The 84,181-nt window shown below is 45.1% G+C and carries 71 protein-coding genes, 1 tRNA gene and 3 pseudogenes; 39 read left to right on the top strand and 36 right to left on the bottom strand.

What is annotated here, in order from left to right; genetic code table 11:
- Positions 1–218 precede the first annotated feature (218 nt).
- From HF322_RS10510 to HF322_RS10455, 12 genes and pseudogenes are all read left to right on the top strand, one after another.
- Positions 219–3,143 carry a hypothetical protein gene (locus HF322_RS10510; protein WP_169393406.1) on the top strand — a complete coding sequence of 975 codons (2,925 nt, stop codon included), beginning with the start codon at positions 219–221 and terminating at the stop codon, positions 3,141–3,143.
- A complete protein-coding gene (locus HF322_RS10505; RefSeq protein ID WP_169393405.1) occupies positions 3,140–4,516 on the top strand; it encodes a hypothetical protein in 1,377 nt (458 codons plus the stop codon). Before HF322_RS10510 ends, HF322_RS10505 begins: the two co-directional genes overlap by 4 nt.
- Before the next feature lie 19 nt (positions 4,517–4,535).
- Entirely contained in the window at positions 4,536–5,084 is a 549-nt protein-coding gene (locus HF322_RS10500; RefSeq protein WP_169393404.1) for a hypothetical protein, read from the top strand.
- A gap of 69 nt (positions 5,085–5,153) precedes the next feature.
- Positions 5,154–5,266, top strand: a pseudogene (locus tag HF322_RS11705) (IS1595 family transposase); the annotation flags it as partial.
- Positions 5,267–5,551: 285 nt separating this feature from the next.
- The gene (locus HF322_RS10490; protein ID WP_169393403.1) at positions 5,552–6,826 is read left to right on the top strand and encodes an integrase arm-type DNA-binding domain-containing protein; all 1,275 of its coding nucleotides are present in this window, start codon (positions 5,552–5,554) and stop codon (positions 6,824–6,826) included.
- A 702-nt stretch (positions 6,827–7,528) separates the two neighbouring features.
- The gene (locus tag HF322_RS10485; protein WP_169393402.1) at positions 7,529–7,759 is read left to right on the top strand and encodes an AlpA family transcriptional regulator; all 231 of its coding nucleotides are present in this window, start codon (positions 7,529–7,531) and stop codon (positions 7,757–7,759) included.
- Between the two features lie 2 nt (positions 7,760–7,761).
- Positions 7,762–8,112: a CHC2 zinc finger domain-containing protein gene (locus HF322_RS10480; RefSeq protein ID WP_169393401.1), complete on the top strand. Its 351-nt coding sequence runs from the start codon at positions 7,762–7,764 to the stop codon at positions 8,110–8,112.
- Positions 8,113–8,114: 2 nt separating this feature from the next.
- Positions 8,115–10,349 (top strand): DUF3631 domain-containing protein, encoded by a 2,235-nt coding sequence (locus HF322_RS10475; RefSeq protein WP_169393400.1) that lies wholly within the window; start codon positions 8,115–8,117, stop codon positions 10,347–10,349.
- A complete protein-coding gene (locus HF322_RS10470; protein WP_169393399.1) occupies positions 10,346–10,939 on the top strand; it encodes a hypothetical protein in 594 nt (197 codons plus the stop codon). The genes HF322_RS10475 and HF322_RS10470 overlap by 4 nt, the downstream gene beginning before the upstream one ends.
- 154 nt (positions 10,940–11,093) lie before the next feature.
- Positions 11,094–11,393 carry a helix-turn-helix domain-containing protein gene (locus tag HF322_RS10465; RefSeq protein ID WP_169393398.1) on the top strand — a complete coding sequence of 100 codons (300 nt, stop codon included), beginning with the start codon at positions 11,094–11,096 and terminating at the stop codon, positions 11,391–11,393.
- A gap of 178 nt (positions 11,394–11,571) precedes the next feature.
- Entirely contained in the window at positions 11,572–12,147 is a 576-nt protein-coding gene (locus HF322_RS10460) for a hypothetical protein (protein WP_169393397.1), read from the top strand.
- Between the two features lie 34 nt (positions 12,148–12,181).
- Positions 12,182–12,532 carry a hypothetical protein gene (locus tag HF322_RS10455; RefSeq protein WP_169393396.1) on the top strand — a complete coding sequence of 117 codons (351 nt, stop codon included), beginning with the start codon at positions 12,182–12,184 and terminating at the stop codon, positions 12,530–12,532.
- A gap of 922 nt (positions 12,533–13,454) precedes the next feature.
- Here HF322_RS10455 and HF322_RS10450 read toward each other — a convergent pair.
- A tRNA-Leu gene (locus HF322_RS10450) sits at positions 13,455–13,541 on the bottom strand.
- 105 nt (positions 13,542–13,646) lie between these two features.
- Entirely contained in the window at positions 13,647–14,420 is a 774-nt protein-coding gene (locus HF322_RS10445; protein WP_169393395.1) for a ferredoxin--NADP reductase, read from the bottom strand.
- Between the two features lie 318 nt (positions 14,421–14,738).
- Here HF322_RS10445 and tsaA point away from each other — a divergent pair, with 318 nt between their 5' ends.
- The 7 genes from tsaA (at position 14,739) to gspK (ending at position 20,208) form a co-directional block, all read left to right on the top strand.
- Entirely contained in the window at positions 14,739–15,536 is a 798-nt protein-coding gene (gene tsaA / locus HF322_RS10440) for a tRNA (N6-threonylcarbamoyladenosine(37)-N6)-methyltransferase TrmO (RefSeq protein WP_169393394.1), read from the top strand.
- 89 nt (positions 15,537–15,625) lie between these two features.
- The gene (locus HF322_RS10435; RefSeq protein WP_169393393.1) at positions 15,626–16,414 is read left to right on the top strand and encodes a TatD family hydrolase; all 789 of its coding nucleotides are present in this window, start codon (positions 15,626–15,628) and stop codon (positions 16,412–16,414) included.
- A gap of 100 nt (positions 16,415–16,514) precedes the next feature.
- Positions 16,515–17,201 carry a TetR/AcrR family transcriptional regulator gene (locus HF322_RS10430; protein WP_169393392.1) on the top strand — a complete coding sequence of 229 codons (687 nt, stop codon included), beginning with the start codon at positions 16,515–16,517 and terminating at the stop codon, positions 17,199–17,201.
- Positions 17,131–17,838, top strand: a complete 708-nt coding sequence (locus HF322_RS10425) for a prepilin-type N-terminal cleavage/methylation domain-containing protein (RefSeq protein WP_169393391.1) — start codon at positions 17,131–17,133, stop codon at positions 17,836–17,838. The genes HF322_RS10430 and HF322_RS10425 overlap by 71 nt, the downstream gene beginning before the upstream one ends.
- Before the next feature lie 50 nt (positions 17,839–17,888).
- Positions 17,889–18,317 carry a type II secretion system minor pseudopilin GspI gene (gspI, locus tag HF322_RS10420; RefSeq protein WP_169393390.1) on the top strand — a complete coding sequence of 143 codons (429 nt, stop codon included), beginning with the start codon at positions 17,889–17,891 and terminating at the stop codon, positions 18,315–18,317.
- Complete coding sequence (gspJ, locus tag HF322_RS10415; RefSeq protein ID WP_308811493.1) at positions 18,314–19,138, top strand: type II secretion system minor pseudopilin GspJ; 825 nt, start codon at positions 18,314–18,316, stop codon at positions 19,136–19,138. Before gspI ends, gspJ begins: the two co-directional genes overlap by 4 nt.
- Positions 19,135–20,208, top strand: coding sequence for a type II secretion system minor pseudopilin GspK (gene gspK / locus HF322_RS10410; protein ID WP_169393389.1), 1,074 nt, complete (start codon positions 19,135–19,137; stop codon positions 20,206–20,208). The genes gspJ and gspK overlap by 4 nt, the downstream gene beginning before the upstream one ends.
- Positions 20,209–20,249: 41 nt before the next feature.
- On the opposite strand, the gene HF322_RS10405 is transcribed toward gspK, so the two are convergent.
- The 6 genes from HF322_RS10405 to HF322_RS10380 all read right to left on the bottom strand — a co-directional run bounded on the left by HF322_RS10405 (position 20,250) and on the right by HF322_RS10380 (position 27,325).
- On the bottom strand, positions 20,250–20,933 hold the full coding sequence (locus HF322_RS10405; RefSeq protein ID WP_188211258.1) for a TetR family transcriptional regulator: 684 nt from the start codon (positions 20,931–20,933) through the stop codon (positions 20,250–20,252).
- A gap of 10 nt (positions 20,934–20,943) precedes the next feature.
- The gene (locus HF322_RS10400; protein WP_169393388.1) at positions 20,944–22,335 is read right to left on the bottom strand and encodes a deoxyguanosinetriphosphate triphosphohydrolase; all 1,392 of its coding nucleotides are present in this window, start codon (positions 22,333–22,335) and stop codon (positions 20,944–20,946) included.
- Positions 22,336–22,464: 129 nt separating this feature from the next.
- A complete protein-coding gene (ychF, locus tag HF322_RS10395; protein WP_169393387.1) occupies positions 22,465–23,556 on the bottom strand; it encodes a redox-regulated ATPase YchF in 1,092 nt (363 codons plus the stop codon).
- A gap of 96 nt (positions 23,557–23,652) precedes the next feature.
- The gene (locus HF322_RS10390) at positions 23,653–24,441 is read right to left on the bottom strand and encodes a phosphodiester glycosidase family protein (RefSeq protein ID WP_169393386.1); all 789 of its coding nucleotides are present in this window, start codon (positions 24,439–24,441) and stop codon (positions 23,653–23,655) included.
- Positions 24,442–24,576: 135 nt separating this feature from the next.
- On the bottom strand, positions 24,577–26,349 hold the full coding sequence (locus tag HF322_RS10385) for an FMN-binding glutamate synthase family protein (protein ID WP_169393385.1): 1,773 nt from the start codon (positions 26,347–26,349) through the stop codon (positions 24,577–24,579).
- Between the two features lie 151 nt (positions 26,350–26,500).
- Complete coding sequence (locus tag HF322_RS10380) at positions 26,501–27,325, bottom strand: IclR family transcriptional regulator (RefSeq protein ID WP_169393384.1); 825 nt, start codon at positions 27,323–27,325, stop codon at positions 26,501–26,503.
- A gap of 172 nt (positions 27,326–27,497) precedes the next feature.
- Between HF322_RS10380 and HF322_RS10375 the strand changes: the two genes are divergently transcribed.
- The gene (locus tag HF322_RS10375) at positions 27,498–28,682 is read left to right on the top strand and encodes an acyl-CoA dehydrogenase (RefSeq protein WP_169393383.1); all 1,185 of its coding nucleotides are present in this window, start codon (positions 27,498–27,500) and stop codon (positions 28,680–28,682) included.
- Between the two features lie 15 nt (positions 28,683–28,697).
- Entirely contained in the window at positions 28,698–29,939 is a 1,242-nt protein-coding gene (locus tag HF322_RS10370; protein ID WP_169393382.1) for a CaiB/BaiF CoA-transferase family protein, read from the top strand.
- Here HF322_RS10370 and HF322_RS10365 read toward each other — a convergent pair.
- Positions 29,932–30,693 (bottom strand): IclR family transcriptional regulator, encoded by a 762-nt coding sequence (locus tag HF322_RS10365; RefSeq protein WP_169393381.1) that lies wholly within the window; start codon positions 30,691–30,693, stop codon positions 29,932–29,934. The genes HF322_RS10370 and HF322_RS10365 overlap by 8 nt on opposite strands.
- Before the next feature lie 248 nt (positions 30,694–30,941).
- Here HF322_RS10365 and HF322_RS10360 point away from each other — a divergent pair, with 248 nt between their 5' ends.
- From HF322_RS10360 to HF322_RS10350, 3 genes are all read left to right on the top strand, one after another.
- Positions 30,942–32,408, top strand: coding sequence for an NAD-dependent succinate-semialdehyde dehydrogenase (locus HF322_RS10360; protein ID WP_169393380.1), 1,467 nt, complete (start codon positions 30,942–30,944; stop codon positions 32,406–32,408).
- Positions 32,409–32,530: 122 nt separating this feature from the next.
- A complete protein-coding gene (gabT, locus tag HF322_RS10355) occupies positions 32,531–33,799 on the top strand; it encodes a 4-aminobutyrate--2-oxoglutarate transaminase (RefSeq protein WP_169393379.1) in 1,269 nt (422 codons plus the stop codon).
- 213 nt (positions 33,800–34,012) lie between these two features.
- The gene (locus tag HF322_RS10350; RefSeq protein ID WP_169393378.1) at positions 34,013–35,452 is read left to right on the top strand and encodes an APC family permease; all 1,440 of its coding nucleotides are present in this window, start codon (positions 34,013–34,015) and stop codon (positions 35,450–35,452) included.
- Positions 35,453–35,516: 64 nt separating this feature from the next.
- Here HF322_RS10350 and HF322_RS10345 read toward each other — a convergent pair whose 3' ends face one another.
- From HF322_RS10345 to HF322_RS10320, 6 genes are all read right to left on the bottom strand, one after another.
- Entirely contained in the window at positions 35,517–36,707 is a 1,191-nt protein-coding gene (locus HF322_RS10345; protein ID WP_169393377.1) for a glycosyltransferase, read from the bottom strand.
- Between the two features lie 78 nt (positions 36,708–36,785).
- A complete protein-coding gene (locus tag HF322_RS10340) occupies positions 36,786–37,592 on the bottom strand; it encodes a hypothetical protein (RefSeq protein ID WP_169393376.1) in 807 nt (268 codons plus the stop codon).
- Between the two features lie 213 nt (positions 37,593–37,805).
- Complete coding sequence (gene greA / locus HF322_RS10335; RefSeq protein ID WP_169393375.1) at positions 37,806–38,282, bottom strand: transcription elongation factor GreA; 477 nt, start codon at positions 38,280–38,282, stop codon at positions 37,806–37,808.
- 280 nt (positions 38,283–38,562) lie between these two features.
- Positions 38,563–41,814 carry a carbamoyl-phosphate synthase large subunit gene (gene carB, locus HF322_RS10330; protein WP_169393374.1) on the bottom strand — a complete coding sequence of 1,084 codons (3,252 nt, stop codon included), beginning with the start codon at positions 41,812–41,814 and terminating at the stop codon, positions 38,563–38,565.
- A gap of 221 nt (positions 41,815–42,035) precedes the next feature.
- The gene (carA, locus tag HF322_RS10325; protein ID WP_169393373.1) at positions 42,036–43,277 is read right to left on the bottom strand and encodes a glutamine-hydrolyzing carbamoyl-phosphate synthase small subunit; all 1,242 of its coding nucleotides are present in this window, start codon (positions 43,275–43,277) and stop codon (positions 42,036–42,038) included.
- Positions 43,278–43,614: 337 nt separating this feature from the next.
- Complete coding sequence (locus tag HF322_RS10320) at positions 43,615–44,166, bottom strand: phosphatase PAP2 family protein (protein ID WP_169393372.1); 552 nt, start codon at positions 44,164–44,166, stop codon at positions 43,615–43,617.
- Between the two features lie 239 nt (positions 44,167–44,405).
- Between HF322_RS10320 and HF322_RS10315 the strand changes: the two genes are divergently transcribed.
- The 7 genes and pseudogenes from HF322_RS10315 (at position 44,406) to HF322_RS10285 (ending at position 49,087) form a co-directional block, all read left to right on the top strand.
- Positions 44,406–44,945, top strand: a complete 540-nt coding sequence (locus HF322_RS10315) for a gamma carbonic anhydrase family protein (RefSeq protein ID WP_169393371.1) — start codon at positions 44,406–44,408, stop codon at positions 44,943–44,945.
- A gap of 178 nt (positions 44,946–45,123) precedes the next feature.
- Complete coding sequence (locus tag HF322_RS10310) at positions 45,124–45,846, top strand: HAD family phosphatase (protein WP_169393370.1); 723 nt, start codon at positions 45,124–45,126, stop codon at positions 45,844–45,846.
- Positions 45,847–45,914: 68 nt separating this feature from the next.
- Positions 45,915–47,010, top strand: a protein-coding gene (prfB, locus tag HF322_RS10305) for a peptide chain release factor 2 (protein WP_169393369.1) whose coding sequence is annotated in 2 segments (ribosomal slippage) — positions 45,915–45,986 and positions 45,988–47,010 — 1,095 coding nt in all. Because the reading frame shifts where the segments join, the coding sequence is not laid out codon by codon here.
- A 117-nt stretch (positions 47,011–47,127) separates the two neighbouring features.
- Positions 47,128–47,415 carry a pyrimidine/purine nucleoside phosphorylase gene (locus tag HF322_RS10300; protein WP_169393368.1) on the top strand — a complete coding sequence of 96 codons (288 nt, stop codon included), beginning with the start codon at positions 47,128–47,130 and terminating at the stop codon, positions 47,413–47,415.
- Between the two features lie 46 nt (positions 47,416–47,461).
- Positions 47,462–47,680: pseudogene (locus tag HF322_RS10295) on the top strand (IS5/IS1182 family transposase); the annotation flags it as partial.
- Between the two features lie 69 nt (positions 47,681–47,749).
- Positions 47,750–48,151 carry a hypothetical protein gene (locus HF322_RS10290; RefSeq protein ID WP_169393366.1) on the top strand — a complete coding sequence of 134 codons (402 nt, stop codon included), beginning with the start codon at positions 47,750–47,752 and terminating at the stop codon, positions 48,149–48,151.
- A 510-nt stretch (positions 48,152–48,661) separates the two neighbouring features.
- Positions 48,662–49,087 carry a hypothetical protein gene (locus HF322_RS10285; RefSeq protein WP_169393365.1) on the top strand — a complete coding sequence of 142 codons (426 nt, stop codon included), beginning with the start codon at positions 48,662–48,664 and terminating at the stop codon, positions 49,085–49,087.
- A 42-nt stretch (positions 49,088–49,129) separates the two neighbouring features.
- Here HF322_RS10285 and fdx read toward each other — a convergent pair whose 3' ends face one another.
- The 8 genes from fdx to HF322_RS10245 all read right to left on the bottom strand — a co-directional run bounded on the left by fdx (position 49,130) and on the right by HF322_RS10245 (position 55,710).
- Positions 49,130–49,468: an ISC system 2Fe-2S type ferredoxin gene (gene fdx, locus HF322_RS10280; protein ID WP_169393364.1), complete on the bottom strand. Its 339-nt coding sequence runs from the start codon at positions 49,466–49,468 to the stop codon at positions 49,130–49,132.
- Between the two features lie 52 nt (positions 49,469–49,520).
- The gene (gene hscA / locus HF322_RS10275; protein ID WP_169393363.1) at positions 49,521–51,389 is read right to left on the bottom strand and encodes a Fe-S protein assembly chaperone HscA; all 1,869 of its coding nucleotides are present in this window, start codon (positions 51,387–51,389) and stop codon (positions 49,521–49,523) included.
- A gap of 165 nt (positions 51,390–51,554) precedes the next feature.
- The gene (gene hscB, locus HF322_RS10270; protein WP_169393362.1) at positions 51,555–52,109 is read right to left on the bottom strand and encodes a Fe-S protein assembly co-chaperone HscB; all 555 of its coding nucleotides are present in this window, start codon (positions 52,107–52,109) and stop codon (positions 51,555–51,557) included.
- 33 nt (positions 52,110–52,142) lie between these two features.
- Entirely contained in the window at positions 52,143–52,463 is a 321-nt protein-coding gene (gene iscA / locus HF322_RS10265) for an iron-sulfur cluster assembly protein IscA (protein ID WP_169393361.1), read from the bottom strand.
- Positions 52,464–52,620: 157 nt separating this feature from the next.
- Positions 52,621–53,013: a Fe-S cluster assembly scaffold IscU gene (iscU, locus tag HF322_RS10260; RefSeq protein ID WP_169393360.1), complete on the bottom strand. Its 393-nt coding sequence runs from the start codon at positions 53,011–53,013 to the stop codon at positions 52,621–52,623.
- Between the two features lie 14 nt (positions 53,014–53,027).
- Entirely contained in the window at positions 53,028–54,254 is a 1,227-nt protein-coding gene (locus HF322_RS10255; protein WP_169393359.1) for an IscS subfamily cysteine desulfurase, read from the bottom strand.
- Entirely contained in the window at positions 54,251–54,751 is a 501-nt protein-coding gene (locus HF322_RS10250) for an Rrf2 family transcriptional regulator (RefSeq protein ID WP_169393358.1), read from the bottom strand. Before HF322_RS10250 ends, HF322_RS10255 begins: the two co-directional genes overlap by 4 nt.
- Positions 54,752–55,068: 317 nt before the next feature.
- Complete coding sequence (locus tag HF322_RS10245) at positions 55,069–55,710, bottom strand: hypothetical protein (RefSeq protein ID WP_169393357.1); 642 nt, start codon at positions 55,708–55,710, stop codon at positions 55,069–55,071.
- A 615-nt stretch (positions 55,711–56,325) separates the two neighbouring features.
- Between HF322_RS10245 and HF322_RS10240 the strand changes: the two genes are divergently transcribed.
- Entirely contained in the window at positions 56,326–56,598 is a 273-nt protein-coding gene (locus HF322_RS10240) for an HU family DNA-binding protein (RefSeq protein WP_169393356.1), read from the top strand.
- A gap of 225 nt (positions 56,599–56,823) precedes the next feature.
- Positions 56,824–58,698, top strand: a complete 1,875-nt coding sequence (locus HF322_RS10235) for a SurA N-terminal domain-containing protein (protein ID WP_169393355.1) — start codon at positions 56,824–56,826, stop codon at positions 58,696–58,698.
- An 89-nt stretch (positions 58,699–58,787) separates the two neighbouring features.
- Here HF322_RS10235 and purH read toward each other — a convergent pair whose 3' ends face one another.
- From purH to mrcB, 5 genes are all read right to left on the bottom strand, one after another.
- Complete coding sequence (gene purH / locus HF322_RS10230; RefSeq protein ID WP_169393354.1) at positions 58,788–60,368, bottom strand: bifunctional phosphoribosylaminoimidazolecarboxamide formyltransferase/IMP cyclohydrolase; 1,581 nt, start codon at positions 60,366–60,368, stop codon at positions 58,788–58,790.
- Between the two features lie 119 nt (positions 60,369–60,487).
- Entirely contained in the window at positions 60,488–60,742 is a 255-nt protein-coding gene (fis, locus tag HF322_RS10225) for a DNA-binding transcriptional regulator Fis (protein ID WP_169393409.1), read from the bottom strand.
- Between the two features lie 79 nt (positions 60,743–60,821).
- A complete protein-coding gene (locus HF322_RS10220; protein ID WP_169393353.1) occupies positions 60,822–62,057 on the bottom strand; it encodes a zinc-ribbon and DUF3426 domain-containing protein in 1,236 nt (411 codons plus the stop codon).
- Positions 62,058–62,126: 69 nt separating this feature from the next.
- Positions 62,127–63,059, bottom strand: coding sequence for a 50S ribosomal protein L11 methyltransferase (gene prmA, locus HF322_RS10215; protein WP_169393352.1), 933 nt, complete (start codon positions 63,057–63,059; stop codon positions 62,127–62,129).
- A gap of 54 nt (positions 63,060–63,113) precedes the next feature.
- Positions 63,114–65,594 carry a penicillin-binding protein 1B gene (gene mrcB / locus HF322_RS10210; RefSeq protein WP_169393408.1) on the bottom strand — a complete coding sequence of 827 codons (2,481 nt, stop codon included), beginning with the start codon at positions 65,592–65,594 and terminating at the stop codon, positions 63,114–63,116.
- A gap of 324 nt (positions 65,595–65,918) precedes the next feature.
- Here mrcB and HF322_RS10205 point away from each other — a divergent pair, with 324 nt between their 5' ends.
- Complete coding sequence (locus HF322_RS10205; RefSeq protein WP_169393351.1) at positions 65,919–68,603, top strand: heavy metal translocating P-type ATPase; 2,685 nt, start codon at positions 65,919–65,921, stop codon at positions 68,601–68,603.
- Positions 68,604–68,680: 77 nt separating this feature from the next.
- Here the strand turns inward: HF322_RS10205 and HF322_RS10200 are convergent, their stop codons facing one another.
- Complete coding sequence (locus tag HF322_RS10200) at positions 68,681–69,400, bottom strand: Bax inhibitor-1/YccA family protein (protein WP_169393350.1); 720 nt, start codon at positions 69,398–69,400, stop codon at positions 68,681–68,683.
- A gap of 365 nt (positions 69,401–69,765) precedes the next feature.
- Here HF322_RS10200 and HF322_RS10195 point away from each other — a divergent pair, with 365 nt between their 5' ends.
- A complete protein-coding gene (locus HF322_RS10195; RefSeq protein ID WP_169393349.1) occupies positions 69,766–70,785 on the top strand; it encodes an NAD(+) kinase in 1,020 nt (339 codons plus the stop codon).
- 25 nt (positions 70,786–70,810) lie between these two features.
- Positions 70,811–71,122, top strand: a complete 312-nt coding sequence (locus HF322_RS10190; RefSeq protein ID WP_169393407.1) for a YeaC family protein — start codon at positions 70,811–70,813, stop codon at positions 71,120–71,122.
- Positions 71,123–71,204: 82 nt separating this feature from the next.
- On the opposite strand, the gene HF322_RS10185 is transcribed toward HF322_RS10190, so the two are convergent.
- The 4 genes and pseudogenes from HF322_RS10185 to alaS form a co-directional block, all read right to left on the bottom strand.
- Complete coding sequence (locus HF322_RS10185; RefSeq protein ID WP_169393348.1) at positions 71,205–71,618, bottom strand: HopJ type III effector protein; 414 nt, start codon at positions 71,616–71,618, stop codon at positions 71,205–71,207.
- 132 nt (positions 71,619–71,750) lie between these two features.
- Positions 71,751–71,918, bottom strand: a pseudogene (csrA, locus tag HF322_RS10180) (carbon storage regulator CsrA); the annotation flags it as partial.
- Positions 71,919–72,377: 459 nt separating this feature from the next.
- Positions 72,378–73,661, bottom strand: coding sequence for an aspartate kinase (locus HF322_RS10175; RefSeq protein WP_169393346.1), 1,284 nt, complete (start codon positions 73,659–73,661; stop codon positions 72,378–72,380).
- Between the two features lie 318 nt (positions 73,662–73,979).
- A complete protein-coding gene (gene alaS, locus HF322_RS10170; protein ID WP_169393345.1) occupies positions 73,980–76,652 on the bottom strand; it encodes an alanine--tRNA ligase in 2,673 nt (890 codons plus the stop codon).
- A 362-nt stretch (positions 76,653–77,014) separates the two neighbouring features.
- Here alaS and HF322_RS10165 point away from each other — a divergent pair, with 362 nt between their 5' ends.
- The gene (locus HF322_RS10165) at positions 77,015–77,227 is read left to right on the top strand and encodes a hypothetical protein (protein ID WP_169393344.1); all 213 of its coding nucleotides are present in this window, start codon (positions 77,015–77,017) and stop codon (positions 77,225–77,227) included.
- Positions 77,228–77,317: 90 nt separating this feature from the next.
- Here the strand turns inward: HF322_RS10165 and HF322_RS10160 are convergent, their stop codons facing one another.
- Complete coding sequence (locus HF322_RS10160; RefSeq protein ID WP_169393343.1) at positions 77,318–78,565, bottom strand: L,D-transpeptidase family protein; 1,248 nt, start codon at positions 78,563–78,565, stop codon at positions 77,318–77,320.
- Positions 78,566–79,040: 475 nt separating this feature from the next.
- On the opposite strand from HF322_RS10160, the gene prmB reads away from it, so the two are divergent.
- Both prmB and aroC read left to right on the top strand, forming a co-directional pair.
- The gene (gene prmB, locus HF322_RS10155; protein WP_169393342.1) at positions 79,041–80,207 is read left to right on the top strand and encodes a 50S ribosomal protein L3 N(5)-glutamine methyltransferase; all 1,167 of its coding nucleotides are present in this window, start codon (positions 79,041–79,043) and stop codon (positions 80,205–80,207) included.
- 58 nt (positions 80,208–80,265) lie between these two features.
- Entirely contained in the window at positions 80,266–81,369 is a 1,104-nt protein-coding gene (gene aroC / locus HF322_RS10150; protein WP_169393341.1) for a chorismate synthase, read from the top strand.
- Positions 81,370–81,404: 35 nt separating this feature from the next.
- On the opposite strand, the gene creC is transcribed toward aroC, so the two are convergent.
- Both creC and HF322_RS10140 read right to left on the bottom strand, forming a co-directional pair.
- The gene (gene creC / locus HF322_RS10145) at positions 81,405–83,084 is read right to left on the bottom strand and encodes a two-component system sensor histidine kinase CreC (protein ID WP_169393340.1); all 1,680 of its coding nucleotides are present in this window, start codon (positions 83,082–83,084) and stop codon (positions 81,405–81,407) included.
- Positions 83,085–83,105: 21 nt separating this feature from the next.
- Positions 83,106–83,888, bottom strand: a complete 783-nt coding sequence (locus tag HF322_RS10140) for a response regulator (RefSeq protein ID WP_169393339.1) — start codon at positions 83,886–83,888, stop codon at positions 83,106–83,108.
- Positions 83,889–84,181 lie beyond the last annotated feature (293 nt).

The following is an 84,181-nucleotide window of genomic DNA, read 5'->3' as shown; positions in this document are numbered from 1 at the left end:
CTGATGGCTTCTAATTTGAATTCTCGGGTATATTGATTGCGTTTGGTGGTCATACTATTTTCCTTCTTTGGGTTAGTATAAACCTCTTATGCGCTGTCCAAGTTTATTATGCCACTACACTGATATTCGTCATGTTTGCGCTCACCATGTCGAGCTGGATGCGGTATGCAAAATCATAACCAAGACGCATAAAACCTTAGAGCAAGAGAGCTATTTGTATGACTGATATGCTAGCAAATGAAACCTTAAACTACACCCTAAAGCGCATTGTATTTGTTAATTCTGCCAATCATGCTTACTCCGAGATTCAGTTAGATAACCATTTAGCTTTATTTGGCGCTAATAATGCAGGTAAGACAGCAAGTCTTGCCGCAACCAAACTCATGCTATATCCCGAAACCGACTTTAGTAATTGTCATAAGAAATTTCAGTTTAAGGGTAAGGCTGGCGTTTATTCAAAAGAAGACTCCTATGAGTTCTACTTTCCATCGCCTCAGTCATTTTTAATCATGGAAACCAAAAATGATGCTGGCGTGGCCTGTATGGTGCTATACCGGGATAAAGGTTTTCGTTACTACCGTGTTTTCTTACCCTTAGCTTATGATGACATAAGACATCTATTTTGGGATGAGCAAAATGATAATTTTGCCGATAATTTAAATGTAGATACTATTTTAGCTTTTCAAAAGAAGCATGGTGGTCTGCATGTTAACGATGATAGGCATCTCACCGAGCTTATGTATAGCAACTTCACAGGTGCTCATAGCCGTTACAGTATTGTGCCCCTATCTGAAAATACGACTAAGGCGGTACACGCTTTTCGCAGTATCTATCAGATGGCGTTTGATGCGGGTACAGGCGGTACAGAGGCATTAGCAGATGCTATTGCTACCTTGATTGAGATGAGGCGTGGTCGACCACAAGAGCGAATGAATGCTGACTTAGCAAGTCTTGAAGAAGAGTACCAAACGCTATTACAAAAGAATGAAGAGCTACAATGCCTGAAAAATAACAAAGAAAATTATGAAAACTTAAAGTTCAGATTTGAGAGTTTGCAACTAAAGCGCAAAACGCTCACTGAGCAACATACCATGTTGTTAAAAGCGTTATCAAATAGCAAAACCAGCTATGCTAGCAGCTTTGGCAACTTATCTAAAAAAATTACCGATGCTCAAAGTGTATATAAAGATTTAGAGTCCAATTTCAAAGATGTTGAAACCAAAATCGATAAGATAGCGGGTGCCACAAGCGAGCTAAATAAGGTTATAGATAGACAGCAAAAAAATATAGATTTAGCTGAGCAAGTGCTATCTCAGCATAAGCATACTGACGCTATTGAACTTGCCTCGGTACTCAGTGAACGTAGAGAACAGCTTGAAGAACAACAATCAGCACTATTTGATGTCGTTAGCTTAACCGAACAATTAGAAAAACTGACTAAGAGTATCCATCACAACACAGCAAACCTTAAGCGTCAGCAGAATACTTTAAGCGATTTGAATAAACTGATGTTAACGCAGCTACCAACTAAATCAGCGGATGTACTATTTAGTCTAAACAACGACTTTGCTGAGCTTGCCTTAGAATTGACATCAGAGCAAATTGACTCTATAAAATCTTTTACAAACTGGTTTGATAGCTCAGGTCAGCATCTGCTTTTTAACCAAGTTCAGATGCCAAATACGACAACTCACAGGTTTCAAGTTGAAGAACAAAGACAAAATTTAATGCATTCTATTAGCAAGCTTGAGCAGCAAATTAAAGGCGATAATAGCAATAGAACGACGCTACTTAATGCCACCAAAGATATTAGCGGTGCTTCACGCCAGCAAAGTTTAAATAAAATCAAAGAAGAAATAGCTACTCTTGATAATCAAATTAATGCTTTAGAGCGCTATAAAATTAGCCTAAAAGATATTGAAAGCGATAAGCAACAACTGGCAGAAAAAGTAGATTCAAAGTTAGCGCTATCCGAACAATTAAAAATGCTTGAGAAAGAAAAAGATCAAGCATATCAAGCGTTGCAAAATATGTTGAATCAAAGGGATAAACTTGAAAGTCAGCGGAGTAATTTTGATCATTATACTAATAGCTTAAATCAGGTAAAAACAACTGTAGGAGTAGTTCATTATAGTGAGACTGAGGTTTTAGAGATTATAGAAGCCTACAGTCAGCAACACGGTGAGTCACTCAAATTAGATATGAGCACGATTAACAACCTAGCTCAGCAAGCCAATACTTATAACCGTGAGTATAGTGATCTTAAACATCAAGTTGAAGCTTTTGTACAACAGGTTCCCAATGAGAATGTTGATACATTCGCTCATATTCAAACATTGACGCAATTAAGCGACATTATCGCTACTTACAACAACAGTTTTAGCTCGCTTGATTATCAAATACAAACGCAAGCTAACAGTATCAGCCGACATAATCAAATTATCAGCAGTCAACTTCGTGAAATCAGTGACGCCAGCCATATGCTGACCGACTATGTTGCCAAGATTAATGCCGAGCTAAACACCCATCAGATATCCAATCTTAAACAAGTTCGTATCAAGCTTCACTGTCATGCAGACTTTGAGCATGTTCGCAAACTACAGCAAAATCATGACCTTACTCAAACTAAGCTTATGAGCGATGAGTTTTATCGCACTTTGATGGCGTTTATGGAAAAACATGCCAACAAGAAGACTAAGCTAATAAAGATGCGCGACATTATTAGTAAAATAAATTTTGAGTATACTGATGCCAACGGTGTTCTGACGGATAAATCGCAGTCTGGCGGTACTACCAGTACTATTACTGCTTCTATTATTGCTATCTTACTTGGTCAAATCTTTATGCAAGGCGCTTCTTTTAAGATGCCTATCGTAATTGATGAAATTGGCGATTTGGACGACGATAATACCAGTACGATTATTGACTGTATTGATAGCCATGGTTTTTCAGCATTTTGTGCTACGCCGACCCAACGTGCCTCAGTATGCCAATCTGTTAAGCGTTGGATACGTGTGGACTACAACATATTTCAGCATCCGCATACAGTAGCAAGCTGCGTGCTCAATATCCTACCTGAGTCGGTTGAAGTCTGGGGCAAAGTTGATGGTGAGCAAGCACTGCCTACTGAGGTTATGGCATGATTAACCGTGATGTATTGATCCAAAAGGTATTAGAGTTTAAGTACGACTTTTTTCAATTTATTGATTATATCAACGCCCATGACGGCGCTATGGAATTTCCTTTTACCGCTTATGTGCAGTTTTATAACAAGAAAATTTTATCGCAAGATAATGACGCCTTAAAAAATATTTTGAGTCTAGATAGTTTGCTTGCTGGCGGTGTTTTTACTCATCATGATAAGGTCAGTGGCATGCTAGTCATGTCAAAGGTGATTTATGATTTGCTGGTGTTTTTAGATGTATCTCGAAACAAAGAGCTTAGTCACGCCAAGTTTGAATCTTTAAGACAGCAGACTGAACAGGTGACCATGCAAATTATGCGCACTGAGACTGGTTCTCAAGAGTACCGTGATCAGTTCAACCTATTTTGGGATTTAATTAGCGAGATTCTGACCACTGTTAAAGAAAACATTCGGGTTTTGCATCATAAAGTAGACGACGTCGCCAATCAGTACGGTCAGTTTGAAACTGGTCAGCAACAGCATTCTATCAATGAATTATACGAGAAGGCTCAGCAGCTACATGATCGTCATATCAAGCCCTGCTTAGAGTTTATTAATCCTGATATACAGCTCATTAATCGTAAAAACTTTGTAGAATCTATTGATGCTTTGATGGACTATTATCGTCAAAGTGATCACGAGTCCATTGCTATTGCTATCCGCTATAAACTAACAGCAGTTACTTCGTATTATAAAGATATTGAGGATCTGTCTAATAGACTTTTGACTTACTTATACAGCTTAGCGGAACAGCGTCGCTATTTTATGGCTATTGAACAAAGATACAATAGCTTGATGCAAACCTTTGATAAGCTCTATCGCCATGGTGGACAAAAGAATTTGTATCTTACAGCGGATCTTGAAGATATTAGTGATATGCGCTGTTTTGATGGACTTTCCTCTCACAAGCGAGCCTTCTCAGCTAAGTTTGACCGCGATCCTGAAAAAAGCATTCAACAGTTCAAACATTACTTTGAAGAGATTCAGCAACGTCCTATCCAGCATAAAGCTGATATCGCTCATGCGCCAAAGCTGCCTGATAAAACGCTACAAAATCGTAAAAATGATATTTTAAAACTTATTGCGTCTTTACCAAAAAAATCATTTATTAAAGACATCCATCAACACTTAGATGCTTATCTGAAAGCTTCCATGGATGAGTATACGCTTATTGATGTACTCTATGGTCTTGAGTTTTATTTATCGCTTATTCCAAAGTCGAGGGTAAGACAACAAAGTGCTCGCCGACGCATAGAAGATGAGCACTACTACTGGGAATATCGAGTACTGACTGTAAACAGTGAACAGACTGATGAAAATATAGGTGATTGATCGCTTAAGGAACAAGTAAATGATTGATATGCATAATAGTGTTGAGATATATAACCATTTGATGAACGGTCGCATCATAAACAAAAGCCAACTGGGTTCGTATGGTGACTTTGAACCAAACCCTATGTTTGAGGAAGTTATCAATAACCTAGAGGTCTATAAAAACCAGTATAAAATGTGTGGCTTTAGTTTGATTGCCAATGCAGAGTTCATTTATATCGTCAAAGGTAACGTTTATGAACTTAGTAAAACTGATATCGCAATGAAAGCATACTGTTTATTATTGATAATAGGCAAATATATCACCTCGCATAATTACAAGCTTAATAAGCTTAGCGCCGCTTCTGGCGGATTAACGTCTTCAGATATCGATAAAATTGGCTTGCTACCAGATACTACAGAGATATTACAACGAGCTAACATGAACGAAGATTTCTTTAAAAGCATTAAATCAACTCTGGTTGAACGCCAAATTATGTTTGAAAATCCTATCACTCAGAATTTTGTGTTATCTGATTCAGGTATGGCGTTTTATGAAGAACTTACAGCAGGTTTTATTGCTGGGTGAAAATTAGGATTGATAGTTGTATAAAATAGAAGGGGCTGTATTAGATAAGCAGTATGCTAGACTACTTTCATGAAAACCCGTTGTAAACGAAGTAAAAAATACAGCGACGACGACTGGAGTTTTTCACAGCTGAAGTAACCGCTAGAACCGCTGCAGATTTGCTTGATATCTCCCCAAAAACTTTTGGAATCAGGTGAATCCATAGTTTATAGGTAATAAAAAACCCTTATAAGCATTGACTTATAAGGGTTTGGTGTTGGTACCAGTGGTCGGAACCATAACGTTTTATCCTTTAAGTCTATAACAATCCGTAACAATCTAATTATTCTAATATAAGCCTTTATTTATAAGCTATCAAGTTAAATTACTATCTATCTATTGTCTAAATCAGTCTAAAAAACTATAGGGCAAGCTAGTGTTATAGTGTACACTGCGGCGTACACGATACGGAAAAAGTACACGCCAGCATGACCACTAAAGCCATCACCATAAAGTCAGATAGAACCATCAAAACCATCACGCCGCCATCAAAAGGCGAGATACTTTGCAAGGTATCAGGTCACCCGAAGCTATTTTTGCGCGTGAATAGCGCTGGCGCGAAGCTTTGGCTTTATCGTTATACTCACCCAGTATTAAAAACCAAGCATAAGCTATCACTTGGCAGTTATCCCGCGGTTACGCTTGCTCAGGCGACTGCCACGCGCCTTGAGTATGAGCAGCTATTACAGCAAGGTATTGACCCCAAAGCCCACCGTGAGCAGCAACTCAAAGCCGAACACAAATCACTTGCCAGCACCTTTGAAAAGATGGCTTGGCAACATTTCGAGCAGCTTAAAACGAAGCAAAAAGCCACCACACTAAAGCGCAAGCAAGGTCGTTACGCGCTGCTATGCTCATATCTTGGTGATACGCCGATAGGGGATATTGAGCCGCTGCAAATGCTTGATGTTTTAAAAGACATTCAAGCCAATTCACTAAAAGACGATGGCACCCCAACTGATAAAGCCGACCGCTGCGCCGTAATTGCCAGCGACATATTTCATTACGCCATCATTCACGGCTATGCCAAAGCTGACCCCGCAAGATTGGTGAAGCCAATGCTTGATGGTTACAAGTACGGCAACCGACCGTCAATCACTACGCCTCACGAGTTTGGGCAACTGATGCGCGATATTGAGTCGCTCAAAGGTCGCATTCATGACAGCGTTTTTAACTCTCTTAAACTGCTATCTTTGCTATTTATCCGCAATGGCGATTTGCGGCGGCTGGCATGGCGTGACGTTGATTTAGTGAATGCTCAAATCGACCTAAAGCCGATGAAAGGTCATGGCGCAAGCAAGCTACGCATGGTCAAAGACATGATTGTGCCATTGCCGCATCAAGCTATCGAGATACTAAAAGAGCAGCATAAAATCACAGGTCATACCGATTACGTTTTTTATAGTGACACTGCCACCAAACACGACATTCTCAACGAGAACGCCGCCAACGAGGCGCTAAAGCTGATCGGCTATCAAGGCAGACATTGCGCCCACGGCTTTAGAGCGTCAGCTAGAACGATACTCAGGCATAAGCTAAAGCAAAATCTTGATGTAATAGAAATGGCATTAGGTCACATTACCAAAGACCCAAACGGAACGGCGTATGACAGATGGGAGTTTATCGAGGAGCGCCGCGCGATGATGCAAAAATGGGCTGATTATATTGATGGGTTGAAAAAGCAGTCAGTTGATGAAAATTAAAGTTTTACTCAAGTTGCGTCAATGTTTGTCGTACAAAAACGCAAGTGAGAAAAATTCAGCGATAATTATATTTCTCTGAAGACCTTTATATATCAGGCGTTAAGGTTTTAAAATATATTACTTGCTACTTGTGGTCTGTTCTGCACGAATAAATACCCCTACAGACTATGCTAGAATGCGATAAAGTTTGATTTAAAAGGCTGTCTATAAAGTATGATAGCTAAAGATATGAAATAGAGTGGGGCGAGTAAGTCGCTGTTTAAGTTTGGCGACTAGGTAGCGACTACCGCCCACCTATTTTAATGAGAGCCAACAAAGAGGAGATTTGCGCATGACATAACCAACCATTAAAAAAAGAGAGGATAGAAATATCAGGGCTTTAGCTTTGCTGAGCATCATGACATCAACGGCAGTTTTTACACCGTGATATATATGACGTCATGTATTGTGCCTAATTTGAGGCACAATAAGCAAGCCAATAGTCTCATATAACGACACCTTGCCCCACCTTTTCCCCTCTCTTAAATATCGTTCACACCTTGTGAAACCTAGGGTTAACTCAGGTTTACTGATGTTAGCTCAGTTACAAAAATTATTAGTTTACTAATATTCTGCCTCAACCCCACCGAGGCGGAATAGGTTTTTTACACCTTTTTTTGCGATTTACGTTTAACTAATTAATATATTAAGAGAGAAAATCTCATGACCGATAAAAATATCGACACAACTTATATCCTAGCGCCGCAAGGCTTATCACGTGCTAAACAGATTTTACCGCTGCTACCGTTCGGACGCGCCAGCCTTTGGAAATTCTCAAAGTCTGGTCAATTCCCTAAACCAGTTCGCATTACTGGAGGCATTACCGCATGGCGCAATGCTGATGTTTTGGCATGGCTTGAAGCCCAAAGCGCCGCTAATGATGATGAGATATAGCCATGACTGACTTTATCCGCAATCATTTATCAACGCTCAAGCAGTCATCTGTCAGCACCAAACGAGCAATTAAAAAAGTAGGTCGCGGCAAGGTGAACAAGTCACGGCTGCCAAGTCCAAGCGACTTTTACCGCCAGTTTAATATTACGCTTAAAGGCGGCTGCGGTTGGCAGATGGTCAAATGCCCATTCCATGACGACAATCACGCCTCAATGGGCGTAAACCATGAGCATGGTGGTTATAAATGCCATGCTTGCGGCGCTAGTGGCGATGCAATCGGTTTTTATATGCAGTGGCATAACGCAAGCTTTATTGATGCTTGCCGCGCTTTGCAGCTGATTGAGGAGGCGTAGCGATGGACAAGCCATTAATTGATAATAAAGACCTGATTGAACAAGCAAAAGCTTTTGCCGCTCAAGTTACGCAAAAACAAAAAGATAAAGGGTTTACTGCTACGCATTTACATATCTATACCGGTAGTGATGGCGGTTTTTTATACGCCAAGCCGAGGCTTAAAAACTTAGAAACAGGGGATAAATATATCCGCTCAATCAGCCTTGACAATGCGGGCAAGTGGCAGATGCGCGACCCTGATTTTGACCTTGTTTATCCGGAGGGCGGCGGCAAAAAGCCGCTTTACCTACTTCATGAGTTAACGCTCAATCCGGCGGCGGATATTTATATTTTTGAGGGCGAGCAAAAGGCAGACCTTGCAAAGCAGCTAGGATTTATCGCTACCACATCCGGCGGTAGCACACAGATTGATAAGTATCACTGGGAGCCGCTGACAGGGCGTAACGTGTGCCTTTGGGCTGATAATGATGACGCGGGGGCAAAGTGGCTTACCACGCTTTATCGTGTGCTTACGGCGCTTGGCTGCGATGTTCGCGTGATAGATATTGATAGTTTAGGACTGCCCGAAAAAGGCGATATTGTGGACTGGGTAGCGTTGCAGCGTCAACAAAACGCGGTTGCCTCTGATGATGAGTTGCAACAGGCAATAAAAAAGCTGCCCACTATACCCAGTGAGCAGCTTTCAATCTTAACTGATGACATAGCCGAGCCATCAAGCTTAATTTTACCACAAGAGGGCGAACAAGTAACGCCGGAAGTGGCGCAACGTGTCATCGAGCAGTTGGCGGCATTAAGTGACCTTGAGTATCAATTAAAGCGCGGCGCGGCGGCAAAATCACTAAATGCCATGCCAGTAGGAGCGCTTGATAAGCTGGTCAATGAAGTACGAGAAACGCTTGAGGTTGAGCAATCAACAAGCCTTGTCATCGACACAGAGCCGTATCAAAAGCCAGTTGATGGCGCAATCATTGCCGAGGAGATTTACCGCATTATCAATCAGCATATTGCTTGCAGTGATGCGGTTGCAATCGCCACTACGCTATGGATTATCTTTACATGGGTAGTTGAGGCAAGCTATATCGCGCCTATTGCTTGGATTAACGCCCCTGAAAAGCGCTGCGGCAAATCTCAATTATTAACCTTAATCGCGCTTATGAGTAAACGTAGCTTGTCCTCATCCAACATTACCGCGGCGGCGCTGTTCCGCTGTGTTGAGAAGTATAACCCTACGCTTATCGTTGATGAAGCGGACACCTTTATCAACGACAATGAAGACTTACGCGGCGTGTTTAATTCAGGTCATAGCCGAGATAATCCCCATGTTATCCGCTGCGCTGGCGATGACAACGAGCCAAGAGAGTTTTTCGTTTATGGGGCAAAAGCACTGTCAGGCATTGGCAAAATACCCTCAACCATCATGGACAGGTCAATCAGCCTTACCCTACGCCGCAAGCTGAAACATGAGCAGCGCGACCGTGTTCGCCATCTATCACGTGACACCACAAACACTATCAAAGCAAAGCTTGCAAGGTGGAGCGATGACAACATAGCAGCGGTCAAAGGTGCCATGCCGGAGTTGCCCGAAATGATTAATGACCGAATGCAAGATAACTGGGAGATATTGCTCAAAGTGGCAACGGTACTGGGTGAGGACTGGCTCAAACGCGCCAATCAAGCTTGCATTGAAATATCCGGCATCGAGCATGACGAACCAAGCTTGAATGAGCAGCTGCTTATCGATATTAAGACAGTGTTTGATTTAAAGAAAACCGACAAGCTGTTAACTAAGGATTTATTGGTAGGACTGTGCAGTGACCAAGAAATGAGCTGGGCAACCTACAATTGCGGTAAACCTATCACGCCTCGGCAAATTGCTAACCGTTTAAATGAGTATCGCATTTCATCAAAGGATATTAGAACGATACACGGTCGCGGCAAAGGCTATGATGTCACGGATTTTAAAGACGCATTTACGCGCTACTTGCCAGCTACCCCTAATCTATCCGTGACAACGCGACAAGTTAATGATAGCAAGGGTTACAGCGGAAATACATCCGTGACAACAACGGATAGTGTCACGGATAAAAAATCACTACAAGCCATGACTGATAAGGGTTGTCACGTTGTCACGGATAGAAACCCTAATCCTGACAGCACTACTCAATGTCACGCTACCAAAGCTGCCAATGAGCCGGACAATCCTGTCACGGATAAAATCGTTCGGGGGTGTTTATGAATGCCATCGACATTATCGACAGTTTAGAAAATCAGGGTATTATCCTTTGGGCAGACGATGACGGCTTGCATTATGAGGGCGATATTAGCATCGTTACGCCAGTCGTCATTGACATGCTCAAATCAAACAAGCCTGCGATTATTGAAGCGTTATTGCAGTCAGCTGCCAATGACGAGCCGCTGCCCACGCGCTGGCAGGTGGCGCTATCTATCCTTGATGATATGGTCAAAGAGAAGCGTGACCGGATGCTTTACGCCAAAGCGCCGATACGAATAGAGCGGCGCGATTGGCGCAAGCGGTATCAGTTGGCGTTAAGTCTTAGCGACTTTGAAACCGAGCGTTTAGAGCAGGATTTGCGCGCTAATCAGTGGGTTTACTTTAACAATATGTTTGCAACCGTTGAGCGAACCACGCTGGAATTTGAGGCAATGGCGATTGAGTTTTTTAACTGGTCAAGGAATAGAGGGATTAGCGGTCAATTCTTGAGCATTCCGACCGGAGTTGTTAATCATGGTCGCATAAGAACCTTGCCAGCTGATACCGTTCAAGGGCTAAAAGATTTTATGAGGCAATACGACTCGAAGCAATGATAGCCATTGATTTTAGTAAGATGGGGCGTTCCAAGTGAGCGCCTTTTATAATCTAATTGATAAATCACCCTTTCTTATTAAAACTACAATATATAACCGTATTGTTATATAATTGCTCATTATTAGCGGCTTATCATTTGTAGGAGCGTCAACCATGACCACGTTTACAAGCTTAGATGATTACATGGCAACCTTGCCAGCCGATAGCAAGCAGCGTATCAATAACAAAGCCAAAGCGTTGAGCCAATCAATCGAACTTGCCAAATTACGCCGCGCTCAATCGTTAAAACAGACCGAACTTGCCGCCATGATGGGCGTATCGCAAGCCAATATCTCAAAGGTGGAAAGCGGTAAAGATATTCAGCTATCAACCTTGCAGCAATACGTTCACGCCTTAGGCGGAGAGATTAGCATCACGGCTAAAATGCCAAGCGGTGAAGTCGTTTTGATATAACAAGCGATTTACTTTATGTTCAAACCATTGATTTTGCTTAACTTCCGTCATTGGGGGAAGCCGCGTTATTATGACCACAGATTGGCGCTGAGCGCGTTTTAAAATCGCTTTGATGCACAAAGTATTAGGAATAATCACAGCGCCGTAAGCGGCAAATTAGAGCCAAAAGGTTTAAGACATGAAAAAAATACTACTAATTGCATTATTTCTTACAGCGGTTACAAGTCAAGCAAGCGAAATTAATACTTTAGAATCCAGTGATGAAACCTCTTACCCAAAAATAACTTATGATTCTAATGAAAATATCTATAGGATTAAATTTAGAGATTCCCCATCTTCTATAGAGAATGAGAGCCAAGACGTTAATCAAAGCCACATTGGTAAAGCTCTTTTAGAGCTTGAAACAAGACAAAAAAATGATGCGGAAATGACAGAAAAGCGTCAAGAATTTATAAAGACTATGAAACTAAAACAGCAACAAGATATAGAGGATATGAGGGAGAGAACTCAAGAATATATGAGGACTCTTGATAAGCAAAGCCAAGAACGTGAGAGAAAAGCGCGAGAGCTTGCTAAAAAACCTAATGCAAAAATTGGAATGACAAAAAAGCAAGTGCTTAACAATACGAATTGGGGAGAGCCAAACGGAGTTAGAACATTTACTACCGCGAAAGGAACAAGGGAAGTATGGTCTTATAATAATTATAAATACTTATACTTCGATAATGGCAAATTGATTATGATTGAGCAATAGTAATCGCCTATACACTTATTAAATAGGAATTAAGATGAAAATCTATGATCTGAAATCAATACCAATAGTTTTTATTTTGATGCTAAGTATTTCTACTTTGACACAAGCTAAAGCAAATTCACTTCCGGATATCTGTAATAAAAATGGAACAGCTATCATGATTATTAAAGACGTAGATATTGGAGATGGTTATCATGTCGATTTACAGTATGGAAAGCAGCTGATAAATGCGTATTGCGATGTTGGCGACTGTGAAGTGTTATATGATTACGGAATAAAAGATATAAAATCTAAAGTTACATTAAGCACTATTCAGATGGAGGAAGAAGAAAATACTTTAATATGCAGTGTTACAGATATTGAGCTTAATCCCTATATCCCATAGCCTTAAAAATATCTGATTTAGCCCGAAGTTGAGCGCTTTTTTTTGTGGTCAAGGTTGATAAAAGTTCACATTGAAATGAGAAGCAACGGCTACAAAACGGCTAGGACTAAGCGCAATCAATGGATTTTTAGATACAAAGCAAACCTGATAAAACCTAATGCCCAAACTTTAAGCAATCCCAGCTATCAAAGGTTATCTTGGTGTAAAGGTAATAGGAGCAATTGAAACGCCGTAAGCAGCATTAAAGCGCATGGCTTATCGTGACATTAAGTATTCATGTCAGGCTTGTAAACCCCACCAATACTACAGCGCAAACTTGCTTCAATCGCCATTGGTGACTGAACAAGACTTGCTCAACATTGAGCAGGAGTCTTGTTGCTTGACCACCCAATTTTGGGCAATGAATAAGTTAACACAGTGACGGACATTCACCCAAAGGTGAGGGCTTGTAGTGTCAGGTTTTGACAGGTTTTGCAGACCGTAAAAAGGTTTACCACAGGATACGAACTGCCAAAAAGTGAATGGCGCTCAAAGCCTTAACCTTACTAGCTTGTAGCGCTATTTTATGAGTAAAAATAGGTGAGGTCGTAAACAAAAACAGCTATCATTTTTCGGACAACTTAGAACGGCTTGTCTTAGGTTTCCCCTAGTTTTTGGACATCGTAAAGCGTTCAGCATGATGACGAACCCCAGCAGAGGTAAATCAGTTTTGAATTGGGATTAATAGCAAGCGTTTGCCTTGACCCTCAATTTGAGGTCGTAAGTCAGCAGTAAAAACCATAAGACATGAAAAAGCCCCCGATAAAGGAGGCTAATTTATCAAATTAAGCTTGAACTTGAATCAAAGTGTACACTGTGATGTACACGCTAAAAGCTAAACTATCTTTAAACCTTTAGCAATCAAGCACTTAACTTGAAATATTGGTACCAGTGGTCGGACTCGAACCGACACGCTTTTAAGGGCAACGGATTTTGAATCCGTCATGTCTACCAATTCCATCACACTGGCATGTGGGGTAATAACCGAAGTTATCTAGTTGGGCTACAGTATTCTCTGTATAGGCGCGTATTATAGCAGCCTAATTGCTGCCGTCAAGCGTTTTTTGCAGTTTTTTTAGCCAACGAACGCGCGCTCAACCACATAGTCCGCTTGAACCCCCATTCTTGGCGATACGGTTAAGCCAAAATCATCCAAGATACTGGATACTTCCGCGTTAAAAGGCATACTGCCGCAAAGCATCGCACGGTCATCGTCTTTGTTGATCGGCGGCAAGCCAATGTCTTCAAAAAACTTGCCCGATTTCATCAAATCGGTGATGCGACCTTTATTTTTAAAGTCTTCACGGGTCACAGTTGGGTAGTAAATAAACTTTTCGCGGAACCATTCGCCAAAGATTTCATCATTGGGAAGCTGATTTTCAAACATATCGCGATACGCTAAATCATGAGCGTGGCGAACCCCATGAACCAAAATCACTTTTTCAAAGCGCTCATAAACTTCAGGGTCGCGAGCAAGTGATAAAAACGGCGCAAGTCCAGTTCCCGTTGACAGCATATAAAGATGCTTTGCAGGAAGCAAATCGTCTAACACCAGCGTTCCGGTTGGTTTTTTGCTCACCAATAACTCATCACCGACTTTGATGTGCTGTAATCGTGAGGTCAAAGGACCGTCTTGAACTTTAATGGAAAAAAACTCCAAATGCTCTTCATAATTGGGGCTGGCGATAGAGTAGGCGCGAAGTAGCGGTCTGCCATCAACGACCAGACCAATCATCGCAAATTCGCCGTTACGAAAACGCAAACCGTCGTCACGGGTGGTTTTGATGCTAAATAAATCGTCGTTCCAGTGGTGAACCTCTGTGACCGTTTCGGTGCGAAGTTTTGACATAATGTCCTCGTCGTTGGCAAATAATAGGTTGGCAAAAAGGATAATAGAAGCTTAAAAGCTATTATTTTAATGATTTTAAGATGAATTGACACCGAATTTTATCATGATAAAAAGCGGTTGCGCAGCCAAGCTGAATGCAAGCCATTCTCAACAAATTTGCCATGATAACAAATTTTGGCATAAAAATCCGAGCAGCTTTTGGCAGATATCATGATAAAATGGAATATCGTTAGCGAAAAATAAAGCTTCGCTGCAACCACTTTGAGCAGCTATGACGTAAAGCTTTCATAATAAAAGCAATCATAATCAAGGAAAACTATGGCAGAGCATACCGCGCCAATCATTGGCTATTTAAGGTCGCCATTGTCCCAAAAGTTTGGCGCGCCAAGGCAGCCCAATTTAGTAGCGCTGCAAGGCGTCATTGAAATGGTCGCGCCATTTGATGTGCCTGAAGCGTTTGAAGGACTTTGTGATTTTAGCCATCTTTGGCTCACTTGGCAATTTCACCATAACGATAAAAAAAACAATCTCAAAAATCATGACGATAAAACATTTCGTGCTCAAGTTCGACCGCCGCGATTGGGCGGCAATCAAAAAATTGGCGTGTTTGCCAGTCGCAGTATGTATAGACCCTCAAAGCTTGGATTGTCGGTGGTGAAGCTTGAAAAGGTACTAATTATCGATAACCGCGTAATGCTGCAAATTAGCGGCGCTGATTTGATTGACGGCACGCCAATCATTGATATCAAGCCCTATATTCCCTATAGCGATGCGCTACCCGATGCAAGTTTTGGTTTTGCACCAAGCGCCCCAAAGCCGATTGACGTTGTAATTTTACCAACAGCCCAAGCGCAGTTTGAAGCATTGATCGAAAGTGAAAAAAAAGCTAAACCTAAATCAGGGCAGGAGCAGTTGAGATTTAATATTCAGCAAAACCTTTTAAACGAGGATTTGCCCATCATTAAAGCGCTGATTGCTCAAGACCCGCGACCGGCTTACCGGCAAAAAGAGGTTGGTACAAGATTTACCATGCGCTATAAATCGGTCGATGTGAGCTTTTATCAAGAAAACTTAGGTGAGCTGCAAATTTGCGATATTAGGCAAGTTTTTGATTAGCCCATCTTTATAGTCAGCGTTGAAATTTTGAGTTTCGCAGCCATCTAGCAAACTTTATGATAAATTATTGAAAATAATCGAGATTTTTTATGTTTACAGACAGCCATTGCCATTTAAACCGTTTGGATTTAAGCCGCCATGACGGCAAGCTTTCAGGAGCAATTGCGGCAATGAAAGCGGCAAACGTGACCCGAGCGATGGCAATCATGTGTGATTTTGCCGAATTTGACGACATCCGCGCAATCGTCAACGAGTTTAGTGATGAGGCGCTGAATTTAGGAATGAGCGTTGGCATTCATCCTTGCGAGGATTTGGCGGTGCTCAAATCAGCAACCGTTGAGCGCTTGGTTGAAACGGCAAGCGATGACAAAGTTTGGGCAATCGGGGAGACGGGACTTGATTATTATTGGTCAACAGAAAATAAAGCCGAGCAGCAGGCAAGCCTTTCCCGTCATATTCATGCCAGTCAAGCGCTAAAAAAACCGCTCATCGTTCATACGCGCGAGGCAAAACATGACACGCTTGATATTTTAAAGTCGGAAAACGCCGAGCACGGCATCATTCACTGCTTTACTGAGGATTGGGAAACGGCAAAACGGGCGCTTGATTTGGGATTTTATATTTCCTTTTCGGGAATTGTTAGCTTTAAAAGTGCACAAACCATTCGCGAGGCGGCGCTAAAAGTGCCAAAAGATCGAATATTAATCGAGACCGACAGCCCGTACTTAGCGCCTGTTCCTAAGCGCGGCAAGCCCAATGAGCCTGCATTTGTGCCCTTTGTGGCAAGCTGTTTGGCAGATATGTTTGGTATGAGTTCAGAAGACGTTGGCAAGCTTACGGCAAAAAACTTTGAAAATTTGCTGGCACAGTACTCTTAAAATAGTTATGCTATGACCAGTCAGTCATTTAGCAAAATTGAACATTCAGTTCCTAAAAATAGTTAAAAATAGCTGAATGAAACGCCGCTTAGGAGGGATGATGAGCCGTCAACACCAATTTAAAACTCGAGAAGAAAATATTTTGGCAATGGCTGAGCAGTTATTGCTTGAGTCAGGGGACGGCGACATCACGCTTGACAGCTTAGCCGATCAGCTTGATTTGGCAAAAGGCACGCTTTATAAGCATTTTTCGAGTAAAGATGAGCTGTATTTGCGAATCATCATCCGCTATGAAGAGCAGCTTTTTGCGATTAATAAAATTGATGACTGTGCGGCGGCAGGGGTTGCTCGGATGATTTTTCAACAACTGCTCAATCCGCAAAAAGCGATGCTATTGAACCAAATTGAGGAGCGCCTTGCCGCATCTGTGACGGGGCTGAACCGCTTATTTGGCGAGCTTTATGACATTCGCCGTCAGCGGATGCGCCGCTTGATTGATATTGTTAGCGCCTATTTAATTGAGTCGCAAAGCCGAATGACCACGCGCGATTATTTGTCCTCGATTTGGGCGATGGGTCAAGGTGGGGCAGGATTGCTCAATTCAAGCTTTTATCAGCGTTATTTGGGTCGCCGTGACACGCTCAGAACCGCGTTTGTTCAACAAATGCTTGATTTGCCAAAGCATTATCCAATTTGCAGTGATGATGACAATTTAGATGCCGATAAAGAGGAGTTGGTCGAGCAAATCGAGACCGAGTCTGAGGAGCACCGCAATACCACGTATTAGCCCAAGTCTCAATCAGCGCTGGCTACAGTCGGGGTTTACGCTTGTTGAAATCGTTGTTGTGGTGGTAATCTTGGCGATTTTTGCAGGAATGATGAGCTTGTCGGTTGGCAGCAGTGAAGTCCGCAAAAACAGCGCGTTTTATGAGCATCTGGTTGATACGCTCGGTTACGTTCGCCTGCTGTCTGCTGAGCGCATGCAGCCGATGGGGCTGGCATTAAAAGCTGATCAAGAAGGTCAAGTAACGCCCGTTATTGTTGCGTTAAATAATCCTTATTCCGGATTGCAATCCAAGGGTCGTCCAAAAAATAAAGACGCCATGGAATTAAGCACCGATATTGAGGGCTTATCTGCGATGAAAGAGGATCAAGTGACCCCAAGCTGGCAGGTCGAGCCTGACGTTCAGCTTCCTAAATTGCCTACTGGCGTCACTTTAACGATTGCCTCACTTGAGCCGCAAGATACCGCCAATCGCAAGCTTCAGCCGTGGTTTTTAGCGCAGGATGTTCCGCAAGTGCTTTGGTTTGGGACAGGTCAGGCGGCACCTGTGACCCTTGAAGTTCGTCATCAATCAAGACTGGTCGGTGAGGTAATTACCATTATGCCTGATGGCAGTATTAAACAAGGTCAAGACCAGTAAACGCAAATTTGGCGCTATTTTTGGCATCTTAATCAGCAAGGCTTAAGCGTATGCGCCGCGAAGGTGGGTTTACATTAATTGAAGTGATGGTGGCGCTGTCTATTTTGGCAGTGGTTGCCGTTGCCGCAAGTCGCGCCAGCAGTGCTTATTTAAACTCGGTTGAAGTGCTCAAAACCAAAACCTTGGCGCAATTTGTCGCTCAAAATACCGCCGCTGAATTGCAAATTAACGAGGTTTGGCTTGATGCGCCGCAGTCAAAAACCATTGATGAGCAAGGCAGAACGTGGCAAGTGTCAATCACCCCAAGCGATAGCATCGCCCCTGCGCTAAAACAAGCAACAATTCAGGTCGCGCCAATCAATGACGGTCAACCAAAAGCTGCCGTTACCGAGTTGACTGTTTTATTAAGCAATCCAAATCAAGAGGTCGGTAGTTTGGATTTGACAACGTTAACGTCCGCCAAAGCAGGTCAACTGTGAGAACTTTTGAGCAAGGCTTTACCTTACTTGAATTGATGGTGGCGATGGCGATATTTGCCGCCCTTGCAGTGTCAGGCTGGCAAGTCTTTGATGGGGTCAATCGCGCCCGCGACCGCGCTCAAGTCCATGCCGAGCGTTTAGCTGAGTTGCAATTTGCCTATTTGCAGCTTCAACAGGATTTAAGCCAAATCGTACCATACCAAATCCCTGTTGAGCCAACTGCAGAGAATAATCAAGACCAGCCGCTTGACCCAAAGCCTTTTGCCAAGCTTGATAGCCAGTCGTTCAGCTTTGTTCGCTTTGCTGATCCTGACCCAAGGTTTCAATTCAGCCCCGCTTTGGAGCGTATCGATTATGTGTTTGATCATGAGCGCCTGATTCGTAAAAAATATCTTGCCATCTCCAGTGACCGCAATACCGATAATCAACGCCCAAGCTTAGACAGCGTGGTTTTAACTCATGTCAGCGAGGGACGCTGGCAAGCTTATTTACCAAAAATAAGCGCCACTTTTCCCAATGAAGACACGACAAACAATAATAAAGAAGCAGCAAGTGGTGAGGATAATCAAAATCCGCCATTATTATTGCCCAAAGGGGTTCAATTAACCTTTAAGCATCAAGGCGAGCCGATCACTTGGCAATGGGCAATCGTGAGTGATTCGCAAATTGTTTTGCAAGCTGCCAAAAATAAAGCCAGTCCGCCATCGAATAACAATGCAAATAACCAAAATACTGCTAATGATAATGCGGCTAGCTCGGATAATAATAGTTCGCCGACACCCAATGATAATTCGAGCAATCGACCGGATGGCTTATTATGACACCGCGCAAAATAGGGGACGGCAAAATAACTGGCATAAGACGCGAGCGCGGCGTGGCGTTATTGACCGTGTTATTGCTTGTGGTTAGCATCACGGTGGTGGCAGGAGCAATGCTTGCCAGCCAAAAGATCGCCATTCGCAAAAGCAGCGTGACTGCCAATCAATCCCAACTCATTCATGATATTCATGCCGCCGAAACGCTCGCAGTTACCGTTATTCAAGCAAGCAATGCGCTTAGCGACACTGATGGCAAAGATAGTCTTTGGTCACAGCCGCTGCCACCGATTCCTATTGGCAATCATAGCGTGAGCCTTCAAATTACTGATGAAGCAAGTAAATTTAATCTTAATAATTTATATCACGATGGCAAAGTGGATACCGCGGCGCTAAAGGTGATGCAAAGGCTGCTGGTTAACCTTAATTTAGAGCCAAAACTTGCCATCGCCATTTTAGATTGGCAAGACCCAGATAGTGAAGTTTATCAAGATGGCGGCGATGAAGCGGCGGTTTATCAATCGGCAAATCCGGTCACCATTGCCAATCAGCCGTTTTTAAGCATTGATGACTTGCAAGATATTCCGGCGATGGACGCTGACAAACTGGCAACGCTTAAGCCCTTTGTCACCGCCGTGCCTTATTATTTGCCCATCAATGTCAATACGGCAAGCCCTGAGCTGTTAGCCGCGCTGATCGATGGCGCAACCACGGCGCAATTAAAGCCGCTGATAGCGCAGCGCGACAACCAGCCGCTAGAAAATTTGGATAGCGTTTGGCAAATACCGCCATTTAGCCAAGTAGCAAGTGAGCAAAAGCAACAATTAACTTCGATGCTTGCGGTAAATAGCCAAGCATTTTTAGCCATGATTGAAGCGGCAGATGCTGAGCAATCCTCTCGGCAACGCTTTGCCACTGTACTTATCAGCAATTTACCCGATAATGAGGCTAGTAAAAATCGTGATATCGCAAACAACAATGAAAACGCAAATGCTGAAAACAAAACTGATAATTCAGCTAAAAAAACGGTAAAAGTGATATCACAGCGGTTTTGGGCGTTTAATCCCACAATTTAGCATCCAATGATTTAGTATCCGATGCTTTAACGCTGAGAAAATCAATCAGCAAGTTTGGTTTCTTCGCTAGATTTCCAGTTATAAGCGCCGTAAAACAACATTTGCGCTTGCCGAGTGCAGTTATGCAGCATCAGCTGCTTTTTGGCGTCAATATCTGCCAAATCGACCTCATCATCGTGACTTTCTGAATAGGTAAGTTCAAGCCAATCGATGATCCAAGAAAAAAACATATTGACCCCAGCTTCAGCTAAAAGCCTGCGATCATAATCATTGATATGCGTAAAAGCGGGTTGAAGCGCCAAATCCTCGCCCAAAATCTGAGCGTGCATTTTTACCAAATCACTGATCGCTCGGCGAACAGCATCTGAGCCGCCAAAGCGCTCACTGACCAAAAACTGCCAATAGCGCGGCTCGCTGCTGACCGTTGTTAAAAACAGCTGAATACTTTTGGCAATTTGCCGATCAAAGCTGCGTTTTTTGCCGATGTGCAAGCCATTTCGTAAAATCTCAAGCGTTCCGCCTAGCTCCTCAACGACCAGCGCCTGCCCAAGCGATTCCATATCATCAAAATGGCGATAAAAGGCAGTGGGGACGACGCCCACCTCACGGGTGACTTGGCGCAGGCTGATGGAGCTAAAAGACTGACCCATCATGCACAAATCTAACACCGCATTAAAAAACGCATGGCGGGTTTGCAGCTTTTTTTGCTCGCGGCTGACAATCATAACAACTCCTTTACAAAACAGGCGCGATATTACCTTGAAGCTCTTGCGCCAAACGATACGCCTCGTGGTCATTCATTCCGGTGATAAAGTCTAAAATATTTAAGATATTTTGATAAATGTCATCACCAAGCGCTCGGCGGTGTTCCGAAAAATGTGGCGCTAACAATAACCCCAAGCGCTGTTTTTCAAAACTCATTTGCATGGCAGGCTCCCAAGCCAACGGTAAAAAAGCATCCAAAAGCGCCGTTAAGCATTGGTTTGCCATCAGCTCTAAGCGAACTTTGCTTGGGTGATTAAAAATCTGTGATTGCGCCAAGTGTTTGGCTTGCAAAATGCCATTTTTAACATCGCCTTGGCAGTAATCAAACAAGCTTCCAACCAGCGTTCCCGTTAAAATGGCATTAATTTGCTCAACAAAAACGTCGCTGATGCTCTCAACCAAACGCATCATCGCTCGCGCCCGCAGCATGGCTAAATGCTGACGGATCGAGGCTTGACTGGATATGGGCGTTTGAGCCTCGCCAATAATTGCAAATAAAATTTTGGTCACCTCAGGGACGCTAAGCATATTTAAATGAACGCCATCTTCTAAATCAATCAAGGCATAGCAAATATCGTCGGCAGCCTCAAGCAAATACGCAAGCGGATGACGCGCAAAGCCGCCGTGATCGGGCGATCGAGGCAAATTGAGCGCTTCAGCTAGCAAGGTAAGCTGCGCTGACTCACTTTGAAAACTGCCAAACTTGTTCAGTCGCGGCGGCTTTTCGGCGCTATCATAACCTTGATTACTGTCAATAGCCAGCCATGGGTATTTCATAAACGCGCCCAATGTTGCGCAAGTTAAGCGCATGCCGCCTGCGTCCGGATGATGCTCATTTTTGGTCAATAAGCGAAACCCTTGAGCATTGCCTTCATAAGCCAATAAGTCAAGCCGTTCAGCTTTAGAAAGCTGGCTTAATACCGCTTGGCGTTTAGGATCGGCAAACCAATCACGAATGGCAAACTCGCCGGCATGACCAAAAGGTGGGTTGCCAATATCATGCGCCAAGCAAGCCGCCTGAACCACCACGCCAAAATCCGTTGGCGTAACTCCAATGGGCAATCCTGAAGGCAAGCGATGTTGCAGCTTTTCAGCCGCCATCATCGCAAGCGAGCGCCCGATACAGGACACCTCAAGCGAGTGGGTCAAGCGCGTATGAATCCCCAACTGATTGGTTAAAGGGTGGACTTGGGTTTTTTGATTAAGCTTATGAAACGAGTGCGAAAACACCAGTCGATCGTAATCTTGATGAAATGCGCTTCGGGTTCGGTTTAAGCTTGGCGCCTTTTTGGCAGAGCCTAAGCGCTGATCGCTGAGCAAATTTGCCCATTGGTCTTGAACCGTTTTGGAAGTTATTGTCATTATTTTATCCAAAGTAATAAATAATAACTCCCAGTATAAGCAAAAAAGCTGGCAAGAGTGCCAGCTTTTAATACAAGTTTGCAAGACGATATCAGCGTTTTTGGCTTTGACTTTAAAACGGCTGTAAAATTAAACGTTAAAGCGAAAGTGCATCACATCGCCGTCTTGAACGATATAGGTTTTGCCTTCTAGTCGTGATTTGCCAGCGGCAGCCGCGCCTTTTTCACCGTTATATTCAATAAAGTCATCATAAGCGATCACTTCAGCGCGAATAAAGCCGCGCTCAAAGTCAGTATGAATGACGCCAGCAGCTTCAGGTGCGGTTGCGCCAACTTTGACCGTCCAAGCGCGAACTTCTTTGACCCCTGCGGTAAAATAGGTCTGCATATCCAGTAGCTCGTAACCCCCGCGAATCACTTGGTCAAGACCGGCTTCCTCCATGCCAAGCTCGGCTAAAAAGTCGGCTTTGTCCGCCTCATCCAATTGGGCAATTTCCGCTTCCAACTGGTTGCAAAGTGGGATGACAATCGCGTCGTCGCCTTTGGCATACTCGCGAACGGCGTCTAAATACGGATTATTTTCAAAGCCGTCCTCGCTCACGTTGGCGATATACATAATCGGCTTTAAGGTGATTAAGCCATAGCTACGAATCAGCTTTTTCTCATCGGCATCAAGATTGGCAACGCGGGCAGGCTTACCATCAGCAAGTAATGGCTCGATTTTTTCAAATACCGCAAGCATCGCTTGGGCGTCTTTATCGCCGCCTTTGGCTTTTTTGGTCAGGTTATGAATGGCTCGGCTCACCGCTTCTAAATCGGCTAAGGCAAGCTCGGTGTTAATCGTTTCGATATCGTCAATAGGGCTGACGCGACCATCAACGTGGACAACGTTGTCATCATCAAAGCAGCGAACCACGTGAGCAACCGCGTCAGTTTCGCGAATATTGGCTAAAAACTGGTTTCCCATTCCTTCGCCTTGTGACGCTCCGGCAACCAGCCCTGCAATGTCCACAAATTCCATTGCGGTTGGCAATACGCGCTCAGGCTTGACAATGTCGGCAAGTGCCTTTAAGCGCGTATCTGGAACGGGAACGATGCCGGTGTTTGGGTCTTTGGTACAAAAGGGGAAGTTTTCCGCCGCAATGCCAGCTTTGGTCAAGGCGTTAAATAAAGTCGATTTGCCAACGTTTGGCAGCCCAACGATGCCGCAATTAAATCCCATAATCATCTCACAATAATAAATTCAGTAAAAAAGAATCAGGCTAAAAATTGAGCGTATTGTAGCAAACTAAAGCCGCACTTTGGCGAGTTTTGGCAATTAGTTTCTGCTATCTTTTGACACGCTCCCAATCATCACGCCCATATCTTGCTGGTCGTGGCGCTCAAGCTCTGGCGAATACAGCGCCGATGCCACCCCGCCATCCAAAAATAGCGCATTTGGGCAGCCCAGATTGTCTTTAAATAAGCTTGCAAATTCATAAAACGTTACCGGCTCATCGCTAATGACCAGCTTGATTGTGCCATCCTTGCAGACGCCCGCGCCATTTCGTGGTTTTTTTGAGGTGCTCTCAGGGTTAAATTTAGGGTGAATTTGGTTATTAATAACGAGCATGGGACCTGATTGGGTCGCAAACCACGGCTTGATTTGCTGATTTTTGAGCTTTTCGCCAAGCGCTTTACTCTCTTCAATCGCCACGCGACCGGATTTGTCCCACCAAAGCACGCCGTTTGGCAACAAATGAAAATTACCGCCGCCATCTTTGGTATTTAAGCTATGAATTTCGCGACCTTGGATCACCGTATAGCCAATCGGCGCAAAGTTTTCATCGTACATTCCGGCGTTCATAGCAAACTCAAGCTTGGCTTGGTTTAAGCGTTTAATCACATTATCAAAGGTGAGCAGCGGTTTATCTTGCTCATTTTGCCAAAACAGCTGCAATTTGTCGCCGGATGTGGTGCAAATGCTGTGCGCAAATGGCTCAGTATGGGTCACGCAAGTGGCGGTGTCATCATCAAAATCAACCAGTTCGGCAAGGTCTTGTTTGCAGCCACTAAGAAAAGCGGCGGCAGTAACAACAATAATCGGAAAAAAAGAAGCTCGCGGCATAAAATATCAGTCTATAACTATCCATCAATAATGAAATCAATAATAAATTTTTAGTAAATGATAATCAAATAACCTTTTCAATTAATTTTAAAAATAGTTTTTTTAAAAATTTTGCTGCAAGCTTAAGTCACCACATTAAAAGCGAGCGCCAAGTTGCAGCGGCTTTGATGATGACTCATTTGATGCGGCGCTGACCGTTTTGATCGGTTGCGCTTTGGTGTTTTTACCTTTGTCCCGCGAGTCCTTATTATACGCAATGAGTGCGTCGTGGTCGGGTAAAAAGCTGCTTGGGTCTGCCATCACCCACATTTGGTTAAACACATCCGAGCGGGCGCTTTGGTCAAGAAGCGCGCCTTCATCGGTAAAATAATAAAACTTTGACAATAGCTTAATTTGACCATCCTCAAGCCGCCTTGCGATATGGTAGGGCTGTAATTGGCTTGGGTGGATGAGCCCCACCGCGCCAACGATGCTGGCAAGCGACTTTAAAGTGTTTTTATGAAAGCTTGCCACGCGCTCCGCTTTACTTGGCACATCAAGGGCTTTTTGGCGGAACGGGTCTTGGGTGGCAACGCCCGTTGGACAAGTATTGGTATGGCACGATCGCGATTGAATACAGCCAACGGCAAACATAAAGCCGCGAGCGGAGTTGCACCAATCCGCGCCAAGCGCCAGCATCCGCGCAATATCAAATCCTGAAACGATTTTACCACTCACGCCAAGCTTGATTTTATCGCGGATTCCGGCGCCAACCAAAGTGTTATGAATGAGTAAAAAGCCATCAATAAGCGGCATGCCAACGCTGTCCATAAACTCAACCGGAGCGGCGCCCGTGCCACCTTCAGCGCCATCAACGACAATAAAATCAGGATAATTGTCCATTTCAATCATGGCTTTGACAATTGCCATAAATTGCCAAGGCTGACCGATGCAAAGCTTGAATCCCACCGGTTTGCCGCCGGATAATTCGCGAAGCTGCTGCCAAAACTCAACCATTTCATAAGGATTGTTAAATGCCGAATGCGAGGAGGGCGAAATACAATCTTGACCCATCGGAACGTGGCGCGTGGCCGCGATTTCTTCGGTGATTTTTTCGCTTGGCAGAACACCGCCTTTACCGGGTTTTGCGCCTTGTGACAGTTTGATTTCGATCATTTTAACTTGCGGATCAACCGCCTGTTGGGCAAAGCTTTCGGGATTGAAATGACCATTGTCATCACGGCAACCAAAATAACCGGTGCCAAGCTCCCAAATTAAATCACCACCGAACTTGCGATGATAGGGGCTGATAGCGCCTTCACCAGTATCATGGGTAAAATTGCCCATTTTCGCGCCTTGGTTGAGCGCCATAATGGCGTTTGCCGATAGGCTACCAAAGCTCATTGCTGAGATATTAAACACCGACATGTCATAAGGCTGAGTACAATGCTCGCCGCCAACCGTAATTCGAAAATCGCTGTCTTTAATCGGCTGATTGATGGCTGATTGTAAAAACCATTCTTTGCCGTGCTCATATAAGTTATCGAGCGTTCCAAAAGCGTTGGTGTCGCTGACATTTTTGGCGCGCTGATAAACAAGGGCGCGCTGCTGACGCGAAAACGGCACTTGTTCTTTGTCATTTTCAAGCAAGTATTGGCGAATTTCAGGACGAAAGTCTTCCAAAATATAGCGAATATGACCTGCTACCGGATAGTTGTATAAAATGGCGTGTTTGCGCTGAATTAAATCATAAATCCCAAGACCAACCCCAATGCCGCCAATAACAAACAGCCACCAATTGACCAAAATCACGCCCAATAAAAACAGCACGATGGCGGCGGCAAACACGCCATAGCGCAGCAAAAGCCCGATGATGTATGGAAAGTTTTGTTTATGCTTGGGGTTTAAATTGATTCTGGATTGGGGCATGGCTCACTCAAACTTTTAAACGAATAAATAAATGGCATTTAAAACGCTAAATAAAAAAGCGACTAAAAAGCCGCGATGTGCTTGTGATTATATCACAGTCAAATGCGAGCTTTGGTAACGGCTTGCAAGCAAGACTTGCTGGTAGCCGCGTTTATTTTAAACTGCCGCCGATACGCTGAGCTAACGCTTGTAGCTTTGGGACAATCCAATCTTGATAGTCCGCTGCCACCCATTTTGCTCGCGGCACGCTGGCGTTCAGCGAATAGGCAAATTGCCCCGTTGCCTCATCAAAAACCCCCACCGCGACGGCTAAAATGTCTGGCGAAAACTCCCCATCCGATAAAGTGTAGCCACGGCTTTTATACTCTTGGGCAGCGCTCATCAAGCTCAATTTTGCGGCATCAAACGCATCAGCATCCAGCTGATTTTGTAATGTTGCCAGTATGTCCGCTTGCTGAGGCAAACTGCTGACCGCAAAAAACGCTCGCCCAATGGCTGTGCTGGCAATCGGTACGGCTGATCCGACCTGCAAGCTAATAGACAGCCGCGCAGGGCTTCGGCAGCACGCCAAGTAGCGCATTTCGCCATCGATTTGTTTTGCCAAATTCACCGACACCTCGTGAGCTGCGGCAAATCTGCGCAATAAAGGCTCAGCAAACGCCACCATATCATGACGGCTTAACGCCTGAGCGCTCAAGCGCACGGCATTTGCGCCCAACTGATACACTCCTGTTAGCGATTGCCGTAAAAAGCCAAGGGTCGTTAAGGTATAAATCAGCCTTGTTACAGTAGCTTTTGGTAGCTCAGTCAGTTGGCACAGCGCTTGATGAGACAGCTCATCGTGATGCTCAAACGCCGCTAAAATCAATAAGCCACGACCAAGGGCGGTCACAAATTGCCGGTCATTTTGAGAGTGGCTTTGCTCTAATTCTTGATGCAGGCGCTCTAATAACGGTGCATTGTCAAACGTTGCCATTTTTTTTCAATCCTAAATTAAGGGTTTACAGCACAAATGATTTCTGATTTAATGATTTTAAATAGTGAAACTAAGTTTCGCATAGTGGAACAAAAAAGTCAAGATCGATTATTGGCAAGCTAGCTACGTTAACAATTAACATTAAGAATTAATCATCACTAAGGAGAGTGACATGGCGTTATCATCGCGCGCGCATTTTGATTGGGAAGATCCATTTTTGCTTCGTGAGCAGCTTACCGATGAGGAGCGTATGGTCACGGACAGTGCCCATCAGTTTTTTCAAAAAGAGCTGATGCCAGGCATTTTAGCTGCCAACCGCAACGAGACTTTTGATCCAAATATCATGCGGCAGATGGGCGAGATGGGACTGCTTGGCGTCACCATTGACGGCTATGGCTGCGCCGGATTATCAAACGTTGCTTATGGCATGATCGCTAAAGAAATCGAGACCGTTGATTCAGGATACCGCTCTGCTATGAGCGTTCAGTCAAGCCTTGTCATGCACCCTATCGATGCTTATGGTACCGAGGCGCAAAAAGAAAAGTATTTACCAAAGCTTGCCAGCGGCGAGTGGATTGGCTGCTTTGGACTGACGGAGCCAGATTCAGGGTCAGATCCTGCCTCAATGAAAACGCGGGCGCGCAAAGTTGCCGGTGGCTATGAGATCAGCGGCAGTAAGATGTGGATTACCAACAGCCCGATTGCTGATGTGTTTGTGATTTGGGCAAAAGATGATGCCGGCGACATTCGTGGTTTTATTTTGGACAAAGGCATGAAGGGTTTGTCCGCACCCAAGATTGAAGGTAAGTTTTCCCTTCGCGCTTCGGTGACCGGCGAGGTGGTGATGGACAACGTATTTGTCCCAGAAGACAACGCTTTTCCCGACATTCGCGGTCTCAAAGGTCCTTTTGGCTGCTTAAATAAAGCCCGCTACGGTATTGCTTGGGGCGCTATGGGATCGGCGTCCTTTTGCTGGCAAGCCTCAAGGCAATATACGCTAGATCGCAGTCAGTTCGGGCGACCGCTTGCCGCCACTCAGCTGATTCAGCTGAAACTTGCCAACATGCAAACTGAGATTGCTCTTGGGCTGCAAGCGGCGCTTCGGGTTGGTCGCTTGATGGATGAAGATAAAGCGGCACCTGAGATGATTTCATTAATCAAACGTAACAACTGCGGCAAGGCGCTTGAGATTGCAAGGATTGCCCGCGATATGCACGGCGGCAATGGCATCTCTGATGAGTATCATATCATCCGCCATGTGATGAACCTTGAGGCGGTCAATACCTATGAGGGCACGCATGACATTCATGCGCTGATTTTAGGTCGGGCGCAAACAGGAATTCAGGCGTTCTCATAAAATAAGGAGTGGGTCATGGACGACCAAATCACAGGTTTTGGTGAAAAAATACCAGCACCTTCTTCCGATAGTCCCAAAGCTGGCGCACTTTTAGGAATAAAGGTGCTTGATTTATCACGCGTGTTGGCAGGACCTTCTTGCACGCAGATTTTGGCTGATTTAGGCGCTGAGGTGATTAAAGTTGAGCGACCAACGCTTGGTGATGAAACGCGTCATTGGTCGCCGCCTGAATTTGCCGACGGCACGTCAGCGTATTACGCCACCATCAACCGAAATAAGCAGTCGCTAACGGTCGATATCACCACCAAAGCCGGTCAAGACATTATCAAAAAACTGGCAGCAAGCAGTGATGTGTTGGTTGAAAACTTCAAAGTTGGTGGTTTAAAACAGTACGGTTTAGATTACGACAGCCTCAAGCGCCTCAATCCACGACTGATTTATGCGTCATTGACCGGATTTGGACAATCAGGTCCTGACGCCAAAAAACCGGGTTATGACTATATCATTCAAGGGTTGTCAGGACTGATGAGCATCACCGGCGCAAAAGAGGGCGAACCGCACAAAGTTGGCGTGGCGGTGGTGGATTTGTTTGCAGGGCTACAGTTGACCATTGGCATTCAAGCTGCACTTTTATCACGGCAGCGCTCAGGTCAAGGTCAACAGGTTGATGTTGCGTTATTTGACAGCGCCCTTGCCATGCTTGCCAACGTTGGGATGAACCATTTAGCCACAAACGAGATCCCACCAAGGCTTGGCAATGAGCATCCCAACATCGTGCCTTATCAAGTGTTTGCAGCTAACAATAACCAACACTTCATTTTAGCTTGCGGTAATGACGCTCAGTTTGCCAAGCTTTGTGAGCTGATCGGCGCTGATTGGCATTTGGAGTCACGATTTAACACCAACCCCAACCGCGTGGCAAATCGCGAGGCACTAATCGCAAAATTAAATGACATTTTTAGCACGAAGTCGCGCGATTATTGGCTCAGCGCTTTTGAGACAATTGGCGTACCAAGCGGCGCGATTAACAACATCCGTGAAGCGCTGGCAATGCCGCAAACGAGAGCTCGCGATATGGTGATTGGCTTTGCAGACAGCCCCGTTAAAGTGTTGGGAAATCCCATTAAATTGTCTCAATCGACAGTACGTTATCAAAGCCCGCCGCCAAAGCTTGGAGAGCACTCCCAATGTATTTTGCAGTCCTTGGGCTATGATCAGGCGATGATTGAGCAGTTTAAAGCAGAGGGTATTATTTAGCCACAGCCCCAAGCTGCTGTTCAATTTGCTTAGCAAGGGCAATGAGCTGATAGCTGACAGCATCGTGATGAGCGTCATATTCAGCTTGCAAAAAACTGACCGCCATCCCGACCAAAGCTTGTCCTGAGGCGTTATTGATGTACGTTCCCAAACAGTACATGCCCTCACGAAGCTGACCGTCATCAAGCGAGATGCGGCTTTGCTGGATTTGGGTCAGCTCCGCTGCCAGCTCCGTAAAGCTTGCAACCCCATTTTTGGTGATCGGCTTTGGAAACTTATTTTGATACAAAGACTGGATGGTGCTCATGCTCATGGTGGACAAAATCGCCTTTCCAGTGGCAGAAAAGACGGCAGGGACGCGAACGCCGGCGCGAAACGTAAACCCAAGCGGTGCCGGTGCTTCGTGGCAGCTCAAAAACACCACCTCGCCCAAATCTAGCTTGGATAAGGTGACAGTATAGTTAAGTAATAAAGGGTATTGCAAAATGAGGTCTTTAAACAGCCGGATAACGATTTGCTGCTGCTCGTATTGCCCCGCCCAATACAACAGGTATGAGCCAAGATAAAAGCGGTGATCAGCATCTTTATCGATGACGTGCTTGGCAAGTAGGCTTTGCAAAATGTTGTGCGTTGATGATCGAGCAATCCCAAGCTGATTGGCAATCTGAGCCGCGCTTAGAGGCTTTGGACTTTCGGTGATTAAGTCGAGGATTTGAAAGGTTTTTTCAAGGGCAGGGACAGAAGTTGTGGTCATAATCAGCCTTTAAATTAAAAGTTAACGAGGAATAACAATAAAGTTTGGAATAAGGGTTGCAAAAATTAAATTTTAATTCTTATAATAATGTACTGTATATAGAACTTGTGTTCTTTATAGTGAACAAAATAGCGCAGTGCCGTTATAAAAATCGCTGACAATAAAACATTTTTACAAACAATCCTATCAGTACTTGTGCTTGGAATGGGAAATAATAAAAGCTTAATGTTCAAACACGGAGTGTTCAAATGACGCAAGCTCAACTCAAACTTAAAAATCCGGCGCTACTTAACTCGCAGTGCTTCATCAAAGACGGCTGGCATGACGCCAGTGACCAAGCAACGATCGAGGTTACCAATCCCTTTAGTCAAGAAGTTATCGGCACCATTCCAAGCTTAACGAAGCAAGATGTCATCGATGCTGTGGCGTTCTCAAGCCAAGCTCAGCCCGCTTGGGCTGCCAAAACGGCGCAAGAGCGCAGCGTACTTTTGAGCAAATGGGCGGACTTGATCGATCAAAACAAAGAGGACCTTGCCATCATCATGACTGCTGAGCAAGGTAAGCCGATTAAAGAGTCGCGCGGCGAGATTGGCTATGCCAATAGCTTTATCCGCTGGTTCAGCGAAGAGGGCAAGCGTGTTTATGGCGATACTATTCCGGCAACGCAGCCCAATTTGCGCTATATCGTTCTTAAGCAGGCAGTTGGCGTTTGCGCGGCGATTACCCCTTGGAACTTTCCTGCGGCAATGATTACCCGAAAAGCGGCTCCCGCTTTGGCAGCAGGCTGCACCATGATTATTAAACCTGCAACCGAAACACCATTTTCAGCGTTGGCGCTTGCGGTTTTGGCGCAAGAAGCAGGGATTCCCGCTGGCGTCATCCAAGTAGTGACCGGAAAATCCTCAGTCATCGGCGACGTTTTGACCAGTGATGAGCGGATTAAAAAGCTGTCGTTTACCGGATCAACCGAAGTGGGTCGTAAGTTGATGGCTCAGTGCGCGCCAACGGTTAAAAAGCTGTCTTTTGAGCTTGGTGGCAACGCGCCATTTATCGTTTTTGATGATGCAGATTTGGAAAAAGCAGCGGAAGGTTTGATTGCGTCAAAATACCGAAATGCGGGTCAAACCTGCGTTTGTGCCAACCGAATCTATGTTCAAGACAGCATCAAAGACAAGTTTTTAGACATTTTTGTCAAAAAAGTCAACGCCCTGACCGTTGGTGATGGTATGAGTGAACATGTGGATATTGGACCTTTAATCAATCCCGATGCGCTTGAAAAAGTACAAAGTTTATTGACCGATGCGCTTGATAAAGGGGCAACACTGGTCACCGGCGGCGATAAAAATTCGGCATCAACCTTGAGCTTTAACCCAACCGTCATTACCCATTTGACCGATGATATGGACATTGCTCACGAAGAAATTTTTGGTCCCATTGCGTCGATTTTTACTTTTAGCACCGAAGAAGACGCCATTAAGATGGCAAACGATACCATTTATGGGCTTGCCGCTTACTTTTATAGCGGCAGCTTTGCGCGCGCTTGGCGGGTCACCGAAGGGCTTGATTACGGCATGGTCGGTCACAATACGGGCATCGTTTCCACAGAAGTTGCACCCTTTGGTGGCGTTAAGCAGTCCGGATTTGGTCGAGAAGGCTCCAAATATGGCATTGAGGAGTATGTGGTGACCAAATATTGGAGTGCGGATATCAGTTAGGCTGAGATCAGCAAGTTAGTCAATTTAGCTTCAACATCAAAGCGTTATTTGAGCCGCCGTCACCGTGATGGTGGGGGCGGCTATTTTTTACCCGATCACTTATCAAAGAAAAGGACATTCTTATGAGCACCGCCACCAATCAATCACTACTTGAGCGCCGCCTTGCGGTTTTGCCAACTGGTCTTGGTATTGCCTTTCCTGTGTTTGCAGCTAAAGCTCAAAACTCCGAGATTTGGGACGTTGAGGGCAACCGTTATATTGACTTTGTTGGGGGCATTTCAGTATTAAACACCGGTCATAGCCATCCAAAAATTACGCAGCGCGTTCACGAGCAGCTCGATAAGTTTACCCATACCGCCGCGCAAATGGTTAATTATGAGTGCTATGTTGAGCTTGCTGAAAAACTATGTGCCAAAGCGCCCATTAGCGGAGCAACAAAAGCGCTATTTTTAACCACGGGCGCAGAAGCGGTCGAAAACTGCGTGAAAATTGCCCGAGCAAAAACTGGTCGCGCTGGTCTTATCTCGTTTGTTGGCGGCTGGCATGGCAGAACGGCGATGTGCATGAGCTTGACTGGTAAAGTGCTGCCTTATAAGAAAAACTTTGGTCCTATGCCGGCTCCCGTGTTTCACGCGCTGTTTCCTGCGCCAGAGTTGAACGTTTCTGAAGCGCAAGCACTGCATAGTCTTGAGATGATTTTTCAGGCAGATATTGACCCAAGTGAGGTGGCAGCAATCATTATTGAGCCTGTTCAAGGTGAAGGCGGATTTCATCAAGTGACCCCAAGCTTTGCCAAAGCGCTGCGCCAAATTTGCGATGATCATGGCATCGTGTTGATTTTTGATGAGGTTCAGTGCGGCTTTGCCCGAACCGGAACGCTGTTTGCCACTGAGCAATTGGGCGTTGAGCCTGATTTGATGACGTGTGCCAAAAGCTTGGCAGGTGGCTACCCAATTTCGGCGGTGATTGGACGTGCTGAGATCATGGATGCGCCGCAAACGGGCGGTCTTGGGGGAACCTATTCTGGAAATCCTTTAGCTTGTGTGGCAGCGCTGGCAGTAATGGAAGTGATCGAAGAGGAAAATTTACTCGATCGCAGCGTTAAAATTGGGGACACCATTGCTAATTTTTTAACAGGCTTGAATCTTAGCGGCATTGGTGATATTCGCCATAAAGGGGCAATGTTAGCGTTTGATTTGATTGATGATGATGGTAACCCTGACCCAAAAGCAACGATCAATCTTAAGCAGCAAGCCTTTGATCGCGGCTTATTGTTAGCATCTTGTGGCATGTTTGGCAATGCCATTCGCATTATGGTACCGCTGACGGTCGAAGATGAAGTACTGCAAGAAGGATTGGAGATTATTAAGGAGATTTTAACAGCGTCATGATTGCTAGTGCTGTCAATCAAGCTAACAAGTCAAACAACTTAACAAGGCCAATTTAAGGGCTTACGCCCTTATCGTGTCAAAAAACGGTGCCTTGAATGATTCAGGCGCCGTTTTTTAGTTTAAAAACAGGGAAAAAAAGCACGCAATTGCTTTTATATTTAGGTTGATATGAGTAGCTGCGACCACGGATGAAACACAGACAAGGAGCGCAAGATGTCTGAGCTAAAAAAGTCATTAGGGATGTTTGATATTATTGCCTTAGCGTTTGGTGCTATGGTGGGTTGGGGCTGGGTGGTGCTTGCCGGAGATTGGGTGATTGCTGCGGGCATTTGGGGCGCGGTACTGGCGTTTATTTTAGGCGGTCTTGCGGTGGTATTTATTGGGGTGGCTTATGCTGAGCTTGCCTCATCCATGCCTGTGACCGGCGGTGAGCACACGTACACCCACCGCGCTTTAGGAATTAATGTGTCGTTTATTTGCTCATGGAGCATTTTATTTGGCTATTTTTCGGTGGTGGCATTTGAGGCAGTAGCATTGCCGACGGTGGTTGAGTATTTTATCCCAAACTATAGCCAAGGTTATCTTTGGAGTATTGCAGGTTGGGATGTTTATGCCACTTGGGTTGCCGTTGGAATGCTTGGCTCAGTGATTGTAACTTGGCTGAATATTCGCGGGATGGAGGTGAGCGCTTGGTTCCAAAAAACGGCGGTTTTGGGCATTTTGTTTGTGGGGGTATTGCTGTTTATTGGAGCGGTATTATACAACCCTGAGGCAACAGGGACGGTACAAGCGCCGGCGTTTATTGGCGGTGTGAGCGGAATGATGGCAGTTATGGTCATGGTACCGTTTATGTTTGTGGGTTTTGATGTGATTCCACAAGCTGCTGAAGAAATTGATTTAACCCGCCCCAATATTGGTAAGTTTTTAATCATTTCGATCATTGTGGCTGTGCTTTGGTATGTGGGCGTGGCTTGGAGCGTTGGTCATACTTTGCCCTTAATTCAAGCGCAAAACTCAACGCTTGCCACAGCGGATGCGATGACGAATGCTTGGCAGGGAAAATGGGCAGGGATTTTGTTAGTTATTGGCGGTGTTCTTGGGATTTTGTCGAGCTGGAATGCATTTTTGATTGGCGGTAGCCGTCTGCTTTATGCCATGTCAAGAGCACACATGCTCCCTGCATTTTTAGGAAAACTGCATCCTAAATACCAAACGCCAGTCAATGCTATTTTACTGATCGGTGGGTTGGCAACGCTTGCCCCATTGTTTGGTCGCAAGATGTTAGTTTGGATTGTAGATGCAGGCGGCTTTGGTATTGTGATTGCTTATACTTGTGTTGCGATCTCTTTTGTCGTATTGCGATATCGCGAACCTGACATGGTGCGACCGTTTCGCGTTCCTGCCGGAAAAGCGGTGGGCATGCTGAGCATTATTTTGGGGTTTGGTTTACTGATCCTATATTTGCCAGGGATGCCATCGGCGCTATCAGCCATTGAATGGTGGATATTTTTAGGTTGGACTGTGCTGGGAGTTGCATTTTATGGCTATGCAACGGTGAAATATCCAGGAAAAAGTGAAGCGATCATGGCAGAAGAATTGCGTGAGCTTAAAATTGTTAACCAGTTGTGGCTCAAGGACAATACACCAAATTAGCATCATACTGCCGCTTTAAGGCGCTCAATAACTATTTATTGGGCGCTTTATTTTTTTAAGCGCTTTATTTTGGCGAATATCTTAAGCGCTTTTTTTTGGGATTTGCAGCGTATTTCGCGCGCTCTTCTTCTAAACTTTGCAAATGCAGCGTTTGATAAACGGCTAACGTTTCTGTAATCATCTCGCGCATGGTAAATTTGTTGGTCATATCAGGTCGAGTGACACTTTCAAGCTGATTTCTGACGGCGCGGCAAAGGGCTTTGGCATTGTATTTTTTGACCAAACCTTGAGGAAATAAAGGCTGCAAAATCTCGCTAAACGCTGCTTGGTCCCAACCGATGACCGGCGTTCCTAAATGAATGGCTTGCAAGGTATTGATGCCAATGGATTCAGGTTGATTGGCAAGCGCTAAGACAATATTTGCCGCCGACAGCCATTCACGCATGTCATCGCGGCGATTGCCCACATAAGTGATTTTTGGCGCAAGCCCAAGCGCGGTGCTGCGCTGCCGAAAATCCTCATGCGCCACATCGCCATCTTTATGATCTTCATCCATGATAATGGCGTGAAGGTTTGGAAATTGCTCCTGCAAATTGCCCAAAATATCAATCAGCCATTCTTGACCGTATTCATTGCCAATAATCGTTGGAAAAACAAGCCATTTTTTATGTTCAAGCTCCGGATATTCAGCAAAGGTTCGCCTGAGCCAATACACGGATGGGTTATGGCGATACGGATAAATGCGCGTGTCTACCCCGCGATAAATTCGCTTGATAACTCGCGGCGCTAAATGCTCGCGGCGCAAGCGTTTTTTTAAATAGCGGGTGACGCTGTCAGACACCGTGATAATGGTGTCCACATCAAGGAGCGCTTGCGAGTATTTGTTGATCGGATAAAAGCCATACATGGTCGACACAAGCTTAGGTCGCTTGGCAACGCTTGCATGTCGCAGCGCCAAATGCAATATCCAAGCAGGCGTTCGTGAATGAACGTGGATGACATCAGGCTGATAGCGCTCGATTAATCGCCGCAGCGGAACGATTTGTAAAAGCGAGCGCCACGACTTTTTATTCATAAACAGCTGGTGATAAATACTGCCTTCACGCTCCAAGCGCTTGACAAGCTCATCGTCATAATCGGCGCTTGCTACGATGATCGAGGTGTGACCGCCTTTGACCAGCGCCCGCCCCAAATGAAAAATCCCCCGTTCGGATTCATCATGTTTGAGTGAGGACAATAAGCGCATGACAATCATAAGAAAGCGACCAACCAAAAGCAATGCTCAATATTGTCAATGAAACCACGACAAAACTCAACCTTAAGCAAGCAAAACTTATTGAACTTGGGCGCGGATGACCACGGTTTGCGGCTCATTCACTGCCAAGTTGACCAAGTTCCATTTCAGCCCCGAGTAGTTGTCCGTGACGAGCGCACTTTGATTGATGACTTGATAACCGTCACCAAGGCGCGCGTAAGTAGGCAAGCTGCTTTGTAGTGAAATCAGCTTAACCGTGTTTGGAAGCGCCAATTGAGCATTTAAATCCGCCAGCGGTTTGGTGCTGGTATTAACATAACTGGTATGATATTCAATCACATCGCCTGAATTGATTTGATGGGCAGGAACGGCAAACTCACGACCACTGCTGTCTTTCAGCACTTTCATAATTTTGGTATTGGCAGTAACCATACCTTGAGTGCTAAAGATTGGGGTGATTTCAAGCGTTTTTAGGGCAACGTTTGTGACAGGCGCAGTCGATTGCGCCACGCTTATGACCGTATTATCGGCAGTGGTGGCAATAGGGGTAATGACTGTATTTGTGGGCGCAGTGATAACTGTAGTGGTTGTAGCTGCTACCGGAGCCACTGGCGTGACTGCCACGCCAACCGTTTGCGTTTTGGTCACGTAGCGCGGGGTTGTGCTAACTTGGGTCACATAAAAAGGTTTGCCATCTTGCATGGTAATTCCCGTGGGCGTTGCCGTAATGGTCGCCACTTTGCCATCGCTCGATTGCTCAACGATGGTCGCGCTGCTTGCGATTGGTGCGACCGTGACTTTGGTCGCTGCATGAACCGATAGTGGCAATACAACCACTGCAAAAGCACCAACCAAACTCAATTTTTTACTTGAAACATAACCCATGTTTGCCAACCTCGCGGCTAAAAATGCTCTGAAAAAGTAAAACCCTTATCACGGCAATCGCTCAGTGATAAGGGTCAATCTAACTTAAAAATAAACCAAATTATGCGCTAAACGGGGCATCAGCTTACAGCGCAATTGTGTAACTATAGTTTATTATGTCACTATAAGTTGTTTTGTCACTATAATTTTGCTAACGAAGCATGAGCTAAAAATTTACTCGTAAATGACTTTCATCACTTCGTATTCGACCACGCCACTTGGGGTTTGAATTCGCGCTTCATCGCCCTCAGACTTGCCAATCAAGCCGCGAGCAATCGGCGAGTTGACTGAGATTTTACCGGCTTTAAAATCCGCCTCATCGTCGCCAACGATTTTGTAGCGTTTTTCTTCTTCGGTATCCATATTCTCAATCACGACGGTTACGCCAAATACCACGCGACCTTCTTTGGGCAGGCTTGAGGGGTCAATGACTTGAGCGCCGCCAAGCTTGGCTTCAATATCGCGGATTCGGGCTTCACAAAAGCCTTGCTGCTCACGAGCGGCGTGATATTCAGCGTTTTCTTTTAAATCGCCATGTTCACGAGCTTCAGCAATCGCCGCGGTGATTCTTGGGCGGTCGATATTTTTGAGTTGTTTCAGTTCAGCTTCAAGCGTGGCATGACCTTGCGGTGTCATTGGATAGCGTTGCATAGTTTTTCCTTAAGCCAATACCATCACACCACCTCAAGCGAGATGGTGCGAAAGTTGGCATGTCAATATGAATGATAAATAGCAATAAACAAGTAAGCGATGGCAAAGTTTCTACCATCGCCAAAATAAAAAACAAGTCATAATAAAAAGCATAGTCGCAGCTCGGCGGCTATGCTTTCATCATTTTTGGATAAGATTTTGAGCGCTTGGCAAGCCATTAAAGTAGGCTATCAAGCTTTCTAACGCTTAATTTACTCAAATTAACGCGTGGCGTCAACTCTTAGGCAGTCATTGTCTCTTTATTTAAGTCTTGCAATTTGTAAACGTCAAACGGCAAATCAATGGCGTATGACTTACAAACCGCGTCGGCAGCGCCTAACGTGGTCACGTAAAACACTTTGCCTTGAAGCGCGCTTCGGCGAATTGAGAACGAATCTTCTTGCGCCTGTTTGCCTTCGGTGGTGTTGATGATTAAATCAATCTTACCGTTTTTGAGGGCATCAACGATATGTGGTCGACCTTCGGTAACTTTGTTGATTTGGGTGCAATCAATGCCATTTTCTGCCAATACTTTTTGCGTTCCGGTCGTGGCAACGATGTTAAAGCCAAAGTCAGATAAGGTTTTGGCAATCGGAACGATTTGCTCTTTGTCGCTGTCACGAACTGAGATAAAGACCGTTTTGGTTTCGCCCTCGGTTGGCAAGCCGGGCAAGCGCTCATTACTACCGATAATGGCTTTATAAAACGCCTCGCCAAAGGTTTTGCCAACGCCCATAACTTCGCCCGTTGATTTCATTTCAGGGCTTAAAATGGGGTCAACACCGGGGAACTTGGCAAAGGGGAATACCGCTTCTTTCACTGCGTAAAAATCAGGGGTAATCTCTTTGGTAAAGCCTTGGTCTTTAAGGCTGACTCCTGCCATGCAGCGTGCGGCAACTTGGGCTAAAGACGTTCCGATGCATTTTGAGACAAACGGAACGGTTCGCGCCGCTCGTGGGTTGACTTCCAAAATGTAAACGGTATCACCTTTCACCGCAAATTGAACGTTCATCAAACCCACAACGCCAAGCTCTTTTGCCATGGCGACCGTTTGCGCGCGCATCACATCGCAAAGCTCGTCCGATAGCGAGTACGGCGGCAGGGAACATGCCGAGTCGCCTGAGTGAACGCCAGCTTGCTCGATATGCTGCATGATCCCGCCGATAACCACATCGGTGCCATCACAAACGCAGTCTACATCCACTTCAATCGCGTCGTCCAAAAAGCGGTCAAGCAGTACCGGCGCTTCGTTTGACGCTTGAACAGCAGTTTTTAAGTAGTGCTTTAGCTCATTTTCGTTATAAACGATTTCCATCGCACGACCACCCAACACGTAAGACGGGCGAACGACAAGCGGGTAGCCGACTTCTTTGGCTTTCACCAAGCCATCTTCTAAACTGGTGGCTAATGCGTTTGAGGGCTGAGTTAAATTCAACTGGTGAATCATGTGCTGAAAACGCTCACGGTCTTCGGCGCGGTCGATGGCGTCAGGGCTGGTGCCGATGATTTTAACCCCAGCAGTCTCTAATGCGCGGGCAAGTTTTAGCGGCGTTTGACCGCCAAACTGAACGATAACGCCATCTGGGTTTTCGATGCGAACGATTTCAAGCACGTCCTCTAGCGTGATTGGCTCAAAATATAAGCGATCTGATGTGTCGTAATCGGTCGAGACGGTTTCAGGGTTACAATTGACCATGATGGTCTCATAGCCGTCATCGCGCATGGCGAGCGCCGCGTGAACGCAGCAGTAATCAAACTCAATGCCTTGACCGATTCGGTTAGGGCCGCCGCCAATGACCATGATTTTTTTCTTATCGGTTGGGTTGGCTTCGCACTCTTCATCGTAGGTGGAGTACATATAAGCGGTGCTGGTTTCAAATTCAGCGGCGCAAGTATCAACGCGTTTATAAACTGGATTGACGCCCAAATCCCAACGTTTTTTACGTAATTGTTTTTGCGATACGCCTAATAATTTAGCTAAGCGCAAATCGGACAAACCTTTGCGTTTAAATCGGCGCAAATTATCGGCAGTTAAGCCACCAAAGCCAAGCGCTTTGACCTCACTTTCGGTGTTGACGATGTCTTCGATTTGAACCAAAAACCAAGGGTCAATTTTGGTAAAGTTAAACACTTCCTCAACGCTCATGCCGGCGCGGAAGGCATCAGCAACGTAATAAATGCGCTCAGGGGTCGGCACGGTCAAGCGGTTGATAATTTCTTTTCGCGCTTTGTCAGGGGCAGTTTGGGTTAAGTCGATTTGTTCATCAAAGCCGTCCGCACCGGTTTCCATGCCGCGAAGGGCTTTTTGCATCGATTCTTGGAAGTTGCGACCAATTGCCATGACTTCCCCCACCGATTTCATTTGTGTCGATAAAATGTTGTCGGCTTGCGGGAATTTTTCAAAGTTAAAGCGCGGAATTTTGGTAACGACATAGTCAAGCGTAGGCTCAAAGCTTGCTGGCGTCTTACCGCCAGTGATGTCGTTTTGCAATTCATCTAAGGTGTAGCCGACCGCAAGTTTGGCAGCGATTTTGGCAATCGGGAAGCCGGTAGCTTTTGATGCCAAAGCTGACGAACGCGACACACGCGGGTTCATTTCAATCACAACCATTCGACCCGTTTTAGGGTTTAAGCCAAACTGAACGTTTGAACCGCCGGTTTCAACGCCGATTTCACGAAGTACCGCCAAAGACGCATTTCGCATGATTTGGTATTCTTTATCGGTCAGCGTTTGCGCGGGAGCAACGGTGATAGAGTCGCCGGTGTGAACGCCCATCGGGTCAAAGTTTTCAATGGCGCAAATGATGATACAGTTGTCGTTTTTATCGCGAACGACTTCCATTTCGTACTCTTTCCAACCGATTAAGGATTCATCAATAAGCAATTGATGGGTTGGCGATAAGTCAAAGCCGCGCTCGCAAATTTCGATAAATTCATCACGGTTATACGCAATGCCGCCGCCTGAGCCGCCCATGGTGAATGAGGGGCGAATGATACACGGAAAGCCTAATTTTTCTTGAGTGGCAAAGGCTTCTTCCATCGTTTCGGCGATTTCTGCGCGCGGGCACTCAAGACCGATGCGCTTCATGGCTTTGTCAAATAAATCGCGGTCTTCTGCCATTTCGATGGCTTCTTTGGTTGCGCCAATCAGCTCGCAGTTGTATTTGGTCAATACGCCGTGCTTGTCCAAATCAAGGGCACAGTTAAGCGCCGTTTGACCACCCATCGTTGGCAAAATGGCGTCGGGGCGCTCTTTGGCGATGATTTGCTCAACCGTTTGCCACGTGATCGGCTCAATATAAGTGGCGTCTGCCATAGCAGGGTCAGTCATGATGGTGGCAGGGTTTGAATTGACCAAAATGACGCGGTAACCTTCTTCGCGAAGCGCTTTACAGGCCTGCGCGCCTGAATAGTCAAACTCACACGCCTGACCGATGACGATAGGGCCTGCGCCAATGATTAAAATGCTTTTGATGTCCGTACGTTTTGGCATAAAGGGCTACCTTCGTTTTGATGTTAAATGATTTTGATACTAAGTTTCTTGATACTAAGTTTTTTGATATTAAGCTGTTGTTAAACTTTCTTTTTTGCAGTCGTGAGGATAAGCGCTTAGGAAAAACCAAGCGCTAATAAGGCTATTTTTAGTTAAGGTTGAAGCACTTTTTAATGAACAAGCAGTCAAATTTATAAAAAAGTGCGTTATCAATTATTTTATTAAGCGGTTGCTGACTTAGCCGCTTCCATCATCGTGATAAATTTATCAAAAAGTGGCGCGCAGTCATGAGGACCGGGGCTGGCTTCAGGGTGACCTTGAAAGCTAAATACCGGCTTGTTGGTCAATTCAATCCCTTGGTTGGTGCCATCAAACAGCGAGCGGTGCGTGGGTTTGACGTTTTCAGGCAAGGTGGCTTCATCGACGGCAAAGCCATGGTTTTGACTGGTAATCATCACCACGCCTGAGTCCAAATCCTGAACCGGATGGTTTGCGCCATGATGACCGGTTTTCATTTTGACCGTTTGCGCGCCGCTGGCAAGACCGATAAGTTGATGACCTAAGCAAATGCCAAAAGTTGGCACATCCGTTTCTTCGATGATATGGCGAACCGCATCAATCGCATAATCACAAGCAGCAGGGTCGCCAGGACCATTAGATAAGAAAATGCCGTCAGGATTCATGGCAAGCACGTCTTTAATGGGCGTTTGCGCAGGAACGACGGTCACGTGACAACCACGGTCAACGAGCATTCTTAAAATGTTGGTTTTGCTGCCAAAATCGTAAGCCACAACATTAAATTTGCTGTCGATATGGGTATCAAGCGCTTTAAAAAAGCCGCCGGTTTTGCTGTCTTGACTGTCTTTTGAATCACGGTTTTGCGGGCTGTCGGACAGCTCCCAAGTGCCTTTTGTCCATTCAAAGCCTTCAGGATGGCAGCATTCTTTTGCCAAATCCATGCCGCTAATTCCGGCAAATTCTTGAGCAAGCGCAATGGCTTTTTCTTCGTCATCGCGGGTGATGGTGTTACCGTTTGCCGCCGTCATAATACAACCGTGCTGAGCGCCTTTATCACGAAGGATTCGGGTCAGTTTTCGCGTGTCGATGTCCGCAATCGCAACCGTGTCATGATGCTTTAAATAGTCGCTTAACGACTCAGAATGGCGAAAGCTTGAGGTCACCATCGTGGCATCACGGATAATTAAGCCTTCCGCCCAAACTTTATGGTCGCAGCCGGATTCGCTGTCCTCGGAGTTGGTGCCGGTATTGCCGATGTGCGGGTAGGTGAGTGTGACGATTTGGCGAGCGTAGCTTGGGTCGGTCAGGATTTCTTGATATCCGGTCATCGCGGTATTGAACACCACTTCACCGACGCGGTGACCTTCGCTGCCAATGCTGACTCCGCGAAAAATTGTACCGTCTGCTAATGCTAAAATGGCTTGGGTTGTCGTCGATGAATTCAAAGGTTGCCTCCGCTATGATTGGTGAGCGCCTAAAGATATATGGAAAAATGATAAAAATATTGTCAATAAAATCAATATCGTATCAAAATTTGACCACAAAAAAGCGAGAAGACATTATTGATAACAACCACAAAAATCACTCAAAAGTGAAGACGTCAGTCGCATCATGTCCGCTCGCTTAGGCACAGATTTTGCGCATTATACTTGATTTTTTGGATTAGGGCTACCCTCTAAATTAAGGCACAATAATGAAAACCAAGTTTGTCATCGTCATATCAAATTACAAGTCAAAATCGACAATCAGCATCAACGCGCAAACGTTTAAAACGGACGGCTTTTAAAATGGATAGTATAGCGTCACCCCATAATAATCGGGCGCAAGATTAGCGCTTAGCATTGCCCCATCCTCATAGCGCTTGGTTAAAAGGGTGCTGCTTGCCACCCCAAGCGCCGCGCCTGCTAGCACATCGACCGTGTCATGTTCATCAGCAGCCACGCGGCTATACGCCACAAAGCCCGCGCCAAGATACGCCGGAATGCTATATTCAAGCCCATAGCGCTTATGGATAAAGCTTGCTCCTTGAAAGGCAAGCGAGGTATGCTGCGAAGGAAAAGAACGATTGTTCCGACCATTAGGGCGCTCTTTATCGACCGCCATTTTTAGCGCTTGCGTTGCCGCCGCATTTGCCGCAAACGCATAATAAAATTGCTGACGACCTTCCTTATCATCCATATAATAGGTGCTACCAAACGCTGCCGCCGGAATGGTCACCGCCAGCGCCGAGCCAATTTTTTCGACGGTATCGCCCGCGTTTGCGCTTTGCGATGTCAGTAAGGCGCTTGAGGATAAAATTATGCTCGACGATAAAATGACAGCAGGGTAGCGCATAAGGCAAAAATCCTTTGGGTAAATTGATACGGCAAAATCAAGTGCTAAAACTGAACTTAAGGAAAGGTTTTAAATTGTAAGCGCTTTAATGCTAAACTGACGCTTATTTATAAGAAAAGCTTTCAAGTAAAATCTTGGCTATTGTAGCGGCATTGCAGATAAAAGAAACGCGATTTGTTGAGATTTAATAATTTATTTTGCGGCTAAAATTTTAGTAGCAACGATAATTAAGGACAGTCATGCTTTATCAATATTTAGGAAAATCGCCACAATTTGCCGCGCCGTTTCAAGGTTTCGTCGCCGAGTCCGCGCAAGTGATTGGTGATGTTTATTTGGGACATAAAGTCAGTATTTGGTTTGGCGCGGTCATTCGCGGTGACAACGATCACATTCATATCGGCGATTTTAGCAATGTTCAAGAAAACAGCGTCATTCATACTGACCCAAACATTCAAGTGAATATTGGCAGCCACGTCACCATTGGTCATTTAGCCATGCTTCACGGCTGCACGATTGGCGATAACAGCTTAATTGGTATTGGCGCGGTGGTGCTTAATCACGCCAACATCGGTAAAAATTGCATCATTGGCGCCAAAGCGTTGGTAACTGAAGGCAAAGTGATTCCGGACAATTCACTGGTGATGGGAGCGCCTGCTAAAGTCGTCAAAACTTTGACCGATGAGCAAGTGGAGATGCTTAAACAATCGGCAATGGGTTACGCAAACCTTTGCCAAACTTATCGCAACGGACTTACGCCTGTTGATTTACCAAACGATTAATTTTTAAATTTTTATGACCTTTATATCGTCAACCCTTGATAAAAATATTGAGCGATGCTGGGATGAATGTTTGTAGCCTCTGTAAATGAAATGAACAGCAAGCAAAAAAATTTATACCAGCCGCACGTTTTAATTACAGGTTTCATTTTAGATTGGCGATAGTTTAACGAGAACAACAATGACAAATTTGACGGAAAATACGGCAAGTAACGCAAGCGACAATCAAGGCAATGTTTTAGCGTTGTTTGATCTTGACCATACCTTGCTTGACGTTGATAGCGATTATCTTTGGGGCGAATACGTCGTCACCCATAAATTGGTCGATGAAGACGAGTACCGCCGATTAAATCAGCTGTTTTATGACCAATATATTGCAGGAACGCTTGATGCGACTGAATATAATGAGTTTGTCGCCAAGTTTTTGACCACTTTACCGCTTGAGCGTTTGCATGAATTGCGTGAAGATTATATCCGCTACGAAATCGAGCCGCACATCCGACCAAAAGCGTTGACAGTATTAAAAGAGCATTTGGCGCTTGGTCACACCGTGGTGATAATTTCCGCGACCAATGATTTCGTGGTGTCCGCCATTGCCGAGCGCTTTGATGTGCCGCCCGAAAACGTCCTTGCCACACCGCTTGAAATCATTGATGATCGCTACACGGGGCGTTTAACCGACAAGCCCAATTTTCAAGAAGGCAAGTTATATCATTTGGAAAAATGGCTCAATAAAAAAGGTGCCGATGGTATAAAATTTGACACCACTTACGCTTATTCTGATTCCAAAAACGACATTCCGCTGCTCGATTGGGCAGATATTGCCGTTTGCGTCAGCCCCGATGACGCGCTTCATGCTCATGCGCTTGCTCACCGCTGGGCGGTGGAAGATTGGGCGATTTAACCATTAACCTTTAAGTTTTATAGTAATTTATCAAAATCAACGTTGTAACATGATAGGAATTATCCACGATGGAAATCAGCCCCTACCAAGACCAAATCAAAGACTTAAGCGCTCGCGGTCAAGACCTTCGGAGGTATCTTTGACTTTGATGGCAAGCAAGAGCGCTTAGAAGAAGTCAATTTAGAACTTGAAAACCCTGAGCTTTGGAACGACCCCGACCGCGCCACCCAAATCAGCAAAGAAAAAAGTCAGCTGGATAACATTTTGGGTGTGATGATAACGCTCGACTCACGACTTGATGACGCGACTGCCATGCTTGAATTGGCAGTGGAAATGGAAGACGAGGCGCTTCTCGAAGACGTTCAAAGCGAGCTTGATGCCGCTGAAACTCAGGTGGCTGAGCTTGAATTTCGCCGGATGTTTAGCGGTGAAATGGACGCCAACAACTGTTATTTGGATATTCAATCGGGAAGCGGCGGCACGGAAGCTCAAGATTGGGCGGAGATGCTGCTACGAATGTACACGCGCTGGGCGGAGTCGCACGGCTTTAAAGTTGAAGTGATTGAAGTTTCCGCAGGCGGTGTGGCAGGGATTAAGTCGGCAACGCTTGCCATTAAAGGCGACTATGCCTTTGGTTGGCTTAGAACCGAAATTGGCGTTCACCGTTTGGTTCGCAAATCACCCTTTGACAGCAATAACGGTCGCCATACTTCGTTTTCAGCCGTTTTTGTGTCGCCTGAAATTGATGATAACGTCGAGATTGACATCAATCCAGCAGATTTACGAATTGACACTTACCGTTCCTCGGGCGCGGGTGGTCAGCACGTTAACACCACTGATTCTGCCGTTCGAATCACTCACGAACCCACCGGAACGGTCGTGGCTTGCCAAAATGAGCGCAGCCAACACGCCAACAAAGATACCGCAATGAAAATGCTTCGTGCCAAGCTTTATGAGCTTGAAATGCAAAAGCGCATGGAAAAGCAGCAAGCGGTTGAAGACAACAAGTCCGACATCGGTTGGGGCAGCCAAATCCGCTCTTATGTGCTTGATGACTCGCGGATTAAGGACTTGCGAACTGGCGTTGAAACCTTTAATACAAGCGCGGTATTAGACGGCGACCTTGACCCATTTATCAAAGCCAGCTTAAAAGCAGGATTGTAAGAAAAAAGCTCATTTAAATGCTAAAAGTAGGCTGCGGTTTTAACCCAGCCTTAATTTGTTTACAGGTGTTGGGCTAAAGCCTCAGATGACGACCATTTAATAAAATTAAGGACAATTATGCCAAGTATCAATCAATATTTTGACCAAAAAGTGACCTCGATTGCCTTTCAAACCAAAACCCTTTCGGCAACCGTTGGCGTGATGGAAGTTGGCGAGTATGAGTTTGGCACGAGCGAATTTGAAACCATGACTGTGGTTAGCGGCGCGCTGACGGTGAAATTGCCCGCTAGCAATGACTGGCAAACGTTCGAGACAGGTCAAATGTTTACTGTGGATGCCAACCAAAAATTTGGCGTTAAAGTTGACGTTGAAACGGCTTATTTATGTACTTATGGTAAAGAATAAGTTTGTTTAAAACTAGGGCGTGTTGTATCGCATGCGCGTTGGTTATACCTTGGTGTTATGTGCCGATAAGGGCTATGATTCTGAGGTATTAAGAAAACATAATAATCTTGTTAATGACTATATGAATTGGCATTTATACAAGAGTCGGCATGTGGTAGAAAATGTGTTTGCTAAGCTTAAAAAATATAGCGCAGCTGCTCCAAGTGTTGATAAGCTCAAGCAGAGTTATGAGAATATAGTCGTGATCGCTTGTGCTTATTTTTAGTTAAAATTATGAATATTCAGCACGACATAGTATCTCATAGATAAACTGAGTAAGCTTGTAGAGAGTAATTTGAACCAAAATAGGATTACTTATAAACAATTTAAACAAGCAAAAATTGGCTATCGTAGTATAGATGAACAGAGTTTTTTTAATTGGATCTATGATACCTATGGCTGTTTATTTAATGCCAGTTTACGAGGTGGTCAGGAGGGTTATCTTGATGCAGCCAAAGGGCTGTATAGCGATGAAAGCCAAACCTACTTTTCCGGCTCTACTACCAATCTTAATACATCTATAGCTAATTTTAATGTGATGCGTAGGATTGAGTTTGATATACCACTGAATGAAACACCTGAGCACTTGCTAGCATTGATGGACACGTACCATATCAGGCATCGTCAAAGTACTGTATTACCGTTTTTATTTAAACATTTACGGGAGTTTGTAAGGATTGAAAGGCACGTTGAATAAATAAGCTACACATCATAATAGCTTTAAAAGCTTTAATATTAATGCGCTAACTATCATTAATGAATGAGACTATTTAAAAGAAGAAATTTCCATAAGCTCTTCTACTTAGAGGTTTCTCCTTTTATTGAAAATGAGCTACCGCAAGTTGTCTATCAGAAAAGCTAATGGATGAGTTACAGAACTAAGACGCCATACTTGGGACCAAGATTGCCAAAGCCCATCTGTACAGCGCTGGAAAAAAGGGATCAAGCCATTGGACACATCAAAGGTGTACTGGCGACTAAAATACATACTCGAACAGATGCATTAGAAAATCTTAGAAGATTTTATATAATAAATGGCGCAGCTCACGATCTTTGCAGCAAATAGGATTTAATAAAAAACTAAAAGCTAAATATTAATTTTTAAACTTTAAATCTTGAATAAAATATAAACTTTGTTTAGTATTAAAAAAAGATTTTATCAAAGGCTTTCGCTAAAATAACCCATAATATAATAAGGAAGCTTACTATGAGACATGTAACAGCTCTGCTACTTATTTTAACGACGACCACTTTTAGCGTTATGCCCGCTACTGCTGCATACCTTTGCAGCTATACCGCTCGCATATCCCCAAGCGATAAAGTCAATTCAAAAGGTGTCTCTATTGCTAAGGGTTACACCAACGCAACCGTCGCTGGCATTTTGCGCCAAGACCGCGCCAACCTTTATGAGTTTAACAAAGGTGATTACGAGGATTCAGGCGACTGCTTATTTTCATCAAAAGCCGCCCGCGCCAATATGCAAAAATCGATAACTGCTGGAAATATTCCCCAATACGCCAAAAAGATTATTGTCGATGGCAACCCGCTCATCAATGTTGACGTTTATAGCAGTCACATCGAGGTCGATATTTTAGAGTCTAACTACAATCGATCGCAAAGCCGAATCCGTTAAACGTTGATCAAAGCTTTACGGTTGAGCAAAGAGAATCATGAATCAATGATTTTCTTTAGCATGGTTTAACGTATATTTGGGGATTTCAATCGTCAAATCGCTATCTTCAACAACAACTTGGCAAGACAACCGCGAATCCGCTTCAAGCCCCCAAGCACGATCTAATAAGTCTGCTTCAATATCATCCATTTCTTCCAAGCTATTAAACCCCTTACGAACGACCACGTGGCAAGTGGTGCAAGCTTTTGACATCTCGCAGGCGTGCTCAATTTTAATACCTTGAGCAAGTAAGGATTTACAAAGATTCCCGCCTGATTCGATGTCAACTTCAGCGCCTTCAGGGCAAATTTCGTGATGAGGAAGAATAGTAATTTTTGGCATGGTTATCATCCGGCTTAATTGTTCAATATAAAATAGCGATTAAAAAACGTCCTTACCAATCTTGAGCGCTGGTTCCGGCAAGGCTTGATTGAACGCTTTGGTTCATAATTTTGGCAGCAAAGGCATCGCTAAACGGTTTTAAGCTTGCTTGCTTATCGTCAATGTCAGTCACGTTATCGGTAGCTAAGGCAGCTTGAAGCGCATTCATTTGCGCTCGCAATTGCGCTTGCTCATCATCATTTAGCAATTGATTGAAATCTTTTAAGGCTGACTCAAGGGCAAGCAGTTCGCGATTGGCTTCAACTTTAGTTTCGATTAATGAGCGCGCTTGTTTGTCGGCTTCTGCGTTTTGGAATCCTGCAATCAGCAACTGCTCTTTTTGCTCGTCCGATAAGCCGTAGGATGGCGTAATTTCAATTTGGCTTTCGGTTTTGGTGGTGGTTTCTTGAGCGCTAACCGTCAGCTGACCGTTGGCATCAATGCTAAAGGTCACCTCAATTCGGGCAAATCCAGCTTTCATCGGTGGGATACCATAAAGCTCAAAGCGACCAAGTGAGCGGCAGTTGTCTACCGTTTCGCGTTCCCCTTGAACCACATGGATGACCATTCCAGTTTGACCATCTTGATAGGTGGTAAAGACTTGACGACGCTTGACCGGAATTGGCGTATTTCTTGGAATAATGACTTCAACCAAGCCGCCCATCGTTTCAAGACCTAAAGATAGGGGGGTGACATCTAATAGCAATAAATTATTGCTGTCTTTATTGATGAGCAGATGGGCGGTTTGAGCGGCACCCAAAGCGACGACTTCATCAGGGTTAATAGTGCATAACGGCGTTTTACCAAAAAAATCGGCAACGACTTTTTGAATGGCTGGCATTCGCGTTGAGCCGCCAACCAAAACCACCTCGTCAAGATGCTCTGCGGTTAACTTGGCATCACGAAGCACCTGCTCGCAAACGCTTATAGTTCGGCGGCTGACAGGATCGGCAATAGCAAGTAAGTCATTGCGAGTCAATTGACCAGTAAAGCGTTGACCGTTTACCATAATATCAACAGCGACGCTGTCGTTATCGGTCAATGCTTGCTTAAATGCTTTGGCATGTTGAGCAAGGATAGATTTGTCGTGAAGGCTGACCTCTTTTGGGTTGACGCCCGCTTGTTTTATCAGCCAATTGACCACTAATCGATCAATATCGTCGCCACCAAGCGCGCTATTGCCACCCGTTGCCAGCACTTCAAAGACATCATCGCTTAATTTTAAAATTGACACATCAAAGGTGCCGCCGCCCAAATCATAAATTAAATAATAATGTTCGCTATCATCCGATTTTGGTTTATCTAAACCATAAGCCACGGCAGCAGCGGTCGGCTCATTTAATAGCCTAAGCACATGAATTCCTGCAGCTTCAGCGGCGTCCTTGGTGGCTTGGCGCTGAGCTTCATCAAAATACGCCGGAACGGTAATTACCGCGCCTGAAATGCTGTCATCGGGAAGGGCAGTTGCAGCACGATCTTTTAATACCGATAAAATTCGCGCCGAGACCTCAACGGGTGATTTTGCACCTTGATGGGTGACAAATGCAGGCATGGCATCATTTTCGCCCTCTAACTGATAAGGATGCGAAAATTTAATGTCCGTTTTGCTGCGACCCATAAAGCGCTTGGCTGAAATGATGGTATTTTGTGGATCATCAGCGGCATGATCAAGGGCTTTTGCGCCAACAAGAGGCGCTCCTGATTCTGGAAAATAAACCACGGAAGGTAAAAGGGTATCTTGAGCTGCGCCTAATACTCTTGCTTTTCCCGATTGAACGACAGCAACCAATGATCGCGTGGTTCCAAGATCAATCCCAAGCCCAAAGCGGTGCTGATGTGGTCTAGCACTTTGGTTGGGTTCCGCAATTTGTAATAAAGACATAAGATCACTCAGATAACAAATAAATAACATCAAGCAAAAGCGCCTGATTCTCTAATTTTTTAAGCTTTGGTGGATCAAGTTTGTAAATATTAAGCTGTATAGTAAACGCTGGTAATACGGCAGTCATTATACGATATAGATCGGCTTATTTTAACCGCCTTTTTATCAAACGTATAAATCGTCATCGTCACTTTGAAAGCTTGCAACTGTATCAAGACCGCGCGTCACGTCGGCTGCCAGCTTCACCAAAAATTTGAGCTTTTGAGTGGCATCGATTGCCGTTTCCCAATCGCTTGCCGCATACGACAATAAAAAACGCTTCGATTGGGCTTGCAGGCGTGCATCAATTTGCGGTTTAAGCGCTGTCAACGTTGTCGTATCATTGGTGTTGATAGCGTCATCTAAATCGATTCGCAGCTGCATCGCGTCATCTAAAAACTCAAGATCGGCAATCGATCGATCCAAATTTTGACCTTGATCCGCAAGGGTTAATAAATAAGCAGCGCGGCTGTCAGGGTGGCTAAGCGTTTGATAAGCTTGATTAATCACTGCTGAGGCTTGCTCTGCCGCTCGCTGAGCCTTGATATCTTCTTGATTGACGTAATCAGGATGATACTGTTTTTGCAATTGTCGAAGCTTTTGATCTAGATCCGATTGCGACAGCTCAAATTGGATAGGCTGCTCAAACAAGGTGAAATAATTTTCAAACGGCGTGCTCATAGCCAATGACCTCAGCGTTATTCATTGTTAAAATCAAACGGTAAATGACTCACCGCAGCCACATTCACCTTTTTGATTGGGATTGGTGAATTTAAAGCCTTCGTTTAACCCTTCTTTTTCATAGTCCATCAATAAACCATCAAGATAAACCAAGCTTTTTGGGTCAATAAAAATGCTCACGCCGTGGCTTTCAAAACGCGTATCAACGCTGTCTGGCGTGTCCACAAATTCAAGAACATAAGCCAATCCTGAGCAGCCTGCTGTCCGAATTCCGACACGGATACCTTCGCCATGACCACGGTTGTCTAAAAAGTCGCGAACGTGCTGAGCGGCGCGTTCTGTCATCTCAATCATGCCAGCTCCTTAATTTAACGTTGTGAAATATTAAAAATAAAGGTGACAAAAACTTGGGTTATTGTCACCTAGACCGCCCTGACAGTAATGGCAAGACGGATTTTTCAAAGGTTAGAATATTGCTAATTGCTCATGTTACCTAATTAACATTACTCGGCTACTCGGCAGCTTCAGTGTGCTTACTTTTATAATCGCTGATTGCCGCTTTAATGGCGTCTTCAGCAAGCACCGAGCAGTGAACTTTAACCGGTGGCAATGCCAACTCTTCAGCGATGTCCAAGTTTTTAATTTCACCGGCTTGCTCTAAGCTTTTGCCTTTGAGCCACTCGGTAACAAGCGAGCTTGAAGCAATGGCTGAGCCGCAGCCATAAGTTTTAAAGCGCGCATCTTCAATAATGCCGTTGTCATCGACTTGGATTTGCAGGCGCATCACATCACCACAAGCAGGCGCGCCTACCATTCCAGTGCCGACGTTTTTGGCATTTTTGTCAAGGTTTCCCACATTACGCGGGTTTTCATAATGATCAATTACTTGGTTGCTATAAGCCATGAGTATTCTCCTTATTAATGATCAGTCCATTCAACCGAATCTAAATCCACGCCTTCTTGGTACATATCCCAAAGCGGGGAGAGCGCGCGAAGCTTGTCAACCGCGCCGTGCATTTGACTAATCACCGTATCGATGTCCTCTTCGGTGGTGTAACGACCAAAGCTAAAGCGAATCGAGCTGTGTGCTAGCTCATCTGAGCGACCAATGGCGCGAAGCACATAAGACGGCTCAAGGGTCGCTGAAGTACAAGCCGATCCTGACGATACCGCCAAGTCTTTAAGCGACATCATGAGCGACTCGCCTTCAACAAAGTTAAAGCTGATGTTGATGATGTTCGGAACGCTATGATCAAGATCACCGTTTAAATAAATCTCTTCAATATCTTGCAAACCGTCCCAAAGCTTTTGGCGAAGTTTTGCCACATGAGCGTGATCTTCCTCAAAGCGCTCGTTTGCTAAAGCAAATGCCGCGCCAATACCAACGATTTGATGGGTTGGCAACGTTCCTGAGCGCATACCGCGTTCGTGACCACCGCCATGTTGCTCAGCTTTTAGGCGAACGCGTGGTTTTCTGCGAACAAACAACGCGCCGATACCTTTAGGACCATACGCTTTATGACCTGAAAAGCTCATTAAGTCAATTTTCATTGCTTCAAGATCAATGCGGACTTTACCAACCGCTTGCGCGCCATCCACATGGAAAATCACGCCAGCATCGCGGGTAAGCTCACCAATTGCTGCAACGTCAGTCACCGTGCCAAGCTCATTGTTAACCATCATGAGCGACACTAAAATGGTATCGTCACGAAGTGCTGCTTTCACTTGTTCTGGTAAAATTAGTCCTGTGCCTTTTTGTGGCTCAAGATAAGTGATCTCAAAGCCTTCTTGCTCAAGCGCTCGGCAAGTATCAAGAACGGCTTTATGCTCAATTTTACTGGTGATAATATGCTTGCCGCGACCTTGATAAAAATGCGCGGCACCTTTGATGGCTAAGTTGTCCGACTCCGTTGCCCCTGAAGTGAAGACAATCTCACGCGGATCGGCGTTAATCACATCGGCAATCTGCTGACGCGCGGTTTCAACCGCTTCTTCAGCTTGCCAACCATAGCCATGCGAGCGCGAGGCGGGGTTACCAAACACACCATCGACCGTCAAATACTCGGTCATCTTTTTTGCCACAGATTTGGCAACAGGCGTGGTTGCGGCATAATCTAAATAGATTAACTGGGAATGTTGGCTCATGCTGGGTTTGCCTCGCTGGTCGATAAAGTTATGGTATTAATATCTTTTATAATGCTCGGAAGATGCTGGCGCTCGGAGATGGATTGCACATTTTCCATATCTAATAATTGCGCTAAGGTAATATTTTTCAAGTACTGCTCGATATGATTGGAAAGCGCGCACCATAAATCATGCGTCAAGCACATGGTACCACCTTGACAATCGCCGCGCCCCTCGCATTGCATGGCATTGACGGATTCATCAACAGCTGAAATGATGCTCATGACATCAATCTCATCTAAAGGCTTTGCTAAATAATAGCCACCGGAGGCGCCGCGGATACTGGTCACAAGACCTCGCTTACGAAGCTTTGAGAACAGCTGCTCAAGATAAGAGATCGAAATCGATTGACGCTTGGCAATGTCGGATAGCGACACCGCGCCGTCTTGCTGGCGAGTTTGCAGCGCCAAATCTAGCAATGCCGTTACTGCATATCTGCCTCGAGTGGTTAAGCGCATATCATCTCTCCAAACCTGATCAATCAAAGGCAGCTTATCAAGGGCTTAACATGACGGTAAAGGTCTTTAAGCCCTTTTTATCAGTCAGTGGTTATCGCTAATACTTAGATTTTTTGATAAACTGCGCCATAAGGTTATTATATGAATCCTGACTAAATTAGTCAAGATTATTCCGAAGATCATTCATAAATCAAACCGATGATGGTCATTGATAATATTAATAAATTGATATTAAAATAAATTGATACTAACAAAAAGCGCTGACCCGTTTCAGCGCTTTAAAAATCTGCATTTCAATTTAAAAAATGATCATCAACTTACGTCAATATCCAACCTAAAATTGCCCCAATGGCAACCACCGTCATCACAATTGCGGCGATCATAAACATTTTTTGTTTGCTTTCAAGCTCTTTTACCGTCGTTTCAAGCTCACGATTTTTAATGGTTAAGCTGCTAATTTGCGCTTGTTGCTCACTGATCTTGCGCTTATAGCTATCGGCTTTTTCTGCTTTTTGCACGTCACTAGCTTTGGTTGCTTTGCCACCTTTAATTTTGTTAATGATGCTGTGCAATAAGCTTCCTAAACCAAGCTGGGTGATAAATTGTTTAACCAACTGGACTTGAGCGTTGTCACCGCGCATTTGCAGCTTTTCGGTCGCCTCATCATCATGAGTTGCAATCGCCATCAATACTTGCAAGCTATAAGCATTAATCACCACATCCGGCTCAAAGCTGCCTTCAGGCTGCTCTAAATCGAGCAAAACGCCCTTATAACTAAAAGTGGCAAACACTTCAATATGCGGCAAATACAAGCGCAAACAAACCCGCGTTCCTTGTTTGGCAAGCGGGTAAGCGGCGCGCCGAAGCGCAGGATCAAGCCTTAATAACAGCGTAAGTGCCGATTCAATAAATACCAAAACGATATTAAGAAATGAGTGAGATAACGTTGAGCGCTTCATGAATGCCATCCATTATTATTATTTATCATTAAAAATCCCAAAAGTCTTGCAATTTTGCCCTTGAAAGCTTGATTTATCAGTTAAGCCCTTTCTTGTTGTCATCATAAAAAGGATTGGTTCGCCTGTCAGTTAACAAATTGTTGTGCGATACCTCAAACGTCGATCAACCAAGCTATTGCCAATATCAGCAAAGCTTAACGGTTATCAATAGACATGATCTTTATTCCAAAATCACTTATGCCAAAATCACTAAAGTTAAAATGAAGTCACTAAAGTTTAAATTAGCACTTGGTTAAAAGGCGGGTGCTATTTTAAGGTAAACTTTGGGCACTGACCAATTAAAATCACGATCAGCTCTATAAGCCTTTATCAGCTTTGATTTTGAATTACAGAGGAGTTGCGTAACGATAAGTGTCAAATGCGTAGTTTTGAGCACAAAAAAGTGTAAAACTGCTTGCGCTCCTAAAGTAGCCTTGATATAAAGGCGTTAATAACGCAAATCGTGCAACTACGGGCAACTCATAGCGTGATGGTTTTTATTGCGTAAAAGCTGTGACAGCGATACAATGCCTGCCATGAGCGTTGATTACCGACCTTAACTTTGAAGGAAAATTTATGAATAAGTCAGAACTCGTTGATAGCATTGCCGAAAAAAGTGGCTTGAACAAATCTCAAGCAGGAGAGGCGCTAAATGCGATGATGGAGAGCATCGGTGAAGCGCTTGAAGCTGGCGATACCATCTCACTTGTGGGCTTTGGTACTTTTACGGTAAAAGATCGCAAAGCGCGTACGGGTCGTAACCCAAAAACAGGTGAAGAGTTGTCTATTCCTGCAAGCAAAGTGCCAAGCTTTAAAGCAGGTAAAAACCTAAAAGAGCGTTTAAACTAAGCGGTCATTCACGTGATCCAAAAAGCACCTAGGTTTAGGTGCTTTTTTTATGATAAAAAATTGTCCAAAAGCTTGGGTGAATCTTTTGAGTCTGACTCAAAATTCACGTATCATAGGCGATTGCCTGAGCAATTGGCATAAAGGCAGATGAACTTGACCTTTGGTTTGCCAAACTGTCATTTTACTTTCAATATATTATCAATTAGGTGATTAAGCAGAACGACTATGGATAAAATGCGCGATTTTTTAAAAAGCTGGCCGGGTCGAATTTTATTGATTTTATGCCTATCGCCGCTGGCTTTATTGGGAATCGAAAGCTACTTCCAAAGCGGCGTCGATCCAAACCAAATCGCTAAAGTCGGTGATGCAAGCGTGGGCGTTTCCGAATACCAAAGCGCTGTAAACAATCGGCGCTCAGAGATTTTAGCCAACCTTGAAGATGCAAGTTTACTTAATGAAGATGTGCTTCATGAACAAGTGCTGCGTGGTTTGGTGGATCGCGCCCTTTTAGAGCAGCAAGCTAAAAAGCTTGGAATGACGGTATCTGATGACACCATCAACCGCTTACTTCGTGAAGAAGCCATTTTTAAAGATGAAAATGGCAATTTTTCCAATGATTTATTTGCCACCTTTTTGCGTCAGCGCGGCATGACCAAAGATCAGCTGTTTGCTGAATTTCGCAATCAATTGAGCTTAGATCAGCTCAACGCCAGTATCGTTGGAACGGCAATTTATCCGATGAAAGCGGTCAATCAATTGATCGATTTACAGCTTGAATCAAGAAATATTTGGCTGCACCGCTTTAACTGGCAAGATTATCAGCAAAAAGTAAAGGTGAGTTCTGCTGATGTGAAAGCCTATTATGACGCCAATAAAGACGCGCTTAAAAGTCCCGCGATGGTTGATTTGGCATATATCGAATTGACCCCTGAGATGATTAAGGTGGCTGACGTCACCAAAGACGAGATCAATGCGCAGTATCAAAGCTTTAAGCAAGGTCTTGGCGTGACCGATGAGCGCCAAATTAGCCAGATTTTATTTACCGGAACTGACGCCAAAGCGCGCGCGGATAAAGTCAAAGCCCGTCTTGATAAAGGCGAATCGTTTGCAGCGCTTGCAAAAACCGAATCCGATGATCCTTCAGGAGCAAGCGGCGGCGCGATGGGAACGTTTAACCCATCGGTCTTTGGCAATGATGCCTCAATCGTTGAGCAAGCGCTTAGTGGCTTAAAGGTCAAGCAGGTGTCAAAACCTGTTAAGACTCAGTTCGGCTACCAAATCTTTATGGTGACCAGCGAAGGCGAAAGCCAAGTGCCAAGCCTTGATAGCGTTCGTGATGAGATGGTTAAGCGTGCTAAAGCTTACAAGCAGCAAGCTCAGTTTGCCGACAAAATTACTGCCATTAATGACTTGGCGGCAGATGGCTTTAGCATTGAAGACATTGCAAGCCAAGAAAATGTGCCTTTAAAGCGCATCAAAGACTACCAAAAAGACAACAATACTTCCGTATTGTCGCAGCCTGCGGTGATTAAACAAGCCTTTGATGAGTTTGTGATTCAAGATCAGTCGGTGACCACTGGCATTGATACCGGAAAATCAACCGTTTGGGTTCAGCCTAGCCGCTATCGTCCAACCAAAACGTTAAGTCTGAGCGAGGCAACTCCTAGAGTCACTCAGGTGCTATTGAAGCAGAAAGCCAGTGAACTTGCGCTAAACGATGCTAAATTGATTGCTGCTAAAATCAAAACGGCAAGCGATATTAACAAGCAGGGTGTTATCTTCCAAGCTCTTGGCGATACCAACCGTCAATCGCCGCAGCTTACGGATAAAGAGCGCAGCTTGGCGTTTAGTAAACCTGCACCAGCGGGCGGCGTGGCAGCAATGACCAGCAAAACGGAAAATGGCGCGACGCTCATTATTGGGGATGTAATAAAAACGCAGCAGCAATCGCAATTATCTGCCCTTGAAAAAGCGCAAACGGCAGCGATTATCCGTGATAATTTAGGTCAAGACCAATTGCAAGATTATCTTGAGTATCTGCGCGTGGTTCATAAAGTTGAAGTTAATGAGGCAAATATGGCAAGCGCTCAAGGTCGCTAAAATGGTGATTGATTAACTTTTAACTGTCATAAAAAAGCCACTGATGATCAGTGGCTTTTTTTATAGTGATGAAAAAAGAGGTTTAAAAATTAATGGCGGAAGTGACGCATTCCAGTAAAGACCATGGCAATGCCGTGCTCATTGGCAGCAGCAATGGTTTCGTCGTCGCGCATTGAGCCGCCGGGTTGGATGATGGCAGAAATGCCAACGTCAGCGGCGTTATCAATACCATCACGGAATGGGAAAAAAGCGTCAGATGCCATCACCGCGCCTTGAGTGACCAGTCCTGCGTGTTCAGCTTTAATCGCTGCAATTCGCGCGGAATTAACGCGGCTCATTTGTCCGGCGCCAATTCCGATGGTGCGCTGATCTTTGGCATAAACGATGGCGTTTGATTTGACATATTTGGCAACCGACCAGCTAAATAACAAATCATTAATTTGAGCTTGGGTGGGTTGAACGTCGGTGACGATTTTTAAATCAGTTGGCAAAATAATACCCAAATCTTGCTCTTGAACCAAAAGCCCGCCATTAACGCGTTTGTAATCAAGCTGGGCGGCGCGAGCCTCTGGTTTTGGCAGCTCGCCGCAAACCAAAACGCGGACATTTTTCTTAGTGCCAGTGATGTCGAGCACGCCATCTTCCAAGCTTGGGGCGATGATGACTTCGACAAATTGATTGTCGATAATCGCGCTTGCGGCAGCTTTGGTTAACGGTCGGTTAAAGGCAATGATGCCGCCAAAAGACGATTCAGGATCGGTGCTAAAGGCAGTTTTATAAGCGGTAACTTGATCTTGGTCAATGGCAACGCCGCAAGGGTTGGCATGTTTGACGATCACGCAGGCAGGAGCGCTAAAGGCTTTAACGCATTCAAGCGCGGCGTCCGTATCCGCAATATTGTTATAAGATAAGGCTTTACCTTGCAATTGCTTGGCGGTAGCAATCGAGGCTTCAACATTGTCGCTTGTTTGACGTTCAACATAAAACGCGGCAGATTGATGCGGGTTTTCGCCGTAGCGTAAATCCTCCATTTTATTAAACTGCAAATTAAGCGTTCGCGGATAAACGTCCGCGGTTTGCTCTTTGTTGACACGGCGACCTAAAAAGTTCGCAATCATGCCGTCATATTGCGCGGTATGTTCAAAGGCTTTGACCGCCAAATCGTATCGTAACTCAGCGCTTAAACTGGTGCTGCCATTTAAGGCGTCAAGGACGCGGTTATAGTCGCTTGGGTCAGTGATGATGCCAACATGAGCGTGGTTTTTAGCGGCTGCGCGAACCATAGTAGGACCACCGATGTCGATATTTTCGATGGCGTCATCCATAGTAACATTTGGATTGGCAACCGTTTGCGCAAAGGGGTATAAGTTGACCACCACCAAATCAATGCGCTTGATATCATGATCATTCATTACCGCATCATCGGTGCCGCGGCGGGCAAGGATACCGCCGTGGATTTTTGGATGCAAAGTTTTGACCCGACCGTCCATCATTTCAGGAAATCCGGTATAGTCAGAAACTTCGGTGACGGCAATATTGTTATCTTTGAGCAAGCGGTAAGTGCCGCCGGTGGACAATAAACCAAACCCTGAATCAATCAAGCCTTGAGCAAACTCAACGATCCCTGATTTGTCGGAAACGGAGAGTAGGGCAAGCGGTGTGGTAGCCATAAAAATCATTCCATAAAAGCGCCAAAATATTGGCAGGTCAAAGTTGACAAGTAAAGTTCACTTGCCTTTTGTTAAAGCAGCATCATAAAACAAATCGCTACAGGATTCAAAATTTGCAGCTACGCCATTAAGTGATACTTTTTTAATTTTTTACGTAAAGTGCCGCGGTTTAGTCCCAAAATCTGCGCCGATTTGGACTGATTGCCACGCGTTTTTTCAAGAACAACGGTCAATAGCGGCAGTTCAATCTCTTGCAAAATCAGCTCATAAACATCGCTTGGCACTTCACCATCGAGCGCCTCAAAATAGTCGCGAACCACGCGCTCAACGTGATCGCGAAGCGTGACTACTTTGAGATCATCGGTTAATGTCATTGCTGGGTCAAACTCATCGGGCAAAAACGCTCCATGAGGATCAAATTGAGCAGCGTGAGGGGTGATCATAACGTTATCCTTAATAAAAAGGCGCAATATTGACTTGAGTAAGTTGGCTTTTGCTCATGGCAACGGTAAACATCACCGGCTTTTGATGATGGCTGCCAAGCTGCGACTCATGAGCCAACACGTAATCTTCAGGACGGGCAATAAACTCGCCAACCAGCGCGCTATTTTGGTAAAGGCTGACTTTCATATTGGGAAGTAGCTGCGGCTTATCGCTTTGGTTGATTAATGTGGCTTGGATGTCGCTAAAATTGGCAGCTGGCTTGACTTGGCTTGCTCGAAGGATAGGCGTGCTGATCTCAATCATATCAATATCCGCATGCGGCAAACTGCAAGCAGCAATGGCGCATAAACTTTGCAATCGCGCGGCAAACGCGGGGTTTTTTATCAGCGAATCTAAATTAAAAATGACATATTGCGCCGCCAACAACAACACCAATACCAAGCAGCCAAGCGACCATAAAAACGTTGCCATTGATTGCGGTGGCGGCTGATTGCTGATTTTTAATCGAGCGGCGATCTTGGCTTGGCGGTCTTGTTCCAAGCGCTGGCTATCCTCAGTTTTCATTCCCATGTCGCTGAGCAGTTGCGCCAATTCTGAATCTTCGGAGCGTGCTAGTTTTGGCGCGTCCTTATTATCTTTAGTATCTTGAGCGCTTAGTAACTCTTCAAGCCAAGCGTTTTCAGCAGAATGCTTATATTGATTTTGAGTATCTAAAGGAAGATCGTCGTCATAATCCGCACAGTTGGCAGAAGAATTTTGGGGTTGAGGGTAGGTTGTATTTATTGGCGACCTAGCAGTATTTTGAATGGCATTTGCAGTTAAGATATCTTGAGCGCTTTGTTGATTGGGCTGAGCCGGTTGAGTGGGCGAAAAGTTTAAGTCATCGGCGGTCAAGCTTTGGCTTTCAAGTTGATTAAGCCAAGCATCCATATCATCAACGGAGTCATAGCCTGTAAAATGATCTGCCGCAACCGCCAAATCCATATCATCATGAATCAGCAGCTCGTCATCGCTGCTTTTATTACTGATGCGATTTGGATTTTGTAGATCAGCTTTAGAAAGTTCTGCTGAATTACTTGGAGCGCTGTTACTTGATTTTGCTGAAACCACCAAAAAGTCATTGACCAAAAAGGTATGTTGACAGCAGCCGCAGCGCGCTTTGGCATGAGCCTGATTTAGCGCGGCATTGGGCAATTTAAAAGCCGTTTGACACTGCGGACACTGCGTTTTTATGGGGGCGCTCATAATTCAAATCCAAGGAAAGTCCACAAACTTATGCTGACTTCCTATCGTAACAGATGTAAGGATATGTTGCTACCCTGTAAAAGTCCCTGAAAGTCGCTGCCAGTGTTGGTCTTCTTGAGCGCTAAATGCGTGTTTATTATCAATAGTAAAATAGGGCTGATAAGCGGCTTTTACGTCTTCGGTTTGCGATTCTATGAGTCCTGCAAGAACGATTTTACCTTTTGGCGCAATGAGCGTGGCAAAATACGGCGCAAGACCGATCAAGGGTTTGGCTAAAATATTGGCGGCAATCACATCAACAAGGGCAACTTGATCTTGGTTTGATTTGATAAAACGCTCAAAATCTTCAGGTAAAAAGGCGTGAAGCTTGCCGGCAACGTGGTTGCGATCAGCGTTTTGGTTGGTTGCTAACACGGCTTGCGGGTCAATATCGACGGCAAACACTTGCTTTGCGCCCAAAAGTAGCGCGGCAATCCCTAAAATCCCTGAGCCGCAGCCATAATCAATGACTGTTTTACCTACCAAATCCTGCTCAGTCAGCCAATCTAAACAAAGGCGTGTGGTGGCATGATATCCGGTACCAAAAGCCAGTCCTGGGTCCATGATGATGTTAGTGGCATCAGGATTGGGCGGCGTCAGCCAGTTGGGAACGATCCACAAATTATTGGCGCATTCAATCGGCTGATAATGCGCCATCCATTCGCGCTCCCAATCTTTATCATCAACTTGAGACAGCCAAACGCGGCTGGCGTTAACCTCAGCGGCAATTTCATGGCTTAAGGATTCAACCACATGATAGCGACCATTTTCTGAATTGGCATCAAAAAGCGCGGTTAAAATAACCTCATCCCAAAGGGGCGACTCACCGGGCAACGGCTCAAATAGCGGCTGATCGCCGGCGTCATCAAGAGCGATCGACAGCGCCCCTGCTTCAAGCAGTAACGCTTCTGCCAAGTCAACGTCGTTTTTTTTACATTGTAAATGCAGTTGTTGCCAAGCCATGATGAAACCCTTGTGTTAAAAAATTGCGGCTGTTAATGGTGAATGATAAAAATTTTATTGCAATTCAAACAATTCAAACGCGCGTTTATATAAATTTTTAATTTGGCGCTGGATTTGTTCGCCATCGATTTGGTCTTGTTGCTGGTTGGCGTTGCCATCTTCGCTCGCGTCAGGTTCAAGCCCTTCGCGGCGGCGCTGACGGATGATGTCGCTTTCTTGACCTTGCCAGCGCATTTGCTCACGGGCGCGGTCTTGCTGATACATTGCAATCGCGCAGCTGCTTGCCTCATCAGGAAGATGGCTTGACAAGACGGGCAAATATCGCGCTTCAGGGCAGCGCTCATTAGACAGCTTTCCTGAGTTGTTTTCAAGCCAAAGCCACTCGATACCTTCAGGTTCAGGAAGCGCGACGGGGGTGAGTTTAAGCCGGTTCATATAATCCACCCAAACTGGCAATGCCCCTGAGCCGCCGCTTAGCCCAATCGGTTTATTGTCATCGCGACCAACCCAAACCACGCTCACATAGTTGCCGCTGTAGCCTGCAAACCAAGCATCACGAAAGTCATTGGTCGTTCCGGTTTTCCCTGCCAAATTTAAATTGCTGCCAAGCGATTCAATGCGCTTTGCCGTGCCATTTTTGACGACTTGTTGCAGCCCATAGTTGACCAAATAGTTGGTTTCAGGGGGCACGCTGCGTTTGGTGTTAAGCCCTGTTCGCTGCAAAATTCGACCTTTGTCATCAATCACCGTTCGGATGCTGTGAATGGGCGTTCGAAAGCCGCCGGTAGCAAACACTTGATAAACGCCTAACATGTCCATTGGGCTTAAATTGACAGACCCCAATAGCACGGAAGGATATTTTGGAATATTCGCTTTAACGCCCAAGCGCTTTAACTGATTGGCAAAGGTATCAATGCCAAATTCCATACCAACGCGGACGGCAGCTTGGTTATAAGAGTGTGCTAGAGCCGAGTTTAATGACACAAAACCGTGATCGCGACCGTCATAGTTTCGAGGCGTCCACGTACCGCCATCAGGAAGGTTGACGGTAATGGGCGAGTCATCAACCGAGCTTGCCAAGTTGTAGCGACCGCTTTCAAGCGCGCTCATATAAATGACCGGCTTTAATAAGGAGCCGACTTGACGTTTGGCATCAATCGCGCGGTTAAATCCGGTAAATTCGCTGCCGCTACCAACGACCGCCACAAGCTCGCCAGTTTCTGGATTGGCGCTGACAAGTGCGCCTTGCAAGCCTTTGGTTTTGCTGCTGGTGCGTCTAAGCTCGCCCAATTTTTTGCTGACCGCATTGTCCGCTGCCATTTGTGAGATCGGATTCATCGTGCTGATGATGATTAGACCTTCATTTTTTAGATCGTTGGAGTAATAAACTTCGTTTAATTCACGCTTGACGATGTCCAAAAAGTCTGGGAATCGGCTTTTGCCATCGGTGGGCTTATCAACCACGCCAAGCGATTTTTTGATGGCGGCGTCATAATCTTCTTGAGACAAATAGCCTTCCACCAGCATATTGTTAAGCACGGTGTTTCGGCGCGCTTTTGAGTCGTTCGGGTGGCGGCGCGGGTTATAAACGCTTGGACCTTTTGCCATGCCAACGAGCAGTGCTTGCTGATCGATTCGCAATTCTTTAAGCGGTTTATCAAAATAAAACTGCGAGGCTAATCCAAAGCCATTAATGGAGCGCTTGCCATTTTGCCCCAAATAAATTTCGTTTAAATACGCTTGTAAAATCTCATCTTTACTGTAATGTAGCTCAAGCAATATCGCCATCAAAGCTTCATTGGCTTTTCGTTTAAAGGTGCGATCTGAATTTAAATAAAAGTTTTTGATCAGCTGCTGGGTGATGGTCGAGCCGCCTTGGCGTGATCCGCCAGTAAAGTTATTTAACACCGCGCGACCAATCCCGCGAACAGATACCCCATGATGCTCATAAAAGCCGCGATCTTCGGTTGAAATGAGCGCGTCAATAAGCGGCTGTGGCACGTCATCAAGGGAAATGACCATCCGGTCTTCATTGTTGTCCGGATAAATGCCGCCAATATTGACTGGCTCCAAGCGGATCAGCCCTGAGCTGTTTTTCTTAGTGCTTTGAATGTTTTTGATTTTGCCACCTTCAATGCTCAATTTAATGACCTGTTCAGGGTCAATGTCATTGGCACTGTAGGTAAAGCCGCGCGTATGAATAACATAGGAGCTTCCTGACTTATGAAAGCTTCCCGTTCTATCGTAATTTTTATCGCTTCGGTAGTTCAGCAGATCAAGCCAAGAACTGATGATGTTATTATCAACGCTTGCGCCTTGGTAAAGCTCCAAAGGCTGCGAGTACACTTGAGCGGGAATATCCCAGCGCTTGCCTTCAAATTTTTGGGTGATGGTGCGATCAAGTTTAAGTAAATATAAGGCAAACAGCACCATCGCAATGATGATGACGATGAGCAATAGCCCACCAAAAATCAAGCCAGATTGCTTGGTTGGCGGCGTTGATTTGGGCAAGTTTTGAGGATTAACAGGGATCATTGGCAAATTTTGCACCGAAAGCGTGGCGATAAGAGATAAAAAAATGCCTCATGATGACGCAAATTGACAAAATTTTCAATCTATCATCCTTATCATTGCGTTACGCAAGCGTTTGAAGATTGCAACGCGTGAAAGGTATATACTTAAACAGCGGCTTATTATCAAACGATCATAAAATGATAATAGCGGCAATAAAGGCAGTTATAACCCACGTTAATCTTCCTTTAAGTATTGATATTGCAACACCAATCATCATTATAATCAAAGGCTTTGCAGTTAATAAAACCAAGCTTTTTGCGTTCAGTTAAAGGACATCATGATTGTATGATAAGCTCAGCGTCCCCTTCTTCGTTTGATAAGACCTTGATTGACGGGTTGGTTTTGCCCCCTAGCGGTCATTGCTTCCACTGTGGTGATCCGGTGCCAACCCCGCCATTTTTTAGCACCATTTTAGGTTCAAAGCGTGAGATGTGCTGCCTTGGCTGCCAATTGGCGTCGCAAAGTATCGTTGAGGCAGGGCTTGAGCAGTATTATCTAGACCGATCAGAAATCAACCGAACGGCAAGTTTGCCGACCGAAATCAGCCGTCTTGAAGCTTATGACCACGATGACATCAAATCGCAATTTGTCTTTGCTCAAGATGGCTTGTCGGTTGCTGAATTATCCGTCAATAACCTGCGCTGCGCGGCTTGTACATGGCTGATTGAGTCGCGGCTTTATGAATTAAGCGGCGTTGAAACTTGCCAAGTTAACCTAACCAGTCAGCGAATGCGGGTAATTTGGGATGAAAAAAAGCTGCCGATCAGCCGAATTTTAGCCGTTATTAATGAGATTGGCTACGATGCCAAACCGTATCGGCAAGATACCCACGAGGCAATGCTGGCACGCCACAACAGCAAAATGATTTTGCGATTGGGGATTGCGGCGCTTGGGTCAATGCAAGCGATGATGTACGCGGTGGCACTATATTTTGGCGAATATAGCGATATGCTGGTATTTCAGCGCGATTTTTTACGCTGGGTATCACTGTTTGTAAGCGTTCCGGTGTTTTTTTATTCTGGCGTGCCATTTTTTACCTCGGCATGGTCAGCGATTCGCGCGCGTCAAGTTAACATGGACGTTCCGGTCAGTGTCGCGCTGATTATCACTTTTTTTGCCAGCCTTTATGCCACGATTGTGGGTCACGGTCAGACTTACTATGACTCGGTCAGCATGTTTATCTTTTTTCTGTTGGCAGGGCGCTATATTGAGCACAATGCAAGGCTAAAAGCGGCAAGCATGGCAAATGATCTGGTTGTTTTAGAACCGGTGTTGGTTCAAAAAATCAGCGAAAATAAAGCGGCGGCGGAGCAAATTTTACAACAGATCTCAATAAGTCAAAACGACGATAACAACAATAATAATAACGCTGCTGATTTTATGGCAAACCTTGATGACGCAACCAAAGCGTTATCGCAAAAAATCGCTCAAGCGTGGCAAAAGTCTTGGCAACAAAAGCCGGCTGCAAAAAATGATGCTCAAAAAGACATGGTCACCGCTCAAAGTTTGCAAGTGGGGGATATCGTACTTATTGAAGCGGGCGCAGAAATCATCAGCGATGGTATTTTGCTCAGCCAATCGGCAACGGTATCGCAAAGTCTATTGACCGGCGAGGGCGATTTGATTGTCAAACACCAAGGCGACTATATTGTTGGCGGCGCGCAAAACGACAGTCAGCCGTTTATGATGCTCATCACTGCTTTGCCAAAAGACAGCCAAATTGGCTTGATTGACCGCTTGATGAACCGCGCCATGAGCGAAAAGCCCAAACTTGCCCAAAAGGCAGACAAACTTGCGCGCTGGTTTGTCGCTCGGATTTTGGTGCTATCGGCTTTGGTGTTTATCGGCTGGTACATCGTTGACCCAAGTCAAGCACTTTGGGCAACCGTTGCTGTGTTGGTGGCGACTTGCCCTTGTGCACTGTCGCTTGCCACCCCAATTGCGCTGACAGTTGCCACCAATCGGCTGGCAAGCTACGGCTTTTTGGTCACTCGCGGTCATACGCTGCAAACCCTTGCTGAAATCACCCACGTGGCGTTTGATAAAACTGGAACGCTAAGCTTTGGTAAGCCTAATCTATTAACTACTGAGCTTATTCAACCAATCACAGAAAAAAACGCTAATGATCAAAAAGCTAAGCTTTTAGCCATTGCCGCCGCCTTAGAGGTAGGAAGCCGCCACCCGATTGCTCATGCGCTATTGACCGCAGCTTATCAATACCATTTACCGGTCACCAAAAACTTAGTTCATCATTTAGCAGGTGGTGTTGAAGCGGATATTGACGGCGTGACTTACCGAATTGGTCATGAGGCGTTTGCGCTTGGAGATTCATTGTCGAAAAATAGCGTCGTTGATTTAACCCATCACCAAGCAAGCCTTGCCGTCGTGCTATCTGCATTGATTGATGATATTTGGCAACCGAAAGCGGTGTTTTATTTTAATGATAAAGTCCGCGATCATGCGCTTGATATGATGCAGTCTTTGCAAAAATCTCGTATTAAAACATTAATGCTCACCGGCGACCCAAGCCCGCAAGCTTTAGTGATGGCAGAGCGTTTAGGAATGGATAGCGCCTTTAATGGCTTGTCACCAAATGACAAGGTTGAACACATCAAAGCCATTCAGCAAGAAGGCGGCATCGTGCTCATGGTTGGCGACGGCATTAATGACGCGCCAGTGCTTGGGGCAGCGAATGTTTCAGCATCGATTGCAGGCGCAGCAGATTTAGCGCAAGTGTCAAGCGACAGCATTATTTTAAATGGTCAAATTGAAGCGGTCAGCGCTGCCAAACGTATTGCTGATAAAACCGATCGCATCATCAAACAAAACTTTCGCTGGGCACTGGCGTACAACTTTAGCGTGTTGATTCCGGCAGTATTTGGTTACGTTCCACCTTGGCTTGCAGCAATTGGCATGTCGCTAAGCTCCTTGGTCGTCGTCTTAAATGCTCTTCGGTTAAAACGCGCTTAGTTTTATTAATTGATCGATTATTTTTTCCATAAAAAACCGCCCAAAGATAGGCGGTTTTTTGATTAAGCAGATAACAATTAGTCTTGCAAATAGCTTAATAGTCGTAAAAACTCAATATACATCCAAACGAGGGTGGCTAAAATGCCGATGCTAAACACCCACTCGTAATCTTCTGAAACGCCTGCTGCAACGCCGCGCTCGATGTTGTCAAAATCAAGCAATAAGCTAAATGAGGCAATCACTACCACAAATAAGCTAAAGCCGATGGCAATCATACCGCCATCAAATAAAAACGGTAAGCTTGAGCCAAAGAGCACAAAGCCCCACTGAACCAAGTATAAAATCATAATGGCAAAGATTGCGGACATCATGATCGAGCGAAATTTGTCATTGACTTTGACCATTCCTGAGCGATAAAGCCCAAGCATGACCGCGGCGGTCACGAAAGTTGCACAAAGCGCCGTTAAAGGAACACTTGGGTACATTTTCATAAAAATCATGGAAATGCCGCCTAAAAATATCCCTTCAAGCAAGGCATAAGGCACTGCCAATGATTTTGCCATTTGTGGCTTAAACATAATAAGAAAAGCGACTGCAACGCCTGCGAACATGCTGCCGATTGACGCCATATAAATAAAGCCGCTTGAGAGTCCTGCCATCAGCGCGTAAAAGAAAAAACCCAATCCAGATACCGCAGATAAGCCCAGCAGCATCGAGGTTTTTTGTACCACGCCTTTGACACTCATCGGTCGACCGCCAACAGCCAGCTCCGCGCGACTGACAATAGGATTTGCCATGATTACATCCTTCATTAATAAAAAAGTGCGATTAACGATAACGCTTAAGAAATTTTAATCACTTTAGCAAAACCGCAATGATTGTCAACAGGGATTATATTGCTGACAAAGAAAACAAACGTTTATTTTCCCGTGCTGTTTGACCCAGTGATTGCGCCCGATCGCTTTTATTTTGTTTCAATTGTCTTTGGGCGCTTTCGTTATATATGGGGTCATTGCAGTAAGATAACAGTCCTTAAAGGCAATGATTGATAAATTGTGCTAGTTTGTAGGGTTAATTATCGTTATTATAACCGCGTCGTTTGATATTCAGCGGCGATTTATGCTTTTTTACAGTCACTTCAATCCGGTAGATGTCAACGCTTATGCCGAGTCGCTTTATGGAAAACTCCGCGCAGTCTGAACGATTGCCTCACCTTCACGAATCTGAGCTGTTTCACGCCATCAAAAACCCCGCTTTTCGGCGCATTGGGCTGATGGGGCGGGCAGGAAAACGCAGCGTCACCCAAAGTTTGATGCAAATTGCTCAAACCATCAATGACATGAAGTTGACATTGATTATGGACACTGAAACCGCGCAATTACCAACGCTTGATTTCACCGAAATTGAGCGGGTTAAAGTGGTTAAACGCAGCCTGATTGGTGAAATTTGCGATTTGGTCATTGTGGTTGGTGGCGATGGCTCTATTTTGCACGCCGCTGAGGCGTTAGCCCGCTACCGCGTTCCGGTGCTTGGGGTCAACCGAGGTCGGTTAGGATTTTTAGCGGACGTCCGCCCAAGCGATGTTGAGTTTAAACTTCGTCAAGTGTTGATGGGTGATTATCAACTTGACCACCGCTTTTTATTAACGATGGAAATCCGTGAGGGCAGAAACATCATTCATGAAGATATGGCGCTCAACGACGTCGTTCTTCATGCCGGAAAATCGGTTCATATGATTGATTTTCAAATGAAAATTGATGGTCACGATGTTTATCGTCAGCACAGTGATGGCTTAATTGCAGCGACCCCAACTGGCTCAACGGCTTATGCGTTATCTGGCGGCGGTCCCATTATTCACCCAAGCATGGACGCTATTTGCTTGGTTCCTATGTACCCGCATACACTATCGAGTCGCCCGATTGTGGTCAGTGGCAACAGCGAAATTAGCATTCGCATCCACGAGGATAACCGAACTCAGCCAATGGTGAGCGCTGATGGTAAGCCGAGCATTCCTCTTGAAAAAGACCAGCGCCTTTACATTAGAAAGCATCCGGATAAACTGACCTTGCTGCATCCACCGGGATTTGACTTTTATGAAGCTTGCCGAATCAAGCTACACTGGAATGTTCATGCCGAAGAGTTTAGTATGGATACGGATGATGATATGATGGATGGCGAATAAGCCGCGCTGCAATTCGGAGACCATGATGGACAAACAAACCATATTAGCAAGCTTAACCCCTGAGATCGTCGAAAAATTCCGACTTGCCATTGAGATTGGCAAGTGGGCAGATGGTCGCAAAGTCAGCCCCGAGCAGCTAGAAACCTGCATGCAAGCGGTGATGATTTGGGAGCATGAGCATCTGCCGCCTGCCGAGCGCACAGGATTTATTCATAAGCCTGTTAAAAATAACGGTACGGTCGTCGGCGCGGATTGCGACGTTGAGCACGAGCATCATTATCCCAATTTGCCTAACCCAAAAGGTGCGATTCAGCCGGTAAAGTTTCGGAATAAATAGGCTTGGAAAATAAGTCTTTGGCATGAATAACTGACCATAAAAAAAAGCCGCCTTGATATAGGGCAGCTTTTTTTATGCTAAATTATACCGCTAATATTTTTAATGCCTTACGGAAATAAGAAGAGTGATCCGCCGCGTCCCAATCCGCGCGATCTACCAGCGGATTTTTTTGCATCAATAAGCCTTCCCAGCCCCAATGCAAAAAGTTGCGGATATTGGCGTGATCGGTTCCTGCAGGATTGCGTTTTACCGCTTCAAAATGCTCGCCAAACAGGGTTAGGGTATCAAGCTTATTTAACCCATGAAGCTTTGCAAAGCCAAAAATCTTGGCGCTGCCTTCATTTTCGCCAGCAAGATTGTGCTGAAGCCCATTCACAAATCCTACGGGGGTATAATAATAAAAATCATCGATAAAGCGAATGACGTCATTAAAGCCAATGGCGCGTTTGCTGATGCCATTTAATAACGCTGAAACATCTGATTGGCGAATACTCATAATGATTAACCTTAACGTAAAAGCTTGGTCAAACACCAAGCGGGAGGGCTAAAATTAGCGATTAAAATAATCTTCATCATCAAAAGAGGGGGCAAAGCTGCCTTGTTCAAGATGCTGCATTTGCGATTGCACCGAGCGCTCATGCTGAATGCGCTGATAAATCTCTTCACGGTGAACAGCAATATCTTTTGGGGCATTGACCCCAAGGCGCACCTGATTGCCCTTAACTCCAAGAACAGTCACGCTGACTTCATCACCAATCATTAACGTTTCGCCCACCCGGCGCGTTAAAATTAACATGCGTCACACTCCTTATGTCGCATTGACAAGTTATCATTCATTGCATTATATCTCAAGTTCAAAATATCGCCATCCCAAAATTAGGAGACAGTCGCCCACCATTAAAACGGTTTAAGCTTAATTTTTTAATGGTGCAGCGTTGATAAAAGCCGTCGTTATTGACTTATTTTTGCATAAAATAAGAGCTATAGTCTCATTTCGCCCAAATACTGATCTTATTATAGGGGTCAGGGGTCAGACTGTCACGGCTTTTTGCCATTTGATCAGCGAATCAAGTAACTAATAAGTCACTAAAATAGCGGATCACTCAGGATTTATCGAGATTTCAAACAGCAATTAGGGTCAATGATAACCCTAATCTGAGAGATAAAGACATGTTGGCGTGTTGCTTTTTAGTATGCCACTATTTGGCAAATTGACGCGTTATGATCGATATGGCGATCTGTCAGCCGGTAGTGATCAGCTGGCGACGCGGCTTTCACCGTCCGTGCGATCAAGACCAAAAGCGGTGTGCAAAGATTTAACCGCTTTTTCAAGATGCTGCTCTTGAATAAGAACGGAAACCTTAATTTCGCTGGTTGAAATCATCTCGATATTGATGTTGTTTTCAGCCAACGTTTGGAACATAAGGCTTGCAACGCCTGCATGTGAGCGCATTCCCACACCAACCAAAGACACCTTGACCACATCGCTTTTGCCCAAAACGTCAGCGGCGCCAATTTCATCTTTGACTTTATCGTTAAGCACTTTGATGGTTTTTTCCATATCAATGCGGTTGACGGTAAAGCTAAAGTCGGTGGTGCCATTGGTAGATAGATTTTGGACTATCATGTCAATTTCGATGTTGGCAGCACCGATTGGGGTTAAAATGGCGGACGCAATTCCTGGATGATCCGGAACGCCGCGAACCACGATTTTTGCTTCATCGCGGTTAAAGGCGATTCCTGAGATGATTGCCTGTTCCATGTTGTCTCCTTCATCTATCGTAATTAAGGTGCCGACGTTATTTTTAAAGTCGTCATCAAAGCTGCCATCGATGTTGTCATCAAAGCTTGAGAGCACCCGCAGTGGGACGCTGTATTTCCCTGCAAATTCAACGGAGCGGATTTGCAGGATTTTTGAGCCAAGGCTTGCCATCTCAAGCATTTCTTCAAAGGTGATTTTTTTCAGCTTTTTGGCTTTTGAGGTGACTCGTGGGTCGGTGGTATAAACGCCATCAACGTCAGTATAAATTTGGCATTCATCTGCGCCAAGCGCCGCCGCTAAGGCAACTCCGGTGGTGTCCGAGCCGCCGCGACCCAATGTGGTGGCATTGCCAAGCTCGTCAATACCTTGAAATCCTGCAACGATCACGACGTTACCGGCATCGAGCTGATCGCGGATGTTTTTATCATCGATGGATTCAATTCGAGCTTTGGTGTGGGCGCTGTCCGTTTTGATCGCAACTTGGCGACCGGTAAAAGACTGAGCACCAATGCCAAGCTCTTTGATTGCCATAGCAAGCAGTGAGATCGAAACCTGCTCGCCCGTTGAGACCATTTGGTCATACTCGCGCGCGTCAGGTTGGCTGCTGATTTGGCGGGCAAGGTCGATCAAGCGGTTGGTTTCGCCGCTCATGGCAGAGACGACGACGATGACTTGATGACCATTGTCATGCCAGCTTTTCACACGTTTGGCGACGTTTTTGATGCGGTCGATACTGCCCATGGAGGTGCCGCCGTATTTTTGGACTATTAGCGCCATAAAAAGGTTACCTATTAATCATCATGACTTATTTAATCCGCCCAATGCGGCGATTAAAGTCAGCCAAATTGTAAAAATCACGTCGCTGAAAGGTCATCAAAAGACGCCTTATGAAATCTGCAATTCAAGCTTTAAAATGATAAGCCTAATAAGCTTCAGTTGCGAGGTACTTTATATCATATTTACACAAAAAATTTAAGCGCTAGCCTTACAATGATTGATGACGATTGGTCATAGCGCTTATAACCAATCGTGTAAAATGAGCGGTTCTTTCTTATTACTTCAAGATTTAATATCGATTAATCTTAAGCTTCTATTTTAAGCTTCGAGTTTCGGTTTGAGCCAGTCGCTAAGATTTTTGATAACCGCTTCGGTATTATCCGCTTTTGGAGCGCCGCCTTGAGCATAGTCCGGCTTCCCGCCGCCTTTGCCGCCAAGCTCGCCTGCCAAATGACGGATGATGTCGCCCGCTTTGACTTTGCCACTCAACGATTTAGCAACGCTTGCTGCCATTGCTAATTGACCGTCTTTATCACCGATTAAGACAATCACGCTGTCGCTAAGTTTTGATTTGACATCGTCCATTAAGGGGCGGATAGATTTGCCATCGATTCCGGAGAGTAGGCTAACAAGCACTTTGGTGCCGTTGATTTCTTGAACGCTGTCCATAAGATTTGCCGCTTGGTTACTGGCAAGCTTTTGCTCTAAGCGCTCGATTTGTTTTTCAAGCTCGCGCAGCTTTTCGCTCATAATTTGGATACGATCGGCAATCTCAGGGCGTTTGATTTTTAGGCGGCTTGCAAGGGTGCTTAATTGGTGCTCGCCGTCTTGCAGATATTTGACCGCTGCCATGCCGGTGAGCGCTTCAATCCGGCGGATTCCGGCGGCAATTCCTGACTCGCTAATGATTTTAAACATACCGATGTCGCCGGTGCGCTCAACGTGAAGACCGCCGCAAAGCTCGATAGAAAATGGCTTTGATTTGCCGTCAATGGTGTTCTCGCCCATGGTCAACACGCGAACTTCATCGCCGTATTTTTCACCAAATAACGCCATTGCGCCTGATTCCATCGCCTCAGCAATGCTCATATAACGGCTACAAGCTTTCGTATTGGCTTGGATTTGCTCATTAACCAAGCGCTCAATCAAGCTGATTTGCGCCTCAGTGACCGGCTTATCGAAAGAAAAGTCAAAGCGCAAGATCTCGCTTGAAACCAACGAGCCTTTTTGGGTGACGCTATCGCCAAGCACTTGGCGCAAGGCGGCGTGAAGCAAATGCGTTGCTGAGTGGTTTTTGGCGCTGGCGGCGCGGATACTGGACTGGACTTGAGCGTCGGCGGTTTGCGCAGCGCGGATTTCGCCCATACTGACCACACCATGATGAATGATGGCTTGACCGGATTTTTTGGTATCTTGAACGTCAAAAACGCCCGATTCGGTATGAATTTGCCCAAGCTCGCCAACTTGACCGCCGCCTTCGGCATAAAACGGCGTTTTATCCAATACTAAAACGCCCTCAGCGCCTTCGCTTAAGCTGTCAACGGCTTTGCCATCGCTATAAAGGGCGCTGATGGTGACGTTATTGTCCGTTAAACGCTCATAACCTAAAAACTCGGTTGGCGAATCGACTTTGACCACTTGGCTATAATCAACGTCAAATTTACCGGCGTCCCGAGCGCGGGCGCGTTGAGCCTGCATATGCTCATCAAACTCGCTCTCATTAATAGTGATGCCGCGCTCGCGAGTGATGTCAGCGGTCAAATCTAGCGGAAAGCCATAAGTATCATAAAGTTTAAAGGCTGCAGCGCCCGACAATTCATCACCAGCTTTGAGTGAATCAAGCTCGCTGGCAAGCAATTTCAGCCCTTGAGCAAGCGTTTTGGCAAATTGCGTTTCTTCTTTTAAAATGGCAGTTTCAATGAAGTCTTGCTTTTCAATAAGTTCAGGATAAGCGTCGCCCATAACCTTGCCAAGGGGGGCGACCATTTTGTAAAAAAACTCACCGTCCGCTCCAAGTTTATTGCCATGACGAACCGCTCGGCGAATGATTCGGCGCAGCACATAGCCGCGACCTTCGTTGCTTGGCATGACGCCATCGGCAATCAAAAATGCCACCGCTCGGATATGGTCGGCAATGACTTTTAAGGACGCTTGCTGCTCGTTGTTGATGCCTAAAATATCAGCAGCGGCATCCATCAATTGGGTGAAAATATCAATTTCGTAGTTACCATGAACGCCTTGCATGATGGCGCTGATACGCTCAAGTCCCATTCCGGTATCGACGCTAGGCTTTGGTAGCGGCAGCATCGTGCCATCTTTTTGGCGGTTAAACTGCATAAATACGCAGTTCCAAATCTCAATATAGCGGTCGCCATCTTCTTCAGGTGTTCCCGGAAGACCGCCTTCAATGTCCGCACCATGATCAAAAAATACCTCAGTACAAGGTCCACAAGGTCCGGTGTCGCCCATCGTCCAAAAGTTGTCGGAAGCAAATGGCGCACCTTTATTGTCACCAATGCGAATGATGCGCTCGACAGGTAAACCAATGTCATGATGCCAAATGTCAAATGCTTCATCATCGGTATGATAAACGGTCACATAAAGCTTGTCTTTATCAATACCAAGCCAGTCTTTTGAGGTTAAAAATTCCCAAATATAAGCAATGCCATCTTTTTTAAAATAATCGCCAAAAGAAAAATTGCCAAGCATTTCAAAAAAGGTATGGTGGCGCGCCGTGTAGCCGACGTTGTCCAAATCGTTATGTTTGCCGCCTGCGCGAACGCACTTTTGTGAGGTTACCGCTCGCGTGTAGTCGCGTGGCTCAAGCCCTAAAAAGGTTTCTTTAAACTGGTTCATTCCCGCGTTGGTGAACAGTAGCGTTGGGTCATTAAACGGAATCAAGCTTGATGAGGGAACGTGGGTGTGCTGTTTGCTTTCAAAAAACCGAATAAAAGCGGCGCGGATGTCGTCGGCGCGAAAAGGCTGGCTCACAAAAGCTCCTTAATTGAAACGAGATAAAAGGCGAGAGGAGGATTGACCCTCAAAATGAGGCTGACAAATACAATGCTCACAATTTTAGCACAATCAAAGATGGGGTGTGAACGTTTCGAAAGTTAAGAAGGGCGCTTTGGCTAATGAGATCGCAAGAAGGGTTGATGACAAGCTAAAAAATGGCAAATCGTAAAATAAATATGGATAAAATTTAAGACCTCAACCAACTCCATAATACTATCATGGTTTTGGACGATTGTCAGTAAAATAGTATGAGCGAGGCGATCACAACAATCACTTACTTTTTATAAGGAATTAAGTTATAAATAAGCTATTCCCACAACAACGATGAGGATTACGTTATGAACTGGCATTTATTCTCAGTGATTTATTCGATGGCAGCAACCGTATTGATCGGTATTTTAATTATTGCAGCATTAACCACAGGGTTTAATCAAATCCCTCATATTTGGATAGCGGTTGGGGCTGGGTTTTTACTTGCCGTTCCTGCAGGTATCTTTTTCACTAAAAAAGTGGGCAGCATTACCGGTGAAGAGAATGGCTATAAAGTGTAATCATTGCCAGTTTTCCTCATTAAAAAACAGCGCTTAGTGGCGCTGTTTTTTATTGTGAGTACTTTAAAATGCAAGTGCTTTAAAAATGGGTTACTTCAATTCAACCGTCGCGCCATTATCGATATTGGCATAAACTTCAAGCACATCCCAGTTGGTCAAACGAACGCAGCCCGCTGATGCTTGGCGGCTGATGCCTTCAGGTTTTGGCGAGCCGTGAAGCCCGTAAGATGGCTTAGATAGTCCCATCCAAACAACGCCAACGGGGTTATTGGGTCCTGGTGGCAGCATATGGATTTGCTTTTGATCGCCTTCGCCAACGGTCGCTTTATACCATGGCATTTTGACTTTATTGACGATTTTAAACGTACCTTGTGGTGATGGGGTGCTGTCACTACCAACAGTGGTCGGATAGGTTGCAACCAGTTTATCGCCGTTATAAGCATATAGCGTTTTGTCCGCTTTGTTAGCGATCACACGAGTAATGCGCTGATTTAGCGGATCGCGGGTGTTAAGTACGGTAATGGTATCGCCTGCTTTATACGCTTTATTTTTATTAAGCTTTTCTAAATAGCGAACATCCATATGAAAGCGCTCACCAAGCATCTCTTTAATATTTTCATAATAAAGCCCTTTCATTTTTGATTTGGCTTCGGCGCTAGCAGGCGTTGGTGCAAAGTTGGTATTCACATCTTCATCGGTCAAGGTGTAACTCACCAAAACAGGCTTGTTCGCTGGAATGTTTTTAATCAAAGCATCCCACGTTTTTTGATCCATCGTTCCGGTTGGTGACAAGCCTTTCATATTTTGAAAGTTAATCAGCGCTTTTTTGCTGTTCATTCCCCAGCCGCCATCGACAGGTCCTGGCGAGGCGTGGTTCCAATCAAGCAGCGCTTGCAATTTGATGGTCATTGCCGAGTTAATTTTCATATTTGGCGACCAAACGGCATCGTTCACTTGTTTGGCGTAGTTGGATAAGTTTAAGGTGGTGTGCTTTTTACCATCAATGCTTTCAATACTTTTGATTGCCGCATCGCTGCCATCGGCTTTTTGCTGGGTCAAGTTATAGGTATTAATTTGCTCAGGCGTCATTCCGGTTGTTTGTGCCGGCGAGGCAACCGCTTGACCATCGGTAATGTCATCAAAGCCATCAGATTGACTTTCTTGAGGGGCAGGAGCCGCCGCTACAACTGGGTTTTGTTGCTTATGGTCAATCAATTGATTAAGGCGGTCATTTTGAGCAATTTTTTTAGAATCAATGGGCGCGGCAATACTTGGCAAAGCGATGGAAGTGCTGATTACCGCAAGGGTCATTGAAACAATAAGTGGCTTTATTTTCATAAGGTTAGTCACAGTCTATAAGGATTAATGACAATATTATGCGCATAATTGCGTCCTATCGCAAACTTTTGATACATTTTTTTTCGCCATTGATCGTAAAATGGGGTTGCGCAATCAAGAAGTAAGAATCAGGTGGCAATAGAGCAAACAATCAGGGTTTGTTTACAGTTGGGAAATCCAAAGGCAAGGTGGCTAAAAGTGGCTATATTAAAAAATGGTTATATTAAAAAGTAGTGATATTAAATAATTTGAATCAAAAATTAGATTTATAAAAAGGCGATTAAAATAACGCCGGTAAAACGTGCCGCTGATTGGCACTTAATAGTGATTGCGTTTATAATACAAGGTTAAAATTTAAGCGCTGATGCGCAATAAACAGCGATAACGAAATATTGTTATTTGTAATGTTTAAATGATGCGCATTTTGCCAAGACGGTTCTTGGCGGCTGATAACAGGTAATGATTAAGGGTTGATATGTCCGAGCACCAAACGATGAGCGCTGAAGAGTTTCAGCGTCAGTATTCAGCGGATAACGAGATTGACATCGATGGCGAGGCGCTGTTTGAGGCCGCAGAAGACAGCTTTCATCCGCTGGCATCGCTGAAAGTTGAGTTTGATGAAGCTCGCGAGCAGCTATTTAGCATCCGTGATTTTATTCGCTTTGCGGTCACGCAACTTCGCAATTATGATGTGGTGGTGGCGCAAGGGACAACGGACGAGTTTGCCGAAGCTTCTGCCATTGTATTGCACTGCTTATCGCTTGATTGGTCTGCTAACGAGCAAATCCTTGATTGCCGGTTGACCAATTCTGAAAAACAGGCAGTATTAAGCTTGCTTGAGGCGCGGATTGCTGAGCGTAAGCCTTTGAGCTATTTGATTAATTTGGCTTATTTTTGCGATTTGCCCTTTTATGTGGATGAGCGCGTGCTTATTCCAAGATCACCCATTGCCGAATTGATCCGTCAGCAGTTTTATCCGTATTTTGATGTGACGGATCTAGCCAAGCCTGTCATCCAAAATGATGGGGCAGGCGAGTTTTACGACCATGGTCTTGAAATGAAGCAGTTATCGCAACCTGAGCGAATTTTGGATTTGTGTACCGGATCAGGTTGTATCGCGATTGCTTTAGCGACCCGCTTTGTGGATGCGCTGGTTGATGCCGTTGATATTGACAAAGGCGCGCTTGAGGTGGCAATGGTCAACGTCGATCATCATGATTTAGGTCATCAAATCAATGTGATTGAGTCGGATTTATTTGCCAAATTGCCTGCTGACCATCAGTATGAATTGATTGTCACTAATCCGCCTTATGTGGATGCCGCGGTAATGGCAGATTTGCCGCCAGAGTTTTTACATGAGCCTGAGCATGCCTTAGCGGCTGGTCAAGATGGCTTGGATTTGGTGCATCGAATTTTATTTGCCGCGCCTGATTATTTAAGTCCTGAAGGGCTACTGGTTTGTGAAGTGGGCGATAGCGAGTGGGCGCTTTGCCAAGCGTATCCTGAGATTCAATTTGACTGGCTAAAATTTGCCCACGGCGGTCACGGTATTTTTGCCATTACTTTTGATGAATTAATGGAATACCGCGAGCTGTTTGCGCGTTATGTTCGAATGCTGGATAATGAAGCGCGACCGCTATAGTGCTATAAAATAAGCGGCTAAATCATTTAAAAATGGATAATCATGCAAAAGGATGGTCATGGCAGGAAATACGATAGGTCAGCTGTTTCGGGTAACGACTTGCGGGGAGTCGCATGGCGCAGGGCTTTTAGCAATCGTTGATGGCGTGCCGCCTGGATTGTTACTCACTGAGGCAGACTTGCAAGTGGATTTGGATCGGCGCAAACCGGGAACGTCAAAATATTCGACCCAGCGCCGTGAGGACGATGCCGTTGAGATCATCTCAGGTGTTTTTGAAGGCAAAACGACAGGAACGTCCATTGGGCTTTTGATCCGCAATACCAATCAAAAATCCAAAGACTATAGCGAGATTAAAGACACCTTTCGCCCCGGTCACGCCGACTACACTTATAGCATGAAGTTTGGCTTTCGTGATTATCGCGGCGGCGGTCGCTCATCTGCGCGCGAAACGGCAATGCGCGTGGCGGCAGGAGCGATTGCGAAAAAGTATCTGTTTGATCGCTTGGGCGTTGAAATTCACGGTCACGTCACCCAAATTGGCAATGAAAAAGCCGCAGTTCAAGAGGCCAGCGCCATTGATTGGGACTTTGTAAATAGCAATCCATTTTTTTGTGCCGATATTGACGCTATTCCACGATTTGAGGCGCTTATCGATAGCCTTCGCCGAGAGGGCACCAGCTGTGGCGCTCGCCTTGAAATTATCGCAAGTCAGGTTCCCGTTGGTCTTGGTGAGCCGGTGTTTGATCGTTTGGATGCTGATATTGCTCATGCCATGATGAGCATTAACGCGGTGAAAGGGGTTGAAATTGGCGATGGTATGGCGGTTGCCGAGCAGTTTGGTCACAGTGCCCGCGATGAGCTGACCCCAAGCGGATTCACTGACAATCATTCTGGCGGTATTTTAGGTGGTATTTCCTCAGGTCAGGATATCAAAGTCAGCATTGCATTAAAACCTACCTCAAGCATCACTACCGCTGGCAAAAGTATCAACACCCAAGGTGAAGCCATTGATATGATTACCAAAGGTCGCCATGACCCTTGCGTTGGTGTTCGCGCGGCACCCATTGCCGAGGCGATGCTTGCCATTGTGATCCTTGACCATTATCTGCGCCATCGTGGTCAAAATGCTGATGTTAAACCGCCGATTAAAGCGATCGTATAAGGATGAAAAATTAAGCGTTATAATCATCATAACACTTAATTTACTTTTAATCGCGGTTTGATAACCGGTAAAGTTAATGTCACTATGACGCCATCTTGGTTTTGATAATGAAAATTATCAATGTTGACTGTGCCGCCATGATGGGTGATGACCTGCTTGACTAACGTTAGCCCAAGTCCTGTGCCTTTTTTTGGTGCGTTATGAGAGCGGCTTTGGTGCGATAAGCTAAAATAACGCTCAAATGCCTTTTTTAAAGCAAAGTCGGGTAGGGCTTTACCATCGTTGAATATGCGAACAATCGCTTGAGATTGGCTTGTTTTTCCTGTCAGTGGCTGCTGCAAATCAATCGTCATCATAATTTGCGACTTGGCAAAATAAATGGCATTGTCCATGATATTTTGCAGCGCTTGGGTCAGCCAAAATTGGTCTGCTAACACATAAATTGCATTAAAGTTAGCCTTATCGCGTGTCGCTAACTTTGCCAAATCCAGCGTTTGACCTTGAAGCATAATTGTAATGGGGGCAAGGTGCTGCTGCTGAAGTTTAACTGTATTATTTTTTATCAAGCTGTTGATTAACACCAACAAATCGGTCGGCTGCTGATTGAGCTTAAAGGTCGGCTGCTCAACTTGCGAGAGCAATAACAAACGGTCAATCAGCTGCTGCATTTTAATGCTTTGCTCATTGATCGTTTGGCTGAGCATCAAGCGATCATCTGCGTCCAACTCATCATCTTCAAGCAGCTCATTGCTGGCGCGAATGGCAGTCAGCGGACTTTTAAGCTCATGGGTCAGCGTATGCACGTAATCGGTCACATAGCCTTTATTTTCAAGGCGATGCTTCATGGTTTCGATGGTGTCAGTTAAGCTGTTAAGCTCATTGCCCAAATAAAAATACGGCTTTTGCGTATCCTCAGCCAGTGCTTGGGTATACTGGGTGACCAGCGTAATACTTTGCTTGAGCCACCATGCCACAAGCCCTGCTAAAAGTAGCGCAATCACACTCATAAAAAGCGCGCTCATCAGCATTCGATGTTTGGTGTCAGCTAAATAAGGTAAAATGCTAGCAACCGATTTGCCCACGCTGACCACGCCGATGAGCTTGCCGTCATCATCAATAATGGGCTGAGCCACATAAACCGCCGTTTTATCGCGCTCTTGCAAATCGGTGGTACTTCGCGTTCCAAATTGACCTTTAAGCGTTAAATAAACGTCATTCCAGCGGCTATAATCTTGACCTTCGGCGTTAAAAGGCGCGGCAAGCGAGTCATAAATTACGATGCCTTTAGCGTTTGTTACATAAATTCGGCTGCGTAAAAAATGGTTGTTCAAAGTTGGCTTAAGATTTGCCGATTCTGAACTGGTAAACATCGCATCTAGTTTGTCTTGATAATCTGACTCATAAAGCTGACCGCTTGCCAAAGGGGCTTGTAAATTGACCGCGAGCAAACGGCTTGTATCAAGCAAGGTATCTTCAATCACTTGATGAGCGGTCGGGCGGATATAGCCAAACATTTGCGTAAAAATAGCAATACCGCAAAGCAGTAATACCAATGCCACGGCAAGCCAAATCCGAAAAAAAATGCTTAAATTTAACCATTTTCGTTTTGGGCTTGGGTCAGGTTTAGGGCTGCCAATTGCATGCAATTTGGCGTACCAATTGGCAGGATTGGTTTTGTTCGTCACCTCAGCAAGCGGGGCGTTTGGTTTGATCATAAATATCAACGCCATAAAAAATTAAGCGGGACAAAGTCCATAACCCAAACCGCGATGGGTAAAAATCACCTCGATGCTGTCATCAACCGCCGCTAACTGCTTTCGGATAGATTTGATATGGCTGTCAATGGTTCGGGCAAGCCTATGATCAGGATAGTCGCTCACTGCTGTGAGCAATTGCTCGCGGCTAAAGACTTGATTGGGCGCTTGCAATAATGTGAGCAGCAATTTGCGTTCAGTATTGCTCAAATCAAGCTTACTGTCTTGCCAAAATAACGAATAATTGATCGGCTGATAGTGCCAAATGCCAGAATTACAATGAAACGTCAGTCCTTGTGAGGTTGATGGCTCATTGTTTTCAGAGTTAATCTTAGTTAAAGGATATTTTAAAAATTGGTTGTCATTGTTATGCTGCCGAATCTCGCGCCGCCAAATGGCATTAAGCCGTGCTACAAGCTCTCGCGGGCTAAAAGGCTTGGCACAATAATCATCACCACCCAAATCAAGACCGGTTATTCTATCAACCTCATCACTGCGGGCGGTTAAAAACACGATTGGGAGATCTTTAACTGCGCCAATATCAACCGATTGGCGAATCGTTTGGCAAAGGCTTAAGCCGTCGCCATCTGGAAGCCCAACATCCAAAATAATCGCCGATAACGACTGCGCCTCGGTTGATGATAAATACGGCATCACGCTTGAGGCGTGATCAAGCCAAGTCATTTGCCAACCTTCACGCTTGCAAGTGATTTTCAGCGATGTTGCAATAGCCGGATCATCTTCGACTAATAAAATTTGCGTCATAACGTTCTAAGCCGCCATTTTTAACCCATCATGATTTATTATTATCGTAGCATAAGGTCAAAATTATGCAGCAATCAGTCCATGAAAAGCTGTGGAAAATTGGTGAATCAAACTAGGTCGTGTCTTCAATTGGATAAGCCATAAATAATAGCTACAATACTGCATCTATGGATATGATGCGAGAAATACGAGTCATGGCGAGAACAGCCCTAACAGATACGCTTTGGGAACAATTGCAATCAACAATGACACAGCATGGCTGCTATCAAACTCAAAACAGTCGAGAGGTCATG

This window comes from Psychrobacter sp. MF31 (assembly GCF_012847335.1).
GTDB lineage: Bacteria > Pseudomonadota > Gammaproteobacteria > Pseudomonadales > Moraxellaceae > Psychrobacter.
The sequence above is the reverse complement of the archived record's forward strand: the minus strand, read 5'-3'. Positions and strand labels throughout refer to the sequence as shown.

Coding starts and splice junctions, on each gene's coding strand:
- HF322_RS10510 (WP_169393406.1), top strand. CDS start 219: ATGACTGATATGCTAGCAAATGAAACCTTAAACTACACCCTAAAGCGC.
- HF322_RS10505 (WP_169393405.1), top strand. CDS start 3,140: ATGATTAACCGTGATGTATTGATCCAAAAGGTATTAGAGTTTAAGTAC.
- HF322_RS10500 (WP_169393404.1), top strand. CDS start 4,536: ATGATTGATATGCATAATAGTGTTGAGATATATAACCATTTGATGAAC.
- HF322_RS10490 (WP_169393403.1), top strand. CDS start 5,552: ATGACCACTAAAGCCATCACCATAAAGTCAGATAGAACCATCAAAACC.
- HF322_RS10485 (WP_169393402.1), top strand. CDS start 7,529: ATGACCGATAAAAATATCGACACAACTTATATCCTAGCGCCGCAAGGC.
- HF322_RS10480 (WP_169393401.1), top strand. CDS start 7,762: ATGACTGACTTTATCCGCAATCATTTATCAACGCTCAAGCAGTCATCT.
- HF322_RS10475 (WP_169393400.1), top strand. CDS start 8,115: ATGGACAAGCCATTAATTGATAATAAAGACCTGATTGAACAAGCAAAA.
- HF322_RS10470 (WP_169393399.1), top strand. CDS start 10,346: ATGAATGCCATCGACATTATCGACAGTTTAGAAAATCAGGGTATTATC.
- HF322_RS10465 (WP_169393398.1), top strand. CDS start 11,094: ATGACCACGTTTACAAGCTTAGATGATTACATGGCAACCTTGCCAGCC.
- HF322_RS10460 (WP_169393397.1), top strand. CDS start 11,572: ATGAAAAAAATACTACTAATTGCATTATTTCTTACAGCGGTTACAAGT.
- HF322_RS10455 (WP_169393396.1), top strand. CDS start 12,182: ATGAAAATCTATGATCTGAAATCAATACCAATAGTTTTTATTTTGATG.
- HF322_RS10445 (WP_169393395.1), bottom strand. CDS start 14,420: ATGTCAAAACTTCGCACCGAAACGGTCACAGAGGTTCACCACTGGAAC.
- tsaA (WP_169393394.1), top strand. CDS start 14,739: ATGGCAGAGCATACCGCGCCAATCATTGGCTATTTAAGGTCGCCATTG.
- HF322_RS10435 (WP_169393393.1), top strand. CDS start 15,626: ATGTTTACAGACAGCCATTGCCATTTAAACCGTTTGGATTTAAGCCGC.
- HF322_RS10430 (WP_169393392.1), top strand. CDS start 16,515: ATGAGCCGTCAACACCAATTTAAAACTCGAGAAGAAAATATTTTGGCA.
- HF322_RS10425 (WP_169393391.1), top strand. CDS start 17,131: ATGCCGATAAAGAGGAGTTGGTCGAGCAAATCGAGACCGAGTCTGAGG.
- gspI (WP_169393390.1), top strand. CDS start 17,889: ATGCGCCGCGAAGGTGGGTTTACATTAATTGAAGTGATGGTGGCGCTG.
- gspK (WP_169393389.1), top strand. CDS start 19,135: ATGACACCGCGCAAAATAGGGGACGGCAAAATAACTGGCATAAGACGC.
- HF322_RS10405 (WP_188211258.1), bottom strand. CDS start 20,933: ATGATTGTCAGCCGCGAGCAAAAAAAGCTGCAAACCCGCCATGCGTTT.
- HF322_RS10400 (WP_169393388.1), bottom strand. CDS start 22,335: ATGACAATAACTTCCAAAACGGTTCAAGACCAATGGGCAAATTTGCTC.
- ychF (WP_169393387.1), bottom strand. CDS start 23,556: ATGGGATTTAATTGCGGCATCGTTGGGCTGCCAAACGTTGGCAAATCG.
- HF322_RS10390 (WP_169393386.1), bottom strand. CDS start 24,441: ATGCCGCGAGCTTCTTTTTTTCCGATTATTGTTGTTACTGCCGCCGCT.
- HF322_RS10385 (WP_169393385.1), bottom strand. CDS start 26,349: ATGCCCCAATCCAGAATCAATTTAAACCCCAAGCATAAACAAAACTTT.
- HF322_RS10380 (WP_169393384.1), bottom strand. CDS start 27,325: ATGGCAACGTTTGACAATGCACCGTTATTAGAGCGCCTGCATCAAGAA.
- HF322_RS10375 (WP_169393383.1), top strand. CDS start 27,498: ATGGCGTTATCATCGCGCGCGCATTTTGATTGGGAAGATCCATTTTTG.
- HF322_RS10370 (WP_169393382.1), top strand. CDS start 28,698: ATGGACGACCAAATCACAGGTTTTGGTGAAAAAATACCAGCACCTTCT.
- HF322_RS10365 (WP_169393381.1), bottom strand. CDS start 30,693: ATGACCACAACTTCTGTCCCTGCCCTTGAAAAAACCTTTCAAATCCTC.
- HF322_RS10360 (WP_169393380.1), top strand. CDS start 30,942: ATGACGCAAGCTCAACTCAAACTTAAAAATCCGGCGCTACTTAACTCG.
- gabT (WP_169393379.1), top strand. CDS start 32,531: ATGAGCACCGCCACCAATCAATCACTACTTGAGCGCCGCCTTGCGGTT.
- HF322_RS10350 (WP_169393378.1), top strand. CDS start 34,013: ATGTCTGAGCTAAAAAAGTCATTAGGGATGTTTGATATTATTGCCTTA.
- HF322_RS10345 (WP_169393377.1), bottom strand. CDS start 36,707: ATGATTGTCATGCGCTTATTGTCCTCACTCAAACATGATGAATCCGAA.
- HF322_RS10340 (WP_169393376.1), bottom strand. CDS start 37,592: ATGGGTTATGTTTCAAGTAAAAAATTGAGTTTGGTTGGTGCTTTTGCA.
- greA (WP_169393375.1), bottom strand. CDS start 38,282: ATGCAACGCTATCCAATGACACCGCAAGGTCATGCCACGCTTGAAGCT.
- carB (WP_169393374.1), bottom strand. CDS start 41,814: ATGCCAAAACGTACGGACATCAAAAGCATTTTAATCATTGGCGCAGGC.
- HF322_RS10320 (WP_169393372.1), bottom strand. CDS start 44,166: ATGCGCTACCCTGCTGTCATTTTATCGTCGAGCATAATTTTATCCTCA.
- HF322_RS10315 (WP_169393371.1), top strand. CDS start 44,406: ATGCTTTATCAATATTTAGGAAAATCGCCACAATTTGCCGCGCCGTTT.
- HF322_RS10310 (WP_169393370.1), top strand. CDS start 45,124: ATGACAAATTTGACGGAAAATACGGCAAGTAACGCAAGCGACAATCAA.
- HF322_RS10300 (WP_169393368.1), top strand. CDS start 47,128: ATGCCAAGTATCAATCAATATTTTGACCAAAAAGTGACCTCGATTGCC.
- HF322_RS10285 (WP_169393365.1), top strand. CDS start 48,662: ATGAGACATGTAACAGCTCTGCTACTTATTTTAACGACGACCACTTTT.
- fdx (WP_169393364.1), bottom strand. CDS start 49,468: ATGCCAAAAATTACTATTCTTCCTCATCACGAAATTTGCCCTGAAGGC.
- hscA (WP_169393363.1), bottom strand. CDS start 51,389: ATGTCTTTATTACAAATTGCGGAACCCAACCAAAGTGCTAGACCACAT.
- hscB (WP_169393362.1), bottom strand. CDS start 52,109: ATGAGCACGCCGTTTGAAAATTATTTCACCTTGTTTGAGCAGCCTATC.
- iscA (WP_169393361.1), bottom strand. CDS start 52,463: ATGATTGAGATGACAGAACGCGCCGCTCAGCACGTTCGCGACTTTTTA.
- iscU (WP_169393360.1), bottom strand. CDS start 53,013: ATGGCTTATAGCAACCAAGTAATTGATCATTATGAAAACCCGCGTAAT.
- HF322_RS10255 (WP_169393359.1), bottom strand. CDS start 54,254: ATGAGCCAACATTCCCAGTTAATCTATTTAGATTATGCCGCAACCACG.
- HF322_RS10250 (WP_169393358.1), bottom strand. CDS start 54,751: ATGCGCTTAACCACTCGAGGCAGATATGCAGTAACGGCATTGCTAGAT.
- HF322_RS10245 (WP_169393357.1), bottom strand. CDS start 55,710: ATGAAGCGCTCAACGTTATCTCACTCATTTCTTAATATCGTTTTGGTA.
- HF322_RS10240 (WP_169393356.1), top strand. CDS start 56,326: ATGAATAAGTCAGAACTCGTTGATAGCATTGCCGAAAAAAGTGGCTTG.
- HF322_RS10235 (WP_169393355.1), top strand. CDS start 56,824: ATGGATAAAATGCGCGATTTTTTAAAAAGCTGGCCGGGTCGAATTTTA.
- purH (WP_169393354.1), bottom strand. CDS start 60,368: ATGGCTACCACACCGCTTGCCCTACTCTCCGTTTCCGACAAATCAGGG.
- fis (WP_169393409.1), bottom strand. CDS start 60,742: ATGACATTAACCGATGATCTCAAAGTAGTCACGCTTCGCGATCACGTT.
- HF322_RS10220 (WP_169393353.1), bottom strand. CDS start 62,057: ATGAGCGCCCCCATAAAAACGCAGTGTCCGCAGTGTCAAACGGCTTTT.
- prmA (WP_169393352.1), bottom strand. CDS start 63,059: ATGGCTTGGCAACAACTGCATTTACAATGTAAAAAAAACGACGTTGAC.
- mrcB (WP_169393408.1), bottom strand. CDS start 65,594: ATGATCCCTGTTAATCCTCAAAACTTGCCCAAATCAACGCCGCCAACC.
- HF322_RS10205 (WP_169393351.1), top strand. CDS start 65,919: ATGATAAGCTCAGCGTCCCCTTCTTCGTTTGATAAGACCTTGATTGAC.
- HF322_RS10200 (WP_169393350.1), bottom strand. CDS start 69,400: ATGGCAAATCCTATTGTCAGTCGCGCGGAGCTGGCTGTTGGCGGTCGA.
- HF322_RS10195 (WP_169393349.1), top strand. CDS start 69,766: ATGCCGAGTCGCTTTATGGAAAACTCCGCGCAGTCTGAACGATTGCCT.
- HF322_RS10190 (WP_169393407.1), top strand. CDS start 70,811: ATGGACAAACAAACCATATTAGCAAGCTTAACCCCTGAGATCGTCGAA.
- HF322_RS10185 (WP_169393348.1), bottom strand. CDS start 71,618: ATGAGTATTCGCCAATCAGATGTTTCAGCGTTATTAAATGGCATCAGC.
- HF322_RS10175 (WP_169393346.1), bottom strand. CDS start 73,661: ATGGCGCTAATAGTCCAAAAATACGGCGGCACCTCCATGGGCAGTATC.
- HF322_RS10165 (WP_169393344.1), top strand. CDS start 77,015: ATGAACTGGCATTTATTCTCAGTGATTTATTCGATGGCAGCAACCGTA.
- HF322_RS10160 (WP_169393343.1), bottom strand. CDS start 78,565: ATGAAAATAAAGCCACTTATTGTTTCAATGACCCTTGCGGTAATCAGC.
- prmB (WP_169393342.1), top strand. CDS start 79,041: ATGTCCGAGCACCAAACGATGAGCGCTGAAGAGTTTCAGCGTCAGTAT.
- aroC (WP_169393341.1), top strand. CDS start 80,266: ATGGCAGGAAATACGATAGGTCAGCTGTTTCGGGTAACGACTTGCGGG.
- creC (WP_169393340.1), bottom strand. CDS start 83,084: ATGATCAAACCAAACGCCCCGCTTGCTGAGGTGACGAACAAAACCAAT.
- HF322_RS10140 (WP_169393339.1), bottom strand. CDS start 83,888: ATGACGCAAATTTTATTAGTCGAAGATGATCCGGCTATTGCAACATCG.